At 65.8% G+C, this 111,142-nt stretch carries 105 protein-coding genes, 1 tRNA gene and 1 pseudogene (1 of these 107 cut by a window edge); 58 read left to right on the top strand and 49 right to left on the bottom strand.

Translation table 11 applies throughout. From position 1 onward, the window contains the following. Both RM96_RS11545 and RM96_RS11540 read left to right on the top strand, forming a co-directional pair. Positions 1-466, top strand: the end of a protein-coding gene (locus tag RM96_RS11545) for an NAD(P)H-dependent glycerol-3-phosphate dehydrogenase (RefSeq protein WP_039010607.1). Its footprint begins 551 nt before the window's first position; only the last 466 of its 1,017 coding nucleotides appear in the window; its start codon lies off the left edge, out of view; it ends in the stop codon at positions 464-466. Positions 467-499: 33 nt separating this feature from the next. Beyond that, positions 500-1,477, top strand: coding sequence for a Bug family tripartite tricarboxylate transporter substrate binding protein (locus RM96_RS11540; protein ID WP_039010606.1), 978 nt, complete (start codon positions 500-502; stop codon positions 1,475-1,477). Positions 1,478-1,485: 8 nt separating this feature from the next. Here the strand turns inward: RM96_RS11540 and trmL are convergent, their stop codons facing one another. Together trmL and RM96_RS11530 are read right to left on the bottom strand one after the other, a co-directional pair. Further along, the gene (gene trmL / locus RM96_RS11535) at positions 1,486-1,956 is read right to left on the bottom strand and encodes a tRNA (uridine(34)/cytosine(34)/5-carboxymethylaminomethyluridine(34)-2'-O)-methyltransferase TrmL (protein WP_039010604.1); all 471 of its coding nucleotides are present in this window, start codon (positions 1,954-1,956) and stop codon (positions 1,486-1,488) included. A gap of 96 nt (positions 1,957-2,052) precedes the next feature. After that, a complete protein-coding gene (locus tag RM96_RS11530; protein WP_082016513.1) occupies positions 2,053-2,907 on the bottom strand; it encodes a ComF family protein in 855 nt (284 codons plus the stop codon). On the opposite strand from RM96_RS11530, the gene RM96_RS11525 reads away from it, so the two are divergent. From RM96_RS11525 to RM96_RS11495, 8 genes are all read left to right on the top strand, one after another. After that, complete coding sequence (locus tag RM96_RS11525) at positions 2,896-3,834, top strand: methyltransferase domain-containing protein (RefSeq protein WP_039010667.1); 939 nt, start codon at positions 2,896-2,898, stop codon at positions 3,832-3,834. The two genes, RM96_RS11530 and RM96_RS11525, sit on opposite strands and share 12 nt — an antisense overlap. A gap of 280 nt (positions 3,835-4,114) precedes the next feature. Continuing rightward, the gene (locus tag RM96_RS11520; protein WP_039010601.1) at positions 4,115-4,624 is read left to right on the top strand and encodes a DUF2244 domain-containing protein; all 510 of its coding nucleotides are present in this window, start codon (positions 4,115-4,117) and stop codon (positions 4,622-4,624) included. 58 nt (positions 4,625-4,682) lie between these two features. Further along, positions 4,683-5,948 carry a cytochrome c oxidase subunit II gene (gene coxB, locus RM96_RS11515; protein ID WP_039010600.1) on the top strand — a complete coding sequence of 422 codons (1,266 nt, stop codon included), beginning with the start codon at positions 4,683-4,685 and terminating at the stop codon, positions 5,946-5,948. Positions 5,949-5,986: 38 nt separating this feature from the next. Beyond that, positions 5,987-7,594, top strand: a complete 1,608-nt coding sequence (gene ctaD / locus RM96_RS11510; RefSeq protein ID WP_039010598.1) for a cytochrome c oxidase subunit I — start codon at positions 5,987-5,989, stop codon at positions 7,592-7,594. A gap of 58 nt (positions 7,595-7,652) precedes the next feature. Beyond that, on the top strand, positions 7,653-7,805 hold the full coding sequence (locus tag RM96_RS39325) for a cytochrome oxidase small assembly protein (protein ID WP_193752434.1): 153 nt from the start codon (positions 7,653-7,655) through the stop codon (positions 7,803-7,805). A 17-nt stretch (positions 7,806-7,822) separates the two neighbouring features. Continuing rightward, positions 7,823-8,443, top strand: coding sequence for a cytochrome c oxidase assembly protein (locus RM96_RS11505; protein ID WP_039010596.1), 621 nt, complete (start codon positions 7,823-7,825; stop codon positions 8,441-8,443). 46 nt (positions 8,444-8,489) lie between these two features. After that, positions 8,490-8,714, top strand: a complete 225-nt coding sequence (locus RM96_RS11500) for a DUF2970 domain-containing protein (RefSeq protein ID WP_039010594.1) — start codon at positions 8,490-8,492, stop codon at positions 8,712-8,714. 120 nt (positions 8,715-8,834) lie between these two features. Continuing rightward, positions 8,835-9,695 carry a cytochrome c oxidase subunit 3 gene (locus tag RM96_RS11495; RefSeq protein ID WP_039010592.1) on the top strand — a complete coding sequence of 287 codons (861 nt, stop codon included), beginning with the start codon at positions 8,835-8,837 and terminating at the stop codon, positions 9,693-9,695. A 120-nt stretch (positions 9,696-9,815) separates the two neighbouring features. On the opposite strand, the gene RM96_RS11490 is transcribed toward RM96_RS11495, so the two are convergent. Continuing rightward, a complete protein-coding gene (locus RM96_RS11490) occupies positions 9,816-10,025 on the bottom strand; it encodes a twin transmembrane helix small protein (protein ID WP_039010590.1) in 210 nt (69 codons plus the stop codon). 102 nt (positions 10,026-10,127) lie between these two features. Between RM96_RS11490 and RM96_RS11485 the strand changes: the two genes are divergently transcribed. The 5 genes from RM96_RS11485 to RM96_RS11465 all read left to right on the top strand — a co-directional run bounded on the left by RM96_RS11485 (position 10,128) and on the right by RM96_RS11465 (position 14,407). Then, positions 10,128-10,883 carry an SURF1 family protein gene (locus tag RM96_RS11485; protein WP_039010588.1) on the top strand — a complete coding sequence of 252 codons (756 nt, stop codon included), beginning with the start codon at positions 10,128-10,130 and terminating at the stop codon, positions 10,881-10,883. A gap of 70 nt (positions 10,884-10,953) precedes the next feature. Next, positions 10,954-11,610: an SCO family protein gene (locus RM96_RS11480; RefSeq protein WP_039010586.1), complete on the top strand. Its 657-nt coding sequence runs from the start codon at positions 10,954-10,956 to the stop codon at positions 11,608-11,610. A gap of 16 nt (positions 11,611-11,626) precedes the next feature. Beyond that, positions 11,627-12,730, top strand: a complete 1,104-nt coding sequence (locus tag RM96_RS11475) for a COX15/CtaA family protein (protein WP_039010585.1) — start codon at positions 11,627-11,629, stop codon at positions 12,728-12,730. Continuing rightward, positions 12,727-13,662 carry a heme o synthase gene (cyoE, locus tag RM96_RS11470; protein WP_039010584.1) on the top strand — a complete coding sequence of 312 codons (936 nt, stop codon included), beginning with the start codon at positions 12,727-12,729 and terminating at the stop codon, positions 13,660-13,662. Before RM96_RS11475 ends, cyoE begins: the two co-directional genes overlap by 4 nt. Before the next feature lie 124 nt (positions 13,663-13,786). Further along, positions 13,787-14,407, top strand: a complete 621-nt coding sequence (locus RM96_RS11465; RefSeq protein WP_039010583.1) for an SCO family protein — start codon at positions 13,787-13,789, stop codon at positions 14,405-14,407. Between the two features lie 70 nt (positions 14,408-14,477). Here the strand turns inward: RM96_RS11465 and rpoH are convergent, their stop codons facing one another. After that, positions 14,478-15,380 (bottom strand): RNA polymerase sigma factor RpoH, encoded by a 903-nt coding sequence (gene rpoH / locus RM96_RS11460; protein ID WP_193752432.1) that lies wholly within the window; start codon positions 15,378-15,380, stop codon positions 14,478-14,480. Between the two features lie 373 nt (positions 15,381-15,753). Between rpoH and RM96_RS11455 the strand changes: the two genes are divergently transcribed. Beyond that, entirely contained in the window at positions 15,754-16,629 is an 876-nt protein-coding gene (locus RM96_RS11455; protein ID WP_039010579.1) for a pirin family protein, read from the top strand. 14 nt (positions 16,630-16,643) lie between these two features. On the opposite strand, the gene ybiB is transcribed toward RM96_RS11455, so the two are convergent. The 5 genes from ybiB to RM96_RS11430 all read right to left on the bottom strand — a co-directional run bounded on the left by ybiB (position 16,644) and on the right by RM96_RS11430 (position 21,847). Further along, on the bottom strand, positions 16,644-17,642 hold the full coding sequence (gene ybiB / locus RM96_RS11450) for a DNA-binding protein YbiB (protein WP_039010577.1): 999 nt from the start codon (positions 17,640-17,642) through the stop codon (positions 16,644-16,646). A 101-nt stretch (positions 17,643-17,743) separates the two neighbouring features. Further along, on the bottom strand, positions 17,744-18,547 hold the full coding sequence (locus RM96_RS11445; protein ID WP_039010576.1) for an ABC transporter ATP-binding protein: 804 nt from the start codon (positions 18,545-18,547) through the stop codon (positions 17,744-17,746). Positions 18,548-18,579: 32 nt separating this feature from the next. Beyond that, complete coding sequence (gene ntrB / locus RM96_RS11440; protein ID WP_039010573.1) at positions 18,580-19,485, bottom strand: nitrate ABC transporter permease; 906 nt, start codon at positions 19,483-19,485, stop codon at positions 18,580-18,582. 62 nt (positions 19,486-19,547) lie between these two features. Further along, positions 19,548-20,861 carry a CmpA/NrtA family ABC transporter substrate-binding protein gene (locus RM96_RS11435; protein ID WP_039010572.1) on the bottom strand — a complete coding sequence of 438 codons (1,314 nt, stop codon included), beginning with the start codon at positions 20,859-20,861 and terminating at the stop codon, positions 19,548-19,550. A 335-nt stretch (positions 20,862-21,196) separates the two neighbouring features. Next, positions 21,197-21,847 (bottom strand): ANTAR domain-containing response regulator, encoded by a 651-nt coding sequence (locus RM96_RS11430; protein ID WP_039010570.1) that lies wholly within the window; start codon positions 21,845-21,847, stop codon positions 21,197-21,199. Positions 21,848-22,107: 260 nt separating this feature from the next. Between RM96_RS11430 and RM96_RS11425 the strand changes: the two genes are divergently transcribed. Together RM96_RS11425 and maiA are read left to right on the top strand one after the other, a co-directional pair. Beyond that, positions 22,108-22,809 carry a fumarylacetoacetate hydrolase family protein gene (locus RM96_RS11425; protein ID WP_039010569.1) on the top strand — a complete coding sequence of 234 codons (702 nt, stop codon included), beginning with the start codon at positions 22,108-22,110 and terminating at the stop codon, positions 22,807-22,809. A gap of 4 nt (positions 22,810-22,813) precedes the next feature. Next, positions 22,814-23,461, top strand: a complete 648-nt coding sequence (gene maiA, locus RM96_RS11420; RefSeq protein ID WP_039010567.1) for a maleylacetoacetate isomerase — start codon at positions 22,814-22,816, stop codon at positions 23,459-23,461. Between the two features lie 71 nt (positions 23,462-23,532). Here the strand turns inward: maiA and ftsY are convergent, their stop codons facing one another. Next, positions 23,533-24,687 (bottom strand): signal recognition particle-docking protein FtsY, encoded by a 1,155-nt coding sequence (gene ftsY, locus RM96_RS11415; RefSeq protein WP_039010565.1) that lies wholly within the window; start codon positions 24,685-24,687, stop codon positions 23,533-23,535. 60 nt (positions 24,688-24,747) lie between these two features. Here ftsY and RM96_RS11410 point away from each other — a divergent pair, with 60 nt between their 5' ends. The 5 genes from RM96_RS11410 to RM96_RS11390 all read left to right on the top strand — a co-directional run bounded on the left by RM96_RS11410 (position 24,748) and on the right by RM96_RS11390 (position 29,458). Beyond that, entirely contained in the window at positions 24,748-26,253 is a 1,506-nt protein-coding gene (locus RM96_RS11410; protein ID WP_039010564.1) for a M16 family metallopeptidase, read from the top strand. A gap of 9 nt (positions 26,254-26,262) precedes the next feature. Further along, positions 26,263-27,660 (top strand): M16 family metallopeptidase, encoded by a 1,398-nt coding sequence (locus RM96_RS11405; RefSeq protein ID WP_039010563.1) that lies wholly within the window; start codon positions 26,263-26,265, stop codon positions 27,658-27,660. A 55-nt stretch (positions 27,661-27,715) separates the two neighbouring features. Next, positions 27,716-28,360 carry a 16S rRNA (guanine(966)-N(2))-methyltransferase RsmD gene (gene rsmD / locus RM96_RS11400; protein ID WP_193752431.1) on the top strand — a complete coding sequence of 215 codons (645 nt, stop codon included), beginning with the start codon at positions 27,716-27,718 and terminating at the stop codon, positions 28,358-28,360. A gap of 285 nt (positions 28,361-28,645) precedes the next feature. After that, on the top strand, positions 28,646-29,134 hold the full coding sequence (gene coaD / locus RM96_RS11395) for a pantetheine-phosphate adenylyltransferase (protein WP_039010562.1): 489 nt from the start codon (positions 28,646-28,648) through the stop codon (positions 29,132-29,134). A gap of 63 nt (positions 29,135-29,197) precedes the next feature. Then, entirely contained in the window at positions 29,198-29,458 is a 261-nt protein-coding gene (locus tag RM96_RS11390) for a YfhL family 4Fe-4S dicluster ferredoxin (RefSeq protein ID WP_039010561.1), read from the top strand. 202 nt (positions 29,459-29,660) lie between these two features. Here RM96_RS11390 and pth read toward each other — a convergent pair whose 3' ends face one another. The 7 genes from pth to RM96_RS11355 form a co-directional block, all read right to left on the bottom strand. After that, positions 29,661-30,257, bottom strand: a complete 597-nt coding sequence (pth, locus tag RM96_RS11385; RefSeq protein ID WP_039010560.1) for an aminoacyl-tRNA hydrolase — start codon at positions 30,255-30,257, stop codon at positions 29,661-29,663. Between the two features lie 135 nt (positions 30,258-30,392). Further along, the gene (locus tag RM96_RS11380) at positions 30,393-31,016 is read right to left on the bottom strand and encodes a 50S ribosomal protein L25/general stress protein Ctc (RefSeq protein ID WP_039010559.1); all 624 of its coding nucleotides are present in this window, start codon (positions 31,014-31,016) and stop codon (positions 30,393-30,395) included. 133 nt (positions 31,017-31,149) lie between these two features. Beyond that, positions 31,150-32,103, bottom strand: a complete 954-nt coding sequence (locus RM96_RS11375) for a ribose-phosphate pyrophosphokinase (RefSeq protein ID WP_039010557.1) — start codon at positions 32,101-32,103, stop codon at positions 31,150-31,152. Positions 32,104-32,197: 94 nt separating this feature from the next. Further along, positions 32,198-32,274 (bottom strand) — tRNA-Gln (locus RM96_RS11370). A gap of 59 nt (positions 32,275-32,333) precedes the next feature. Continuing rightward, complete coding sequence (gene ispE / locus RM96_RS11365; protein WP_039010556.1) at positions 32,334-33,212, bottom strand: 4-(cytidine 5'-diphospho)-2-C-methyl-D-erythritol kinase; 879 nt, start codon at positions 33,210-33,212, stop codon at positions 32,334-32,336. After that, positions 33,209-33,823 (bottom strand): lipoprotein insertase outer membrane protein LolB, encoded by a 615-nt coding sequence (gene lolB, locus RM96_RS11360; RefSeq protein ID WP_039010555.1) that lies wholly within the window; start codon positions 33,821-33,823, stop codon positions 33,209-33,211. Before lolB ends, ispE begins: the two co-directional genes overlap by 4 nt. A gap of 81 nt (positions 33,824-33,904) precedes the next feature. Beyond that, positions 33,905-35,797 carry a tetratricopeptide repeat protein gene (locus tag RM96_RS11355; protein WP_193752430.1) on the bottom strand — a complete coding sequence of 631 codons (1,893 nt, stop codon included), beginning with the start codon at positions 35,795-35,797 and terminating at the stop codon, positions 33,905-33,907. 140 nt (positions 35,798-35,937) lie between these two features. Here RM96_RS11355 and mutM point away from each other — a divergent pair, with 140 nt between their 5' ends. The 3 genes from mutM to mutY all read left to right on the top strand — a co-directional run bounded on the left by mutM (position 35,938) and on the right by mutY (position 40,253). Continuing rightward, a complete protein-coding gene (mutM, locus tag RM96_RS11350; RefSeq protein WP_039010552.1) occupies positions 35,938-36,792 on the top strand; it encodes a bifunctional DNA-formamidopyrimidine glycosylase/DNA-(apurinic or apyrimidinic site) lyase in 855 nt (284 codons plus the stop codon). 253 nt (positions 36,793-37,045) lie between these two features. Beyond that, on the top strand, positions 37,046-39,001 hold the full coding sequence (locus RM96_RS11345; protein WP_039010550.1) for a dynamin family protein: 1,956 nt from the start codon (positions 37,046-37,048) through the stop codon (positions 38,999-39,001). Between the two features lie 85 nt (positions 39,002-39,086). Beyond that, complete coding sequence (mutY, locus tag RM96_RS11340; protein ID WP_039010548.1) at positions 39,087-40,253, top strand: A/G-specific adenine glycosylase; 1,167 nt, start codon at positions 39,087-39,089, stop codon at positions 40,251-40,253. Positions 40,254-40,273: 20 nt separating this feature from the next. Here mutY and RM96_RS11335 read toward each other — a convergent pair whose 3' ends face one another. The 11 genes from RM96_RS11335 to RM96_RS11285 all read right to left on the bottom strand — a co-directional run bounded on the left by RM96_RS11335 (position 40,274) and on the right by RM96_RS11285 (position 49,739). Next, positions 40,274-40,936 carry an LON peptidase substrate-binding domain-containing protein gene (locus RM96_RS11335; RefSeq protein WP_039010546.1) on the bottom strand — a complete coding sequence of 221 codons (663 nt, stop codon included), beginning with the start codon at positions 40,934-40,936 and terminating at the stop codon, positions 40,274-40,276. Between the two features lie 86 nt (positions 40,937-41,022). Beyond that, positions 41,023-41,907 carry an RNase adapter RapZ gene (rapZ, locus tag RM96_RS11330; RefSeq protein ID WP_039010545.1) on the bottom strand — a complete coding sequence of 295 codons (885 nt, stop codon included), beginning with the start codon at positions 41,905-41,907 and terminating at the stop codon, positions 41,023-41,025. Positions 41,908-42,012: 105 nt separating this feature from the next. Continuing rightward, positions 42,013-42,414: a PsiF family protein gene (locus RM96_RS11325; RefSeq protein WP_039010544.1), complete on the bottom strand. Its 402-nt coding sequence runs from the start codon at positions 42,412-42,414 to the stop codon at positions 42,013-42,015. Between the two features lie 159 nt (positions 42,415-42,573). Beyond that, the gene (hprK, locus tag RM96_RS11320) at positions 42,574-43,545 is read right to left on the bottom strand and encodes an HPr(Ser) kinase/phosphatase (RefSeq protein WP_011296542.1); all 972 of its coding nucleotides are present in this window, start codon (positions 43,543-43,545) and stop codon (positions 42,574-42,576) included. A gap of 80 nt (positions 43,546-43,625) precedes the next feature. Continuing rightward, complete coding sequence (locus RM96_RS11315) at positions 43,626-44,081, bottom strand: PTS sugar transporter subunit IIA (RefSeq protein WP_039010542.1); 456 nt, start codon at positions 44,079-44,081, stop codon at positions 43,626-43,628. Between the two features lie 416 nt (positions 44,082-44,497). After that, the gene (gene hpf, locus RM96_RS11310) at positions 44,498-44,848 is read right to left on the bottom strand and encodes a ribosome hibernation-promoting factor, HPF/YfiA family (protein WP_039010541.1); all 351 of its coding nucleotides are present in this window, start codon (positions 44,846-44,848) and stop codon (positions 44,498-44,500) included. Between the two features lie 49 nt (positions 44,849-44,897). Continuing rightward, positions 44,898-46,376 carry an RNA polymerase factor sigma-54 gene (locus tag RM96_RS11305; RefSeq protein WP_039010539.1) on the bottom strand — a complete coding sequence of 493 codons (1,479 nt, stop codon included), beginning with the start codon at positions 46,374-46,376 and terminating at the stop codon, positions 44,898-44,900. 146 nt (positions 46,377-46,522) lie between these two features. After that, a complete protein-coding gene (gene lptB / locus RM96_RS11300; RefSeq protein ID WP_039010538.1) occupies positions 46,523-47,326 on the bottom strand; it encodes an LPS export ABC transporter ATP-binding protein in 804 nt (267 codons plus the stop codon). A gap of 29 nt (positions 47,327-47,355) precedes the next feature. Further along, a complete protein-coding gene (gene lptA / locus RM96_RS11295; RefSeq protein WP_039010537.1) occupies positions 47,356-47,997 on the bottom strand; it encodes a lipopolysaccharide transport periplasmic protein LptA in 642 nt (213 codons plus the stop codon). 103 nt (positions 47,998-48,100) lie between these two features. After that, on the bottom strand, positions 48,101-48,730 hold the full coding sequence (lptC, locus tag RM96_RS11290) for an LPS export ABC transporter periplasmic protein LptC (protein ID WP_039010536.1): 630 nt from the start codon (positions 48,728-48,730) through the stop codon (positions 48,101-48,103). 25 nt (positions 48,731-48,755) lie between these two features. Beyond that, positions 48,756-49,739: a KpsF/GutQ family sugar-phosphate isomerase gene (locus RM96_RS11285; protein ID WP_039010664.1), complete on the bottom strand. Its 984-nt coding sequence runs from the start codon at positions 49,737-49,739 to the stop codon at positions 48,756-48,758. Positions 49,740-49,881: 142 nt separating this feature from the next. Between RM96_RS11285 and RM96_RS11280 the strand changes: the two genes are divergently transcribed. Next, positions 49,882-51,861, top strand: a complete 1,980-nt coding sequence (locus RM96_RS11280; RefSeq protein ID WP_039010662.1) for a monovalent cation:proton antiporter family protein — start codon at positions 49,882-49,884, stop codon at positions 51,859-51,861. A 5-nt stretch (positions 51,862-51,866) separates the two neighbouring features. Here RM96_RS11280 and RM96_RS11275 read toward each other — a convergent pair whose 3' ends face one another. Both RM96_RS11275 and RM96_RS11270 read right to left on the bottom strand, forming a co-directional pair. Further along, positions 51,867-52,250 (bottom strand): ribbon-helix-helix domain-containing protein, encoded by a 384-nt coding sequence (locus RM96_RS11275; RefSeq protein ID WP_039010535.1) that lies wholly within the window; start codon positions 52,248-52,250, stop codon positions 51,867-51,869. A gap of 61 nt (positions 52,251-52,311) precedes the next feature. Next, positions 52,312-52,890 (bottom strand): DJ-1/PfpI family protein, encoded by a 579-nt coding sequence (locus tag RM96_RS11270; RefSeq protein WP_039010534.1) that lies wholly within the window; start codon positions 52,888-52,890, stop codon positions 52,312-52,314. 192 nt (positions 52,891-53,082) lie between these two features. On the opposite strand from RM96_RS11270, the gene RM96_RS11265 reads away from it, so the two are divergent. From RM96_RS11265 to RM96_RS11255, 3 genes are all read left to right on the top strand, one after another. Then, the gene (locus tag RM96_RS11265) at positions 53,083-53,655 is read left to right on the top strand and encodes an adenine phosphoribosyltransferase (protein ID WP_039010660.1); all 573 of its coding nucleotides are present in this window, start codon (positions 53,083-53,085) and stop codon (positions 53,653-53,655) included. A 66-nt stretch (positions 53,656-53,721) separates the two neighbouring features. After that, a complete protein-coding gene (locus RM96_RS11260) occupies positions 53,722-54,333 on the top strand; it encodes a LysE family translocator (RefSeq protein ID WP_039010531.1) in 612 nt (203 codons plus the stop codon). 163 nt (positions 54,334-54,496) lie between these two features. Next, positions 54,497-56,176, top strand: coding sequence for a Na/Pi cotransporter family protein (locus tag RM96_RS11255; protein ID WP_039010530.1), 1,680 nt, complete (start codon positions 54,497-54,499; stop codon positions 56,174-56,176). Between the two features lie 15 nt (positions 56,177-56,191). Here RM96_RS11255 and RM96_RS11250 read toward each other — a convergent pair whose 3' ends face one another. Both RM96_RS11250 and uvrA read right to left on the bottom strand, forming a co-directional pair. Further along, entirely contained in the window at positions 56,192-56,677 is a 486-nt protein-coding gene (locus RM96_RS11250; RefSeq protein ID WP_039010529.1) for an adenosine-specific kinase, read from the bottom strand. A gap of 119 nt (positions 56,678-56,796) precedes the next feature. Further along, positions 56,797-59,661: an excinuclease ABC subunit UvrA gene (uvrA, locus tag RM96_RS11245; protein WP_039010528.1), complete on the bottom strand. Its 2,865-nt coding sequence runs from the start codon at positions 59,659-59,661 to the stop codon at positions 56,797-56,799. A gap of 433 nt (positions 59,662-60,094) precedes the next feature. On the opposite strand from uvrA, the gene RM96_RS11240 reads away from it, so the two are divergent. From RM96_RS11240 to RM96_RS11230, 3 genes are all read left to right on the top strand, one after another. After that, positions 60,095-61,345 carry an MFS transporter gene (locus tag RM96_RS11240; RefSeq protein ID WP_039010527.1) on the top strand — a complete coding sequence of 417 codons (1,251 nt, stop codon included), beginning with the start codon at positions 60,095-60,097 and terminating at the stop codon, positions 61,343-61,345. 291 nt (positions 61,346-61,636) lie between these two features. After that, positions 61,637-62,191 (top strand): single-stranded DNA-binding protein, encoded by a 555-nt coding sequence (locus tag RM96_RS11235; RefSeq protein ID WP_039010526.1) that lies wholly within the window; start codon positions 61,637-61,639, stop codon positions 62,189-62,191. A gap of 153 nt (positions 62,192-62,344) precedes the next feature. Continuing rightward, complete coding sequence (locus tag RM96_RS11230) at positions 62,345-62,677, top strand: RcnB family protein (protein WP_039010525.1); 333 nt, start codon at positions 62,345-62,347, stop codon at positions 62,675-62,677. A 71-nt stretch (positions 62,678-62,748) separates the two neighbouring features. On the opposite strand, the gene RM96_RS11225 is transcribed toward RM96_RS11230, so the two are convergent. Then, on the bottom strand, positions 62,749-62,997 hold the full coding sequence (locus tag RM96_RS11225) for a hypothetical protein (RefSeq protein WP_039010524.1): 249 nt from the start codon (positions 62,995-62,997) through the stop codon (positions 62,749-62,751). A gap of 251 nt (positions 62,998-63,248) precedes the next feature. On the opposite strand from RM96_RS11225, the gene RM96_RS11220 reads away from it, so the two are divergent. From RM96_RS11220 to RM96_RS11200, 5 genes are all read left to right on the top strand, one after another. Further along, positions 63,249-64,322, top strand: a complete 1,074-nt coding sequence (locus tag RM96_RS11220) for a tetratricopeptide repeat-containing glycosyltransferase (protein ID WP_039010523.1) — start codon at positions 63,249-63,251, stop codon at positions 64,320-64,322. A gap of 456 nt (positions 64,323-64,778) precedes the next feature. After that, positions 64,779-66,293, top strand: a complete 1,515-nt coding sequence (locus RM96_RS11215; protein WP_238587228.1) for a collagen-like protein — start codon at positions 64,779-64,781, stop codon at positions 66,291-66,293. A 237-nt stretch (positions 66,294-66,530) separates the two neighbouring features. Next, positions 66,531-67,007, top strand: coding sequence for an ion channel (locus tag RM96_RS11210; protein WP_039010520.1), 477 nt, complete (start codon positions 66,531-66,533; stop codon positions 67,005-67,007). Positions 67,008-67,220: 213 nt separating this feature from the next. Next, positions 67,221-67,571 carry a hypothetical protein gene (locus RM96_RS11205; RefSeq protein WP_039010519.1) on the top strand — a complete coding sequence of 117 codons (351 nt, stop codon included), beginning with the start codon at positions 67,221-67,223 and terminating at the stop codon, positions 67,569-67,571. Between the two features lie 284 nt (positions 67,572-67,855). Continuing rightward, positions 67,856-68,767 carry a glutamate/aspartate ABC transporter substrate-binding protein gene (locus tag RM96_RS11200; RefSeq protein WP_052279456.1) on the top strand — a complete coding sequence of 304 codons (912 nt, stop codon included), beginning with the start codon at positions 67,856-67,858 and terminating at the stop codon, positions 68,765-68,767. A gap of 42 nt (positions 68,768-68,809) precedes the next feature. Here RM96_RS11200 and RM96_RS11195 read toward each other — a convergent pair whose 3' ends face one another. Beyond that, positions 68,810-69,703 carry a MurR/RpiR family transcriptional regulator gene (locus RM96_RS11195; RefSeq protein WP_039010518.1) on the bottom strand — a complete coding sequence of 298 codons (894 nt, stop codon included), beginning with the start codon at positions 69,701-69,703 and terminating at the stop codon, positions 68,810-68,812. Positions 69,704-69,997: 294 nt separating this feature from the next. Here RM96_RS11195 and RM96_RS11190 point away from each other — a divergent pair, with 294 nt between their 5' ends. The 8 genes from RM96_RS11190 (at position 69,998) to RM96_RS11155 (ending at position 79,829) form a co-directional block, all read left to right on the top strand. Next, entirely contained in the window at positions 69,998-71,326 is a 1,329-nt protein-coding gene (locus RM96_RS11190) for an aspartate aminotransferase family protein (protein ID WP_039010517.1), read from the top strand. A gap of 193 nt (positions 71,327-71,519) precedes the next feature. Continuing rightward, positions 71,520-72,053, top strand: coding sequence for a type IV pilin protein (locus RM96_RS11185; protein ID WP_082016511.1), 534 nt, complete (start codon positions 71,520-71,522; stop codon positions 72,051-72,053). Between the two features lie 23 nt (positions 72,054-72,076). Further along, a complete protein-coding gene (locus RM96_RS11180) occupies positions 72,077-72,577 on the top strand; it encodes a GspH/FimT family pseudopilin (protein WP_039010656.1) in 501 nt (166 codons plus the stop codon). Beyond that, on the top strand, positions 72,574-73,170 hold the full coding sequence (gene pilV, locus RM96_RS11175) for a type IV pilus modification protein PilV (protein ID WP_039010516.1): 597 nt from the start codon (positions 72,574-72,576) through the stop codon (positions 73,168-73,170). Before RM96_RS11180 ends, pilV begins: the two co-directional genes overlap by 4 nt. Beyond that, on the top strand, positions 73,167-74,210 hold the full coding sequence (locus RM96_RS11170; RefSeq protein ID WP_039010515.1) for a PilW family protein: 1,044 nt from the start codon (positions 73,167-73,169) through the stop codon (positions 74,208-74,210). The genes pilV and RM96_RS11170 overlap by 4 nt, the downstream gene beginning before the upstream one ends. Further along, positions 74,211-74,756: a pilus assembly PilX N-terminal domain-containing protein gene (locus tag RM96_RS11165; protein WP_039010514.1), complete on the top strand. Its 546-nt coding sequence runs from the start codon at positions 74,211-74,213 to the stop codon at positions 74,754-74,756. A gap of 77 nt (positions 74,757-74,833) precedes the next feature. Beyond that, positions 74,834-78,145, top strand: coding sequence for a pilus assembly protein (locus RM96_RS11160; protein WP_039010512.1), 3,312 nt, complete (start codon positions 74,834-74,836; stop codon positions 78,143-78,145). Positions 78,146-78,608: 463 nt separating this feature from the next. Further along, entirely contained in the window at positions 78,609-79,829 is a 1,221-nt protein-coding gene (locus RM96_RS11155; protein WP_039010511.1) for a pyridoxal phosphate-dependent aminotransferase, read from the top strand. Here RM96_RS11155 and RM96_RS11150 read toward each other — a convergent pair. The 5 genes from RM96_RS11150 to RM96_RS11130 are packed head-to-tail and all read right to left on the bottom strand — an operon-like array spanning position 79,816 to position 85,198. After that, a complete protein-coding gene (locus tag RM96_RS11150; RefSeq protein WP_082016510.1) occupies positions 79,816-81,321 on the bottom strand; it encodes an efflux transporter outer membrane subunit in 1,506 nt (501 codons plus the stop codon). The two genes, RM96_RS11155 and RM96_RS11150, sit on opposite strands and share 14 nt — an antisense overlap. 11 nt (positions 81,322-81,332) lie before the next feature. After that, positions 81,333-82,478: an ABC transporter permease gene (locus RM96_RS11145; protein ID WP_039010508.1), complete on the bottom strand. Its 1,146-nt coding sequence runs from the start codon at positions 82,476-82,478 to the stop codon at positions 81,333-81,335. Next, positions 82,475-83,482 carry an ABC transporter ATP-binding protein gene (locus RM96_RS11140; RefSeq protein ID WP_039010507.1) on the bottom strand — a complete coding sequence of 336 codons (1,008 nt, stop codon included), beginning with the start codon at positions 83,480-83,482 and terminating at the stop codon, positions 82,475-82,477. Before RM96_RS11140 ends, RM96_RS11145 begins: the two co-directional genes overlap by 4 nt. Beyond that, the gene (locus RM96_RS11135; RefSeq protein WP_039010505.1) at positions 83,479-84,453 is read right to left on the bottom strand and encodes an HlyD family efflux transporter periplasmic adaptor subunit; all 975 of its coding nucleotides are present in this window, start codon (positions 84,451-84,453) and stop codon (positions 83,479-83,481) included. The genes RM96_RS11140 and RM96_RS11135 overlap by 4 nt, the downstream gene beginning before the upstream one ends. 37 nt (positions 84,454-84,490) lie before the next feature. Then, positions 84,491-85,198 (bottom strand): TetR/AcrR family transcriptional regulator, encoded by a 708-nt coding sequence (locus RM96_RS11130; protein WP_039010503.1) that lies wholly within the window; start codon positions 85,196-85,198, stop codon positions 84,491-84,493. A gap of 325 nt (positions 85,199-85,523) precedes the next feature. Between RM96_RS11130 and RM96_RS11125 the strand changes: the two genes are divergently transcribed. Continuing rightward, complete coding sequence (locus RM96_RS11125) at positions 85,524-86,816, top strand: carbohydrate porin (protein ID WP_039010654.1); 1,293 nt, start codon at positions 85,524-85,526, stop codon at positions 86,814-86,816. An 18-nt stretch (positions 86,817-86,834) separates the two neighbouring features. On the opposite strand, the gene queF is transcribed toward RM96_RS11125, so the two are convergent. After that, a complete protein-coding gene (gene queF, locus RM96_RS11120; protein ID WP_039010502.1) occupies positions 86,835-87,668 on the bottom strand; it encodes an NADPH-dependent 7-cyano-7-deazaguanine reductase QueF in 834 nt (277 codons plus the stop codon). After that, on the bottom strand, positions 87,665-89,218 hold the full coding sequence (gene ilvA / locus RM96_RS11115) for a threonine ammonia-lyase, biosynthetic (RefSeq protein WP_039010500.1): 1,554 nt from the start codon (positions 89,216-89,218) through the stop codon (positions 87,665-87,667). Before ilvA ends, queF begins: the two co-directional genes overlap by 4 nt. A gap of 298 nt (positions 89,219-89,516) precedes the next feature. Here ilvA and otsB point away from each other — a divergent pair, with 298 nt between their 5' ends. The 4 genes from otsB (at position 89,517) to RM96_RS11095 (ending at position 94,023) form a co-directional block, all read left to right on the top strand. Beyond that, the gene (gene otsB, locus RM96_RS11110) at positions 89,517-90,314 is read left to right on the top strand and encodes a trehalose-phosphatase (RefSeq protein ID WP_039010499.1); all 798 of its coding nucleotides are present in this window, start codon (positions 89,517-89,519) and stop codon (positions 90,312-90,314) included. 64 nt (positions 90,315-90,378) lie between these two features. Continuing rightward, the gene (locus tag RM96_RS11105) at positions 90,379-92,193 is read left to right on the top strand and encodes a glycoside hydrolase family 15 protein (RefSeq protein WP_238587232.1); all 1,815 of its coding nucleotides are present in this window, start codon (positions 90,379-90,381) and stop codon (positions 92,191-92,193) included. A gap of 58 nt (positions 92,194-92,251) precedes the next feature. Beyond that, positions 92,252-93,643 carry an alpha,alpha-trehalose-phosphate synthase (UDP-forming) gene (gene otsA / locus RM96_RS11100; RefSeq protein WP_039010497.1) on the top strand — a complete coding sequence of 464 codons (1,392 nt, stop codon included), beginning with the start codon at positions 92,252-92,254 and terminating at the stop codon, positions 93,641-93,643. Positions 93,644-93,666: 23 nt separating this feature from the next. Further along, positions 93,667-94,023, top strand: coding sequence for a 4a-hydroxytetrahydrobiopterin dehydratase (locus RM96_RS11095; protein ID WP_039010495.1), 357 nt, complete (start codon positions 93,667-93,669; stop codon positions 94,021-94,023). Between the two features lie 3 nt (positions 94,024-94,026). Here the strand turns inward: RM96_RS11095 and RM96_RS11090 are convergent, their stop codons facing one another. From RM96_RS11090 to RM96_RS11055, 8 genes are all read right to left on the bottom strand, one after another. Further along, on the bottom strand, positions 94,027-94,632 hold the full coding sequence (locus RM96_RS11090) for a nucleotidyltransferase family protein (protein ID WP_039010494.1): 606 nt from the start codon (positions 94,630-94,632) through the stop codon (positions 94,027-94,029). Between the two features lie 8 nt (positions 94,633-94,640). After that, complete coding sequence (locus tag RM96_RS11085) at positions 94,641-95,663, bottom strand: XdhC family protein (protein ID WP_039010493.1); 1,023 nt, start codon at positions 95,661-95,663, stop codon at positions 94,641-94,643. After that, the gene (locus RM96_RS11080; protein ID WP_039010492.1) at positions 95,636-96,196 is read right to left on the bottom strand and encodes a CoxG family protein; all 561 of its coding nucleotides are present in this window, start codon (positions 96,194-96,196) and stop codon (positions 95,636-95,638) included. Before RM96_RS11080 ends, RM96_RS11085 begins: the two co-directional genes overlap by 28 nt. Then, positions 96,187-97,413 carry a vWA domain-containing protein gene (locus RM96_RS11075; RefSeq protein ID WP_039010491.1) on the bottom strand — a complete coding sequence of 409 codons (1,227 nt, stop codon included), beginning with the start codon at positions 97,411-97,413 and terminating at the stop codon, positions 96,187-96,189. The genes RM96_RS11080 and RM96_RS11075 overlap by 10 nt, the downstream gene beginning before the upstream one ends. 4 nt (positions 97,414-97,417) lie before the next feature. Then, on the bottom strand, positions 97,418-98,314 hold the full coding sequence (locus RM96_RS11070) for an AAA family ATPase (protein ID WP_039010489.1): 897 nt from the start codon (positions 98,312-98,314) through the stop codon (positions 97,418-97,420). 104 nt (positions 98,315-98,418) lie between these two features. Continuing rightward, on the bottom strand, positions 98,419-99,219 hold the full coding sequence (locus RM96_RS11065) for an FAD binding domain-containing protein (protein ID WP_039010488.1): 801 nt from the start codon (positions 99,217-99,219) through the stop codon (positions 98,419-98,421). 34 nt (positions 99,220-99,253) lie between these two features. Next, positions 99,254-101,629 (bottom strand): xanthine dehydrogenase family protein molybdopterin-binding subunit, encoded by a 2,376-nt coding sequence (locus RM96_RS11060; RefSeq protein WP_039010486.1) that lies wholly within the window; start codon positions 101,627-101,629, stop codon positions 99,254-99,256. Between the two features lie 11 nt (positions 101,630-101,640). Continuing rightward, positions 101,641-102,126, bottom strand: coding sequence for a (2Fe-2S)-binding protein (locus RM96_RS11055; protein WP_039010485.1), 486 nt, complete (start codon positions 102,124-102,126; stop codon positions 101,641-101,643). A gap of 283 nt (positions 102,127-102,409) precedes the next feature. Here RM96_RS11055 and RM96_RS11050 point away from each other — a divergent pair, with 283 nt between their 5' ends. From RM96_RS11050 to RM96_RS11020, 7 genes and pseudogenes are all read left to right on the top strand, one after another. Further along, entirely contained in the window at positions 102,410-102,988 is a 579-nt protein-coding gene (locus RM96_RS11050) for a YqaA family protein (protein WP_039010483.1), read from the top strand. A gap of 158 nt (positions 102,989-103,146) precedes the next feature. Further along, positions 103,147-107,121: a DUF3683 domain-containing protein gene (locus RM96_RS11045; protein WP_039010481.1), complete on the top strand. Its 3,975-nt coding sequence runs from the start codon at positions 103,147-103,149 to the stop codon at positions 107,119-107,121. Positions 107,122-107,130: 9 nt separating this feature from the next. Beyond that, positions 107,131-107,565, top strand: coding sequence for an HIT family protein (locus tag RM96_RS11040; RefSeq protein ID WP_039010479.1), 435 nt, complete (start codon positions 107,131-107,133; stop codon positions 107,563-107,565). 156 nt (positions 107,566-107,721) lie between these two features. After that, entirely contained in the window at positions 107,722-109,587 is a 1,866-nt protein-coding gene (locus RM96_RS11035) for an ABC transporter ATP-binding protein/permease (protein WP_039010478.1), read from the top strand. A gap of 92 nt (positions 109,588-109,679) precedes the next feature. Further along, positions 109,680-110,102, top strand: a complete 423-nt coding sequence (locus RM96_RS11030) for a gamma-butyrobetaine hydroxylase-like domain-containing protein (RefSeq protein WP_039010477.1) — start codon at positions 109,680-109,682, stop codon at positions 110,100-110,102. Positions 110,103-110,131: 29 nt separating this feature from the next. Next, the gene (gene ubiE, locus RM96_RS11025; RefSeq protein WP_039010474.1) at positions 110,132-110,863 is read left to right on the top strand and encodes a bifunctional demethylmenaquinone methyltransferase/2-methoxy-6-polyprenyl-1,4-benzoquinol methylase UbiE; all 732 of its coding nucleotides are present in this window, start codon (positions 110,132-110,134) and stop codon (positions 110,861-110,863) included. A gap of 52 nt (positions 110,864-110,915) precedes the next feature. Then, a pseudogene (locus RM96_RS11020) lies at positions 110,916-111,142 on the top strand (hypothetical protein); the annotation flags it as partial.

Below are 111,142 nucleotides of genomic sequence, written 5' to 3'. Positions count from 1 at the left end.
CAGCGATGACCTGACCGGGGTTGAGGTCGGCGGCGCGGTCAAGAACGTGCTGGCGATCGCCACTGGCGCCAGCGATGGCCTCGGGCTGGGGCTGAACGCCCGTGCGGCGCTGGTCACGCGCGGACTGGCGGAGATGACGCGGCTCGGGCTCGCGCTTGGCGGCCGGGTCGAGACGTTCATGGGCCTGGCCGGTGTCGGCGACCTGATCCTGACCGCGACCGGCGATCTCTCGCGCAATCGCAAGGTCGGCCAGCAGCTGGCTGCCGGGCAGAGCCTGGAGCAGGTCCTGGCCGGGCTCGGACACGTGGCCGAAGGCGTGCGCTGCGCGCAGGCGGTGGCAGCTCTGGCCGCGGCGCACAATGTCGAGATGCCGATTGCGCGGGCCGTGTGTGCCGTCCTGTTCGATGGGTTGAGCGCTGCCGATGCCGTAGCGCAACTGCTCCAGCGCGATGCGCGCGACGAATAGCCCGCCAACCCTTCAGCCGTTCTCCACCGCCACATGCCTTCCCGCCGCCAAGCGCTGATCGCGCTCGCCGCCGCCTGCGCCGCAGGCGCATCCGCCAATGTCTTCGCCCAGCCGTGGCCGTCCAGGCCGCTGCGCATGGTCGTGCCGTTTCCGGCGGGTTCGTCGCCCGACCTGATCGCGCGCATCCTCACGGAAAAGCTGGCGGCCGTGCTCGGGCAGCCGGTGGTGGTGGAGAACCGGCCGGGTGCCGGCGGCAATATCGGCACTGGCATGGTCGCGAAGGCCGCGCCCGACGGCTACACGCTGCTGTTCACGATCAACGGGCCGCTGGTGACGGCGCCCACGCTGTCGCGCAACCTGAACTACGATCCGTTCCGCCAGTTGGCGCCGGTGACGCTGGTGGCGACCTCGCCCAATGTGCTGGTGGTCGACGCGCGGCTGCCGGTGCATAACCTGCGCGAGTTCGTTGCGCTGGCGAAGTCGAAGCCAGGGCAGCTCAACTATGGCTCGGTCGGCAACGGCAGCGCCGCGCACCTGGCGATGGAGCAGCTCAAGGCGATGGCCGGCATCGACCTGCAGCATGTGCCGTATCCCGGCTTTTCGCAGATCACGACGGCGATGGTGGGCGGACAGATCCAGGCCGGCTTCATGGTCCCGGCGATCGCCATGCCGCAGGTCAATGCCGGCAAGCTGCGCATTCTTGCGGTGACGAGCACAGGGCGCACCGCGGTCCTGCCGTCGGTGCCGACGGTGGCCGAATCGGGCTATCCGGGATTCGAGGCGATTTCCTGGCAGGCGGTGCTGGCTCCCGCGGGCACGCCGCAGGCGATCATCGACCGGCTCTACCATGAACTGGTGGCGATCATCGGCAGCACGGACGTGCGCGAGAAAATGCGTGCGCAGTATTTCGTGCCGGCCGGCACGGCCCCCGCTTCGCTGCGCCAGACCATGGCGAGCGAGAAGGCGCGCTGGGACAAGGTGATCCGAGCGGCCGGCGTCCAGCCGGAATAAGAACTGTCTTAGCTGCCGCCTGCAAAGCCGTTCTGGCGCCAGGCCTCGAACACCACCACGGCGACGGTATTTGAAAGATTCAGGCTGCGGTTGTTCGGCCGCATCGGCAGGCGGATGCGCTGCGCAGCGGGAAACCACTCGCGCCGCTCGGGTGCCAGGCCGCGTGTCTCTGAGCCAAATACAAACCAGTCGCCAGGCGCGAAGCTGACCTGCCCGAAGGGCGTCGAGCCGTGCGTGGTCAGCGCGAACATCCGCGACGGATCGGGCTGCTCGCTGGCCATCATGGCGTCCCAGCTGTCATGCACGCGCATGGTGGCGAACTCGTGGTAATCCAGCCCGGCGCGGCGCATGCGCGCGTCCTCCAGCGGAAATCCCAGTGGCCTGACCAGATGCAGCTGCGCGCCGGTATTGGCGCACAGGCGGATCACATTGCCCGTGTTGGGCGGAATCTCCGGTTCGACCAGAACAACGTTGAACATGGTGCGGGCTTCCTTGGCTGGAGCAGGGGGCACCCTGCGTGAAAATCGGTGCGCAGCTTACCGCGCGCATGGCGGGCTGTCACCCGGCCATCGGCTTCATGGTGTGCGCAGTGCGACGATAACGCTCACCCGGGCCGCGCCGTGCGCCTTGAGCATGCGCGCGGCTTCGTCCAGGGTGGCGCCCGAAGTCATCACATCATCCACCAGCGCAACATGGCGGCCTGCGAGGGAACGCGGCCGGCTCAGGCGGAATGCATCGCGCAGGTTCACCTGGCGCGATGCGAGGTCCAGCGTGTGTTGGGTCGCGGTGTCGCGCCGGCGTCGCAGCAGGACAGGATCGCTCGGCAGCCCGAGCGCGCGTGCGAGCGGCCGGGCGATCTCCCATGCCTGGTTGAAGCCGCGCTCCGCCAGCCGTTGCGGGGACAGCGGCACCGGTGCGAGCAGGTCGGGCGGCCGCAGGTGCGCAGCGGCCCACGCGGCGGGCAGACGCGCGGCCAGCGCCGCGGCGAGCCAGCCTGCCAGCGGCAGCACGTTGCCGAACTTCAGCGCGAGGACCAGCCCATCCTGCGGCGGCGCGTAGTCGCCAAGGGTGCAGGCATGATCAAAGGCGGGCTGGCCGGTCGCACATGCCGCACAAGGCTGGTTGCGCTTGCGGGCCAGCGCGCAGACCGGACAGCGGGAAACCGGGCGCAGCAGGTCGCCGGCACACTGCCGGCAGACTACGTCGTCCTGCACGGCGCCGCACAGCGTGCACTGGCACGGCAGCAGGGCGCACAAGGCACCCGGAAGCACGTGGCCACGGTGTGCGCCGAAGGCCGGTCCGACGAGTTCCGCGAGGCGCGCGTATACTTGCCGTCCAGCCGCAATGCGCCATCGGCGGCTGCCTCGCACGGCCGGATCTCCGGCCGCTTCTTTGTCCTTTTGCTGGCTTTCCCGTCCGTGTCCCTGCATGCTGCCGATTCTCCCGATGCCTTCCTGCCGCCCACGCGGCTGACCCGGCTTGCCTTTGACCGGCGCAGCGCCAGCTTCGGCAAGCTCGATTTCCTGCTGGGCGAGATCGGGCAACGCATGCAGGAACGCATGGAAGTGATCCGCCTGGCGCCGCAGCGCGCGCTCGATATCGGCTGCGGGCATGGCCAGGGCCTGGCCGCACTGCGCGCCCGCTTTCCGGATGCGCAGATCGCGGGGCTCGACGTTTCGGGGGCGATGCTGAGCGAGGCCGGACAGCGCGATCCGCAGCGCCGCCCCGGCTGGATCGGCCGCATGCTCGGCAAGCGGCCGCTGTTCGACCTGGTCCAGGGCGATCTTGCCACATTGCCTTTTAGTGCCGCGAGCTTCGACCTGTTGTGGTCCAACCTGGCGCTGCACTGGTTTCCCGAGCCGCATCGCGTCTTTCCGGAATGGCACCGGGTCACGCGCGACGAAGGGCTGGTGCTGTTCTCGCTGTTCGGGCCCGATACGCTGAAGGAGCTCCGCGCGGCGTTCGCGGAAGTCGACAACGCGCCTCATACGTTGCGATTTGTCGACATGCACGATATCGGCGACATGCTCGTGCACAGCGGCTGGTCCACGCCGGTGATGGACATGGAAACCCTGACGGTCACCTACGAATCGCCCGAGACGCTGCTGCGGGAAGTGCAGGCCTTCGGCGGACTCAGGACGGCCGGCCCGGGCGGGCTGCGTGGCCGCCGCTGGTACCAGGCGCTGCTGGCGGCGCTGGCGAGACAGCGCAACGCTGAGGGTGTGATCCCGCTGACCTTCGAGATTGTCTACGGGCATGCCTGGAAACTGCCGCCGCGCGGCGGCCAGGCGGTCGACGAACTGGGCCGGGCGGTGGTGCCGCTGGACAAGATCGGCAGGGCGCGGCCGCGTGGCTGACGGTTAAAACAGAGTTAACCTTGCGTTGAGCGGAATTTCCCGCCAACGCAGTGCTGGCGCGGCCTGGAAGGCGATATCAGTTGTTGTGCCAATGCATAAAACCTTGGGGCACGCAAGCCTTGTGGTCAAGTAGTGGCCTTGTCCGAGTATGGGAAGCGCCCTATAATGCGCCAGTTTGTCGCAGTGGTCCCCTGGCACAAGAACGCCCTGGAATTTGCACTCGCAAGTGCACCCTCGGCGCAATCGTCCCGGGCGTGCATCCGATGCAGAGTGGTTGGCGATGCAAGACTTGGGTATCGCATTCCAGACGGCAAGTGGTGACTCCGGCGGAAATCTCGACGGACCTCCCCCCGCGCCCACCGACTGGCTGATGAAGCGGAATTGCTCGCTTTCTCCACGCCAGGTCGGCTGGTTTTACCTCTCGATCTTCACTGTCTCGCTTGTCATCGCGTTGTTTTTCGCGTGGCAGGGGTCCTGGCTCGTGCTGCCTTTCGCCGGCCTGGACCTGCTCGGGCTGGGGATTGCTCTGCTTGTGTATGCGCGGCATGCGACGGACTATGAGCGCGTCAGTATTACCGACGGCATGCTGGTCGTGGAGACAGCCAGCGGCACGCGGGTGACGCGCCAGGAATTCAACCCGCACTGGGTGCGGGTCGAGCTGGGTGAATCGGTCCGGGCGCTGGTGACTCTGCGGTCGGGCAAGCGCGCTGTGCAGGTGGGGTGTTACGTGGACCCGTACAGGCGGCGCAAGTTCGCGCAGGAGCTCGCAGCGGTCCTGCGCCGCCTCTGAGAGGTGGCGGGGGCGGAGGCGGGGACAGATCTGAATCTGTAAATTGGGTAGATAACAAATGAAAATGTGGAAGAAGGCATCCGCAGCTTGTCTGGCGGGCGCGTCCCTGCTTGCCAGCCATGCGGCCTCCGCGGTCAGTGACATGCCGGGCGGCCCCGCCGTACGGCAGCTCAACCTGACCGAGCCGGTCACCAAGATCGCCGAGCAGATTCACTGGCTGAACTGGATGATGCTGATCATCTGCACGGTGATCTTTGTTGCCGTGTTCGGGGTGATGTTCTATTCCGTGTTCACGCACCGCAAGGCCAAGGGTGCCAAGCCTGCCTCCTTCCACGAAAGCATCACGGTCGAAGTGATCTGGACCATCGTCCCGTTCCTGATCGTGATCGCCATGGCCCTGCCGGCCACCAAGACCGTGGTGGCCATGAAGGACACCACCAACTCCGACATCACCATCAAGGCCACCGGCTACCAGTGGAAGTGGGGGTATGACTACCTGAAGGGCGAGGGCGAAGGCATTTCCTTCGTGTCGACCCTGACCACGCCGCGCGAGCAGATCAACAACGAGCAGCCCAAGTCGAACACCTACCTGATGGAGGTGGACAACGAACTGGTGGTGCCCGTCAACAAGAAGGTCCGCATCGTCACCACCGCCAATGACGTGATCCACGCCTGGATGATCCCGGCCTTCGGCGTCAAGCAGGATGCGATCCCCGGCTTCGTGCGCGACACCTGGTTCAAGGCCGAGAAGATCGGCGTGTACCGCGGCCAGTGCGCCGAGCTGTGCGGCAAGGAACACGCCTTCATGCCGATCGTGGTGCGCGTGGTGTCCGACGCCGACTACACCAAGTGGGTGGACGGCAAGAAGAAGGAACTGGCCGCCAAGGCCGACGACCCCAACAAGACCTGGACCCTGGACGAAATGAAGGTCCGCGGCGAGAAGGTCTATGCCACCAACTGCGCGGTCTGCCACCAGCCGAACGGCAAGGGCGGCGGCGCCTTCCCGGCGCTGGACGGCTCCAAGATCGTGAACGGCCCGAAGGCCGGCCAGATGCACATCCTGCTGGAAGGCAAGAACGCGATGCCGATCTGGAAGCATCTGTCCGACACCGAGCTCGCATCGGTCATGACCTACACCCGCAACAGCTGGGGTAACAAGACCGGCGAAGTGATCCAGCCGAGCGATTTCGTGAATGCCCGCGCGGGCAAGTTCCCGGAGGGCGGCGGCGCCGGCGGCGATGCCGCCCCGAAGGCGCAGGCCACGCCCGCCGACAAGACAGCAGACAAGCAGGCCAGCCTCGCGGACAGCCGCGTTGCAGGCTGACTCGCTGAAGAAAGAACAGGATTAGAGGAGCATTTGCGATGAGTACTGCTACCCCGGACGCGATCGCCCATCCGCACGACCACGCGCATGATGATCACGCCCACGATCATCCGCATGGCTGGCGCCGCTGGCTGTTTGCCACCAACCACAAGGACATCGGTACGCTGTACCTGCTGTTCTCGTTCATCATGCTGCTGTCGGGCGGCGTGCTGGCGCTGCTGATCCGCCTCGAGCTGTTCGAGCCGGGCCTGCAGTTCTTCCGCCCCGAGCTGTTCAACCAGTTCACCACCATGCATGGTCTGGTGATGGTGTTCGGCGCGATCATGCCGGCCTTCGTGGGCTTCGCCAACTGGATGATCCCGCTGCAGGTCGGCGCGTCCGACATGGCCTTCGCCCGCATGAACAACTTCAGCTTCTGGCTGTTGCCGCCCGCGGCCCTGCTGCTGGCCGGCTCGTTCTTCGCCCCGGGCGGCGCCACCGCCGCCGGCTGGACCCTGTACGCGCCGCTGTCGGTGCAGATGGGCCCGGGCATGGACATGGCCATCTTCGCGATGCACATCATGGGCGCGTCGTCGATCATGGGCTCGATCAACATCATCGTGACCATCCTCAACATGCGCGCCCCCGGCATGACGCTGATGAAGATGCCGATGTTCTGCTGGACCTGGCTGATCACCGCCTACCTGCTGATCGCCGTGATGCCCGTGCTGGCCGGCGCCATCACCATGGTGCTGACCGACCGCCACTTCGGCACGAGCTTCTTCTCGGCCGCGGGCGGTGGTGACCCGGTGATGTACCAGCACATCTTCTGGTTCTTCGGCCACCCCGAGGTGTACATCATGATCCTGCCGGCTTTCGGGATCGTCTCGCAGGTGGTGCCGGCGTTTGCCCGCAAGCGCCTGTTCGGCTACAGCTCGATGGTGTACGCCACCGCCTCGATCGCCATCCTGTCGTTCATCGTGTGGGCCCACCACATGTTCACGACCGGCATGCCGGTGACCGGCCAGCTGTTCTTCATGTACGCGACCATGCTGATCGCGGTGCCGACGGCCGTGAAGATATTCAACTGGATCGCCACCATGTGGAAGGGCTCGATGACCTTCGAGACCCCGATGCTGTTCTCGATCGGCTTCATCTTCGTGTTCACCATCGGCGGCTTCACCGGCCTGATGCCGGCCGTGGCCCCGATCGACATCCAGCTGCAGGACACCTACTTCATCGTGGCGCACTTCCACTATGTGCTGGTGGCCGGCTCGCTGTTCGCGCTGTTCGCGGGCTTCTACTACTGGGGTCCGAAGTGGAGCGGTTTCATGTACAACGAAACCCGCGGCCAGATCCACTTCTGGGGCTCGATCATCTTCTTCAATGTCACTTTCTTCCCGATGCACTTCCTGGGTCTGGCCGGCATGCCGCGTCGCTATGCCGACTACCCGACCCAGTTCGCGGACTTCAACGCGATCGCATCCATCGGGGCACTGGGCTTCGGCCTGATGCAGGTGTATTTCTTCTTCTTCGTGGTGCTCCCGTCCTATCGTGGCGGCCAGCCGGCCGGAGACAAGCCCTGGGAAGGCGCCGAGGGCCTGGAGTGGACCGTGCCGTCGCCGGCGCCGTTCCACACCTTTGAAGTGCCGCCGCAAGTCCGTTAAGCGGTAGTCACGCAACAAGGCCCGGGAGGCGGACCAGGTCCGCCTCCCGGGCCGGCAGATGAAGGCAGTAGCAGCAATGACGCAGTCTCCAGACAAAAACCCATCGCAACGGGACCAGAAAGCCGCCAACCGGCGCCTTGGCCTGATCCTGTTTTCCATCGTGGTGGTTTTCTTTTTGGGGTTCTTCGCCAAGATGGTGTTCCTTGGCTGAAGCTGCAGGGTAGTGAGATGAGCGTCGACCAGCAGGACCAGGCAAGTCGGGAAGCCGAGCGGCGATTCAACCGCGGCATGATGCTGCGGCTGATCGTGATCGTGACGCTGATGTTCGGCTTCGGCTACGCGCTGGTGCCGCTGTACAAGAAGATCTGCGACATCACCGGCCTGAACGTGGTGACGACGCGCGACCTGTACGGCGGTTCGGTGAAGAACACGCAGGTCGACAAGAGCCGCACCATTACGGTGGAGTTCGATTCGAACGCGCGCGGGCCCTTCGCCTTCCGGCCGGTGAAGAACAGCATGGAAGTGCATCCGGGCGAGATGACGACGATCGTCTACGAAGTGGCCAACGGACAGTCGCGCGATATCTCCGCGCAAGCCATCCCGAGCTACGCGCCCAAGCAGGCGACCGAGTATTTCAAGAAGCTGGAGTGCTTCTGCTTCAAGCAGCAGACGCTCAAGGCGAAGGAAGCGCGGGAGATGCCGGTGGTGTTCGTGATCGATCCGGCGCTGCCCAAGGATGTAAAGAGCATTACGCTGTCGTACACCTTCTTCGAGGTGGGCACCCCGGTGGCGCAGGCGCCGCAGGGCCAGCTGGAGGCCGAACCGGCGCCGGCGGGCAAGGGGATCTGAGGCAGCGGCGGTTCGTGCAGGTTGAAAGCAGTCTGGAGGACGTGCCGTGGATGAGCTGAAGGACGCGGTCAAACGCAAGATGTCGTTTGCGCAGACCATGCGGGCGGTGCTGTGGTCGTTTATCGGACTGCGCAAAGGCGCGGATCACGAGAACGACATGGCGCGGCTGAATCCGGTCCACGTGATCATCGCCGGGCTGATTGCCGTGGCGGTGTTCATCACGGTGCTGATCTTCATCGTACGCGCCGTGGTCGGCAACGCCGCGGCATAGCAGGGCAGGTAGGGTAGACAGAAAGCAAAAAGCAGTGCCGCCGGCCGGCCCAGAGGGGCGGGTGGCCGGATGCGCCAATAACGATTACTGAATCAAAGACTCTGAGCTGGAGATAAAAGAATGAGTGCGAACCGCGCAAACGCTCCGTACTACTTCGTACCGGGCCCGTCGCGTCACCCGGTCACGGCAGCCTTCGGCCTGCTGATGACCGGCGCCGGCGCCGCCGGCTGGGTGAACGGACAAGCCTGGGCACCGTACCTGTGCGGCATCGGCCTGGTGTGGTTCCTGTTCGTGCTCAAGAGCTGGTTTGGCGACGCCATCAGCGAATCGGAAGGGGGCATGTACGGCAAGAACATCGACCTGTCGTTCCGCTGGTCGATGGGCTGGTTCATCTTCTCCGAAGTGATGTTCTTCGCGGCCTTCTTCGGCGCGCTGTTCTATGCCCGCACCATCGCCATGCCGTGGCTGGGCGACCTGAACAACAAGATCCTGTGGCCCGACTTTGCCGCCGTATGGCCCAACACTGGCCCGGCCGGCGTGGTGGAAAGCTTCCAGACCATGGGTCCGTGGCCGATCCCGACTATCAACACCGCGCTGCTGCTGATGTCAGGCCTGACGCTGACCTGGGCGCACCACGCGCTGCTGGCCGGCAAGCGCAGCCAGCTGATCCAGGGCCTGGTGCTGACCATCCTGCTGGGCGCGATCTTTATGTGCTTCCAGGCGTACGAGTACATGCACGCCTATTCGGAGCTGAACCTGAAGCTGTCCTCGGGCATTTATGGTTCGACTTTCTTCCTGCTGACGGGCTTCCACGGCTTCCACGTGACCATGGGCGCGATCATGCTGACCGTGGTGCTGATCCGCGTGCTGAAGGGCCACTTCACCCCCGATCACCACTTCGCCTTCGAAGGCGCGGCCTGGTACTGGCACTTCGTTGACGTGGTGTGGCTGTTCCTCTACGTCGTGGTCTACTGGCTGTAAGCAGCGACCGTTGTACCCGCCGGCGGCCTCATCATGGCCTGCCGGCGGGAACCGCAAAAGAGAAGCGCCGCAGGAGGATGACCAGCCTGCGGCGCTTGTTTTTTGCGGTTCCCGTCTGCTTCAGGGATTCATGCGGATGCCGGTGCTGTGAATCCATCCCATCCAGTTCGAAAACAGGATGAACAGGAACAGCGCGATCGAGAAGCCGACGCGGAACATCAGCGAGCGCATCATGTTGGGCGTGCGGCCGCGGTCGCGCATCATGAAGAACAGGGCGGAGGCCAGGCTGCCGATGATAAGGATGAAGGCAACGATGATGACAATGCGCATGGCGGGGCGAGGTTGCCACGGTTGGTGCCGCGGTCTCGTTGGCGGAAAGTCATATTATCGCATCGGCGCCGCGCCTCGGTCGGCACCCGGCGAGGTCTTGTGATGAAACCGTGGCGCGTGTTAAGCCCGCTGCCGACGGCCGCCGCCGTGGTGGTGATAGCCGTCACCTGCGCGCTGGGCAACTGGCAGCTCAACCGCGCACATGAAAAGCTGGCGCGCGCCGCGCGGCTGGAAGCCCTGGCCGCGCAGCCGCCGGTGGTGCTGACCGCCGCGCCGCTGTCGCAAGCCGTGACCGACCGGGCCGTGCGCGTGACAGGGCGATTCGACACGGCGCACACCGTCTTGCTGGATAATCGCCCCCACGGCAACGGCAGCGATACCCGTGCCGGCTTCCTGGTGCTGACGCCGCTGCAGATCCGGGGTGATGCCGGCGCCATGCGCGGCGTGCTGGTGTTGCGCGGCTGGCTGCCGCGCGACGCAGAGGACCGCTTGCGCATCGCGCCGTTCCCCACGCCGGATGGCGAGATCACGCTGGAAGGCACAGCACTGACGGCGGTGCCAAAGGTCTATAGTCTCGGCCAGGCTGCCAGCGCCGAAGCCGGCAACAAGATCCGCCAGAACGTGGATCTGGCGGCATTTGCCGCCGAACTGGGCCTTCCCCTGCAGCCGCTCGTCATCGAGCAGCGCACCGATACCGGCGATGGCCTGGCGCGCGACTGGGCGCCCGCTGACTTCGGCGCGGACCGGCACTATGGCTACGCCTTCCAGTGGTTCGGCCTGGCGGCGCTCACGCTGGTGCTGGTGATCGTGCTGGGCTGGCGGCGTGCGCGCCGGCTTGCCGCCGGAACAGGGCACTAGGACACTTGGATACATGCGCGTGCGCCCGCGGGCGCGCGCGGACTCGGACAAACGGAACACAGACGTACCCATGCCACAGCAAGACTCCGCTCCGGCCCCGGCCGCCACGGCATCGCCGCCGGACTCCCGCATTGACGCGCGCACGCGCCGCGGCCGCCTCCAGATGCTGCTGCTGTTGCTGGTCTGCGCCTCGCCGGTGATCGCCTCGTACCTGACCTTCTATGTGTTCAAGCCTGTCGGCGGTGCCACCAACTATGGCGCGCTGATCGATCCGCAGCGCCCGATGCCGCCGGTGCGCGTGACCAATGAGCGGGGCGAGGCCGTGCCGCTGGAGAGCCTGCGCGGCAAGTGGCTGCTGGTGACGACCGACCCGGCCGCCTGCGACGAGGCCTGCGCAAAGAAGCTGTTCACCATCCGCCAGATCCGGGCCGGGCAGGGACAGGACCGCGAGCGCATCGTGCCGGTATGGCTGATTACCGACGACGGCGCCATCGATGAGCGCCTGACCGCGGCCTACAACGAGCCCTATGCCGGCGTGCGCTTCCTGCGCATCGACCGCAGGATCGCGCAGCAGTGGTTGCCGGCGGAGAAGGGCGGGCGCGCCGAGGACACCATCTTCATGGTCGACCCGCTGGGCAACCTCATGATGCGTTTTCCGAAAGACCCCGATCCGAAGAAGATGAGCGGCGACCTGAAGAAGCTGCTCAAGGTTTCGCGCATCGGCTGACACGGGGTCCACTGGCATGCTGCTTCAACTCGCCATCATCGGCATCCTGATCGCGCTGTTCCCGCTCTCCTACGTGCTGGTGAAGGGCGATCGCAACAAGTACCGCAAGCTGGTCTGGATCACCGCGTTCCTGACGCTGGACCTGATCATGTTCGGCAGCTTCACACGGCTGACCGATTCTGGGCTTGGCTGCCCCGACTGGCCCGGCTGCTATGGCCATTCCAATCCGCATACCGCGATGGAGCCGATCTGGGCCGCCGAAACGGCAATGCCCAGCGGCCCGGTAACGCTGGCCAAGGCCTGGATCGAGATGGTCCACCGCTACTTCGCGATGGCGGTCGGGGTGCTGATCATCACGCTGATGGTACTGGCGTGGGTCAAGCGCCGCGAACTGAAGCAGTCGCCGTGGTTCGCCACCGGTGTGCTGCTGCTGGTGTGCGTGCAGGGCGCATTCGGCGCCTTTACGGTGACGATGAAGCTGCAGCCGATCATCGTGGTGACACACCTGATGCTCGGCATGGCCCTGCTGGCGTCGCTGATCTGGCTGGGCTCGCGCAACGATCCGCCGCATCCGGTGGCGCCTCAGGCAGGCGGCCTGCGCTGGCCCGCGCGGGCGGCGCTGCTGCTGCTGGTGGTCCAGATCTTCCTGGGCGGCTGGGTGAGCACCAACTATGCAGTGCTGGCCTGCACCGACTTCCCGCTGTGCAACGGGCAACTAGTGCCGGAGATGGACTTCGTCCACGGCTTCACGTTCTGGCGCCAGCTTGGCATGACGGCCGCTGGCGACTACATCCCGCACGCGGCGCTGGTGGCGATCCACTGGGTGCACCGCGGCTTCGCCTTCGTGGTGCTGGCCTACCTGGCCTGGTTCGGCCTGCGCGCGCGCCGTTTCGACGGGCTGGACCGTGCTTCCGGCTGGCTGCTGGCGGCGCTGGCGCTGCAGCTCGCGACCGGGATGTCCAACATCGTGTTTGACTGGCCGCTGGTAGCTGCCGTGGCCCACAACGGGGGCGCGGCGGTGCTCCTGCTGCTGCTGGTCCGCCTCAACTACAATATAGGGCTCGCGACCCGACCCGCCGGCGCCGCCTCCGAGGTGCCGACTGCCGCTCGCGCCACATGAAAGACAAAACCCCTCCCGTGGTTACTGCTACACAATCCCATTCCGTGGGCCGGTTACGGCACCTGGCCCGGCAATATGCCGCCCTGACCAAGCCGCGCGTGACGCAGCTGGCGGTGTTCTGCGCCATCATCGGCATGTTCCTGGCCACGCCGGGCATGGTGCCGTGGCGCGTGCTGATCGGTGGCGCGGCCGGCATCTGGCTGCTGGCGGGCGCCGCGTTCGCCATCAATTGCCTGGTCGAGCAGAAGATCGACGCGCTGATGCGCCGCACCGCCTGGCGCCCGTCCGCCACCGGCGAGATCACCACCCCGCAGACGCTGGTGTTTTCCGCCATCCTCGGTGGCGCCGGCATGTGGCTGCTGCATGTGTTCGCCAATGACCTGACGATGTGGCTGACCTTCGCCACCTTCCTTGGCTACGCCGTCGTCTACACCATCCTGCTCAAGCCCGCGACGCCGCAGAACATCGTGATTGGTGGCCTGTCGGGCGCCATGCCGCCCGCACTGGGCTGGGCTGCCGTGGCCGGCGACGTGCCGGCCGAAGCCTGGTTCCTCGTGCTGATCATCTTCACCTGGACGCCGCCGCACTTCTGGGCGCTGGCCCTGTACCGCCGCGCGGACTATGCGAAGTCCGGGCTGCCGATGCTGCCCGTGACCCACGGCGAGCGCTACACGCTGCTGCACATCCTGCTGTACACGCTGATCATGATCGCGGCGACGCTGCTGCCGTTTGTCTACGGCATGAGCGGCTACATCTATCTGGCCGCGGCGCTGGTGCTCGGCGCCGCCTTCCTGGCGTATGCATGGAAGATGTACCGCAACTACTCGGACGAACTGGCGCAACGCACCTTCCGTTTCTCGATCCTGTACCTGTCGCTGCTGTTCGCAGCGCTTTTGGTCGACCACTACTTCAAGTTCGTGCCGCAGGTCTGACCTGCGGCGATGCAGGGCCTGCGACATCTTGTCGCGCGTCCTGCACCCAGGCGGCTAATGGGCGATACTGCGTGCAGTCGTCCTCCGTCCGCCCCGGCTTCACGCCTCCGAATTCCGCTCCCGCATGCCCAAGCCCAGTCACTCCTCCGGCCTGTTTGCCGCGTTCCGCCGATTCTCCCTGCTGGCACTGCTCGCGCTGATGCTGGCCGCCTGCGGACAGCAGAAGGCGTCGTTCCGCAATGTCGACATCACCGGCGGCGCGGATTTCGGCAAGGATTTCTCGCTGACCGACCACAACGGCAAGGTCCGCACCATGGCCGACTTCAAGGGCAAGGTGGTGGTGATGTTCTTCGGCTACACCCATTGCCCTGACGTCTGCCCGACCACCATGGCCGAGCTGAAGGCCGTGATGGAGCAGCTCGGCCCGGATGCCGACAAGGTGCAGGTGCTGTTCGTCACCATCGACCCCGAGCGCGACACACAGGCCCTGCTGGCGCAGTATGTGCCGGCTTTCGATCCGCGCTTCCTGGGCATGCGTCCGGCCGATGACGCCGCCCTGCAGAAAGTGGCGAAGGACTTCAAGGTGTTCTACGCCAAGGTGCCGGGCACCTCGCCGAACAACTACACGATGGACCACTCGGCCGGCAGCTACGTGTTCGACACCGACGGCAAGCTGCGCCTGTTCATCCGCCACGGGCAGGGCCCGGAGCCGATCGCGCACGACATCAAGCAATTGCTGTCGTAAGGTTCCGGCGCTCCGGAATGCAAAAGGCCGGTCCAGTGGACCGGCCTTTTTACATGGCGCCGAGCTGCGATCAGGCGAATGCCTGCAGCGCGCCCTTCATCTTCTTCATGGCCGCCGATTCGATCTGGCGGATGCGCTCGGCGGAGACGCCGAATTCGTCGGCCAGCTCATGCAGCGTGGAGCCGCCGGAGCCGTCGTCGTTCACGTTCAGCCAGCGCGCTTCGATGATACGGCGGCTGCGCTCGTCGAGACGCGTCAGCGCTTCTTCCAGGCCCTCGACCTGCATGCGGTCCTGGCGCTTGGCCTCCAGCACGCGAGTGGGCTCGTTGTGGTTGTCCGCCAGGTAGGCGATGGGGGCGAATTCTTCCTCGCCGTCATCGATCTGGCCTTCCAGCGCCAGATCGCCGCCGGACAGGCGGGTTTCCATCTCCATCACTTCCTCGGGCTTGACGTTGAGCTCGCGCGCAACGGCCTCGACCTGTTCGGGCGTGAAGGTATGGGCACCCTGCTTGTGGCTGCGCAGGTTGAAGAACAGCTTGCGCTGCGCCTTGGTGGTGGCCACCTTGACCATGCGCCAGTTCTTCAGCACGTACTCGTGGATCTCGGCCTTGATCCAGTGCATGGCATAGGACACCAGGCGCACGCCCTGGTCCGGGTCGAACCGCTTCACGGCCTTCATCAGGCCGATATTCCCTTCCTGGATCAGGTCGGCGTGCGGCAGGCCATAGCCCAGGTACTGGCGGGCGATCGACACCACCAGGCGCAGGTGAGACATCACCATGCGGCGTGCGGCATCAACCGAATCATGGTCGCGCAGCTCGCGCGCGAGACGCTGCTCTTCCTCGGCAGTCAGCAGCGGAATACGGTGGACAGCCTGGATATAGCTCTCCAGGTTGCCCAGTGTGGCGGGAAGCGTCAGCGCGAAGCTTCCGGCGTTCTTGGGCGCCGTCGGCAGACGGCTGGTGTTCGTCATCTGGTCGGCAGATAGGACTGCGTTCACTCAATAGCTCCTTTCGCATCCGGCGGTTCGGTTGCCGGCGCGCCGTCTCCCCGGTAAGGATCGGCACGGCATTGCAACACATATTAGCACTCAAGCCGGGTGAGTGCTAAGTTGGAGTCCTTATGGCGTCAATAGTTCCAGGCAATCGATGTTGCGAATCAAATAGTGTTACATCGACGGGGCGCCGGTTACCGCACACCGGTAGCCGGACATACTGGAGTTAGAGCGTCCGGAACTGTTACGGTTCTATATCCGCATGGGATGATCTGTTGCGCCAGCCGCTACACTCGAAACTGCGGTGCCGGCTGCGGCACCATGCCAGCATCCCCCACAAACCGGAGGACCTATGTCTGCCATCGAACACTTGCTCAAGCCCCACGTGCGGGACCTGGGCGATTTCACCGTGCGCCGCCTGCTGCCCGCGGCCGCCACCCAGACCGTCGGCCCGTTCATCTTCTTCGATCATATGGGTCCGGTGGCGCTGCCGCCTGGCCAGGGCGCGGATGTGCGTCCGCATCCCCATATCGGGCTGGCGACGGTGACCTATCTGTTCGAGGGCGAGATCGTGCACAGGGACAGCCTGGGCAGCGAGCAGGTGATCCGGCCCGGCGACGTCAACTGGATGACGGCGGGGAACGGCATCGTGCACTCCGAGCGCTCGCCGGACACGGTACGCGAGGCCGGTGCGCGCCTGCACGGCATCCAGACCTGGGTGGCGCTGCCCAAGGCGCACGAGGACGAAGCGCCGTCCTTCCACCACCATCCGGGCGCCACGCTGCCCAAGATCGAGCAGCCAGGCGTGCGGATGACCGTGATTGCCGGCGATGCCTTCGGCAAGACCGCGCCGGTGAAGGTGTTCAGCCGCACCCTGTACGTGGCGATCGAGATGGATGCCGGCGCCAGCCTGGTGATTCCGCCTGAACATGCGCAGCGCGGCATCTACCCGGTGGACGGGAGCGTGGCGCTGGACGGCGAAGCGTTGCCGGCCGAGCACCTGGTCGTGCTGACGCCGGGCGAGACGGTGACGCTGTCGGCCATGGCGCCCTCGCGCGTGATGCTGCTTGGCGGCGATCCGACCGACGGAAGGCGCTTTATCTACTGGAATTTCGTCGCGAGCAGCAAGGAAGCCATCGATGCCGCGGCCAGGCGCTGGGAAGACGACCAGTTCCCGCACGTGCCGGGCGAAACCGAGCGCATCCCGCTGCCTCCGCGCAAGGCCTGACGTTATCCGCCCGCTCAGAGCGGGCTGGCCCAGGCCACGCGCGTGCCCTGGCGCAGGCATTCCTGGATGGCTCGCACCTGGGTGGCGATCGGGCTGGGCACCGGCACCTCGCCATCCAGCACGCGACGGATCCAGGCGACGGTCTGGTCGACGTCGCTGCCTTGCGGCAATTCCGGCACTTCCCCAAGCGAACCGGCGGTCGGATCCACCAGCGTCTGCTGGTGGCCGTCGTGCAGCCAGTCGATGCGGCTGGCGCGCCGCGCATCCGCCACCACTTCGCCCTCGGTGCCGCGTGCAAGCAAAACGTTGGCAGGCTCGTTCGAGAAATAGTCGGTGAGGGTTTCCCGGTACTCCGGATGGGTGTAGCTGTACAGGCGCAGGGCTTCGGCCGGGGAATGCTCGCCCACCGGCTGGAGCATCTTGGCGACGGTATGGGACGAATTGCGCAGGCCGATGACGTTGCGCCGCTCCAGCAACTGCGACAGCCCCGGCGACAGCACGTCCACCGGCAGCACGGCCAGCGGGCCATGGTCGCCATTGCCGTTGTGCAGCTGCGATTCGGCCTCTGCGGTCGAGGTGCACAGCGGGATACCCAGCGCCTCGAACAGCGTCAGGCTCGTCACGCGGCCATTGAAGAGGCGCGAGCCATGCACCAGCACCGGGATCTCCTCGCGCGCCAGCAGCAGGGCCAGCAGCGGCACGAGGTTGGGCTGCTTGCGGGCGCCGTTGTAGCTCGGGATCACCACCACCTGGCGATCGGGCGGCGCGGCCAGCGGCTGGCAGTGCGCGTGCGCGGCTTCGAGCATGCCGGCCAGTTCGTGCGGGGCCTCGCCCTTGATGCGGTAGGCCATCAGCACCGCGCCCAGTTCCAGGTCGGAGACGCGGCCGGCCAGCATGGCGTCGAACAGCGCGTGTGCGTCCTCGCGCTGCAGGGCGCGCGCGCCGTTGACACCGCGGCCGATTTCCTTGATGAAGCGGGCGGCGGGGAAGGGAGTGACGGTAGGCGTAGTCATGGGCGACGGCGTGGGATGGTTTTGGTCTGGATTCATGATAGCGGAGCACGTCGGCTCCGCCCATCTTCGGCATGCCTACCCGCGCGCGACCGGCGCGGCGCTCACGCGGCTTCCTGCAAGGCCGGGTTGCGCTGCTTGCGGTAGAGGAAGTCCAGCACCGCCGTGCGGCAGGCGTGCCAGGTCTTGTCGTCGGCCAGTGCGATGCGGTCGCGCGGGCGCGGCAGGTCCACGCCGAGGATCTCGCCAATAGTGGCGGCCGGGCCGTTGGTCATCATCACGATGCGGTCGGCAAGCAGCACGGCCTCGTCCACGTCGTGCGTGACCATCACCACGGTACTGCGGGTGCGCGCCACGATCTTGATCAGCTCGTCCTGCAGGTGGGCGCGGGTGAGAGCGTCGAGCGCGCCGAAGGGCTCGTCCATCAACAGCACCTTGGGCGCCATCGCCAGCGCGCGCGCAATACCCACGCGCTGCTTCATGCCGCCGGAGATCTCGTGCGGATACTTGCTCTCGGCATGGGTCAGCCCCACCAGCGCCAGCGTTTCCTGCGTGCGCGCCTTCAGTTGCGCCTTGCTTTCGGTGGCGCCGAACACGCGCTCCACGCCCAGGTGGATATTCTCGAAGCAGGTCATCCACGGCAGCAGCGAGTGGTTCTGGAACACCACCGCGCGCTCCGGCCCCGGTCCGGCGATCTCGCGGCCGGCGCAGATCAGCGCGCCGCTGGTGGGCGTGGCCAGTCCGGCGATCAGGTTCAGCAGCGTCGACTTGCCGCAGCCCGAATGGCCGATCAGCGTGATGAACTCGCCTTCGGCAATGCTCAGGTTGATATCGCGCAGGGCCACGAACGGCCCTTTGCGCGTCTTGAAGGTCTGGCCCACGTTTTCAATGCTGACGAACTTGTTCATGGCGTTGCTCCCTGATGATTGCGGCCGGTGCGTCAGCTGTTGCCGTAGCTGAAGCGCCTGGCCAGCGCCAGCAGCGCGTGCTCCAGCACCAGCCCGATGATGCCGATCACGAAGATCGCGATGACGATGTGCTCCACCTTCAGGTTGTTCCATTCGTCCCACAGCCAGAAACCGATGCCGGTGCCCCCGGTCAGCATTTCCGCGGCGACGATGACCAGCCAGGCCGTGCCGATCGACAGCCGCACGCCGGTCAGCATATAGGGCAGCACGGCCGGAAACAGCACGCGCGTGAACACCTTCCACTCGGACAGGTCCAGCACGCGTGCCACGTTGAGGTAATCCTGCGGCACGCGCGTGACGCCTACTGCGGTGTTGATCACCATCGGCCAGATCGAGCAGATGAAGATGGCCCAGATCGCGGCCGGGTTGGCGGCCTTGAACAGCAGCAGTCCGATCGGCAGCCATGCCAGGGGCGAGACCGGCCGCAGCAGGCTGATGACCGGCGCCGTCATCGCGTTCAGGAAGGCAAAGCGCCCGATCACGAAGCCGGCCGGAATGCCGACCACTGCCGCCAGCCCGAATCCTGCCGCCACGCGCGCCAGCGAAGCCAGCACGTTCCAGCCGATGCCCTGGTCGTTCGGCCCGTTGCGATAGAACGGATCGGCAAAGAGCGGCACGGCGGCGTTCCACGTTGCAGCAGGCGTGGGGATTGCCGGAATCATGGTGGCGATGCCGTGCCAGGCCAGCACGAACAGTGCAAAGCCGAAGACTGGCGGTACGGCCTTCAGCACGAGTGCGGCCAGGGCTTCGCGGCGCTCTGTGCGGCGCGCCTGCGCGGCAATCTCCAGCTCGCGCCGCCGGGAGCGCTCGCTGGCGTCAGGATCGGCCTGCGTGGCAAGGGATGCGCCTTTTGGCGTGGATTGGGCGATGGCATTCACGTCTGGCTCCTATGGGTGGGGCAGGGCGCTGCGAAATTTCGGCACGGTCGGTGCGCGGGGCGTCAGACCTTGATCTTGAAGCCGTCGGCATAGGCCTTCGGATCCCTGGTGGCATCCCACACCACGCCGTCGAGCAGCTTCGCGCTGCGGAAGTCGCTCTTGGGAAGCGGCACCTGCGCGGCGGCCGCGGCCTGCTTGTAGAGGTCGATGCGGTTGACCTGCTTCGCTACCGCCAGATAGTCCGGGTGGTCCTTCAGCAGGCCCCAGCGCTTGTGCTGGGTCAGGAACCACATGCCGTCGGACAGGAACGGGAAATTGGCCGAGCCGTCCTGGTAGAACTTCATGGCATCGGGGTCGTCCCAGGTCTTGCCCAGGCCATTGTTGTAGCGGCCCAGCATGCGGTCCAGGATGATGTCCATGTCGGTGTTGACGTAGGACTTGGCCGCAATCGTCTCGGCCGTCTTGCGGCGGTTCGAGGCCGAGGCGTCGATGTACTTCGATGCCTCCAGCACGGCCGCCACCATCGCGCGCGCGGTGTTGGGGTACTTCTGCACGAACTCGGCGGTGGTGCCGAGCGTCTTCTCGGGATGGTCCTTCCAGATTGCCTGCGTGGTTTCCACGGTGAAGCCGATCTTGTCGGCAATGGCGCGCGCGCCCCACGGCTCGCCCACGCAGAAGCCGTCCATATTTCCCACGCGCATATTAGCCACCATCTGCGGCGGCGGCACGGTGATGGCCTTGGCGTCCTGCATCGGGTTGATGCCGTTGGCCGCCAGCCAGTAGTAGAGCCACATGGCGTGCGTGCCGGTGGGGAAGGTCTGGGCGAAGGTGTAGTCGCGCTTTTCCTTCATCATCAACGCCTTCAGGCTGGCGCCGTCCTTGACGCCCTTCTCGGCCAGCTTGGACGACAACGTGATGGCCTGGCCGTTGTGGTTCAGGCTCATCAGCACGGCCATGTCCTTCTTCGGGCCGCCGATGCCCAGCTGCACGCCGTAGATCAGGCCGTACAGCACGTGCGCCGCATCCAGCTCGCCGTTGACCAGCTTGTCGCGCACGCCTGCCCAGGAGGCTTCCTTGGTCGGCGTGATCCTGATGCCGTGCTTTTTGTCGAAGCCGAGCGTCGAGGCCATCACCACCGAGGCGCAGTCCGTGAGGGGAATGAAGCCGATGCGCACCTCCGGCTTTTCCGGCGCATCCGAGCCCGCCGCCCATGCCCCGGCGCGCACCAGCGGGTCGACCAGCGTCATCACGCTGGCGCCGGCGAAGGTGGCCAGCACGCGGCGGCGCCCGTTGCTGGCGGGCACCGCGTCGGCGGCTGCATCGGAGGCATTGACCGCCGCGTGCAGCGGCTTGGCAATCTTGAGGCGAGAGGGCATTGCAAGGCTCCAGGAAAAAAAGCGTCCCGATCCGCAACCCCGCCTTCGCCAGAAAACAGGGATGCAGTTCAGGACGCCGTTGTCCGTGATGTCATGCGGCCCACGTTGGCCGCGTGCATCGAATGTTGATCGGCCCTCGTTGGCCGATATTCGTGTAACGCAAGTGGTGTGCCAGTGCAGAACCGTGCAGCAAGAGGGCAAAAAGACGCGATCAGGGCATGCCGCGGCCGCCGGCAAGGCGGGCCGGAACGAAGAAGGGTGGCGCCGCCGGCAGGCAGCGCCAGATTTGTGCATTGCACCAGCGACGTGCGGCGGCACGCACCGCCGCAGCATGGTCAAGTCATCACATCGATAACGCGCTGGGCCGCTTCGACCAGCTTGAGGCCGCGTTCCATCGCCATGCTGCGCAGGCGCTTGTAGGCCTCGTCCTCGCTGATGCCGCGCGCCTGCATCAGCAGGCCCTTGGCGCGCTCCACCACCTTGCGCTCGGCTAGTTTCAGGCGGGTGGCATCGAGTTCGGCACGCAGTTGCTGGTCCAGCTCGAAGCGGGCGTAGGCCACATCGAGCACGGTCTTGACTCGCTCGGCCCGCAGGCCATCGACGATATAGGCGGTGATCCCGGCGGACAGCGCCGCCTTGATGCGCTGGGAGTCGTCGTTGTCGGTGAACAGCACGATCGGCCTTGGTGCGTGCTGTGTCGAGACGCAGACATGCTCGATGGTGTCGCGCGCCGCGGATTCCGAAGCGATGATGACCAGATCGGGCTGGCTGGCGGTAATCACGTCCGGCAGCCGCAGGTCGGCATCCACGATCTCGATCTCGGCAAAGCCGGCGCTGACCAGGCCGGCGCGGATGGTCTCGACATTGAGCGGACTGGCATCATGCGGATCCCGCACCAGCAGGATGCGCAGGGAGCGGCTGCCCGCGGCTGACGTCGGGCCAGGCGGACTGGTCGGGCTCGGAGGGGGCGGGTGGCGGCGGGTCATGGTTCTGATTGGGTTGCACTCCCCAAGCAATATTCGCGCCGGGTCCTGGAGGGACGGGGGTGCGGCTGCCGTCGCCCGGCCGCGGCGGATGCGCCGGACCAGGCGCTGATTGCAGGGTTCGGGGTTACCCATATTCACTGTATGCCGTCGTACGCAGGCCGTCGGCGCGGTGTATGCTGTTGCCCTGCTGCGCGGGGGCGTCTGCTGGCGACGCCTGTTTTCCCGGCGCAGTGCACATCAGAACAAGTCTGGAGAGATGCATGACCGAATTCGTGTTTGCCCCGCCGGCGCCCGTTGGCGTGCCCGTCCGCGGCAGCAACGCAAGCTTCCCGGTGCGCCGCGTGTATTGCGTGGGCCGCAACTACGCCGCACATGCCCGTGAGATGGGTTCGGACCCTGACCGCGAGCCGCCGTTCTTCTTCTGCAAGCCGTCGGATGCGGTGAGCTATGTCGCGGATGGCACGGAAGGCACCTTCCCGTATCCCCCTGGCACCAGCAATTGCCACTATGAAGTGGAACTGGTGGTGGCCATCGGCAAGGGCGGCAAGGACATTGCGGTGGAGCAGGCGGCCAGCCATGTATTCGGCTATGCCGTAGGCCTCGACATGACCCGTCGCGACCTGCAGAACGAATCGAAGAAGACCGGGCGTCCCTGGGAAACCGGCAAGGCGTTCGACCGGTCCGCGCCGATCGGCCCGATCGTGCCGGTATCCGCCATTGGCCATCCGGAAAAGGGCGCGGTGACGCTGTCTGTCAATGGCGTGGAGAAGCAGCGCGGCGACCTCTCGGACCTGATCTGGTCGGTGCCGGAAATGGTGTCCTACCTGTCGAAGCTGTTCGAACTGCAGCCCGGCGATCTGATCTTCAGCGGCACGCCCGAAGGCGTGGGCCCGGTGGTGAAGGGCGACGTCATGCAGTGCCACGTCGGCGGCGTGGGTGACCTGACGATCAAGGTGGCCTGATCCGATGCTCAAGCTTTACAGCTATTTCCGCAGCTCGGCCTCGTACCGCGTGCGCATCGCCCTGGAACTGAAGGGCCTGCCGTACGAGTACGTGCCGGTCCACCTGGTCAGGGAGGGCGGCCAGCAGCTCAAGCCGGAATACCGCGCGATCAGCGCCGACGCCCTGGTGCCGACCTTGATCGACGGCGACCACACGCTGCAGCAGTCGCTGGCGATCGTCGAGTACCTGGACGAGGTCCATCCCGAGCCGAAGCTGCTGCCCGGCACGGCACTGGACCGCGCCTATGTGCGCGGCCTGGCGCTGGAGATCGCGTGCGAGATCCATCCGCTGAACAACCTGCGCGTGCTGAAGTACCTCAAGCACACGGTGGGCACGGCCGAAGAGGTCAAGGACGCGTGGTACCGGCACTGGATCGAGCTGGGCTTCGGCTCGCTGCAGACCAACCTGGAGCGCGGCGGCAAGGCTGGCCGCTTCTGCTTTGGCGACACGCCGACGCTGGCCGATATCTGCCTGGTGCCGCAGGTGTTCAATGCACAGCGCTTCAACATCGACGTGGGCCGCTTTCCGGTGATCGCGAAGATCTATGAGGCGTGCATGGAGTTGCCGGCTTTCCAGCGGGCACAACCTGGATCGCAGCCCGACGCAGAGTAAGCCGCAGAGGGGTTGCAATGAAAAAGCCCCGGTGGTTTGCCGGGGCTTTTGCTTTCTGACGACACTGGAGTTCAGCCCAGCAGCGCGTCCGCGAACTCGTCGGCCTTGAACGGCTGCAGGTCTTCTACCTTTTCGCCGACGCCGATGAAGTAGACCGGCACCGGACGCTGGCGGGCAATGGCCGCCAGGATGCCGCCCTTGGCGGTGCCGTCGAGCTTGGTTACGATCAGGCCGGTCAGGCCAAGCGCGTCGTCGAAGGCGCGGGTTTGCGACAGCGCGTTCTGGCCGGTGTTGGCATCGATCACCAGCAGCACTTCATGCGGGGCGTTCGGCATGGCCTTGCTGATCACGCGCTTGACCTTCTTGAGCTCTTCCATCAGGTGGAGCTGCGTGGGCAGGCGCCCGGCGGTGTCGGCCATCACGATGTCGATGTCGCGCGCACGCGCCGCGTTGACCGCGTCGAAGATCACTGCGGCGGGATCGCCGCTTTCCTGTGCCACCACGGTGACGTTGTTGCGCTCGCCCCAGATCGTCAGCTGCTCGCGGGCGGCGGCGCGGAAGGTGTCGCCGGCGGCCAGCAGCACGGACTGGTCATAGCGCTGGAAATGCTTGCACAGCTTGCCGATGCTGGTGGTCTTGCCGGCGCCGTTGACGCCCGCGATCATCATCACCAGCGGCTGCTCGCGGCCCAGCGCCATGGATTTCTCCAGCGGGCGCAGCAGGTCGGTCAGCAGCGTGCGCAGAGCGGCCTTGACGCCTTCGGCTGACTCGATGCGCTCGCTTTTGACGCGCTTGCGCAGCTCGCCGAGCAGGTATTCGGTGGCTTCGACACCCGCGTCGGCCATCAGCAGCGCGGTTTCCAGCTCTTCGAACAGCGCTTCGTCGACCTTCACGCCGACGAACAGCGTGCCGATATTGCGGCTGGTCTTGGACAGGCCGGTGCGCAGGCGATGCATCCAGCCCTGTCTCGCCTCGGCCGTCGGGGCCGGCGGCGGCGTCAGCTCCAGCTCCAGCTCCAGCTCCTCGGCCGGAGCCGGTTGCGGGGCGGCTGCCGCAGCCGGGGCGGCAGCCGGTACCGGCACGGGTGCCGCAACGGTTGTTTCAGCGGGCGTTGCGGCGGGAACCGGGGTGGAAAGGGGAGCGGGAGCCGGAACCGGTGCCGGAGCTTGCACTTCGGCGGACGCAGGGGCGGGTTCGGCCTTGCGCTTCTTCCAGAAACTAAACATTGGGAAAGGGGTCAATACCCCGGTAGAATCAATCGCCAAAATTCTAGCAGACGGGGTCGCATGAACCATTGCGCTGTCGTGACCGGAGCGGACGCCGCCCGGCCTGAGTCCCTTCCCGCCTGCGCCGTGCATCTGGCGCGGCGCCTCCTTCCCGCCCTCTTGCTCGCCACGCTGCCCTGGTCCATGCCGGTCCAGGCACAGCCTGCCGTGGCCGCGCCGCCCGCGCTGTCCGGTCAGGCCGTGCCGGTCGGGGCGACCGAGCAGGGCACCACGGAATACCGGCTGTCCAACGGACTGCGGCTGATCGTCAAGGAAGACCACCGGGCGCCCACCGTCGCGCACCAGATCTGGTACCGGGCGGGCGCCATCGATGAGGTCAGTGGCACCACCGGCGTGGCCCACATGCTGGAACACATGATGTTCAAGGGCACGCCCAAGGTCGGCGTGGGCGAGTTCTCCAAGCAGGTGGCGGCACTCGGCGGCCGCGAGAACGCCATGACCAACCGCGACTTCACCTTGTACTACCAGCAGATCGGCAAGCAATACCTGCCGAAGATGATGGAGCTGGAGGCCGACCGCATGGCCAACCTGATCATCAGGAAGGACGAGTTCGACCGCGAGATGAAGGTGGTGATGGAAGAGCGCCGCCTGCGCACCGACGACTCCGCCCGCGGCACCGTGTACGAACAGCTGCTGGCCACGGTCTATACCGCCGCGGCCTACCGCCATCCGGTGATCGGGTGGATGGACGACCTGGTCAACATGCGGGTGGAAGACGTCCAGGACTGGTATCGCAACTGGTATGTGCCGGACAACGCGACGGTGATCGTCACCGGCGACGTCAAGCCGGCGGAAGTCAGGGCGATGGCCGAGCGCTACTACGGCAAGCTCAAGGCGCGCCCGCTGCCGCTGCGCAAGGACCAGATCGAACCGGTGCAGAAGGGCGTCAAGCGGATCTGGGTCAAGGCGCCGGCCGAGAACCAGTATGTGGTGCTGGCCTACAAGGTGCCGCGCCTGCGCGATGTGGAGAAAGACGCCGATCCCTATGCGCTCGAAGTCCTGTCGGCCGTCCTCAATGGCTACGACAATGCCCGCATGACGCGCGAACTGGTGCGCGAGCAGCGGCTGGCCGATGACGTCAACGTGGGCTACGACAGCATCAACCGCGGCGAATCGCTGTTTGTGCTCGACGGCACGCCCGCCGACGGCCACAACACCGACCAGATCGAACGCGCGCTGCGCGAGGAGATCCAGCGCATCGCCAGGGACGGTGTCTCGGCCGAAGAGCTCAAGCGCGTGAAGGCGCAGGTGGTGGCCAGCCAGATCTACAAGCGCGACTCGGTGTTCGGGCAGGGCATGGAGATCGGCGTGGCGGAGATCTCGGGCATCTCGTGGCGGCAGATCGACCGCATGCTCGACAAGATCAAGGAAGTCACGCCGGCACAGGTGCAGGCCGTTGCCGCCAAATATTTCAGCGACGACAACCTGACCGTGGCCACGCTGGTGCCGCAGCCGATCGACCCCAACAAGCCCAAGACGCAGGTCCCTGCCGGCCTGCGCCACTGAGGAGCGACGATGTCCCTGCCTGTCATCACGATTGCGTCGCCGCGCCTGGTTCGCAAGCTCGCCGGCACTGTTTGCGGTGCCGCGGCCATCCTGGCCGCGCAACTGGCGAATGCCGCCATCCCCATCGAGCACTGGACCGCCTCCACCGGCGCGCAGGTGTACTACGTGCACAGCCCGTCGATCCCCATGCTCGACATCAATATCGACTTCGACGCCGGCAGCCGCTACGACCCGCCGGCAAAGGCAGGGCTGGCGACGCTGACGGCCGCGCTGCTGGACAAGGGCGCCGCCGCGCAGGACGGTCAGCCCGCCCGCAACGAGGCGCAGATTGCCGATGCCTTTGCCGATACCGGTGCCGTCTTCGGCGGCGCCGCTGGCGGCGATCGCGGCGGTATCGGCCTGCGCACGCTGACGGCGCAGCCCGAACTGGATCAGTCCATTGCGCTGGCGGGACAGCTGATCAAGGCGCCCACCTATCCGGACGCCGTGGTCGGCCGCGAGAAGCAGCGCCTGATCACCGCCATCCGCGAAGCCGATGCGAAGCCGGGCGTGATTGCCGACAAGATGCTCTCGAAAGCGATTTACCCGAGCCATCCCTATGGCGTCTCGGCGACGCCCGCGACCGTCGAGTCAGTCTCGCGCGACGACATCCTGAAGTTCTGGCGTGACAACTACACCGCCTCGCGCGCGGTGGTGACGCTGATTGGCGCGGTCGACCGCAAGCAGGCCGAGGCCATCGCCGAGCAGCTCACGCGTGGCCTGCCGCAAGGCGTTCCGGCGCCGACCCTGCCGCAGGTGCAGATGACCATCCCCGCCAGCGAGCAGCGCGTGCCGCATCCGGCGCAGCAGGCGACGGTAGCGATGGGCCAGCCCGCTATCGCACGCGGTGACCCGGACTATTTCGCGCTGCTGGTCGGCAACTACGTGCTGGGCGGCGGCGGTTTCAGCTCGCGTCTGACCGACGAAGTGCGCGAGAAGCGCGGCCTGACCTACGGGGTGGACAGCTACTTCGCGCCGTCCAAGCAGCCGGGGCCGTTCGGCATCGGCCTGCAGACCAAGAAGGAGCAGACCAACGAGGCGCTGGCGCTGGTGCGCCAGGTGCTGGCCCGCTACGTCGCGCAGGGCCCGACCGACGCCGAGCTCAAGGCGGCCAAGGACAACCTCATCAATGGCTTCCCGCTGCGCATCGACAACAACCGCAAGCTGCTGACCAACGTCGCCAATATCGGCTGGTATGGCCTGCCGCTGGACTACCTCGACACCTGGACCGCGCAGATCGGCAAGGTGACGCGCCAGCAGGTGAAGGCGGCATTCGAGCGCCACGTGCACCCGGATGCCATGGCGACGGTGATCGTGGGCGGGCCGGTGTCGTCGCAAACCGTGGGCAAGCAAGCGGGCGGGCAATGAGACCGGCCGAACCCGCCGCGCGCGCTTGCGCGCCGGCAGGCTCTACAATCACGGGATGAATTCGCGTTCCCGATCTCCTTCGCCCGCCGCGAGCGGGCGATCTTCTTCCCCGGCGCCGCGCCAGGCGCCGTCCCAGGTTCGCATCATCGGCGGGCGCTGGAAGCGCACATTGCTGCCCGTGCCGGACGCCCAGGGCCTGCGCCCCACGCCCGATCGCGTGCGTGAGACCCTGTTCAACTGGCTAGGGCAGGACCTGAGCGGCCTGACCTGCCTGGACCTGTTCGCCGGCTCCGGCGCACTGGGCTTCGAGGCCGCGTCACGCGGCGCGGCGGCGGTGACCCTGGTGGAAGCCAATCCGCGCGTCGCCAGGCAACTGCGCGACAACCAGTACCGGCTCGACGCCAGCCAGGTCCGCGTAGTGCAGGGCGATGCATTTGCCCTTGCCGCCCAGATGCCAGATGCCAGTTTCGACGTCATTTTCCTGGATCCGCCGTTTGCCGAAGACTGGCTGCGCCCGGCGCTGGAGCATGCGGCAAGGCTGTCGCGTCCCGGTGGCGCGGTGTATGTGGAAACCGACCGGACCCTCACCGGTGCCGATGCACCGGTACCGGCATCGCTGGAGATCGTGCGGCAGGCGAGGGCGGGCGCGGTGTACTTTCATCTGTTGCAGCATCGGGCGGCGCCGAACGGGCAGGGTTAGGAACCCATTTCAATTTCATAATGAAGAAGGCGCCCCTTCTTCATTGTGAAATGGGTTCTAAGTCCGGTCATGCGACCCCGGGGGCACCCGTCGGCCTTCCGCGCAGCGCAAGGGTGCCTTTGCTGATGCAATGCGGCAAAACCGCAGGCAGTCGTCTTCCAAGTGGCGCATTTAGGGTTACACTACGCCGCTGTTATAACGCTCGCGACGCAGTGCCCACACCGGCCCGGCCGGCTGACGAGGCGGTCCATGCAGGGCCGGCAGCGAGCAGATCAAGGAGGAAGTATGGTCGTCGCGGTCTATCCCGGCACGTTTGATCCCATGACCCGGGGACACGAAGATCTGGTTCGCCGTGCGTCGAACATCTTCGACGAACTGGTGGTCGGCGTCGCCCACAGCCCCAACAAGCGGCCGTTCTTCTCGCTCGAAGAGCGTATCAGCATCGCCCGTGAGGTGCTCGGGCACTATCCCAATGTGCGGGTCGAGGGATTCTCAGGCCTGCTCAAGGATTTTGTCCGCAAGAACAATGCGCGCGTGATCGTGCGCGGCCTGCGTGCCGTCTCGGACTTCGAGTACGAGTTCCAGATGGCGGGCATGAACCGCTATCTGCTGCCGGACGTGGAAACCATGTTCCTGACGCCGTCGGACCAGTACCAGTTCATCTCCGGCACCTTCGTGCGCGAGATCGCGGTGCTGGGCGGCGACGTGAGCAAGTTCGTGTTCCCGTCGGTCGAGCGCTGGCTGCAAGAGAAAATCGGCAAAGGCGTAGAATAACGTGTTGAGATACGTCGATTCGCGGCCAGTCGGGCGCGGGCGTGTCAGCTGGAAGGAAACACCATGGCGCTGATGATCACCGACGACTGCATCAACTGCGACGTTTGTGAACCCGAGTGCCCGAACGAAGCCATTTCGATGGGGCCCGAGATCTATGAGATCGACCCCGGCAAGTGCACCGAGTGCGTCGGCCACTTCGACGAGCCGCAATGCCAGCAGGTCTGCCCGGTGGCATGCATCCCGAAGGATCCGAACCGGGTCGAGACCCATGAAGTACTGATGCAGCGTTACCGTCTTCTGACGGCAGCGAAGCACGCGGCCTGAGCGTTCGCCCGCAGTTCGGCGCAGGAAACCAAAAGCCCCTGTCACCGCAAGGTGACGGGGGCTTTGCTTTGCCGGGGAGATGCGTAAGGCGCCCATCGGCTTGTCGTCGGTCCTGCGCGCCATGATGGTGGACGAGCGCGGCGGCTTCGCGGCATCCGGCCAGTTCTTGATCATGCTGTCGCAAAACCGGCCTGGAACGCCCTCAGCGCGCGGTGTGCAGCTGCGCCATCGCGCGTTCTGCATCGCCCCTGGCCAGCAGGCCGAGCGGATCGATGCTGCGGTCGATGGCCTCGTCGATGGCTTCCTGCTCTTCGCGGCGAGGCGGCTTGAGGACGTAGTTGACGACATCCTCGCGCCCGCCCGCGGCGCCGCCGGGCAGGTTGCGCGGATGGCCGACGCCAAGGCGCAGCCGCCAGTAGTCCTGGGTCGTGAGATGCGCCGCGATGTCCTTCAGGCCATTGTGGCCGCCGGTGCCGCCGCCCCGCTTGAGCTTGGCGGCGCCGGGCGGCAGGTCCATCTCGTCATGCGCGACGACGATCTCGTCAGGCAAAATCTTGTAGAAGCGCGCCAGCGACACCACGGACAGTCCGGAGCGGTTCATGAACGTGGAAGGTTTGAGCAGCCAGACCTCCTGGTCCCACAGGCGTGCACGGCCTGCCAGCCCGTGGAAGCGGCCCTCCACGCGCAGCGTGATGCCGCCCATGCGGGCGAGCTGGTCCACCAGCCAGAAGCCGGCATTGTGGCGGGTGGCCTCGTATTCCGCACCGGGATTGCCGAGGCCGACGATGAGCTTGATCATGCGTTGAACAGGTTGGATGACGGCGCAGGCTACCCGCAGGGCCCGCAGGCGCCAAGCATAGCCGAAAAAAAACCGCCGGCGGAACCGGCGGTTTCTTCTGGTGCGGTCCGGGGACCGCACGCTGCGAGGGACAGCTTAGGCAGCCGGCGTTTCGCCAGCGGCTTCGCCGCCTTCCTCGCCCTCGGCAGCCGACACGCCACCGGCCGGCAGCGAGACGCTGGCGACGGCGGGGTTGTCGTCACCGTGGGTGATCACGGTCACGCCCTTCGGCAGCTTCACGTCCGACAGGTGGATGGTCTGGCCCAGCTCTGCGTTGCCCAGATCCACTTCGATGAACTCAGGCAGGTCGGCCGGCAGGCACGATACTTCCAGGTCGTTCAGGATGTGGTTGATGATGCCGTGGCCCAGCTTCACGCCAGGAGCGGTTTCCTGGTTCATGAAGTGCAGGGGCACCTTGACGTGGATCTTGTCGTTGGCCGACACGCGCTGGAAATCGACGTGCAGAACCAGCGGCTTGAACGGGTGCATCTGGAATGCGCGCAGCAGGGCCTGTTCCGACTTGCCAGCGACTTCCAGTTCCAGGATCGACGAGTGGAACGCTTCCTTCTTCAGGGCGTGCCACAGTGCGTTGTGATCCAGTTCGATCATCTTCGGCTCGGCGGCGCCGCCGTAGATGATGCCGGGGGTCTTGCCCGAATTGCGCAGGCGGCGGCTCGCACCCGTTCCCTGTACGCTACGCTCGAAAGCGACAACTTTCATGATGACTCCAAAAGTAAGAAGGCTGTCCGCGACCAGACAGCCAGCTGTTGCGGCGCAGTTCGTAGTTTGCGCCGATCAAGTCACGTTGACCGCCAGATGACTGGCGATCAACGCAGTAAAGCCTTAAATTCTATCAGGAACCCGCGAAGAGCGACATGATCGAGTCGCCCTTGACGATGCGCGTGAAGGTCTCGGCGAGCAGCGGGGCGGTCGAGAGCTGGCGGATCTTGCCGCATTTGGCCGCTTCGTCGGACAGCGGGATGGTGTCGCACACCACCACTTCGTCCAGCGCCGAGTCGGCAATGCGCGCTGCCGCGCCGCCGGACAGCACCGGGTGTGTGCAGTAGGCGAACACCTTCAGCGCGCCGCGTTCCTTCAGCACCTGGGCCGCCTTGCACAGCGTGCCGCCGGTGTCGATCATGTCGTCCATGATCACGCAGTTGCGGCCGTCGACTTCACCGATGATGTTCATCACTTCGGCCACATTGGCCTTCGGACGACGCTTGTCGATGATCGCCAGGTCGCAGTTCAGTTCCTTGGCCAGTGCACGGGCACGGACCACGCCGCCGACGTCCGGCGACACGACCAGCAGGTCGCCGTAGTTCTTCTCGCGCAGGTCGCCCAGCAGGACCGGCGAAGCGTAGATGTTGTCGACGGGAATATCGAAGAAGCCCTGGATCTGGTCAGCGTGCAGGTCCATGGTCAGGACGCGCTCGACGCCTGCCACTTCCAGCATGTTGGCCACGACCTTGGCCGAGATCGCCACGCGCGCAGAACGCGGGCGGCGGTCCTGGCGGGCATAGCCGAAATAGGGCATGGCGGCGGTGATGCTGCGGGCCGAAGCGCGCTTGAGTGCATCGACCATCACCATCAGTTCCATCAGGTTGTCGTTGGTCGGCGCGCAGGTGGACTGCAGCACGATGACGTGCTTGCCGCGGACATTTTCCTGGATATCGACCTGAACTTCTCCGTCGGAGAAGCGGCCAACGAGCGCCTTGCCCAGCGGAATGCCGAGGTGCTGTACGACAGCCTCCGCGAGTTTGGGGTTGGCGTTGCCGGTAAATACCATCAAGCCTTCGCTGCTCATTCGGGGCACCTGTCTTGCTGCTGGGGGAGCTTGGTGTCACCGGCAAAGCCGGTGACTGATCCTGAGGGTCCGTGAGGACACTATAGAAATGTAATGGCAGGGGAAGAAGGATTCGAACCTTCGAATGCCGGAATCAAAATCCGGTGCCTTGACCAACTTGGCGACTCCCCTACACAACCTTGCTGTTCTTCGTGGCACCTGACTACGATACCGCGCCGAACAATAACCTGCTATGCGAACGCTGCGAGCGGGTGATGTGCCAGACTCCTCACACACCTGCCGTCCCATTCGGGAGGCAACCGCTCCAGGACCTGCTGCGCCGTTCTCGCGTCAGGGTAACGCGCAAACACGCAGGCTCCGGAACCGGTCATCCTGGCTTGCTGATTGTATTGCTTCAGCCATTCCAGGGCTCGGGCAACTTCGCCGAACTTCGCTGTTGCTATCGGTTCCAGGTCGTTGCGACCGAAATCGAATTTGTTTGTGCAAGCAGCGAAGTCCGCAACTATAGAGATTGGCGTATTCCTTGTCAAGCGCCCGTCCGAAAAAATTGCAGCAGTCGGTACATGCTGGCGCGGATGGATGACGACGAACCAGCTCTGCGGCAGCTCGACCGGGGTCAGTTCCTCGCCCACGCCCTCGGCAAACGCATTCTGGCCGAACACGAAGACCGGCACGTCGGCACCCAGCGCGAGGCCGATCCGCATCAGTTCCGCGCGCGGCAGCCCCAGTCCCCACAGGTGGTTCAGCGCGAGCAGGGTGGTGGCCGCGTCGGACGAGCCGCCGCCGATGCCGCCGCCCATCGGGAGCGCCTTGTCGACGGCGATATCCGCGCCAAACTTCGTGCCGGTGGCTGCCTGCAGCGCGCGGGCGGCGCGCACCACGAGATCGGTCTCGGCCGGTACCCCGGGAATGTCCGTCACGCGCGTGACGACGCCGTCATCGCGCCGGCGGAAATGCAGGGTGTCGCTCCAGTCGATCAGCTGGAATACCGTCTGCAGCGTGTGATAGCCGTCCGGACGGCGGCCGGTCACGTGCAGGAACAGGTTCAGCTTGGCTGGCGCCGGGCAATCGCGCAGTTCGGGCGGCGGAAGGCTGGCGATAGCCGTCATGGCGCCGCCTCCGGATCGATCACGAGCCGTACCGAGAGCGGATTGGCGGCACCGTCGCGGGCCAGGTCGATGCGGCGCGGGCGCGCGGCGGCGCCCGCCGCATTTTCCGGCGTGTCCTGCCAGGCGACGTAGCGCACCGTCCAGCCGTTCTGCGCCAGCGTTTCGAGGCGGCCCTGCGCGTCGCGCGTGGCCTTGGCCGGTGCGCCCTTCGCGGGACGGCCGTGCAGCCAGTCGCGCATGCCGGCAACCGGCAGCGCAAAGCCAAGCGCTTCTTCCATCAGGCTGTCGACCTCGGGCGCGTTGCGCGGGGCCTGGTTGGGCAGGTCCAGGGTGGCGCCGGACGGCGTGGCGGTGACGACGGCGAGCGTCTGGCCCAGCGGCGACACCAGGTCGAGCCTCACGTTGCGGCCCTGCTCTTCCCAGCGGAAGCTGCCCTGCACGCCCTCGTCGCGCCCGTAGCGCACATAGTTGGCGGCAAAGCGCCCGGTGTAGTGCTCCGAACGAGCGGTTTCACCGGTATCGAAGTTGCGCGTGGGCGCGACGCTGGCGCAGGCAGCCAGCCAGAGCGGCGCGCCCAGGCAAAGCAGGGCCAGACGGCGGGATCGGATCATGGGCAATATCGGAAGGCGGGTCCGGCCGCCGCTGGGGCAGCCGGACAGGGCAGAGACAATGAAGTCCCGGACAAACGCTGCTTACTTGGACAGCAGGACGTTGTAGCGGCGCAGGGTCTCGACCAGGGTTTCGTTGTCCGGCTCGAGCCTGGCGGCGTCGGTCCAGGTCTTGCGCGCTTCTTCGCGCTGGCCGAGCTGCCAGAGGACTTCGCCGAGGTGGGCGCCGATCTCGGCCTCCGGCGCCTTGGCGTAGGCGTTCTTGAGCAGTTCGGCAGCAGGTTGCAACTCGCCCATGCGGAATTTGACCCAGGCCAGGCTATCCATGATGTAGGGATCGTCCGGGCCCAGCTCGGAAGCGCGTTCAAGCAGCTTGCGGGCTTCGGGCAGGCGCTCGTTGCGATCGGCCAGCGAGTAGCCAAGGGCGTTGTAGCCCTGCTTCTGCTCGGGCTGCAGCGCGATGACCTTGCGCAGGCCTTTTTCCATGCTGTCGTAGCGCTTTTGCCGCTCGTCGAGCATGGCAAGCTCATAGATCCAGTCGGCGTTGTCGGGCTCGGCCTGGACGCGCTCGTCCAGCACCTTGCGCGCGCGGTCGTAGGCCTTGGACTCGATCAGCGTGGCGACTTCCGCCTGGCGCACGGCGACCATGCGCTGCGCGCGCTGGCCGGGATCAGGAATATCCTCTGCGTCGCTGAGCAGGTCGCCGAAAATGGCCTGTGCATCGTCGAGCTTGCCCATGCGGGCCAGCAGCTGTGCGCGCTTGGCGGCCGCCGCCGGTGCCAGGCGGCTGTCCTCGATGCGGTCGAGCCACTGGATGGCGCCGGGATAGTCCTTCTTTTCCTCCGCGATCTGGGCGAGGTACTGGTAGGCGATGTCCGGATTGGCGGTCGGCATCTTCTCGGCCAGCTGCAGGTATTCCTTCAGGTAGACCTCGGCCTCGTCATAGTTCTTCGACTGCAGGCTGGTCAGGCCAAGCGCCAGCGGCACGCGGGGATCGGTCGGGGCCACCTTGCGCAGCGTCTCAAACTCCTGCCGCGCCGACTGCATGTCGTTGCGGATCAGGTAGAGGCGCGCCAGCGTGATGTGGCCATTGACGGAGTCCGGCGATTTGGCCAGAAAGCTCTGCAGGCCGGAGACGGCCTTGTCGGGTTCGGATTCCGCGCGCAGTTCCGCCGCCATCAGCGCGGCTGGCTCGTAGTCGGGCTTCAGGCGCAGCGCTTCATCCAGCGCGGTCAGCGCGCCGGGGTTATCGCCGGCGATCTCCCTTGCCCTTGCCAGGGCCAGATGGGTTTCCGGCAGCCGCGTGTCATTGCTGGTCAGCTCCTGCAACAGCGCGGCTGCGCCGGCCGGATCGCTGGTGCGCGACGTCTGCTGCTGCAATTGCAGGATGGTGTCGCCGCGATGGCTGGCCGGCACGCCTGCGAGCTGTTGCGCCAGGAAGGGCCTGGCATCGGTCCAGCGGCCGTTGAGCACCAGCAGCGTGGACAGGACCTGCCGTGCCGCGGGCGAGCCGGGCGTGATGTCGTTCCACAGCCGCGCGGCATCCAGCGCCTGCTGCGGAACGCGCGCATTGAAGGCGATCTCGGTGGCGCGTTGCGCGAAGCGCGGATCGCGCGTGGAACGCGCCAGCTCCATATAGGTGCGATAGGCCGGCCCCACCAGTCCACGCTGCATGGAAATCTCGGCCGCCATCACCATGTACAGGATGTCCGAGGTAAGCGGGACCGCCGGCAGCGCTGCCTTGGCCGATTTGCCTGCCGGCGCCCGCTCGCCTTCGGCGGCGGCCAGCTTGAGGTCCGCAGTGGCAGCGTGGCTGACCCCGAGCGAGGCGATTGCAAGGCAGGCTGCGGCAGCCAGCGCACGTGCGTGGCGCCGGGTCCGGGTGACGGGTTCGGCAGTCCTGCCTGCACAGAAGAGGGCAGCCTTGGTCCAGGAGGCCAGGCGGTCCGACGAGAGGTCCGACATAGGGTCCGACATGTAATAGTTGCTCCGGCGCGCTCTGGCGTGGGAATGGATAGGGTCATTGTAGCCTGCCGCTACAATGCGCTGCGCGCCCGCAAAGGCCTGCAGGGGCGCGGGTAACTGGAATTTGGAGCGGTAACTAACGGAGAGGTTCGATGCCTGAATTGCCGGAGGTCGAAGTGACCCGGCGCGGCCTGCTGCCGCACGTCGTGGGGCGGCGTATTGTCGACGTGACGGTGCGCCACCGTGGCCTGCGCTGGCCGGTCGATCCCGAACTGGAAGCGCGCCTTGCCGGCCGCGTGGTCGGGAGGATCGAGCGGCGCGGCAAGTACCTGCTGCTGGAATGCGTCGATCCTGCCGCCGCCGAGCCGGCCGGCTGGCTGCTGGTCCACCTCGGCATGACCGGCACGCTGCGGGTGCATGAAGATGCGCCGGCGCCGGGCATCCACGATCACCTTGACCTCGTGCTTGCCGGCAATGGCGGCGACATCGTGCTCCGCTTCCGCGACCCGCGCCGCTTTGGCGCCATCATCTGGAGCACGCTCAGCGAAGCGATGCTGCCGGGCCACCCCTTGCTGCGCGGTCTCGGCATCGAACCCTTCGATCCGCACTTTGACGGCGCCTGGCTCCATCGCCATACCCGTGGGCGGACCGCGGCGATCAAGACCGTGCTACTGGCGGGGGACATCGTGGTGGGCGTCGGCAATATCTATGCCTCGGAAAGCCTGTTCCGCGCCGGCATCCGTCCGACGACGCCGGCGGGCCGGCTCGGCCCGGCGCGCTGCGACCGGCTTGCGCTGGCCGTGCGCGAAACCCTGGCCCAGGCCATCGAACGCGGCGGCAGCACCTTGCGCGACTTCGTCGGCAGCGACGGCTCCAGCGGCTACTTCCAGCTCGACTGCTTCGTCTACGACCGCGCCGGCCAGCCGTGCCGGGTCTGCGGCACGCCGGTTCGGCAGATCGTGCAGGGTCAGCGGTCGACCTTCTACTGTCCCCACTGCCAGCGCTGAGGACGCAACGACACAGCCGGCGTCCGGAGCGGGCCGGATGGCGCACAAAGCGCTTCCGCCTGGCACGCCGATGGGTTGGCGCAACACTCGCGTCCCAAGGGACGTGAATTCCACAAAAGCGCCAAGGAAACATGTATCTTGTGCGCAGTCATAAAAAGTTACAAAAGCAGCCGGTCACAGAGCCGGCATGTGCGTGAACAGGGGTGTGTGCCAGTCATGCAGCCCCCATCGCGAACCCAGCCGAACAGCCTCCATGACAACGCTCGCCCATCAATTTGAACAATACGGCGCCTGGAGAACCGGGGTCCTCCAATCTCTGGCTGATTTCCAGTCGTGGCTGCAGCAGCACGATCTCTACGACGCGCAGGCCGAAGACCGTGCCCAGCGCATCCAGAGCGTGCTCAAGAGCGACCGCCTCAAGGTCGCCTTCATTGCCGAGTTCTCGCGCGGCAAGAGCGAACTGATCAACGCCATCTTCTTTGCCGACTACGGGCGCCGCATCCTGCCGTCGTCGGCCGGGCGCACCACCATGTGCCCCACCGAGCTGCGCTACGACGAAGCCGAGCCGCCGAGCATCCGGCTGCTGCCGATCGAGACCCGCCTGCAGGAGGCTTCGACCGCCGATTTTCTCGAGGCCGGCACCTCGGCCTCGCACTGGCACTCGGTGCCGCTCGATCCGTCGTCGCCCGAGGGCATGCTCGCGGCGTTCCAGCACGTGGTGGAAACCGTTCGCGTGACGCCGGCCGAAGCCGAATCGCTGGGCCTGTACCACGAGAACGATCCCGACGCCGCCTACGCAGTGGATGCCGACGGCATGGTCGAGATCTCGCGCTGGCGCCATGCGGTGATCAACTTTCCGCATCCGCTGCTGCGCCAGGGGCTGGTGATCCTCGATACGCCGGGACTCAACGCAATCGGCACCGAGCCCGAACTGACGCTGCGCCTGATTCCCGATGCGCACGTGGTGGTGTTCGTGCTGGCGGCCGATGCCGGCGTGACCAAGAGCGATCTGGAGCTGTGGCGCAGCCACGTCGGCGCCGGCCATCGCCGTGGTTGCCTGGCCGTGCTGAACAAGATCGACGGTCTGTGGGACCCGCTCAAGAACGCGGCCGAGATCTCGCAGGAGATCAGCCGTCAGGTCACCACCACCAGCCAGGTGCTGGGCATCGAGCAGGCACGCGTCTATCCCGTCTCCGCGCAGAAGGGCCTGGTTGCCAAGGTTACGCATGACGACGACCTGCTGGCGCGCAGCGGGTTGCCGCGATTCGAACATGTGCTGTCGGACCAGCTGATTCCGCGTCGCCGCGAGATCGTGTCGGACCAGGTGCAGCGGTCAGTGCAGGACATGGCGCGCGGCGCGCAGCAGCTGCTGCAGAGCCGCCGCCGCGACATCGTCGAGCAGCTGTTCGAGCTGCGCGGCCTGCGCGGCAAGAACCACGCGATGGTCAAGCACATGCTGATGCGCGTGCAGGGCGAGAAGGAAGAGTTCGAGCAGAGCATCAGCAAGTTCCAGGCACTGCGGCTGGTGTTCGGCCGCCACAGCGCCGACATCATCAAGAGCCTGCAACTGCGCGACGTGCGGCTGACCATGCGTACTGCCCGCGAGCAGATGAAGGAGCGCTTCTTCTCGCGCGGCCTGCGCGAGGACATGGACGCCTTGTTCGCGCAGCTCACCGCGCTGATTACCGACGCCGACAACAAGATCGGCCAGCTGCATCAGTTGATCGAAAGCATGTATCGCCGCTTCAACGCCGAGCACGGCTTTACGCTGCCGGCGCCAATGCAGTTCGTCACCGCACGCTATGTGAGCGAGTTGCAGGAGACGCTGCAGCTGGTGCACACGCACTTCGGCACGGTCAATATGCTGACGCGCTCGCGGCCGCAACTGGTGCAGAACGCGTTCAACACAATGGCCAGCCGCGTGCTGGAAAACTTCCGCGACCTGAACCGCGATATCGAGGTCTGGCTCAAGTCGGTGATGACGCCGCTGGAAGCGCAGGTGCGCGAGCACCAGAAGCAGCTGCGCCGGCGCGTGGATTCGATCGAGCGCATTCACGAAGCGACCGACACGCTGGAAAGCCGCATCGCCCAGCTGGAAGAGGTGCTCAACGGCCTGGACGAGCGCAGCGGGCATATCGAATCCTATTCGCAGCGCATCCTCCGTCCGGCCGCCAACGGTGGCGAAGGCGCGCAGCTGGCAGTGGCCTGAGCCGCGCGCGGTATCATGTGGCGCCGCCAAGTGCGGCGCTTTTTCTTTTGCGCTTTAGCGCGCCGTACACAGCATTTTCGCCCCGATGCCCCGCAAGTCCGCTTCTTCAGCCGTTTCCACTGTTTCGCCCGACATCCGGGTCCCGCCGGACTTCGGTGCACGCGTGGTCGACTGGCAGCGCGTGCACGGACGGCATGACCTGCCGTGGCAGAACACGCGCGATCCGTACCGCATCTGGCTGTCGGAGATCATGCTGCAGCAGACGCAGGTCAGTGCGGTGATTGAATACTTCCAGCGCTTTGTCGCGCAACTGCCGACCGTCGCCGCGCTTGCGGCGGCACCGGCGGACGAAGTGATGGCATTGTGGGCCGGGCTGGGCTACTACTCGCGCGCCCGCAACCTGCATCGCTGCGCCATGCAGGTCATGAGCGAACACGGCGGACAGTTTCCGGCTGATCCCGCCGTGCTGGCAACGCTGCCCGGAATTGGCCGCTCCACTGCCGCCGCGGTGGCCGCATTCAGCGCCGGGGTTCGCTCGCCGATCCTCGATGGCAACGTCAAGCGTGTGTTCGCGCGCTTCTTCGGGATCCACGGACATCCTGGCGAGCGCGCCATCGAGAACCGCATGTGGGAGCTGGCCGAATCCGCCTTGCCCGTGCCCGGCCCGCGCCAGGCGGAAGACATGGTTGCTTACACGCAAGGCCTGATGGATCTCGGTGCGACGGTGTGCTCGCGCGGCAAGCCCGCATGCCTCGCCTATGCCGGCGCTTGTCCGCTGTCAGGGGATTGCGTGGCAAGACGTCAGGGCCTGACAGGCGTGCTCCCTACGCCCAAACCGCGTGCTGCCATCCCCGAGCGCAGCACCGTCATGCTGCTGGTGCGGCATGGTCGCGAGATATTGCTGCAGTTGCGTCCGGACAGCGGCATCTGGGGCGGCTTGTGGAGCCTGCCCGAAATACCCGTGGAAACGCTGCCGTTCGATGCCGAGCTCGCGGAGCAGGCGGCGCTCGACTACGCGCGAAATTTCGGCGATCCGGCGCGGGCGGACATGGCGGGCGAACTGACGCACGTCTTTACGCATTTCCGGCTGCTGATCCGTGCGATCCGCGTAGACATGGGTGCGCTGCAAGTGCGTGAGTCCAATGGCGGCCCGCCGCATCGATGGCTCTCGCTCGACGACCTCGATGCACTAGGCACGCCTGCACCGGTGCGCAGGCTGCTGGACGACCAGGCCCGCGGCGGCTTGTTCTGACGGAGGGCTGAGCCGGGCAGCTACACCATATGGTGCTGCCGCATGTATTTGTGGACGATTTCGATGCGCATGCCTGCATCGGGCAAGGCCATCAGCATCTGCTTGGCCTTGAGCGGCACGGGTAGCAGCTCGCACAGCCGGTTGGCGACCCAGCTCGGGTCATCCCATTGATAGGGTTCGGAAAACGGCAGGCGATCGGGCTGTTCGGCGTGGAGCCTGGCGACGATGCGGCGCAGCGCTGCCAGGCATTCGCCCAGCAGTTCCAGCTTGCAGTCAATGATGTCGCTGGGCAGGAGTTCCGCCTGCGCCACCATCAGGCCGTCTTCGCGCGTGTGATGGCTGACCGTGCGGAAGCGCTGGCGGCCGCGCGTCTCGATCAGCAGCACACCGAGCTGCTCCATATTGCAGTCGACGATCTCGGCCAGGCAACCGATCGGTTCCGGCACGGTGGGCTGGTCCGGCCGCGCCACTTCCTCACCGCTCGCAATCAGGCAGACCCCGAACGGCGAGGCGTCGCGCAGGCAATTGCGCACCATATCGACGTAGCGCTTCTCGAAGATGCGCAGCGGCAACAGGCCATCCGGGAACAGCACGGTGTGCAGCGGGAACAGCGGGAGGTTTTCCAGCGTCAGCGGCGTCGAGTCGACGGGAGCGGTGTGACGGAGAAGATCGGTTGAGGACATGCGGTGCCAGCAAGAGTGTCGTGCAGGAATCGCCGGGGATTGCCTGTCACTCTGCGCCGGGGCCTGTTTCGGCCTCGCACAGCGCGTCAGCCAGCCGGCGCGAGCTCGCGGTGTCTGACCAGCACATTACCATGCGCGCGGAAGTAGTTGGCAAGTCTTTCCGCAATATAGACCGACCGGTGCTGGCCACCGGTGCAACCGATCGCGACGGTCAGATAGCTGCGGTTGTCGGCGATGAAACTCGGCAGCCACTTTTCCACGTAGGCGCGGATATCGTCGGCCATGGCAAGCACCATCGGCTGCGCCTGCAGGAAATCGATCACCGGCGCGTCGCGGCCGGTCAGCGGGCGCAACGCGAGGTCGTAGTACGGATTGGGCAGGGAGCGGACATCGAAGACCAGGTCGGCATCGCTGGGCACGCCGTGCTTGAAGCCGAAGGATTCGAACAGCAGCGTCAGCTGCTGGCTCTCATTGCTGATCAGCTCCTTGATCCAGCTGCGCAGGGTGTTGGTGCGGACATCGCTCGTATCGATCCGGTGCGCGGCCTCGGCCAGTGGCCCGAGCAGCTTGCGCTCCATCTCGATGGCTTCCATCAGCGCAGTATCGTTGAACGCCGGCTCGCCGCCCGCTCCGGTGGTGCCGTCGGTGCGCACTGAAAGCGGATGGCGGCGGCGCGTCTCGGAGTACCGCTGCACCAGGGCGTCCGTATTCGCGGTCAGGAAAATTACCTCGACCTGATGCTCGGACGCCAGGTCGCGCACCGTGTCGGGCAGGCGGTCGAGCGATTCGCGGCTGCGAATGTCGGTGGCTACACCGAGGTGCGTATAGCCTTGCCCGGCAAGATATCGCGTGAGCTCGGGAATGAATTGGGCCGGCAGGTTGTCGACGCAGTAGTAGCCTGCATCTTCAAGCACGTTCAGTGCGACGGATTTGCCGGAACCGGAGATGCCGGTGATGAGGATGATGCGCATAGCAACTGAAGCATAGCATCACGTGATGGCGGCGTCATGACAGCTACTGCACAAACAAAAATGGCGAACCGCCGGGGTTCGCCAGTTCCTGTCGTGCTGCCGCGCTTATTTCGACAGGCATTCCTTCATGTATGCCTTGTACTCGTCGCCCTTCTTGCCCTTGCCTTCCTTGCTGCAGGCGGCCATCTTTTCCTGCTGGGTCTTGGGGGCCGCAGCCTCAGCCGCAGCCGCAGGCTTGGCGGACAGGCAGTCCTTCATGAACGCCTTGCGCTCATCGCCCTTCTTGTCGCCGGCCTGGGCGTTGCAGGTCTTCATCTTTTCCTGCTGCGCGGTAGGCGCCTTGGCCGCCGAGGCGGGTGCCTTGGCAGTCGGTGCTGGTGCCTTGGCGGCAGGCGTAGCCGGAGTTGCGGGCGTTGCCGGTGTAGCCGGGGTGGCCGGTGTCTGGGCAAACACGCCCGTGGCGATCAGGGGGGTGACCAGCGCGCACATCGCGATCAGTTTCTTCATGCTTGCTCTCCTGGCTGTGGAAAACTTCATGGCCGCTAGCTACGCTGAGTGTTGCGGCTCGGACTGGGCTCGATGCCCATTACAGCACAAAACGGAGGACGTCCCAAGCACGTTGACCGCGTGGGTCACCTGCCTTGTAAGTAATTGAAAACAGATCTCTTAGAGGAGGCGGCCCTGGCCGCGCGACACCGCATCGGCCTGCATGGCCGCGCGCTGGCGGTCCATGAAGTCGCGCAAGGTATCGATGCCCCGCAGCCGCAGGATGGTGTTGCGCACGGCGGCTTCGACCAGCACGGCGAGGTTTCGGCCGGCCGCCACCTGGATCTTGACCATATGGATCGGCAGCCCGAGCACGTCGAGGTATTGCGAATCGAGCGGCAGGCGCTCGAATTCGCCGTCGTTGCGGCGCACCAGCTGCACCACCAGCTTCATCTTCATCTTCCGCCGCACGGCGGTTTCCCCGAAGATGGTCTTGATGTCGAGCAGGCCCAGGCCGCGCACTTCCAGCAGGTTCTGCAGCAGCGGCGGGCAGCGGCCTTCGATGAAGTCGGGGCCAAGCCGCACGAAATCCACCGCATCGTCGGCCACCAGTCCGTGGCCGCGCGAGATCAGTTCCAGCCCGAGCTCGCTCTTGCCCAGGCCGGATTCGCCCATGATCAGCACGCCCATCCCCAGGATGTCCAGGAACACGCCATGCATGGTGACGCGCGGCGCCGAGATCCGCGACAGGTAAAGGCGCAGGTGGTCGATCACGGCGGCCGACGAAACCGGCGTGGTGAACAGCGGCGTGGACGAGCGCGTGCAGCGCAGTTCCAGGTCGGGCGGCGGCTCCATGCCGTCGGCGACCACCAGGAACGGCGGCTCGAGCAGGATCAGCTCGCCCATCTGGCGCTTGCGGGTTTCGTCGTCCAGGCGCTGGTAATAGGTGATCTCGGGCTTGCCCAGCACCTGGATCCGGTTCGGGTGGATCAGGTTCAGGTGGCCTACGAGGTCGGCTGCCGAGGTGGCCTCGCGGGCGAATTCCACGTCGAAGGCGCGATCCGCACCCTCCAGGCCGGCCACCCACGAGAGTTTGATGTCGGCTGCGTTGTCGTCGAAGATCGACTGGGAGGTGACGCCGGTGAGTTCCATGCGGTATGACGTGTGGGGCGGGATGCCGGGCTAGGCGCTTATTGCAGCCTGCGCGATCTTTTGCCGGCCCGTTGGAAGGGTCAGGGATGCCATTCGATCAGCAGTTGATGCACTGAATCTGGCGTGGGCAGTGTCGCCAGTCCTTCGCGCATGTCGCGATCGGACAGCAGCTGCGCAATCTCGGAAAGGATTTCCAGGTGTTGCTGAGTGGCCTGTTCCGGGACCAGCAGGAAGATCAGCAGCGAGACGGGTTTGCCGTCTGGCGACTCGAAAGGAATCGGCTCGGCCAGGCGCATGAAGGCGGCCAGCGGCTGCTTCAGGCCTTTGATGCGGCCATGCGGAATCGCGACCCCGGCGCCTAGCCCTGTCGAGCCCAGCGATTCGCGGGCAAACAGGTTGTCGGTCACGGTGGCCCGCGCTACGCCATGGTTGTTCTCAAAAAGGAGTCCGGCCTGCTCGAACACACGCTTCTTGCTGGTGACGCTGACGTCGAGGTTGATGTTGCCGGGCGGCAGCAATTTGGCCAAACGATTCATGAGCGATGCGCAGGATTTCAGGTTAGCAGGGCAGATCAGCCGTTCCGCCGGGCGATGAGGTTCGAGACATCTCTTCAGTCAGTGGTCGCAGCGCCGCTGTGATGGGCGTTCGGCCATTATAGAGCAGCGCTACCCTGTTCTTGTGCAATGCAGCGCCGGCAACGTGATTCGTTCCGGCCAGTTGCTGGTGCCCTTGCACCTTGTTGGTGCTAAGCGTTTCGGGGTCGCGTTGTGCTATGTCTTGCGGAGCATACACCGTGACGCGCCAGTTGCGAACATTTTGGTCCGGCCGTCGCACGCGTGAAACGATGCCAGCGGCCAGGAGGGAAGTGACAGGCGCAAAAAAGCCGCGCTAACTGGCGCGGCTTGCCTTTTTGTCTCACATCGGCGGCCATCTCAGTGGCCACCGGGCATGATCATTGCTGAAGTTGCGATGCGGCCATCTGATACTTGACCGCTTCGCGGTCGTGGCCTTGCACACGGTCCTTGTACCGGATCACTTGACGGTCGAGCTTGTCGACGAGTGCATCGATAGCTGCATAGAGGTCTTCGTGATGGGCTTCAACAAAGATGTCCTTGCCCTTTAGATGTAGATTGATTTCCGCGTACTGACGCCTGTCCTTTTCTTTGTGATTATCGACTGAGAGTAGCACGCTAACGCCAATGACTTGATCGAAATGCCTGACGATACGCTCCAGCTTCGTTTCCACGTACTCACGCAGCGGGGGCGTGATGTCGAGGTGGTGTCCACTGATCTTGAAGTTCATAGCGCTTCTCCTTCTGAAAGAGCCACACCAGGCAGGCGATGCGGCTCGGCTACAAAGTCTTGCGGAGATTGACGGCGGGGATCTTCAGGGCCTCGCGATATTTCGCTACGGTACGACGCGCGACAACGAAGCCTTGTTCACCCAGCAGTTCGGCAATCCGGCTATCGGAAAGGGGATTCCTCGGGTCTTCGGCTCCTATCAGTTGCTTGATCAAGGCGCGGATGGCCGTTGATGAAGCCGCGCCACCGGTTTCGGTGGACACGTGGCTGCCGAAGAAGTACTTCAGTTCGAAAGTACCCATCGGCGTTGCCATGTATTTATTGGTCGTCACCCGGGATATGGTTGACTCGTGTAAACCCAGTGTATCGGCAATCTCCCTCAAAACCAAGGGGCGCATCGCGATTTCACCGTGGGTGAAGAAGTTCTTTTGACGCTCAACAATGGCCTGCGAAACCCGCAGGATAGTGTCGAACCTCTGCTGGATATTCTTGATCAGCCAACGTGCTTCCTGAAGTTTTTGCTGCAGGCCAGCAGTGCCCGATTCGCCTTTTGCGCCACGCAGGATCTGCGCATACATGTCGTTGATGCGTAGCCGCGGCATCACATCCGGATTCAACTGCGCGATCCAGCCGCCGCCACTCTTGCGCACGAATACGTCGGGCACGACGAAGTCCGCTTCCGGCCGGCTGTACGCGTGGCCCGGATACGGCGCCAGGGAGCGGATCAGTTCATGCGCTGACTTGAGCGCGGCCTCGTCGACCTGCAGGGCTTTTTTCAGCCGCGTGTAGTCACGCACCGCCAGCAGTTCGAGGTGATTGGTGACGATCGACAACGCCAGTTCACGCTGCGGATGCTGCAGCCTGCGCAGCTGGAGCGCGAGGCATTCTGCTGCATTGCGGGCGCCCACGCCGGGCGGGTCGAAGCTTTGCAGCAATGTCAGCATGGACTGCAGTTCTTCGATCTCGAACTCCAGTTCTTCGGGCAGCTCCGTGCAGATTTCCTCGAGCGTGGCGCTCAGGTAGCCGTCGTCATCCAGTGATTCGATGAGGAAAATGGCCAGGCCCTTGTCGCGCATGGAAATCTTCAGCGGGGCGAGCTGCTCCATCAGGTACTCGCGCAGCGTGGGCTCGGCATCGCGAAGCTGCATCGGCGTCTTCTCGTCCTCGTCGCCTTGCGGGCGGCGGGCGAAGTCGTCGAGGCTCCAGTCGCTGCCGTAATCGTCGCCACCGCTGTCGCCATAGCTGTCATCCTCCCCGCCAGGGCTTGCGGCGCGGTCTTCGCCATTGCCTTGCGGTTCGGTCGAAGCGGGTGCCGGCGCGCTCTGCAGGTTGACCGAGCCATCGGCTGCCACGCGCAGCGGACTCTCGATCCAGTCGTTCTCGCGCTCCAGCAACGGGTTCTCCGTCAGCGCCTGCTCGACCTCCTGCTGCAGTTCCAGCGTGGAAAGCTGCAGCAGCCGGATCGACTGCTGCAGTTGGGGAGTCAGTGCCAGGTGCTGGGAGAGACGGAGCTGTAGCGACGGTTTCATGCGACCTATTTTATGCGCATCTTTCCGGCTATGGAACGGAAATTGCTATCGCTGTTGTCGTCTGATCGCTGTCTTCTGTCGGCGGGCTGGCGGCCGCCTGCAATCCGCACAGACAGCCGCAAATGCCGGCCGGCTGGCCGGCCGCATCACATGCGGAAGTTCTCGCCGAGATAGACGCGGCGCACTGACTCGTTGGCGATGATCTCTTCGGGCTGGCCGGCGGCCAGCACCGCGCCTTCGCTGATGATGTACGCGTGGTCGCAGATGCCAAGCGTCTCGCGCACATTGTGGTCGGTGATCAGCACGCCGATATTGCGTGCCTTGAGGAAGCTGACAATGCGCTGGATTTCGCCGACCGCGATCGGGTCGACGCCGGCGAACGGCTCGTCCAGCAGGATGAAGCGCGGCGACGACGCCAGCGCCCGCGCGATCTCCACCCGGCGCCGCTCGCCGCCCGAGAGCGACAGGGCGGGGTTGTTGCGCAGGTGGGCGATCTGCAGGTCGTCGAGCAGCGAATCCAGCCGGCGGTCGATCTCGGCCTTGGGCAGCGGCTTGCCGTTTTCCACCTGCAACTCCAGCACCGCGCGGATGTTCTCTTCCACGTTGAGCTTGCGGAAGACCGACGCTTCCTGGGGCAGGTAGGACAGGCCCATGCGTGCGCGCTCGTGGATGGCCAGGCCGCTGATGTGCTGGCCGTCCAGCACGATGTCGCCTTCGTCCAGCGCCACCAGGCCCACGATCATGTAGAAGGACGTGGTCTTGCCCGCGCCGTTGGGGCCAAGCAGGCCAACCACTTCGCCGCTCTTTACGTCGAGCGACACATCCTTGACCACGGTACGCGAGCCATAGCGCTTCTTCAGGTGGCGCACGACCATCGTGCTGGAGTCGGCACGAACGGCGGTGGCGGTGGCGGAGGAAGGCGTTGCGGCAAGCGTTGCGGTGTCGGTCATGGCTGCGGTGGGGCGCGCTGGCGCGTTGATCAGGGCTTGTTAGTCGGCGCCGGAGACGGCTTGAGGTCGAGCGGGGCGGCGGCCGCGCCGCTGGCCTGGTTCTGGCGCGGCGAAAGCACCGCGCGCACGCGTCCCGACGGGTTGCCCGCCGACGTGTTGTCGCCACCGCCGGCGGCGGTGTAGAACTCGTTGCGGCTGTCGTAGGTCAGCACGGCGCCGCGGATCTCGTCGACCAGCTTGGCACCCTGCAGGCGGGCCATGCGGGCGTGGCCGATCAGCTTGGATACTTCCTGCTTGCCGTCGTACTCGATGCGGTCGCCCCAGCCGTCCATGTATTCGTCCAGGCCTTCGCGCTTCTGGCGGATGTAGGCCTGCTTGCCGGCCTTGGCGGTGGCCACGGCGTACTGGTAGCCCTCGGGGTCGGTGCGGACCTCGGCGGCGTCGGACTTCAGGATCATGGTGCCCTTGGTCAGCACCACGTTGCCGGTCAGCGTATAGATCTGCTTGACGTCATCGTAGCTGGCGTTGTCGGCTTCAAGCACGAGCGGCTTGTCCTTGTCCGCGCGCTCGGCGAGGGCGGGCTGGGCCAGCATCAGGCCGAATGCGGCGGCCGCGGCCAGCAGGGCCGGGGCGGCGCGTCGACAGGACAATGTCGTCAGGGAAGCAATCATGTTGGCAAGAGTCGCTAGGAGCGGCTTGGGCAATAAGGGCGGCTGGTGGGCGGCGGTTGGTTGTCCCGCGCGGCGCCGTCACGGCGCGAGCGGGGCTTTGTTCTCAGGGGCCCGGAGGGCGGCCCGACGGCGGCCCGGTAACGATGGTGCCGCGCACATTGCCCAGCAATTGTACTTCGCGGGTAACGTTGTTGAAGATCAGGCCGTTGGCGGTCATGACCGACGGGCCGCGCGTGAGCTTGACCGGCTTGTCGGTCTTGACGATGTCGTCGTTGATCAGCAGCTGGAAATAGTTCGACGCGGCAGTCATCTGCGGATCCTTGGCCGGATCCGCGCCCTGCTGCCGCATGATGAAGCCGTTGTTATAGAGATCGATGACCGAGCCTTCGGCATTCATGCGGCCGGTATCGGCATGCGCCGTGACCGGCGGCCGGTCGGGCTGATAGGCGCGCATGGCCGGCCGGGTGACCTCGTAAGTCTGGTCATCCTCGAAATGGATCATCTTGTCGCCGGTGAACCGCACCTTGGTGCTGCCGTCCTGCGCCAGCTCGGTAGCCGAGAAGCGGTCCATGAAGTAGTCCGGCTCGTGTTTCTTGACGTTCGGCGCGGTCTTGCTTTCCCGCGGCGAGTTGATCTGGACCAGCCAGAAGGTGCTGCCTGCCACGAATGCCATCAGCAAAAGCGGCAGCAGGCGCATGACGATCCCGCTGAGGGAGGACAGGATTGCCTGCATGGTGTCCTGGTTGCGTGCGGCCGGGTCAGATGACCTTGGCCCGGGTCAGGTCGTGGATATGCAGTGCACCGACCAGATGGCCTTCATCATCCACCACCAGCAGCTGGTTGATGCGGTTGGCTTCCATGATCTGCACCGCTTCCACGGCGAGCTGATCCTGGTTCACGACTTGCGGGTTGCGGTGCATGACATCGCCGATCGGCACGGTCTTCCAGTCGCGCGGCGTTTCCAGCAGGCGGCGCAGGTCGCCGTCGGTGAATACGCCGATGGCGTGGTTGTCCGGGTCCACCACGGCGGTCATGGCCATGCCCTTGCGGGTGATTTCCATCAGCGCCTGGGCCAGCGGCGTGCTTTCGCGCACTTCGGGCACGGCATTGCCGGTGCGCATCACATCGCGCACGTGGGTCAGCAGCTTGCGGCCGAGCGCGCCGCCCGGGTGGGAGCGGGCGAAGTCTTCTTCGCCGAAGCCGCGGGCATCCAGCACCGCCACCGCCAGCGCGTCGCCCAGGGCGAGGGCGGCGGTCGTGCTGGCCGTCGGGGCCAGGTTCAGCGGGCAGGCTTCCTTTTCGACGCCGGCATCGAGATGGGCGTCGGCCAGCTTGGCCAGGTTGGATTCGGGGTTGCCGGTCACGGAGATCAGCCGCGCGCCGATCCGCTTGACGATCGGGATGATCGACAGCAGTTCGCCGGTCTCGCCCGAATTGGAGAAAGCGATTAGTACGTCCTCCCGCGTGACCATGCCGAGGTCGCCGTGGCTGGCTTCGGCCGGGTGCACGAAAAAGGCAGGCGTGCCGGTGGAGGCCAGCGTGGCCGCCACCTTGCGGCCGACGTGGCCCGACTTGCCGATGCCCGAAACCACCACGCGCCCGCTGCATTGCAGGATCAGCTGCACGGCATGGGCGAACTCGCTGGTCAGGCGGCCGGAAAGTGCGGCTACCGCATCGGCTTCAATCTGGAGGGTCTCGCGAGCGAGCCGGAGTGCTCGATCCGCATCGAAATTAGCTATCATGGCGACGAAGTATACCAACGAATGCGACGGCGACCGGGCCGCCCCTGGCCGACCCGATCGCCGCCGTGCTTGCCGTGTTCCGCCGGCAGGGTGTCCGCGCCGGAACGGCCGTGTGCCCGGCCGGTTCCTTCTGGGCGTCTTGATGCATTCTCCGCTGGATCTGACCCTGGTGCTGCTGGCTGCCGCCGTCTTCGGCGTGGTCGCCTTCCGCATGCTGCAGCTGCCGCCGATGCTCGGCTACCTGGCCGTCGGCATCCTGATCGGGCCGCACGCGCTCGGGCTGGCGAGCGATTCGGCGCAGACCAAGTACCTGGCCGAATTCGGCGTGGTGTTCCTGATGTTCTCGATCGGCCTGGAGTTCAGCCTCAGCAAGCTCAGGGCCATGAAGCGGCTGGTGTTCGGGCTGGGCGGCTCGCAGGTGGTGCTCTCCATGCTGGTGGTGCTGCCGGCCGCCTGGGCGTTCAACTGGCTGTTCCCGCTGTCGTGGCAGGCATCGGTGGCACTGGGCGGGGCGCTGGCCATGTCCTCCACCGCGATCGTCTCCAAGATGCTGTCCGAGCGCATGGAGCTGGAAAGCGAGCATGGCCGCAACATCATCAGCGTGCTGCTGTTCCAGGATCTGGCGGTGGTGCCGCTGCTGATCGTGATCCCGGCGCTCTCCCGCGATCCCGGCGACCTGGCGATGGCGCTCGGGCTGGCTACCGTGAAGATTGTGGTGGCCCTGGGTGCGATCTTCTTCCTCGGGCAGCGCCTGATGAGCCGCTGGTTCCACGTCGTCGCGGCGCGCCGGTCGCAGGAACTGTTCATGCTGAACCTGCTGCTGGTCACGCTGGGCATGGCGGCGCTGACCGAGCGGCTGGGGCTGTCGATGGCGCTGGGCGCCTTTATGGCCGGCATGCTGATATCGGAAACGCCCTACCGCCATCAGGTGGAAGAGGACATCAAGCCCTTCCGCGACGTGCTGCTCGGGCTGTTCTTCGTCACCATCGGCATGTTGCTCAATATCCGCGTGGTGCTGGACCACGTGTGGCTGGTGCTGGCGCTGCTGGCGGTGCCGATCCTGTTCAAGCTGGTGCTGATCACGGTGCTGGCCCGTCTGTTCGGCTCGCGCCAGGGCGTGGCGATACGGACTGGCCTGGGGCTCGCGCAGGCGGGGGAGTTCGGCTTCGTGCTGCTGAACCAGATCGACGGCCTGAACCTGGTCGACCCGGTGCTGATCCAGGTGATCCTGGCGTCGATGCTGCTGTCGATGCTGCTCGCGCCGTTCCTGATCCAATACAGCGACGCCATTGTGCTGCGCTTTGCCGCCAACGAATGGCTGATGCAGTCGCTCAACATGACCCGCATCGCCGCGCAGAGCCTGCAGACCGAGAAGCACGCGATCATCTGCGGCTTCGGCCGTAGCGGGCAGAACCTGGCGCACATGCTGGAACGAGAGAGGATCACCTACGTGGCGCTGGACCTCGACCCCGACCGCGTGCGCGAGGCCGCCGCCGCCGGCGATACCGTGGTCTACGGCGATGCCGGCCGGCGCGAGGCGCTGATCGCGGCCGGTATCCACCGGGCGGCCGCCATCATCATCACCTATGCCAATACGCCGTCTGCGCTCAAGGTCCTGCATCACGTGCAGGAGCTGGAGCCGGCGCTGCCGGTCATTGTCCGCACGGTCGACGACTCGGAACTCGACATCCTGCAGAAGGCCGGCGCCACCGAGGTGGTGCCCGAGATCATCGAGGGCAGCCTGATGCTCGCCTCGCACGCGCTGGTGCTGCTGGGCGTGCCGATGCGGCGCGTGGTGCGGGGCGTGCAGGAGGCGCGCGATGCGCGCTACAGCCTGCTGCGCGGCTACTTCCACGGCCGCGACGACGAAGAGGATATGGTGGAGCGCGAATCGGTGCGGCTGCATTCGGTGGCGCTCAGCCCGACCTCCACCGCGGTCGGGCGGCGGCTTGGCGCGCTGGGCCTGGAACGGATCGGCGCGGAGGTGACCGCGGTGCGGCGGCGCGGCATCCGCGCCTTCGACCCGGAGCCCGAAACGGTGCTCGAGCCGGGGGACATCGTGGTCTTGCGCGGCACGCCAGAGGCGCTGGAGGCCGCGGAGGCGCGGGTGCTGAACGGTTAGGTTAGCTAATGTGTGGCGCCCGCCTCGGCTTCGACCCACGAAGCCGGCAGTCCGTCCAGGACCGCACGCGCATCCAGCGAGCGCACCGGCACGGCGAGGTCGGCCGGAATCCGGCCTTTTTCCTGCAGCAGCAGGTAGCGCAGGCAGCACACCCGAAGGAAGGACGAGAAATTGCCGGCCACGGCTTCGCCGCCACGATGTGCGGTCAGCTCATCATGCAGCCGGGTGATCAGCTGGTTCACGCTCATGCCGTCGCGCTGCGCCAGTTCCTCCAGTACCTCCCAGAACAAGTTCTCGAGCCGGATGCTGGTGGCGACCCCATGCAGGCGCAGCGAACGCGCCTGGCACTGGTACGACTGGGGATTGGCGCGAATGAAGATCTCACACATGGAAACTCCCGTGCATGCGGCACGGCCGGCCTGGGCCCGGCGGCGCCGCGTTCGGCAGCCTCTAATGTACGATCCGCGTGCCCAGCACTGCAAGGAACTGTGCCAGCCATGCCGGATGGGCCGGCCAGGCGGGGGCGGTGACCAGGTTGCCGTCTGTATGGGCCTGGTCGACCGGGATGTCGGCGTACTTGCCGCCAGCCAGCTTCACTTCGGGCGCACAGGCCGGGTAGGCCGAGCAGCTGCGGCCTTCCAGCACCCCGGCAGCCGCCAGCAGCTGGGCGCCGTGGCAGACCGCGGCAATGGGCTTGCTGGCGCTGGCGAAGTGCCGGACGATCTCCAGCACACGCTCGTTCAGGCGCAGGTACTCCGGGGCACGGCCGCCAGGAATGACGAGTCCGTCATATGCAGCCGGATCGACTTCGGCGAAGGTCGCATTCAGCGCAAAGTTATGCCCGCGCTTCTCCGTATAGGTCTGGTCGCCCTCGAAATCATGGATGGCGGTGGCACAGGTGTCGCCGGCCTTCTTGTCGGGGCACACGGCGTGGACGGTATGCCCGACCATCTGGAGTGCCTGGAACGGAACCATGGTTTCGTAGTCTTCGGCGTAGTCGCCCACCAGCATCAGTATCTTCTTTGCCATCGCTGTCTCCTGTATGGTTACGGTTGTCCGCAAAGCCGGGTCCTGGTCCGCTACCGGCAACCGGCAGGGCCATTCTGCGGGCGGCGGCGGCCGCCCGGGTGGTAACCGGTTACTGCAGTCCGGCCGCCGCAAGCGGCTCACGGATTTCCCTTTTTGACGCGCCCCGTGGCGCGCTTTCTTACCAAGATCTCCATGGCAGATTCCCTCATCCAGTCACCCGAGCTCGGCGATGTCACCGGCTACCTGCGCGACCGCATCCGCACCGTGCCCGACTGGCCCATGCCGGGCGTGATGTTCCGCGACATCACGCCGCTGCTGCAGAACCCCAAGACGCTGCGCGTGCTGATCGATGTCTTTGTGCACCGCTATATGGATGCGCAACTCGACCTGGTGGCGGGCATCGACGCGCGCGGCTTCATCCTCGGCGCCATCGTTGCGTACGAACTGAACCTGGGCTTCGTGCCGATCCGCAAGAAGGGCAAGCTGCCGTTCCAGACCGTGGCCGAGGAATACGAGCTGGAGTACGGCAGCGCCACCGTAGAGATCCATGCCGACGCCTGCAAGTCCGGCGACCGCGTGCTGCTGATCGACGACCTGATCGCCACCGGCGGCACCATGATGGCCGGGCGCAAGCTGCTGGAGCGCCTCGGCGCGACGGTGGTGGAAGGCGCCGCCATCGTCGACCTGCCCGAGCTGGGCGGTTCGAAACTGCTGCAGGACGGTGGCCTGCAGCTGTTCACCGTCTGCCGCTTCGACGGGCATTGAGCCGCGCGCCGGCGGCTACCCCCAAATCGTTGGACATCCCTTTGCATCGATCCGCACGGAGATCCCATGCCTGACCTGCTCCTGTTTCTTGTGACCTCGATCGCCATCACGCTCGCGCCTGGCCCGGACAACCTTCAGGTGCTGGCACGGGGCATGGCCCAGGGGCGGAAAGCCGGGCTGGTCGCCGCGCTCGGGTTCTCGGTCGGCTGCCTGTTCCATACGATGATCGCCGCGGTGGGGCTGGCGGCGGTGCTGCGCTCATCGCCGCTGGCGTTCCAGCTGATCAAGTACGCCGGTGCGGCCTACCTGATCTGGATCGGCATCCAGGCCCTGCGTGCGCGCGGCGGGCTGGCGCAGGGCGGCGCGGTGACCGAAGTGCCGCTGGGCAAGGTATTCCGCCAGAGCGTGCTCGGCAACATGATGAATCCCAAGGTCACGCTGTTCTTCCTGGTGTTCCTGCCGCAGTTCGTGCGGGCCGACGCCACGCATCCCGCGCTGCAGTTCCTGCTGCTCGGCGTGGTGTTCATGCTGCAGACGGCGGTGGTGTTCTCGCTGTTCGGCCTGTGTGCCGGCTGGCTGGGCGCCTGGCTGCGCCGCCGCCCGGCCACCGGGCGCTGGCTGGACCGCGCGGCCGGGGCCATCTTCGTCGCGCTCGGCATCAAGGTCGCGCTGCCCTGAGCCGCGCTGGCCGGGTGGCCCGACTGTTGCTGGCGCGCCGCGTGCCCCTTGCGGCGTTGCCGCTACAGGGACGCGGGCGCATAATGGCCCCTTGACAACTACACGATGACCGGGCAGAGCCTCCACGCTTCACGTCGGCACTGGTCACACAAGGGGCGCACAAATGGGTGTACTTCTTCATTTGCTTTCGGGTGTCGCACTCCTTGTCTGGGGCACCAACATCGTCAAGGTCGGGATCCTGCGCGTCTATGGCGCCAATCTCCGCCACGTCCTCTCTGTCAGCGTCTCCAATCGCTTTACCGCCTTTCTTGCCGGACTCGGCGTCACGGGTCTCGTGCAGAGCAGCAACGCCACCGCGGTCATCGTCAGTTCCTTCGTCGGCCAGGGCCTGATCGCCGTGGCGCCGGCGCTGGCGATCATGCTTGGCGCCAACGTGGGCACGGCGCTGATGGTGCAGGTCTTCTCGCTGGACCTGTCGTGGCTGTCGCCGCTGCTGATCTTCGTCGGCGTGATCCTTCACCTGTCCTGGAAGGGCAGCAAGCCCGGCCATGTCGGCCGCGTGCTGATCGGCCTGGGGCTGATCACCCTCGCGCTCGAGCTGATTTCGATCGCAACCCGGCCGGTGGTGCAGGCCGCGGGCGTCAAGGTGCTGTTCGGCACGCTGACCGGCGATGCCTCGCTCGACATGCTGATCGGCGCCTTCCTGACCATCCTCTGCTATTCGAGCCTGGCCGTGGTGCTGTTCTGCGGCGCGCTGGCCTCGGCGGGCGTGGTGTCGATCCACGTGGCGCTGGCGCTGGTGCTGGGCGCAAACCTCGGGTCGGGCATCTCTGCTCTGCTGACGACCTCGGGCAACAACCAGCCGGGCAAGCGCGTCACGCTGGGCAACCTGTTGTCGCGGCTGCTGGGTTGCATCGTGGCGCTGCCATTGCTCGGCCAGGCGGAGGAACTGCTGACGCTGATCGACGGCGACCCGCAACGCCTGATCGTCAATTTCCACCTGCTGTTCAACGTCGCGCTGGCCGTCTTGCTGCTCGGCGCCACCGCGCCACTGGCGCGCCTGTGCGAAGCCGTGCTGCCCGGCCGCAATACCGGCGAAAGCCAGGTCACGCCGCGCCATCTGGATACGGCCGCGCTGCCAACGCCGACGCTGGCGCTCTCCAACGCCGCGCGCGAAGTGCTGCGCATCGGCGACCGCATCGAGCAGATGCTGGACAACATGCTGCGCGTGCTGCGCACCAACGATGCCAAGCTGTGCGCGGCGACCTGCCGCATCGACAACGAGGTCGACGACCTCTACACCGCGATCAAGCTCTACCTGACGCGTATCAGCCTGGAAGCCCTGGACGAGCGCGACGGCCAGCGCTGGACCGAAATCATCTCGCTGACCATCAACCTGGAACATGCGGGCGACATCATCGAGCGCGTGCTGATTGACGCCAGGGACAAGAAGATCGCCCACAACCTGATGTTCTCCGAAGCCGGCATGCAGGAAATCGCCGAGATGCACGCACGGCTGGTGGGCAACCTGCGGCTGGGGCTGTCAGTCTTCCTCAACGGCGACCTGAAGAGCGCGCAGATGCTGATGGCGGAAAAGGCCAACTTCCGCGAGCTGGAGCGCAAGTACGCGCGCACCCACCTGCAGCGCGTGGCCGTGCAGACCACGGAGAGCATCGAGACCAGCTCGCTGCACCTGGACGTGATCAGCGAGCTGAAGCGCCTGAACTCGCTGTTCTGCGCCACTTCCTACCCGGTGCTGGAGCAGGCCGGCGTGCTCAACCGCAGCCGCATGAAGGAAGATGAGACGCCGCCGGTGCCGCAGGTACCTGCGGCACAGCATTGAAGCGCGGAGCGGGTCCTACAGCTTGTAGCCAATCTTTCGCAGCAAGTCCCGCCGCCACGTGATATCGGCATCGGTCTCGATGCCCAGCGGCGGCGCCCCATCCACGACGCCCAGCACGCCTCGCCCGGCATCGGTCTGCGCGATGATGACCTCGGTCGGGTTTGCCGTCGCGCAGTAGATCCGGCAGACCTCGGGCACCGCGCGCACTGCTGGCAGCACGTTGACGGGAAAGAAGCCGTCGCCCAGGAAGATCAGGAAGGTATGGCCGGCGCCAATGGCGAGGGCGTTCTCGCAGGCCAGGTCGATCAGCGCTTCGTCGGTGCCCGACCAGCGCACCAGCCGCTTGCCCGAGGCCTCGCAGAACGCCAGTCCGAAGCGGATGCCCGGCACGGTGCCCGCCAGCGCCTCGTGCAGGTCGTCCACGGTCTTGATGAAGTGCGACTGGCCGAAGATGAAGTTGGTCGCTTCCGGCTTGGCGACCGGCACCACCGATAGTTCCATGGCACGCTCCCGCGGCTGCGGCGACAGATGTCGTCGCCGTCTATGGTAGGCCGCGGCCGGTCGAATGCAAGAAGGGCCGGGGAAGCAACCCGGCCCTTCGGCAGCTGCGTGGCGAGTGCTCAGGCGCGCTTGAGCAGCGGCGCCAGGTACTTGCCGGTAAAGCTGGCCTTGCTCTTCGCCACGTCCTCCGGCGCCCCGCGCGCAATGACCTGGCCGCCGCCCGCGCCGCCTTCGGGCCCCATGTCGATCAGCCAGTCTGCCGTCTTGATAACGTCCAGGTTGTGCTCGATGATCACCACGGTGTTGCCCTGGTCGCGCAGCTTGTGGATGACCTTGAGCAGCAGCTCGATGTCATGGAAGTGCAGGCCGGTGGTCGGCTCGTCCAGGATGTAGAGCGTGCGCCCGGTGTCGCGCTTGGACAGTTCCAGCGACAGCTTCACGCGCTGCGCCTCGCCGCCCGACAGCGTGGTGGCCGACTGGCCCAGCCGGATATAGCCCAGGCCCACGTCCAGCAGCGTCTGCAGCTTGCGGCGCACCACCGGCACCGCGCTGAAGAACTCGTACGCCTGCTCGACGGTCAGGTCGAGCACTTCGGAAATGCTCTTGCCCTTGTACAGGACTTCGAGCGTCTCGCGGTTGTAGCGCTTGCCATGGCACACATCGCACGGCACGTAGACGTCCGGCAGGAAGTGCATCTCCACCTTGAGCACGCCGTCGCCCTGGCAGGATTCGCAGCGACCGCCCTTGACGTTGAACGAGAAACGGCCCGGATCGTAGCCGCGCTCCTTGGCCGACGGCACGCCGGCGAACAGTTCGCGGATCGGCGTGAAGAGGCCGGTGTAGGTGGCGGGGTTCGAGCGTGGCGTGCGGCCGATCGGGCTCTGGTCGACGTTGATGACCTTGTCGAAATGCTCCAGCCCCTCGATGCGGTCGTGCGCGGCCGGCTCCGCCGTGGAGCCGTAGAGATGGCGTGCCACCGCGTGGTACAGCGTGTCGTTGATCAGCGTCGACTTGCCCGACCCTGACACGCCGGTGATACAGGTCAGCAGCCCCACCGGGATCTCCGCGGTGACGTTGCGCAGGTTGTTGCCGCTGGCATTGATGATGCGCAGCAGCCGCTCATCGTCTGGCGCGGCGCGCTCCTTCGGCACTTCGATACGGCGCTGGCCCGACAGGTACTGCCCGGTCAGCGAGGCCGGCGAGGCCTCGATCTGCTGCGGCGTGCCTTCGGCCACGATCATGCCGCCGTGCACGCCGGCGCCGGGCCCGATGTCCACCACGTAGTCGCAGGCGCGGATCATGTCCTCGTCGTGCTCCACCACCAGCACCGAATTGCCGATATCGCGCAGATGCTTGAGCGTGCCGATCAGCCGGTCGTTGTCGCGCTGGTGCAGGCCGATCGACGGCTCGTCCAGCACGTACATCACGCCGGTCAGGCCCGAGCCGATCTGCGACGCCAGCCGGATGCGCTGCGCCTCGCCGCCCGACAGCGTATCGGCGCTGCGCTCCAGCGACAGGTAGTCCAGCCCGACGTTGTTGAGAAAGTTCAGCCGCGCGGTGATCTCCTTGACGATCTTGTCGCCGATCTCGCGCTTGGCGCCATGCATGTCGAGCGTCAGGAAGTACGTCAGGGTGTCGCGCAGCGGCCAGCCGTTGATCTCGTAGATCGCGCGTGCCTGGTCGGCCTCGCCGATCTTGACGTGGCGCGCCTCGGTGCGCAGGCGGGTGCCGTGGCAGACGGGGCAGGGCTGGTTGTTCTGGTACTTGGCCAGTTCCTCGCGCACCGCGATCGAATCGGTCTCGCGGTAGCGGCGCTCGAGGTTCGGGATGATGCCTTCGAATACATGCTCGCGCACCGTGGTACGGCCGCGTTCGTTCATATAGGTGAACGGGATTTCCTGCTCGCCCGAGCCGTGCAGCACAACCTGCTGCACGTTTTCGGGCAGGTCTTCGAATGCGGTCTCGGTGTCGAAATCGTAGAACGCCGCCAGGCTCTGCAGCATCTGGAAGTAGAACTGGTTGCGGCGATCCCAGCCCTTGATCGCGCCCGAGGCCAGCGACAGGTTGGGGAATGCCACTACGCGCTTCGGATCGAAGAACGTGATCTGGCCCAGTCCGTCGCAGCTCGGGCATGCGCCCATCGGGTTGTTGAACGAGAACAGGCGCGGCTCCAGCTCTTGCAGCGAGTACGAGCAGATCGGGCAGGCGAACTTGGAGCTGAACATGTGCACCTTGCCGCTGTCGAGCTCCAGCGCCAGGGCGCGGCCATCGGCCAGGCGCAGCGCGGTCTCGAACGATTCGGCCAGGCGCTGCTTGATATCGGGGCGCACCTTCACGCGGTCCACCACGACTTCGATGGTGTGCTTCTCGGTCTTCTTCAGCTTCGGCAGCGCATCGACCTCGTAGACCTTCGCCTCGGCCTCATGCGCGGCGCCGCCGCCCGAGCGGATGCGGAAGCGCACGAAGCCCTGGGCCTGCATGGTGTCGAACAGATCCAGATGCTCGCCCTTGCGGTCGGCCACCACTGGCGCCAGGATCATCAGCTTGGTGTCTTCCGGCAGCGCCAGCACGGCGTCGACCATCTGCGCCACGCTCTGGGCTTCGAGCGCCAGGTTGTGGTCGGGGCAGTAGGGCGTGCCGGCGCGGGCGTACAGCAGGCGCAGGTAGTCGTGGATCTCGGTCACCGTGCCCACGGTCGAGCGCGGATTGTGGCTGGTGGCCTTCTGCTCGATCGAAATGGCCGGAGACAGGCCCTCGATCAGGTCCACGTCCGGCTTTTCCATCAGCTGCAGGAACTGGCGCGCATAGGCAGAGAGCGATTCGACGTAGCGGCGCTGGCCCTCGGCGTACAGGGTGTCGAATGCCAGCGACGACTTGCCCGAGCCGGACAGGCCGGTGATCACGATCAGCCGGTTGCGCGGCAGGTCGAGATTGATGTTCTTCAGGTTGTGGGTGCGCGCCCCACGGATTTTGATTTCTTCCATATACCGAAAAGTCGTCGCCAGGCAGGCCGCCGGTCGGCGCTGGATCGCGGAGACAGGTCGGTCTAACGGAAAGCAAAACTGCGTTGCAAGTGCCTTTATGGGCACTTTCGGCCCGAATCAGGACCCTGAAATGCACGCCCCGACGCCGGCTGCGGGGCCTGCCGGCATGGCCAGGTGACCCGGGGAGCGCGAAGGAGCAAACCTGTTAATATACCGAACTTCGGTTTCCGGGGTTGCCCCGGACTCAGCGGAACACCACCGGCAGGCCAGCGCAACGACCGCGCGAAGCGGCTGCCAGGCCATGTCCAGCCGCCTTTCCAGCCATCCGGCGCGGCCAGTGCGGCACGACGTGGCAACTTCCTCCTGGGATCCCGATCGAAACAGCCATTGCCGCCTGCGCCGGCAACCAGCCTGACCCATTCCCACGATCGCAATGCCGTCGATCCAGTCTTCTTCCCCAGATGCGGCCGTCGCCGACAAAACCCAGGCCACCGCCGAGCGTGACCGCATGACGCGCGCCGAGTTGCGTGCCAGTCTCTCGCTGGCGAGCATCTTCGCGCTGCGCATGCTGGGCCTGTTCCTGATCCTGCCGGTCTTTGCCGAATACGCGCGCACGCTGCCTGACGGGCACGATGCCCAGCGCGTCGGCCTGGCCATGGGTATCTATGGCCTGATGCAAGCTTTCCTGCACATTCCGCTCGGCTGGCTGTCCGACCGCGTCGGCCGCAAGCCGGTGATGGTGGCGGGGCTGCTGCTGTTCGTTGCGGGCGGGCTGGTGGCGGCGTTCTCCGACACCCTCAGCGGCATCATCGTCGGCCGCGCCTTGCAGGGCATGGGCGCGATCTCGGCGGCCATCACCGCCTGCATCGCCGACCTGACGCGCGAACGCCATCGCACCAAGGCCATGGCCATGGTCGGCGGCAGCATCGGGCTGACCTTTGCGCTGTCGCTGGTGATTGCCTCGCCGCTGCTGCACAGCATCGGTATGCCAGGCATCTTTGTGCTGATGTCCGTCTTCGGCGTGGTGGCAATCGGCGTGACGCTGTTCCTGGTGCCAAACCCGCCGCCGCCGCATCCGGTGCACCTGCCATTCCGTCAAGTGCTCCTCAATCCCGACCTGGCCCGGTTGAACGTCGGCGTGCTGGCGCTCCACGCGTCGCAGGTCGCCATGTTTATGGTGGTGCCGGCCATGCTGACCGACGCGGGCGTGCCGCTCGACCAGCACTGGAAGATCTACCTGCCGGTGGTGCTGGTGTCGTTCCTGCTGATGCTGGGGCCGATGATGGCCGCGGAACGCTATGGCCGCGTGCGGCCCGTGCTGCTCGGCGCGGTTGCGCTGATGACCGCGGTGCAGCTGTTGTTTGCGGCGGTGCATGGGCTGTGGAGCATCGTGGGCGTGCTGCTGCTGTTCTTTGTCGCTTTCAACGTGCTCGAAGCCATGCAGCCTTCGCTGGTGTCGCGCTACGCTGCCGCCTCGCGCGGTGCCGCGCTCGGCATCTACAACACCACGCAGGCGCTCGGCCTGTTCCTGGGCGGTGCGGTGGGCGGCTGGCTGCTCAAGCACGAAGGCCGTAGCGCAGTGTTTGTCGGCTGTGCGGTCGTGCTTCTGGTCTGGCTTATAATCGCCTGGAGCATGAAAGCGCCGCCGGCCCGCGGGCAAAGCGGCGCCCCGGCAGCGGCCTGAGCTGGCCGCAATGCCGCTGGCGCGTCACTCCGGCAGCCGGCCCTCGCATCAGATCGCAAAGAATCTCGCCTGAAACAGGCATAGCATGACCGCGCCGCCCGACTCCATGGCCGGGGGCGCGTTATTCGTTTGCGTTGTCGTTTATGCAGTCGTCGCAAGCCCCCGGTCCGCCGCGGGGTGTCGTGCAGGGGTTTCCAGGTGCGGTAGTCGCTTCTGCAGTATCCGGTCAACTTACAGTCAGAGTATCGCCACGCTTTTCAACACAGCGCGTGGCTTTTGGAGAACATTCACATGGCATCGGTCAACAAAGTCATTCTTGTCGGCAACCTCGGCGCAGATCCGGAAACCCGCTACATGCCCAGCGGCGACGCTGTGACCAACCTCCGCCTTGCGACCACCGATCGCTACAAGGACAAGCAAAGCGGCGAGATGAAGGAAGCCACCGAATGGCACCGCGTCTCGATGTTCGGCAAGCTGGCCGAGATCGCCGCGCAGTACCTGAAGAAGGGTTCGTCGGTCTACATCGAAGGCCGCATCCGCACCCGCAAGTGGCAGGACCAGTCCGGCCAGGACAAGTACTCCACCGAAATCGTGGCCGACCAGATGCAGATGCTGGGTTCGCGCCAGGGCGGTGGCGGCGGCGGTGACGAAGGCAGCTACGGTGGTGGCGGTGGCGGCGGCTACGGCCGCGAATCGTCCGGCGGCGGCTACGGCGGTGGCCGTGCTGCGCAAGGCGGCGGCCAGGGCGGCGGTCAAGGCGCCGGCGCCCAGGGTGGTGGCGCACGCCGCCAGCAGCAGGCGCCGTCGAATGGTTTTGAGGATATGGACGACGATATTCCGTTCTGATTCCCCGGAAATCCGTCTCGAATTACCCGGAAGCCCGCTTGATGCGGGCTTTTCTTCATTTTGAGTGGCGCCGGTGCGCTCATTTGTGTCTAAGCTGGAAGATGCTGTCCGGATCCTCCGGCAGTCCGGTTTTCCGTACGCAAGGAGATCACGATGAAGACAAAGAAAGTGCTACCGGTGATCCTGCTGGCAGCGAGCGTGCTGGCTGCTCCCCTGGCCTATGCCCAGGGGGCGGGCAAGTCCAAGTCAGCGATGCCGCCTCCGTCAGCGGGCGAGCAAGCCACGTCACCTTATATGCAGGTTCAGAAATGGAACAAGGGCGATCGCCTGCCGACCGAATTCCGCGATCGGCAGTATGTGATCGATGACTGGAAGCAATACAACCTGCCCGCGCCGCGCAAGGGCACGCATTGGGTAGGCGTCGGCGCCGACTTCTACCTGGTTGCGCCTAATGGCGTAATTCAACAGGCAGGCTCAGGCTCCTGAAGCTGTAGTACCTGAAAAACAGCACGCCGGCATTGTCTGCCGGCGTGCTGTTTTATTGCGGCACTACTTTGTCAGATGCCGAGGATCTTCTTGGCTTCGCCGAGCGACTTCATGGCGTCGTCGTGCTTGCCTGCCTTGTGATAAGCCTCGCCGTCCGCCCGGAGCCTGGCGACTTTGGCGGCATCCTCCGGAGAAAGCGCCGGCTTGGTGGATAGCTTGGCGTCGATGGCCTTCATTTCGTTCGGGCAATTGTGGGCGAGCGCCAGGCCGCTTGCGCCGGACAGGAGAAGGGCTGCGAGGATCGAAACAGATTTGCGCACGTCGACCTCCTATTGGTGCTGGTCGGGCATTCAGCATAGACCATGGGACGGCCATTCGTTGGGCACACGCGACAGGTGTGCGCGCCTGCTTACCGCTGGGGTTCTTGCGGGTGGAGCGTGCCAATTCGCCTGCGTATAGTTTCGGCTGGGTGCCGGGGGTCCGCACGGTTGCCACGGCACGGAAGTGCGGGTCGGATCGTGAAAGTCTCGGGGGAGACTGCTAAATGGAAAATGAATAACGAGGCAAGAAAATGAAGAAAATCTGCCTGAATATGATTGTAAAGAACGAGGCGCCGGTCATTCAGCGCTGCCTGTCATCGGTCAGATCCTGGATCAGCCATTGGGTTATTGTGGACACCGGGTCGACGGATGGCACACAGGAGCTGGTGCGGGCGGCTCTTGCGGATATTCCGGGTGAACTCTACGAGCGGCCCTGGAAGGATTTTGCGCATAATCGCAATGAAGCGCTTGACCTGGCCAGGCGCCATGGCGACTACATCCTTTTCATCGACGCCGATGAAACCCTGAAAATGCCGGAAGGATTTGGCTGGGGCGACCTTGGCGGAGATGGCTATCGCTTTCGTTGCGAACTGGACGGCTGGCAGTACCAGCGCAACGCCCTTGTTTCGGCAAGACAGCCGTGGCGGTGGGAGGGGGTTCTGCATGAATACCTGACGCAGGACGGCCCGCACGCCTGGCGTGATCTGCCGGGGCCCGCTATCCAGGTTGCGCGCGATGGTGCCCGCGCGCGCGACCCCGATACCTACCTGCACGACATTGCTGTCCTTGAGCGGGCGGTCGCCGCCGAACCGGAGAATACGCGGTACCGGTTCTACCTTGCGCAAAGCTATCGCGACAGTGGGCAAGCCGAAGCCGCGATCCGGTGTTACCGACAGCGGGTGGAAATGGGCGGATGGGACGAAGAGTGCTGGTACGCGCTGTTCCAGATTGCGGTGCTGACAGAAAAGACCGCGGCGCCGGTGTCCGAGGTACGCGACGCGTACCTCACTGCCTACGAGGTGCGTCCGAAGCGCGCCGAACCCCTGTGCGAACTCGCGCGCTACCACCGCCTGCGGCGGGAATTTGCCCAGGCGCATTTGTTTGCGCAACAGGCAGTCGCCTTGCCCATCCCCGCCGACACGCTGTTCGTCGATACCTCGGTCTATCTCTGGCGTGCGCTCGATGAACTGACGGTGAGCTCGTTTTACGTCGGGGCATTGCAGCAGGGGCGGCAGGCATTGCAGAAGCTGATTCAGGAAAACCGGTTCCCGGATAACGAGAAGCAGCGCATTCTGGGAAACCGGGTGCACTACGGTCTCGCCTGAAGGGGGGAATGCTTCATTTTGACCCATTTGGGGGTTATGAATTCGCGCATTAACGGCTTGGTGTTTTCCCCATCAGTCATCCTTTTCTAAACCTGGCTCGAAATAATTGCCTCATTCAACTCTCATCCATTTGAGCGAGGCTTTCCGCGGGGCCAGCGTTTCCCCACTTTCGCCGGGATTGACTTGTCGTGGCGCGAGTTCCGCGCAGGGGCTTCATGTCCCGCAACCGGGCTGACCGGAGCAAGGCCGCTTCGGCGGGTTTTCGTTCCGGCGTGCGGTTTTCACGGTCTTTCCGGGCAGCAGAGCCGCGCGATTTTCAGATTCCATTACTGCGGCGCTTAAAACCTGAATAAATGCCGCGAGCGCGCTGTTTGAAACATCAAATCCAGGGCGCGGTGTGATTTGTGCAACTCATCCGAACGCATGATTTAGTGGCTGCCATGCGCGGCGATAGATTTGCCCCCGTCTTACATCTTCGTAAGGCCATTCAATTCGAAGAACAAAGGGGGAAATCCGATCATGAAGCGCCTTGACATGAAGTTGGCGGCGATTCCGCTTGCATGCCTTGCTATGACCCTGGCCGCCTGCGGCGGCGGTGGCGACTCCTCGACCGCCCTGGCGCCGAGCGCCAGTACGCCGGGGGCGACCGGTCCGGCCGGCGCCAACGGCAAAACCATCCTGACCGGCTCTGCGGTCCCGACCGCGAGCATTGGCACGGATGGCGACTTCTATCTCAACGCTGCCACCTCGACGCTCTACGGGCCGAAGGCGAAGGGCGCGTGGCCTGCCGGCGTCTCGCTGGTCGGGCCACAAGGCGTGCCCGGCCAGCCGGGCACCGCCCTGCGCTACGGTACCAGCGATCCGACTGCCGCGGACGGCGCCAATGGCGACTTCTACCTGAATGTCACCACCACCATGCTGTTCGGTCCGAAGGCGGCGGGCGCCTGGCCCGCGGGCACTTCGCTCATCGGCCTGACTGGTCCGCTCGGGCAGACCGGACCTGCGGGGGCGACCGGGGCCACTGGCGCGACAGGGGCTGCTGGTGCGACGGGCGCGACCGGCGCGACAGGGTCTGCCGGCGCTAACGGCACAAATGGCACCAATGGCGTTGACGGTGCGACGGGCGCGACCGGTGCGACAGGGTCTGCCGGTGCAAACGGTACAAATGGCACCAATGGCGTTGATGGTGCGACGGGTGCGACGGGGGCCACCGGTGCGACCGGACCTGCAGGTGCAGATGGCACGAATGGCTCAAATGGCACCAATGGCGTTGATGGTGCGACGGGGGCCACCGGTGCGACCGGACCTGCCGGTGCAGATGGCACAAATGGCACTAACGGTACCAATGGCGTTGACGGTGCCACGGGTGCGACGGGCCCGGCTGGGGCGGACGGCACCAACGGTGTCAATGGTGCGCAGGGAGCGACGGGAGCGACGGGAGCCACGGGAGCCACGGGAGCCACGGGGGCCACGGGGGCCACGGGGGCCGCAGGGGCGACTGGCGCTGCAGGAGCTGACGGCGCGGCCGGATCCACTGTCTACACGACAAATCTCTATGTGCCTTCCAGCTCATCGGGAGCCTATTCGAGCATGAAGGTCGGCACGCTGACTGGCACTGGCCTGATCCCACTAAGCGGCCCCGGCAGCGACTCGTTCTTCGGCATCATGATGCCCACGGATTGCAGTACCGTGACGATGTCCGGCGAGCTTGCGGGAGCAGTCCCCACTTCGTCGCCAGCGGCAAACTACGTGTTGAAGGTCTTCAAGCTGGCGCCTAGCGGGGCGAATGCCAATCCTGTGGTGATCAACGAGCTGACCTGCACGATGACGGACACCTCGCCCACCTGTGCCGCGACGCTTTCAACGGCGGGTACTGTGAAGGCCAGCGACATTCTTCAGGTCCAGGTGTCAGGCAATCAAAACTTCAACTGGAAAGGCGGCCTATACGCCAGCTTGTCCTGCAAGAAGTGATCGCGCGCATTCTCTGGCGCGGTTCCCTGGCGAGTGACGGTCGAGCCCTGATGCCTGCCAGGCCGGACAGGCTTAACCAATAACAGGTTTCCCTCCACCAGGACATTCCCGCCAGCCATCGTCGCCAGACCCGAGAAACTGCGTCCTGGTGTTCCGCTACGCCCTCCAATGTTATGTTGGAGGGCGTTTTTTCTTTCCCTGCGGCGTCCCCATCCCCGAACGGGCAGCGCAATGCAAATGGAAACCTCCGCCGAACACTATTCCCTGGCGCTGCTCGTTGCTGCCGTCCTGACCGTCTCGGTGGTGGCCATCCATTACGAGGCGCTGCGCGTGTTTTCCGGTCTGCATCCGCGGCGCTGGAGCGGGCGGGTCAATATCGGCTTCCTGATCGTCTGCATTATCCTGGTCCACTGCCTGGAGGCGATGGTGTTCGCGTTGGGCTTCTGGCTGTGCGATCACGGGCTGGGGCTGGGCGGGCTGACCGGGAAAGGCGAGCTGTCACCGTTCGTCTATATCTATTTCGCGCTGGAGACATTCACCACGCAGAGCCTGGGCGATATCTATCCGGTCGGGGCCAGCCGGCTGATCGCCAGCATCGAGCCGCTGGTGGGCCTGATCCTGATCGGCTGGTCTACCTCCTTCACCTTCGTGATGATGCGCCGCGACTGGCATATGGATCAGGAGGAAGAGGCGGAGCGGCGCGCCGGGCTGTAGCAGATATCGCAACACTGGAAGTTTCCGGCGAGCCAAGGGAGATGGCAAGACTGGTCAAGATGACCCGCGCAGCGTTGGGCAGAACGCATCAAATGCGCCAGCGATGGCGGCGGGATGCGCGAACCTGCCGGCTGCCAACGATATTGCTGCGGGAGAAACGGCCAGGGATTAAGCTTGCAACCTTACAGTTTCATAACAGATAAGGAGTGAGTCATGCCGAGCCGCCCGGGCACCCTTTCCCGTATCGTCGTTGCCGTCGCGCTGGCGACCGCCAGCATCGCCTATGCGCAGGGGCCGTCGAAGGATCCCGCAGCGGCCGCCATTGGTGAAGCCATCCAGCAAGGCGAGACGCCATATCGCCCGGAGGGCCAGATGTCCCGCGCGCAGATCGATTCCGCCGAGTGCCGCGAGCTGGCGGCCCAAATCGGCGGCGCGCCCAAGCGCGAGTACAAGACCACCGGGCAGGGAATCGAGACCGCGCAGGGCCGCACGATGCCCGAACTCCAGCGGAACCGTCCCCGCAAGGAACTGCAGGAAGCCTACAAGGCGAAGTGCACGCCGTAGCGCTGCCGTAGCGCGCTCATGACGGATGGCGGCATCAACCGCCGTCCGGTTTTCCCCTCCCGCCCTTCCTGCCGTACGGCAGACGCTCCCAAGCTTCGCTGCACAACATCAGGGCCGATGCCCCAACCCGGCGCCCAACGCCTTCCCGGTGACCGCATTGTTTCACCGTGCCCGGCAAAAATACATATGTTTCATGGTATTCCATGATGGAACACTTGTTGCTCATTGGCTAGCATTTCCAATGCGATGGCGAATCGCGTGAACGCTACTTCAAGGGAGTCCGTATGAATGCCGTGAAAGCCACCTGCCTGAGCCTGACCCTGGCGGGAACCGTCCTGTGCACCGGTGCCGCACAGGCCGTGGACGTTGCCAGCAGTCCGACGCTCAGCAAGATCAAGTCGTCCGGCACGATCGCCATCGGCCACCGGACTTCCTCGATTCCGTTCTCGTACTACGACAGCAACCAGAAGGTCATCGGCTTTTCGCAGGACATCTGCGACCGCGTGGTGGATGAGGTCAAACGCCAGACCGGCACGCCGAACCTGCAGGTGCACATGGTGCCGGTGACCTCCCAGAACCGGATCTCGCTGGTGCAGAATGGCACGGTAGACCTTGAATGCGGCGTGACCACCAACCTGAAGTCGCGCCAGCAGCAGGTGGCGTTCTCGACGACGTTCTTCGTCGCCGGTACGCGGCTGCTGGTGAAGAAGGGCAGCCCCGTGCACGACTTCCCGGACCTGTCCGGCAAGTCCGTGGTGACTAACGCCGGCACCACCTCGGAACGCATCCTGCGCCGCCTGAATGACGAGAAGAAGGCCAATATCACCATCCAGAGCGCCAAGGATTACGGCGAGTCCTTCCTGATCCTGCAGTCGGGCCGCGTGGCGGCGTTCATGATGGACGACGTGCTGCTGTCCGGTGCGCGCACGCTGGCGCCGAACCCATCCGAGTGGGTAGTGGTCGGCACGCCGCAGTCGTTCGAGGCTTACGCATTCATGATGCGCAAGGACGACCCGGGCTTCAAGCAGGTGGTGGACGGCGCGATGACCGGCCTGATGAAGAGCGGCGAGATCAACAAGCTCTACGCGAAGTGGTTCGCCGCGCCGGTGCCGCCCAAGCAGATCAACTTCGAGCTGCCGATGAGCGAGCCGTTGAAGAAGGCCTACGCCAATCCGAATGACGAAGCATTTGAGTAAGCGAAGGGCAGGCTAAGAGCCCATTTCGCTATGCAACGGGCTCTAAGTCCGCTCGGCCGGTACATAGGCGCCGGTCCGGTGGAGTTCGCCCTCGGCCTGCTCCAGCGCGCGGATGGCACCCTTGCCCTTGCGGGCCAGCAGCTGCTCGACCAGCGCCTCGACCGTGGCGATGCCTGCGGTGATCGACGGGAAGAACGACGGGCTTTCTACCGAGAACAGCAGCGTGCAGTCGGCCGCCAGCGCAATCGGCGCCACCGTGCTGTCGGTCAGGGCGATTACCTTGCAGCCGGCCTCGCGCGCGGCGGTGGCCACGCGGATGCTTTCCTGCGAATACGGCGCGAAGCTCGTCACCACCACCGCGTCCTTCGGCGCCAGCGCGCGCAGCTCCATTTCCAGCGTGCCGGCTTCGCCGCGGATCAGGTGCACCGAGCTGCGGAAGAGGCGATAGACGTAGTGGAAGGTGAAGGCGATCGGGAAGCAGGAGCGGAAGCCCGCGATATGCACGCTGGCCGCCGCGGCCAGCATCTCGGCCGCCTGCGTCAGCGCCTTGTCGTTGCTGCTCGCGATCATGTCGAGGTTGTGATGCTGCGCGTCGAGCATCTCGGCCAGCATGCGGCTGGATCCGCTCTCGCGCACCACCTTGCGGGCCCGCCGCGCGTATGGCTGGGAACCGCCGCGCAGGGCATCGACAAACAGCTCGCGCAACCCCTGCCAGCCCTCGAAGCCGAGATGCTGCGACAGGCGCACCAGCGTAGCCGGCTGCACACCGGCGCTGACGGCAATCTTGCGCATCGACAGCACCGGCACCTCCTGTGGGTGGTCCAGCAGGTAGCGCGCGCCGCTCTGGAACTGCGTGCTTAGCGTGGGGAAACTGGCGCGCAGATGCGCAAGCAAGGACTCCAGGTCTTGCGGTGGACGGGTGCTCTCGGGCGGCATTGGTACTCCGGGTTCGGTGTTGTAACGATTGTTGCACAGCTGTGCTTGCCCCGGCATCACCCGCCCGCATGGACTGTGCGCCAGATCACGATGCCGCCAGCTTGCGGCGGGGTGCTCACATGATCAGATTCGTTCGGTTCCGGATCCGATTAGATGAAACATATGTTGCAAACCGGGGGCTGGATTTCTTATACTGCCGTCTATGTGCCGCCCCCCGTGGATAACGACTTTCCCTCCGAAAGCTGTAAGGCGAGGCGGCAGTTTCACCGACAGACTTTGAATCCGGCAATCACCATGACCCACGTATTCCACCGCAATCCGCGCCAGACACTGCCCGTGGCGGTCGCCGGCAAGGGAATCGAACTGACTGACAGCGAGGGCCGGCGCTACCTGGACGCTTCCGGCGGCGCGGCCGTCTCGTGCCTCGGCCACGGTCACCCGCGCGTGATCGAGGCGATCAAGGCGCAACTGGACAGCATCGCTTACGCGCATACGTCGTTTTTCACGACCGAGGTGTCCGAGACGCTGGCTGAAACGCTGGCGCAGGCTGCCCCTGGCGACCTGGACCACGTCTACTTTGTCTCGGGCGGCTCCGAGGCGGTCGAAGCCGCGCTCAAGCTGGCCCGCCAGTACTTCGTCGAACTGGGGCAGGGCTGCCGCCGGCATTTCATCGCGCGCCGCCAGAGCTACCACGGCAACACGCTGGGCGCGCTGGCCATCGGCGGCAATGCCTGGCGCCGCGAGCCCTTCCTGCCGCTGCTGGTGCCGGCGCACCATGTGTCGCCGTGCTACGCCTACCGCGACCAGGCAGCCGGCGAGACCGACCAGCAATACGCGCAACGTCTGGCCGATGAACTGGAGGCCAAGATCCTCGAACTGGGCCCCGACACCGTCGCCGCTTTCGTAGCGGAAACCGTGGTCGGCGCCACCGCCGGCGCGGTGCCGCCGGTGGGCGATTACCTGAAGCGCATCCGCGCGGTGTGCGACAAGTACGGCGTGCTGCTGATCCTGGACGAGGTGATGTCCGGCATGGGCCGCACCGGCTACCTGTTCGCCTGCGAGGAAGACGGCGTGGTGCCTGATATCGTCACCATCGCCAAGGGCCTCGGGGCCGGCTACCAGCCGATCGGCGCGATGCTGTCGACGCGCCGGATCTATGAAACGATCGTCGCCGGCAGCGGCTTCTTCCAGCACGGCCACACCTACATCGGCCACGCCACCGCCTGCGCGGCGGCACTGGCGGTGCAACGCACGATTGCCGAGGAAGACCTGCTGACCAACGTACGCGCCCGCGGCGAGCAACTGCGCGCGCGCCTGCGCGAGTCTCTCGGCGATCATCCGAACCTCGGCGACATCCGCGGCCGTGGCCTGTTCGTCGGCGTCGAGTTCGTGGCCGACCAAGGCACCAGGGCCACGCTCGATCCGGCGCTCAAGACCCACGCCCGCCTCAAGGCCGCGGCCATGAAGCATGGACTGCTGGTCTACCCGATGGGTGGCACCGTCGACGGAGTGCACGGCGACCATGTGCTGTTTGCGCCACCGTTCATCTGTACGGCGCAGGACATCGACCGCATCGTGGAGCGTTTCGGCGATGCCGTGCGGGCGGTGCTGCCTGGTGCCTGAAGGAATGAGGCGAATGCGGCACGTCTATGCGGCTGCATTCGCCGGGTGACGGCTAATTGTCTGTCGGCTCGTCGCAACGCGACGCGCAAGCCCCACCAATTACTTTGACGCTTTTCAATTTCGTAACTTACACTTCGCGCCATAGCATCCGGGAATGGGTCGCCCGGAGCATAAAGAAAATTGGAGCGCGAGCATGGGACATAGAAGCCCTGCAGTGCGACACGACGGAAGGGTCAATCAGGTCAATCTGTCGTTTCGGGTCATTGGGGAAGTTGGGTCCACCGGCATGCGATGCCGGCGCGGGCGCCTGCGCGGCGCCGGAGCGGTGCATGGGTTCACGCTGATCGAAGTGATGATCACCGTGGCGATCATTGCCATCCTCGCGTCGGTCGCAATTCCCTCCTATACGCGTTACGTCCTGCGCTCCAACCGGGCTGCGGCCGAGGCTTTCATGCTTGAGGTCTCCGGCGCGCAGGAACGTTATCTGGTTGACAACCGCGCCTACGCTCCCGATATGGCAACGCTGGGGTACACAACCGTGCCCTCCAGCGTCGGGTCGCACTACGGCGTCACGACCGCCATCGTCGCCGGACCGCCAGCAGGCTACAACATCAAAGCTACCCCGACGGGTTCTCAGCTCAGCGGCGATACGGCGTGCGGCACCCTCACGCTGACCAATGCAGGCGTCAAGTCTGCCTCGGGCAGCGGCACCAACTGCTGGAACTGACCATGCCAGCCCGCGCACCGTTCATGGCATCCCGCGCTGGTGGCGCTACTGCTGCGCCTGGCCGACGCCCGGCTCACGCCGGCTTCACCCTGATCGAGCTGATGACCGCCGTGGTGGTGCTCGCGATTGTCGCATTCGCGGCGGCGCCGTCCTTCTCATCGATGCTCGCCCAGCAGCGGGTCCGGGGCGCGGCGCTGGACCTGTCGTCGTCCCTGCTGCTGGCACGGAGCGAAGCCGTCAAACGCAACGCAACCGTCAGCGTGGCGGCCACTGGCACGGCGTGGACTGGCGGCTGGACCGTTGCGGCGGGAGCCGAAACCGTCCGCAGCTTCGGGGCCTATCAGGGCCTGTCGATCGTAGCCAGCGGTGGCAACACGCTGAGCGTCGGCAACGATGGGCGCCTTACGGGTGGGGCACTGACTTTCCAGGTGGCGCCATCCACCGGTGCATCCAATGCTTCCACGGTCTGCGTGCAGATCAGCGCGACCGGCCGCGTGGCATCGTCAACGGGAGCCTGCACATGAGACGCGCGAAACGGAGCGCTGCCATGCGCACCGGCGCACAGCGGGGCTTCCTGCTGATCGAGGTGCTGATCGCAGTGGTGATACTGCTGGTTGCCCTGCTCGGCACAGCAGGGCTGATCGCACGCTCCAGCCAGACGGAAATGGAGTCGTACCAGCGTGTTCAGGCCATTGCGCTGCTGCAGGACATGGCAACCAGGCTCAACGCTAACCGGCAGGTTGCCACCTGCTACGCGAACGGTGCCACGGGCATGAGCCTCGGAACCGGTGCTGCGGCCCCGGCCGCATGCACGCAGGGATCGGCGGCACAGCAGGCCATGGCGAACGCCGATCTCCTGGCCTGGAATACCGCGTTGCTAGGTAGTGCCGAGGTCCGGCAGAGCGCCAGTGGCGCCCAGGCGGTTGGCGCCATGATCGGTGCGCGAGGCTGTATCGAGACCCTCGACGCGGTCAATCAGATCTACCGGGTGACCATAGCCTGGCAAGGACTGACCACGACGGTGGTCCCGTCGCTGCCCTGCGGGCAGGGTCAGTACGGGAATGACGCGTACCGCCGTACGGTCAGCACGCAGATCAGGATCGGGGTACTGTCATGAGCACTGCGCGTAACAGGCTGTTGCGTCGCGAGCGTGGCATCTCGCTGATCGAGCTGATGATCGGTATCACGCTCGGATTGTTGCTGCTGACGGCGTTGGCCAGTCTGTACTTTGCCAACAGCGTGTCCCGAGCCGAGTTCGTCAAGTCCAGCGAACAGATCGAGAATGGCCGCTATGCGCTGGACCTGATCCGCCGCGACGCAGAGCTCGCGGGCTTTTTCGGATCCGGCGGCATCGCCAAGGGCGCCAAGCCTACGCAGCCGCAGCCGGCACCGTGCGAAACCTCGCCGGCGGCCCTGGGCTTTGCCGCGTCGCCATCCGTGACCCTGCCGCTTGCCGTGACCGGCTACGCGCCGGGCGTGATCGCGCCATGCCTGCCCGATCTGGCCGCCACCTCCGAGGTGGTGGTCATGCGCCGCGTTTCCACTACCACGGTGGCTGCTGCCGCCACAGGCGTGCCGTACATGCAGGTATCGGCCTGTCCTGACGATGGGGCGACCTTTGTCTTTGATGCCAGCGCGGTCGCATTCAACCTGCGGACCAAGGCGTGCGACCCCACCGTGCCGGCGCCGCTGCGCCCGGCCGTCGTTCGCATCTTCTACCTGTCGCCCTGCGATCTCTGCACCAACGGTGGCGATGGCATCCCCACCCTCAAGATGGCGGAGCTGGTCAACGGCGTCTTCCAGATCCGCTCGCTGACACAAGGCATCCAGGACATGCACGTGCTGTACGGCGTCGACCTGGACAACAACGGCTCGGCCGACTGCTATGTGGCGGACCCTGGCGCAAACAATTCCGCGGCCTGCACCGCCGTGCCGGGCTACGACTGGAGTACGGCGCTGGACAACTGGGCCAATGTCACGACGCTGCGTGTCAGCGTGCTGGCGCGAACCCTGCAACTGTCAGCCGGCCAGGTCGACAACCGCACCTACGATCTTGGGCGCGCAACGGCAAGCGGTCCCTTCAACGATGGCTACAAGCGTCACGTCTACTCGGCGGTTGCGCGGCTGGTCAATGTTGCCGGGCTACGGGAGCAATAAGTGAAACGAACACGCCACAAGCAGGCCGGGGTGACGCTGATCGTCACGTTGATCTTCCTGGCCATGTTCATGCTGATCGCGCTGGCCATCGTCAACTCGGGACTGATCAACGTCAAGGTGGTAGCCAATCAGCAGCATACGGTGGAAGCGCGTGATGTGGCCCAGCAGAGTATCGAGCAGGTGATCAGCAATGACTTCACCTCTGCGCCGGCTTCAGCCGCGGTGGCGCTGCCGGTGGACGTGAACGCGGATGGCAAGGCGGACTATGTCGCCCAGGTGGCGGCGCCGGCCTGTACGTCTGCGTTGCCCCTCAAGAACACGCAACTGGACCTGAACGACGCCGGTGACGTCTCCTGCTTTATTGGCAGCGGCAGCCAGAATACCGGCATCATCACCGCGTCCACCAAGGACGCAGGCAACTCCCTGTGCAATGCCACGCAATGGGATGTCGCTGCCACGGTGAATGATTCGGGGGTAACCAATGCCGCCGTTACGGTACACCAGGGCATTGGCGTGCGCATGCCGGCAGGCTCGGTGTGCCCTTGAGGGCCGGACTTCAACAGATTGCTCCGCGGCGTCGCGCCCGGAAGATCGCCCGCACTAACATTTTTTCAGGACCCAGCATGCAAAACCAGGCCCTTCGCCTTCGCCGCTATGCTGTATGCGCACTCACCCTACTGACCCTGACCGGCAACCGCGCCGCGCTGGCAGAGGACATCGATCTCTTCACCGGCTTGCAGACCAATGCGGGAACCAAGCCGAATGTCCTGCTGTTGCTCGACAATGCCTCCACCTGGGACGCGAGCGCCAGCTTTACCTGCAACACTTCTGGCGTCGTATCGGCCAACAATGCAGGCACCGATGTCGGCGCGGAACAGTGTGCGTTGTTCAACGCGGTGACCTCGCTGGCGAACAGCCCGACGCTGCTAGGGAACCTCAATCTCGGGTTGATGATGTTCGGTACCGGCACCAACGTCGGCGGGCAGTTCAAGTTCCCGGCCGCATCGCCGCCGTCGCCGCCACCGCCGCCGGCCCTGCCGCTGATGGACAGCACTGGCGCGACCAACATGCTGAACTACATCAAGACGATTGACCGCCAGCGGGACAACTCGAACAACTCCCAGGTCGGCGGCGGCATGCAGGAGGCCTGGGCTTTCTTCGCCGGCAAGACCGGCTTGTCCGGCACCACGTACACCTCGCCGATCACCAATCCCTGCCAGCGCAACTTCGTCATCTATATTGCCAACGCCGTCAACAACGGCAAGCCGCAGGACACTGGCCAGAACCCGATCAATGCGCTGGTGGCCGCCGGCGCTACGTCAGCGCAGCAGCAGCAGATCACGATTCCGATTCCGCCGGGGACCAAACAGGCCAACCAGTACCAGAGCAACTGGGGCGATGAGTGGGCGCGGTTCATGTACCAGACCGACGTTAACAGCAGCCAGGTGAACAACCAGAACGTCATCACCTACACGATCGCCGTCACTGACGGCAACAACCCTGACTATGTGAACTTCGTCGGGAGCATGGCCAACAACGGCGGCGGCAAGAGTTATGTCGTCAAGCTCGGGGATGTCACTGCGTTGACCGACGCGCTGCTCGAGATCTTCAACGAGATGCAGGCTGTCAACAATGTGTTTGCCTCCGTCAGCCTGCCGGTCAGCGTCAACAGCCAGGGTACCTACCTGAACCAGGTCTATATCGGCATGTTCCGCCCGGATGCGTCGGCAGCGCCGCGCTGGGTCGGCAACCTCAAGCAGTACAAGCTTGGCTACGACAGCAAAGGCGAGATCGTGCTGCTGGATTCCAGCCCCGCCGGTCCGAATCAGCAAAGCGCCATCAGCAATGCCGGCACTGGCTTTATCTCGCCGAACGCCAAGAGCTACTGGAGTGCCGAACCGCCATTGGCATTCGGCACGGCCGGATATGGCACAGGAGCGGTGCCGGGCTGGCCAGCGACAGGCTTCTGGATAAACAGCCAGTCCGGTGCCTCGGGCGCGCTGGACCTGGCGGATGGTGAAATCGTTGAAAAGGGTGGAGCTGGCGAGATGCTGCGGGCGCAGTACCTGACCGACCAGACTACCCGCCGCCTCCTGACTTGCGCCAGTGGGGCGTGCGCGTCGAACACCGCACTGGTATCTTTCGATACCAAGAACACGTGGCTGACCGGTACAGCCGGGGTGGCTGCGTTGAAGAGCACGGCCGCAGACGTCAACAACCTGATCAACTGGGTGCGCGGCACGGACGTCTATGCGACGATCGCAGCATCTTCGAGTTCAGGCTCGGGTTCGTCCGGCAAGGGCTCCAGCGGTTCGGGCTCAACCAGCACCTCTACCAGCCCGGTAGGCAAGGAAGCAGAGCAGGGGCCGGGAGGGACGGTGACCGTCCGGCCTTCGATCCATGGCGACGTGCTGCATTCGCGGCCCGTGGTGGTCAATTACGGCGGCTCGACCAATGTGGTGGTCTTCTATGGGGCGAACGATGGCGTGTTTCATGCGATCAACGGCAACCAGACCAGCGGCATCGGCGGCGTGCGTCCGGGCGGCGAGCTGTGGGGATTCGTGCCGCCGGAGTTCTACGGCAAGCTGAGCCGGATCTATACCAATACGCCGGAAATACAGCTGTCAGGCACGCCTGCAGGCATTGGTGCCACGCCGCGTGATTACTTCTTCGATGGCACGACGACGGTTTATCAGGATCTGCGCGACCCGCTCCATCCGCGCGTGGTGCTCTACATCACCGCGCGCCGCGGCGGCCGCCTGATCTACGCAATAGACGTGACCGACCCGGTCAACCCGCAATTCCTGTGGTCCACCACCAATACGCAGATCGCGGAGCTTGGACAGACCTGGTCGCAGCCACGCGTCATCCGCGTGAAGGGCAACACCAACCCGGTGCTCATCATGGGTGCCGGCTATGATCCCGCCGAAGACAGCGACCCGGCACCGGGCACGAACTCGCAGGGACGCGGGATGATCGTGCTTGATGCCTTGACAGGCAGCGTGGTGTGGGCCCGGCTGGCCGACTGCACCGGCCTGACCAGCGCAGTGTGCGCCAGTCCGGCCGGACTGGCACGCGCGATTCCTTCCGATGTGGCGGTCGTCGATCGCAATGGCGACGGCTATATCGACAAGGCCTACGTCGGCGACGTCGGCGGCAATGTCTGGCGCGCCGATTTCGAAACCAGCGGCGGCACGGCGCCAGCGAACTGGACCCTGGTCAAGCTGGCATCGCTCGGGGGCGCGGCCGGCACCAACAATGCGCGCAAGTTCCTCTATCCGCCGGATGTGGTTTCCACTGCCAACTTCGACGCCATCATGATGGGAACCGGCGACCGCGAGCATCCGCTCTACACCACGTCAACCACGGCCGGCCTCGGTTACAACGTCGTCAACCGGTTCTACATGGTCAAGGACACCACGCTGACCGGAGGGCTGCCATCGACTTGGGTTGCGCTGACCGAAAGCAGCCTGACGGATGCAACGAGCACCAAGTATGTGGATTCGACCAGCCAGAAGGGCTTCTACCTGACACTCGGGGCCGGCGAGAAGGTTGTCAATGCGCCGCTGACGGTGGCCGGCTATACGTACTTTGGCACCAATTCGCCTTCCGTGCCGAAACCGGGCGCATGCTATCCCGATCTGGGCGTCGCGCGCGGCTATTCCATTTCGTTCCTGACCGGGCTTGGGCAGAATGCCAATCGGTATGTGACGTTCGATGGTGGCGGCCTGCCGCCGTCACCGGTGTTCGGAATCGTTTCTGTGAAGGATGGGTCGACGGGTATCACGAGCAATGTCGGGGTCCTGATCGGGGGCGGCAGCCAGACCGGACCCGGAGGCGGCAACAATACTTCACCGCTTGGCGGGCAGAAGATCGTGCCCGCCGGTGTCGGCAAGCGCAAGCGGCTTTACTGGTACTCGCAGATCGACAAGTAGCATCCTCTTGCGCGTGGATTGGCTGGCGGCGCCTTCGGGCGCCTGCCACAATACGGGTTTCGTGGCTCGTTCGCGGCCGTGGTGCGTCCCGTGATCCTCAGATTGGTTGTCCCCCTTCTCTTGTTGCTGCTCACATGGCACGCGAGTGCAGCGCCGGCCGCACGGCCTGGCGCGAGCCAGGGCGCCAGCAATCCTGCGGCATCCCCGGCACAGCCCGCGCGCACCTCTCGCTCAGACCAGTATGCGTTGCGGCCAGGCCCAGACGGGCAGGCGCAAGGCGGCTTCGGGCTCAGGCTGAAGCCGGCAGGCGTGCCTCAGGACGATGGTGCCGGTACGTCATACCAGCCCGGCGGCACAGGCCTCTACGGCCCCCGCAGGTAGCGCGCCAACGGAGGCGCCGTGCCGGCGCGCTGCGTCGCTTTGCGCTACGCTTTGTGTTCCACCGTGCACCGCAGGAGCCCCCATGCCCGCCAGCCCGAGCCCCCAGCCACCGAACCCGGCACCTCCCCTCGCCCGCGACACCGTCCGCCACCTCCGGGCCTCCCGCATCCGTGAAGTCGCCAACGCCGGCATCGGCCTGCCTGATGTGCTGCCGTTCTGGTTCGGCGAGTCCGACCAGGCCACGCCGGATTTCATTCGTGAAGCGGCGGCGGAAGCGTTGGCGAACGGGGCCACGTTCTATACACACAACCTGGGCATTGCGCCGCTGCGCAGTGCACTGGCGGACTATGCCAGCGCCTTGCACGGCACCACGCTCGTGGATAACGTCGCGGTCACCAGCGCGGGCGTGAATGCCCTGATGCTCGCGGCGCAGCTCGTGACCGGCCCGGGCGACCGGGTGGTGGCGGTGACGCCGCTGTGGCCGAACCTGGTCGAGATTCCGAAGATACTCGGTGCCGCCGTGGAAACCGTCTCGCTCGACTACGGCCCGCACGGCTGGGTGCTCGATGTCGACAAGCTGCTGGCGGCGCTGACGCCTGGCACGCGGGCGCTGATGGTCAATTCGCCCAACAATCCCACCGGCTGGGTGATGCCCCGCGCCGCGCAACTGGCCGTGCTGGACCATTGCCGCCGCCATGGTATCTGGATCATTGCGGACGAGGTCTACGAGCGCCTCTACTACGGTGACGAGGCTGCCGGTGCCGGTGGTGGGGGGAGCCATCCCGCACCGTCCTTTCTCGATATCGCTTCGCGCGAAGAGCGCGTCATCCACGTCAACTCCTTCTCCAAGGCATGGCTGATGACGGGCTGGCGGCTGGGCTGGATGGTGCTGCCGTCATCGATGACCGATGATCTCGGCAAGCTGATCGAATACAACACCTCCTGCGCGCCATCGTTCGTGCAGGAAGCCGGCCTGGCGGCGGTGCGTGAAGGCGAGACCTTCACGCGCGCGCTGGTGCAGCGGCTGCGTGCCGCGCGCGACCACCTCGTCGGCGCGCTGTCCGCGTTGCCCGGCGTTGACGCTCACGCACCGGAAGGCGCCATGTACGTGTTCTTCCGCCTGCCTGGGGCGGCCGACAGCCTGGCGCTGTGCAAGCAGCTGGTGCGCGAAGCGGGGCTCGGGCTGGCGCCCGGCAGCGCGTTCGGCGATGAAGGAGAGGGCTTTGTGCGCTGGTGTTATGCCTGCGATCCGGCGCGGCTGGACGAGGGTGTGCGCCGGCTGCGCGAATTCATCGGGCGCTGACCGGCGGGTCTTCCTGCCACCAGCCTCCGCCCAAGGCCTGCAACAGCGCGGCCGAATCCGCCAGCCGGCTCGCGGTCGCCTGCGAGAGATCGAGCGATGCCTGCCGTGATTGCCGCTCGGCATCGAGCACTGTCAGCTGGCTGACGCCGCCCAGCCGGTATTGCTCCGACACGATGGCCAGCGTGGCCCGCGCCTGGCGCGCATTGTCGGCGCGCGCGCGCAGCGTGGCGGCATCGGCTTCCAGTGCGCGCAGGGTATCGGCAACGTTCTGCAGTCCCTGCAGGACTGCCTGCTGATAGGCGGCCAACGACTGCTCGTACGCCGCCTCGGCCGCACGCTTGCGCGCCAGCAGCTCGCCGCCGTGGAACACCGGTTGCACCAGTCCTGCCGCAAGGCTCCAGACATTGAGGCTGTTGAACAGGTCACGTGCCGCCGTCGCCTGCGTGCCGCCGCCGGCACTCAGCGTGATCTGCGGATACAGATTGGCGGTGGCCACCCCGATGTTGGCCGATGCCTGGTGCAGCAGCGCCTCGGCCGCGCGGATGTCCGGGCGGCGCCGGGCGAGCGTGGACGGCAGGCTGACCGGCAGCGTATCGGGAAGTTGCAGGTCTTCCAGGCGGAATTCGGGCAGCTCGGCGGCTGCGGGCGACTTCCCGACGTAGACCGCAAGCTGGTGGCGGGTTGCTTCGATCTGCTGCCGGAGCCCGGGGATCAGCGCCTGCGTCTGTGCCAGCTCGGAGCGCTGGCGCTGCACATCGACCTGCGCCACGCCGCCCGCGCGCAGGCGTTCTTCGGCAATGCCGAGCTGCCGCAGTTGCGAGTCGGCGATGGCTGCCGTGTCGGCCAGCTGGGCACGCAATCCGGCCTCGCGAATCGCTGCCGTGGCGACGTTGGCAGCCAGCGAGAGGCGGGCCGCTTCAAGTTCATAGCGCTGATAGTCCACGGCGGCCTGCAGCCCTTCCAGCTCGCGCCGCTGGCCGCCGAACAGGTCAAGCACGTATGAGATCTGCACGGTGGCACCATACAGCGTGAACGGGCCGGGGCTGGGGATGGCGGAGATGCCTAGCGACTGGAAATCGACCTGTTGGCGCGTGGCATTGAGCTTGGCGTCGACCGTTGGCCAGCGCGTGGCGCCGGTGCGTGCCGACAGGTTTTGCTGCGCCTCGCGCAGCCTGGCGCGCGCCTGCGCGAGTGTGAGGCTGTCGGCCAGCGCGGCGCGGATGGTGTCGTCGAGCGGCTGGCTGCGGAACAGGGTCCACCACTGCGCGGGCACGTCGGTGCCGCTTGCCAGCGTCTGCGCCTGTCCGTGCGGCAGGTTGCCGGGCATGTCGCTGGCGACGGTCGATTGCGGCTGCGGACCGGGTACATAGCCGGCATCGGCGGGCGGCTCGGGCGAGTGGAAATTCGGGCCAACCGCGCAGCCGGCCAGGAGCGCGGCGAACAGCGCCGAAAGCAGCGCCCCGATGGCGACGGGGATGCGGGACGAATGCATCGCAGGCTCCTTCAGTCCAGCGTGCGGCGGTAGAAACGCACCGCGATGGTCATGACGATGGCAATGAACAGCGCCATCGGCCAGACGTTCGGCCACAGCTCGGTCCAGCCGTTGCCCTTGAGCAGGATGCCGCGCACCATGCGGTGGAAATAGGTCATCGGCAGGATGTTGCCGATCGCCTGCGCCCAGCCTGGCATCCCGGCAAACGGGAACATGAAGCCGGACAGCAGGATGTTCGGCAGGAAGTAGAAGAAGGTAAGCTGCATCGCCTGCAACTGGTTCTGCGCCAGCGAGGAGAGCGTGATACCCACCGTCAGGTTGGCGGCAATGAACAGCAACGCGGCGAGGTAGACCGCCAGCACCGAGCCGAAGAACGGCACGCTGAACACCCAGCGCGCGGCCAGCAGCACGATGGTCGACTGGACCAGCCCGATGAAGATGTACGGGACGATCTTGCCGGTCATGACCTCGATGGGCCGCACCGGCGTGGCCAGCAGGTTTTCCATGGTGCCCCGCTCGCGTTCGCGCGTCATGGCCAGGCCGGTCATCATCACCATCGTCATCGACAGGATCACGCCCATCAGCCCGGGGATGATGTTGTACTGCGTAATGCCCTCCGGGTTGTAGAGCCGCTGCACCTGCACGTCGAACGGCGGCTTGCCGCCGGCCAGCGGCGCCAGCGATCCCTTCAGGTCCTGGCTGGCTACGGTGAATGGCAGCTGCGACAGCGCGGCGATGGCGGCGCCGGTAGCGGACGGATCGGTGGCATCGGCTTCCACCAGCAAGGCAGGGCGTTCGCCGCGCAGCAAGCGGCGCGTGAAGTCTGGCGGAATGCTGACGACGAACTGCACATTGCCCTTCATCAGCGCCTCGCGGCCGGCGGCTTCGTCGGGCAGCGTGCCGACCAGCTTGAAGTAGGTCGAATTCTCCAGGCTTGCCACGAAGGTCCGCGTGAACTCGCTCTGGTCGGCGGCGATGACCGCGGTCGGCAGATGGCGCGGGTCGGTGTTGATGGCGAAGCCGAACAACAGCAGCTGCATGATCGGCAGCCCCACGATCATGCCGAAGGTGACGCGGTCGCGCCGCAGTTGCAGGAACTCCTTCAGCACGATGCTCCACCAGCGCTGGAGGGAGAAAGCGAAGCGTCCGGCTTTCATGCGCGCTCCTTCGCCTTCTTCACACCCGCACCGGCGGCGTTCATATTGTCTTCGGCGTCGCCCATCATGTGGATGAACACATCCTCCAGGCTGGTCTGGATCTGCTCCACGCGCCGGTTCGGGCCTGCCAGGCGCGTGAGCGTTTCGCCGAGCAGCTTCCCGTCGCGTCCGGTGACGTGCAGCGCGGTGCCGAACACCACGGTCTGGTCCACGCCGGGCGCGCCCTGCAGTGTCTCGGAGAGCTCGGCCAGGCCGTCGCCTTCGACGCTCCACGTGGTCAGCTGCTGGCTGGCGATCACATCTTCGGCAGTGCCCTGTGCGAGCAGCTTGCCGTAGGCGATATAGGCCAGCTTGTGGCAGCGCTCGGCCTCGTCCATATAGTGCGTGCTGACCAGCACCGAGATGCCGCGCGAGGCGAGCTGGTGCAGCTGCTCCCAGAAATCGCGCCGCGCCTTGGGGTCAACGCCGGCAGTGGGCTCGTCGAGCAGCAGCAGTTCGGGCTTGTGCAGCAGGCACGCGGCAAGCGCCAGGCGCTGCTTCCAGCCGCCCGACAGCGCCCCCGCCAGTTGCGCCGAGCGCGTGGCGAGCCCGAGATCTTCCAGCGCCCGGTCGACTGCCTCGCGCCGGTTGGCCATGCCGTAGACGCGCGCGACGAAATCCAGGTTCTCGCGGATCGACAGGTCGTCCCAGTACGAGAATTTCTGTGTCATGTAGCCGACGCGGCGCTTGATTTCGTCGGACTCCTTCAGGATGTCGAAACCGAGGCAGGTGCCTTGTCCCGAATCCGGCGTCAGCAGTCCGCACATCATGCGGATCGACGTGGTCTTGCCGCTGCCGTTGGGGCCGAGAAAGCCGAGGATCTCGCCGCGCGCGACCTGCAGGCTGAGATCGTTGACAACGTGCTTGTCGCCGAAATGCTTGTTGAGGCCGCGCACATCGATAGCGAGACCGCCGTTCCTGCCGTTGTGGCTGGCCTGGCCATTCGTGTTCGTTGCTGGTGTCATGGCTTGCGCACCTCCACCGGCTGGCCCGGGCGCAGCTTCGGCGCATCGGCTGCGGAAGGCCGCGCTTCCACCAGGAAGACGAGCTTGCGGCGCGTCTCGTTGCTGTAGATCACCGGCGGCGTGTACTCTGCCTCGCTGGAAACGTAGGTGATGTTTGCCGGCACTGGTGCCGGGCAGCCGTCGCAATGCACCTGGATGGCCTGGCCGTTCTTGAGTGCACCAACGATGGTCTCCGGCACATAGAAGCGCACCTTCACATTGCCCGGCGGCAGCATGCGCACCACCGGGCTGCCGGCCGGCACCCATTCGCCGAGCCGGTAAGGCGTGTCGTAGACGAGGCCGGCCTGCGTGGCCGACACCGCCTTGCGCGAGAGCTTCCACTCGGCCTGCGCCAGGGCGGCACGCGCGGCTTCCACCTGGGCCGCCTGCGCGGCCTGCTGGTCGTTGCGGCCGGGCAGGCGGGCCACGTCGATATCGTGCTGCAGCTCGCGCACGCGCGCGGCGTCGCTGGCGGCGGTGGCGCGCGATTCGTCCAGCTGCGCCTGCGAGATCCCGCCGATAGTGAATTGCGCCTGGTCCCGCCGGAACTGCGCAGCGCTGCGTTGTGCCGTGGCTTGCGCCTGTGCCAGCTGCGCACGGCTGACGTCGACTTCGACCGGCCGCTTGCCGGTCTTCAGGTCGGCCAGTTGCGCTTCGGCCGCGCGCAGCTGTTCGGCGGCTTGCTGGCGCGCGGCGCGCTCATCGTCGGACTCCAGCACGAACAGCGGGGCGCCGCTGGCAACCTGCTGGCCGCGCTGCACCGACAGCGTATCGAGCCGGCCCGCGAAGGGCGAGGCCACGCTGACGAACTCACCCTCGACATAGCCCTGCCAGATGTTGGGCGGCTCCTTGCTGCACGCGGACAGCATGCCGAGCAGGCCGAAGGCGGCTGCAATCGTAAGCGGCGGGAGCGTGGACTGTGGGACTCGCATGGGAACTCCGGGGCAATCGTCTGGGCTGTGTTCAGGGTTATGCGGATGGATCGGAAGGCGGCGGGGCAGGCGCGAGCCCCTGCGTCAGCAGCGCGCTCACATGCCGCACCAGTGCTTCGGTGTCGACGGCGTCGGCGCCGGGCAGGCGCCGCCAGATATGCGTGGTGGCCAGCGGCAGCAGGGTCAGGCCGATCAGCGAGGGCATCACCAGGGCGGGCTCCAGCGCGGGATTGAGCTGGCCGTGGGCGATGGCGGCCGTGATCGGGCCGCTCATCGCGCTGGCGCGCTGCATAGCAAAGCGGTTCAGCACGCGATCGCGCAGCTGGCCGTCCGTGCTCACCACCTCGCGAATCCACAGGCCCGGAAACCACGGCGTGGCAGCCGCGGCGCGGATCAGCCGGCCCGCAATGCCGACCAGCATCGCAACCGGATCGCCCGGCACCGCCGGCCCGGCGGCGAAGATCTGGTTCACCAGGGCCTGCAGCCGTTCGTCGACCACTGCGTCGAGCAACTGGTCGCGGTCGCGGAAGTAGTAGTGGACGAGCGCCGGTGTGACACCGGCTGCTTCTGCGATGGCTTTGATCGGCGTGCCCGCTACGCCGTGCCGGGAGAACAGGTCGGTGGCGGCGTCGAGCAACTGGTCGCGCTGGATCGGGTTGCCTGCCGCCGCCGGCCGGCCGGGGCCGCGGCGCTGGCTTTTCACTGCCGATGCGGAGGTTGGCCGGGGATTCTTTGGGGCTGGCATCTGGTTGCGCGGAGGCGTTGTCAGATGGATATTAATTTTCAGGTTAATTAATTCAAGACCGGTTACAACGTCGCATGGAGCGCACATAAGGGCCTTGAGGCGGCCGCGAGTTGCGTTGTTGCGTTGCAGCAATACGCGGTAGACATGTCATGTCGGCTTGGCTATGCTTCGTCCGCCGACAGGCCGGGCGCATGCCCGGCAAGCGGCTTCTTCCTTGTTTGCCGCTTTCCCGATGCTGTCCTGCCGATTCCCCGCCGCGCCGTTGCGCCCGATTCTTGCCCGATGCCTGGCGGCCCTGCTGGCGCTGGCGAGCTGCGTCCCGGCCATGGCGCAGGAGGAAGCCGCGCCGCCGGCTTCAGTCGAGCCGCCCACGCCTGCGGAGGATGTCTTTGCCTTCCACGGCCAGGCCACCTACGTCTGGCAACGCAAGCCGGCCTTCAATGCCGCTTACTCGGGCCCGAACAGCCTCGGCACCGAGCGCGCCAAGAGCTACTCCTTCAGCACCACGCTGGACCTGGGCCTGCGCCTGTGGCGCGGCGCGGAGTTCCACTTCAACCCGGAGGTCACGCAGGGCGTGCCATTCTCCGAGCTGCACGGCATGGGCGGGCTGACCAACGGCGAGCTGGCCAAGGTATCGAGCACCAGCCCGGTGTTTTATCGCGCCCGCGCCTTTGTCCGGCAGACATGGGGGCTGGGCGGCGGCAGCGAGGAGCTGGAGGCGGATTTCAACCAGTTCGCCCGCACGGTGGACAAGCGCCGCGTGGTGCTGACCGCGGGCAATTTCGGCGTGCTCGATGTGTTCGACCAGAATGAATTCGGCTCGGACCCGCGCACGCAGTTCATGAACTGGTCGTTCCTGACCTTTGGTGCGTTCGACTATCCGGCCGATGCGCGCGGCTATAACTGGGGCGTGTCACTCGAGTACATCGGCGACGACTGGTCGGTGCGCATCGGGCGCTTCCTGCAGCCGGTGGAATCGAACGGGCTGGAGCTGGACACACGGATGTTCGAGCACTACGGCGATATCCTGGAGCTGGAGAAGCGTTACAAGCTGGCCGGCCGTCCCGGTACGGCGCGCCTGCTGTTCTTCCGCAACAAGGCGCGCATGGGCGCGTTCAGCGATGCACTGCAATTCGGCATCGCCAACAACACCACGCCCGACGTGGCCGACGTGCGGCGGGAGCACGCCAAGACCGGCGTTGGCCTGGCGTTCCTGCAGCAGGTCACCGATTCGCTCGGCGTGTTCGCGCGTGCCAGCATGTCAGACGACAAGACCGAAACCTATGCCTTCACGGAAGTCGGCAAGCAGGTCTCGCTCGGTGGCGTACTGAAAGGCAGTGCGTGGGGCCGGGCGCGCGATGCGCTGGGCGTGGCGGTGGCGGTGAACATGCTCGGCTCGGACCACCGGGCCTATCTCGCGGCAGGCGGGCAGGGCGCGTTCCTGGGCGACGGCGCGCTCAACTACGGGCCGGAGCAGGTGTTCGAGATCTACTACAGCTTCCAGCCCTTCAAATACCTGAGCATCAGTCCGGATTTCCAGTATGTGCGCAATCCCGGGTACAACCGTGATCGCGGTCCCGCGAAGTTCTACGGGGTGCGCTTCCACGCGGAGTTCTGAAAGCGCGGTATCAACGCGTCACTGTCGGGCGTTGCGCTTGTTGTCCGGCCAGGCCGTATTGAAGTTGGTCCGGAATGGATTGATATCCAGCCCGCCGCGCCGCGTGTAGCGCGCGTAGACTGCCAGCTTGACCGGCCTGCACTGCCGCATCACGTCCATGAAGATCCGCTCCACGCACTGCTCGTGGAATTCATTGTGATTGCGGAACGAGATCAGGTACTTCAGCAGCCCTTCCTGGTTGATCGGTGCGCCCACGTAGGTGATCTGCACGCTGCCCCAGTCAGGCTGGCCGGTGACCAGGCAGTTCGACTTCAGCAGGTGCGACACCAGCGTTTCCTCTACCGGCGTCTCTTCCTGGTCCGCGCGCAGCAGTTCGGGCGCCGGCTCGTAGCGGTCCACTTCGATGTCGAGGCGATCGAGCAGCAGGCCGTCGAGTTCGCCCATCTTCTGCTTGCCCAGATCCGCCTCGCTCACCAGGCGCACCTGCACCGTGCCGCCGGTGGCTTCCGACAGGTCGTGATGCAGCAACTGCTGCAGCGCCTCCGGCGAAGCGATCTTCGTCTGGTTGAATGAATTCAGGTACAGCTTGAACGACTTCGATTCGATGATGTTCGGCGTATCCGACGGGATGATGAACGTGGCCAGCGCAACCTGCGGCTTGCCCTTCATGTTCAGCCACGACAGCTCGTAGGCGTTCCAGATGTCGACGCCGAAGAACGGCACCGCCTTGCCTTCGGGCAGGCCGATTTCCGTGCGCTTGGGTTGCCGCGGAATGGGGAACAGCAGCGCGGGATCGTATTCGGTCTTGTAGGCCGAGGGTTTGCCCAGCGGCGAGTGTTCGGGGAGGCTCATGGTGCGGTCGATCCGGCGAGGAACAGCTTGTAGACCGGATTGTCGGTCTCGTCCCAGTGTACGTAACCCAGCGTCGAAAGGAAGTCGCGGAAGGCGCGCTTCTCGTTCTTCGGCACCTGGATGCCGACCAGGATGTTCGACGTATCGGCGCCCTGGTTGCGGTAGTGGAACAGGCTGATGTTCCAGTTCGGGCTCATGCTCGAGAGGAAGCGCATCAGCGCGCCCGGGCGCTCCGGAAACTCGAAGCGGTACAGCAGTTCGTCATGCGCCAGCGGCGAGCGGCCGCCCACCATGTAGCGGATATGCTGCTTGGCCAGTTCGTCGTTGGACAGATCGAGCGTGTCGAAGCCGTGGCGGCGGAAGCTGGCGGCGATCTTGTCGTTCTCGGCGCGGCTGGCGATCTGCACGCCGACGAAGATATGCGCCGTGCTCTTGTCGGCAATGCGGTAGTTGAACTCGGTCACGCTGCGCGTGCCCACCAGCTCGCAGAAGCGCTTGAAGCTGCCGCGCTCCTCGGGGATGGTCACGGCGAACACGCCTTCGCGCGCTTCGCCCACCTCGGCGCGCTCCGCTACGAAGCGCAGGCGGTCGAAGTTCATATTGGCGCCGCAGGCAATGGCGATCAGATGCTGGCCCTTGAGCTTCTCGCGCTCGGCGTACAGCTTGAGGCCCGCCACCGCCAGCGCGCCGGCCGGCTCGAGAATGCTGCGGGTGTCCTGGAAGACGTCCTTCACGCCGGCGCAGATGGCATCGGTGTCCACCAGCACGATCTCGTCGACCAGCTCGCGGCTGATGCGGAAGGTTTCCTTGCCCACCAGCTTGACCGCGGTGCCGTCCGAGAACAGGCCCACTTCCTTCAGCTCGATGCGCTTGCCCGCGTCGATCGAACGCTTCATCGCATCGGAGTCCACGGTCTGCACGCCGATCACCTTGATCTCGGGGCGCACCGCCTTGATGTACGACGCGATGCCGGAGATCAGTCCGCCGCCGCCGATGGCGACAAAGACCGCGTGGATCGGGCCCGGATGCTGGCGCAGGATCTCCATGGCGATAGTGCCCTGGCCGGCGATGACTTCAGGATCGTCGAACGGATGGATGAACGTCAGCTTGTGCTTCTTCTCCAGCTCGGCGGCGTGCGTGTAGGCGTCGCTGTAGGACTCGCCGTGCAGCACGATCTCCACCCACTGGCCGCCGCGTTCGCGCACGGCATCGATCTTCACCTGCGGCGTGGTCACCGGCATGGCGATGATCGCCTTGCACTGCAGCCGCGCCGCGGACAGCGCCACGCCCTGCGCATGGTTGCCGGCCGACGCCGCGATCACGCCGCGCTTGAGTTCTTCCGGCGTGAGCGATGCCATCTTGTTGTACGCGCCGCGCAGCTTGAACGAGAACACCGGCTGGGTGTCTTCGCGCTTGAACCAGACCGAATTGCCGGTGCGCGCCGACAGGTTGTGCGCATAGGTGAGCTCGGTCTCCTGTGCCACGTCATAGACCTTGGCGGTCAGGATCTTCTTGAGATAGTCGGGTCTGGCGGCGGGCTTGCGGGTCATGGTCGGCGGAGGCGCCGGCGGGGGCGGCGCAAAAAAGGCGGAAATTTTGGCGGAAACCGCCAATGATAAAGGATCGGGCGCGCGAGCAAGGCGCCGGCGCCGCATGGGCCGTATATGTGCTGTGCAAGGTTCATGCGATCCGAGTGGCTTAAGGCCCACCCGCAGCGCACCGGCAGCGCATGAGGCGCCGCGTGTCAGCGTACTGCGGATGCTGCCCGGCTGGCGTGCAATTTGATTGGCTTTTGTAGGACGGCGCCCGGTGGACGCTCGCCAGATTGACGTGTTACGGTGTATCGCGATGCCTCAGCTACCGCTCATCGAACCCAATACCGCCCTGTTCCTGGACTTTGACGGCACCCTGGCCGACCTGGCGCCGCGCCCGGAACTCGTGCAGGTCGAGCCGGAACTGGTCGGTACGCTGCGTGCGCTCTATGAGCGCCTGGACGGCGCACTGGCCATCATTTCCGGGCGGCCGATCGTCGAACTCGATCATTTCCTGCAACCGCTCACGCTGCCGGCCGCAGGCGTGCACGGTGCCGAATTCCGCACCGACGGCGGGCAAATGTCCAAAATCCCCGCGCCGGGCCTGGACCCGCTGATCCCGCACCTGGAGGCCTTGGTGCACGCATACCCGGGCCTGCGGCTCGAGCGCAAATCCGTTGCCGTTGCCATCCACTTCCGCGCTGTGCCGGAACTGGAGGGCCTGGTGCACGCTGCCGTGACCGACGTGATGCGCCATGCCGTCGGGCTGGAAGCGCTGCCCGGCAAGATGGTGGTCGAAATCAAGCCGGCCGGCGTCGACAAGGGCGATGCCATTGCCGCCTTCATGAAGGCGCCGCCATTCGCGCAGCGCCTGCCGGTCTTTGCCGGCGACGACGTGACCGACGAGGCCGGCTTTGCCGCCGTGCGCAAGCTTGGCGGCCTCGGCGTGCTGGTCGGGCAGCGCCAGACCATGGCCAGCGTCAGCGTGACCGGGCCGGCCGCGCTTCGCTGCTGGCTGCACCGCTCGGCGCGGGCGCTGGACAGCGCGGCGCACGAGCAGCCGGTGGCTGCGCAAAGCACCGCGGCACCCGCGGCACCCACAACGACATCTTGAGGGAGGATTCGCTGTGACCAATCCGAGCAGCACCGGCGAGCTGGGCAAACCGCCGACCGAAGGCATGTGCAAGACCGTGGACGGCAACAAGCGCTTTGCCGATCCGTCGCTATCGCTGGGCATGATCGGCAACTGTTCGTTCTCCGCGCTGGTCGATGCGCGCGGCCGCATCGTCTGGGCCTGCCTGCCGCGCTTTGATGGCGATCCCGTCTTCAACGCCCTGCTGGACCCGAGTGAGAACGCCGGGCATTTCTCGATCGAGATCGAGGACTTCCACGCGTCGAGCCAGTGGTATGAACCCAATACGGCCATCCTGCGCACGCGCCTGTCGGACACGCACGGCAACTGCCTGGAGATCACCGATTTCGCGCCGCGCTTTTTCCGGCTCGGGCGGTATTTCCGCCCGATCACGCTGATCCGGCGCATCCGCCCGGTCCGTGGCGCGCCGCGGGTCAGGGTGGTGGTTGCGCCGCGTTTCGACTGGGGCCGGATCGTGCCGGAGATCACGCGCGGCAGCAGCCACGTGCGTTACATCGGCGACGGCATGACCCTGCGCATGACCACCGACGCGCCGCTGGCCTATGTGCTGTCGCATACGCCTTTCCTGGTCACGCGCAGCCACAATTTCATCCTCGGCCCGGACGAGACGCTCGCGCACGGCGTGGAAGAAACCGCGCGCGAGTTCGAGCAGGAAACCACCTCGTACTGGCGCCTGTGGAGCCGGCGCCTGGCCGTGCCGCGCGAATGGCAGGAGGCGGTGATCCGCGCCGCCATCACCCTCAAGCTGTCGCTGTACGAGGAAACCGGCGCCATCGTCGCCGCCATGACTACCAGCATTCCGGAGGCGCCGGGCAGCGGCCGTAACTGGGACTACCGCTACTGCTGGCTGCGCGACGCGTTTTTTGTCGTGCGCGCGCTCAACAGCCTGTCCGAAGTCGGCACGATGGAGGATTACCTGCGCTGGCTGTCGAATGTGGTGGTGCAGTCGCAGGACGGGCACATCCAGCCCCTGTATGGCATTGGCCTGGAACGGGAGTTGCCGGAAAGCATGCTCGATCATCTGCCCGGCTATCGGGGCATGGGGCCGGTGCGCGTGGGCAACCAGGCGCAGGAGCACTTCCAGCACGATGTCTATGGCAACGTGGTGCTGGGCGCGGCGCAGGCCTTCCATGACCACCGGCTGCTGCACCGTGGCGGCCCGGCCGAATTCCACCGGCTGGAAGAAGTCGGCGAGCAGGCGGTGAAGGTGTTCGGCACGCCCGACGCCGGCATGTGGGAGCTGCGCACGCGCGCCCGCGTGCATACCTCGTCGGCGCTGATGAGCTGGGCGGCCTGCGACCGGCTGGCCAAGATCGGCGAGAAGCTGGCGCTGCCAGAACGTGCGGCGTACTGGCACGATCACGCACGGCGCATGAAAGACCGCATCCTTGCCGAATCGTGGAGCGAATCGCGCCAGGCCTTTGCCGAGAGCTTTGGCGGGCGCGAGCTCGATGCCAGCGTGCTGCTGATGGGCGAGGTCAATTTCATCGAGCCGCGCGATCCGCGCTTTATTGCCACGGTCAAGGCGCTGGAGGAATCGCTGTGCGATGGCCCCTACATGCGCCGCTACGAAGCCCCCGACGATTTCGGCAAGCCCGAGACAGCCTTCAATATCTGCACCTTCTGGCGCATCGACGCGCTGGCGCGCATCGGCCGCCGCGAGGAAGCGCGCGAGATCTTCGAGGCCATGCTGGCCGCGCGCAATCCGCTAGGGCTGCTGTCTGAAGACACACATCCGGTCACCGGCGAGATGTGGGGCAATTTCCCGCAGACGTACTCGATGGTCGGCCTGATCAACGGTGCCATGCGGCTGTCGGCGCCGTGGGACGACATCATCTGAAGGCGCGGCTTGCTACGGGCGCCGCCAGACTAAGACCAGAGGACTAAAAGAACAATATATGGGCAGACTTGTAGCGGTATCCAACCGGGTTGCCGATCCGCGCAATGTCGCGGCCGGCGGCCTGGCGGTCGCGCTTTCCGAAGCGCTGCGGCAAACCGGCGGGCTCTGGTTCGGCTGGAGCGGCAAATCGTATGAGGCGGCGCAGGGCGGCACGCCGGGCGAGGGCGAACTGCATGTGCAGCAGGCCGGCAACGTGACACTCGCGACGGTCGACCTGAGCCGCGAAGACCATGACGCCTATTACCTTGGCTACAGTAACGGCGTGCTGTGGCCGGTGTTCCACTACCGGCTCGACCTGGCCGACTTCGATTCGAATTTCCTCAATGGCTACCGCCGCGTGAACCAGCTGTTTGCGCGCAAGCTGGCGCCGCTGCTGGAGCCGGACGACGTCATCTGGATCCACGACTACCACCTGATCCCGCTGGCTGCCGAGTTGCGCGCGATCGGCTGCGGGCAGCGGATCGGCTTTTTCCTGCACATCCCGCTGCCGCCGCCGCTGATCCTCGCCGCGATCCCGCAGCACGAATGGCTGATGCGCGCGCTGTTCGCCTACGACCTGCTGGGCTTCCAGAGCCACGCGGACGTGGAGCACTTCTCGCGCTATGTGCAGAACGAGGCGTTTGCCGAACCCATGGGCGAGCACCGCTTCCGCGCCTTCCACCGCACCGTGCGGGCGCAGGCCTTCCCGATCGGGATCGACGTCGACGAGTTCATCGAGCTGGGCCGCGGCGAGGATGCGCGGGAGACCTACGAGATGATGCGGGCGCAGTATTCCAGCCGTCGCCTGCTGTTGGGCATCGACCGGCTCGACTACTCGAAGGGACTGCCGCAGCGGCTCAAGGCGTTCTACCGGCTGCTGGCGGAGTACCCCGAAAACCGCATGAGCGCGACGCTGGTGCAGATCGCTGCGCCGTCGCGCGAATCGGTGGATGCCTATGCCGACCTGCGTAGCGAGATGGAGCGCCTGAGCGGTGCGATCAACGGCGAGTTCGGCGAGCTGGACTGGATGCCAGTGCGCTACATCCACCGCACCACGGCACGCAAGCGGCTGCCGGGACTGTGCCGCGCGAGCCGGGTGGCGCTGGTGACGCCGCTGCGCGATGGCATGAATCTGGTCGCCAAGGAATTCATTGCCGCGCAGGACCCGGAAGACCCCGGCGTGCTGGTGCTGTCGCGTTTTGCCGGTGCCGCGGAACAGCTCAGGGAGGCACTGCTGGTGAATCCCTACGACACGCGCGCCACCGCCCAGGCGATCCAGCAGGGGCTGCACATGCCGCTGGCCGAGCGCCAGTCGCGGCACCAGAAACTGCTGGAGCGCATCCGCGCGCAGGACGTGCACTGGTGGAGCAGCGAATATCTGCGCGCGCTGTCGGAGACAGAAGGCGGCTGAACGGCCGCGTGAGGAGGATTGCCATGGGCGAGAAGCTCGAAACCCAGACCTGCACGCCATGCCGCGGCGGCATTCCGCCGCTGGAGCGCGCGGAAGCCGAAGCCTTGCTGCAGCAAGCGCCGGGCTGGACGCTAGCGGACGATGCCACCCGGCTCGAACGCAGCTTCAGCTTCCGCAACTTCGCTCAGGCGCTGGCTTTTGTCACCGGCGTAGGGCAGCTGGCGGAAGCGCAGGGCCATCATCCGGAAATCAGCTTTGGCTGGGGGCACGCCACGGTTTCGTGGAAGACGAAGAAGATCAAGGGCCTGCACCAGAACGACTTCATCATGGCGGCAAAGACGAGTGCGCTGGCGGAGTCGATGCCGCAAGCGCAGCCATAGCTTTCAGCGCAGGTCGCCAGGCGTATCCACATCGCGGAAGGCGCCATCATCCTCGGTCAGGATGCGAGTGACGGGTTGCGTCTTCAGCAAATCACGCGCGCCCTCATCGCCATCGAGCTTGAGCAGTTCATCCCGCCACGCGGCGCCGAAGCCGACCGGATGCCCGCGTTGCCCGTTGCGCCACGGTGCGGCGATGGTGTCCGGCGTGGTGATGGTCAGCGCCACGGCCCTGACCAGTTCCAGCGGCAGCCACGGCATGTCCGCCAGCGCCACGACCCAGCCACGCGCATCGGGCGTGGCGGCCACCGCGGCGCGCAGGGCCGCGCCCATGCCTGCCTCGGCTTCGGCCGACTCAATCACGCGGCAGCCTGCGCGGCGCAGCTCTTCGGCCAGCGCTGGATTGCCGGGCCGGATCACGGCGACCGACGCTGGCAGCGCCACGGCCAGCGTGCGCGCGCTGCGCCACGCAATGGTGCGGCCGCCGGGCATCGCCTCCAGCAACTTGTTGCGCTTGCCCGCCGCGTCGAAGCGGCGGCCGAAGCCGGCGGCCAGCAGGATGCCGGTGGGCAGGTCGGTGTTCAGCAGCGGGGCGTTCGGCGCGGCGGTCATGGCCTTCCTTACGTTGTACAGCTGCTGCCTTCGCTGGCAGCCATTTCGCGAGCCGCCTTGGCGCCTTCCACCTGCAGGATGTCGGGCAACGAGACGTGGTTCTTCGCAGCGATCACCTCGGCCAGGATCGAGATTGCGATCTCGGGCGGCGTGCGGCTGCCGATGTAGATGCCCACCGGCCCGTGCAGCCGGGCCAGCTGCAGTTCGGTCAGGTCGAATTCCTTGAGCCGTTCGCGCCGCGCCTGGTTGTTGCGCCGCGAGCCCAGCGCGCCTACGTAGAAGGCGCGCGTGCGCAGCGCTTCCATCAAGGCGAGGTCGTCCAGCTTGGGATCGTGCGTGAGCGCGATGACCGCGCAGCGCTCGTCGAGCTGCATGTCGGTGACGGTGTCGTCCGGCATGGTGCGTACCATGGTCACGCCGGCGATGTCCCACGTTTCGGTGTATTCCTCGCGCGGATCGCACACGGTGACCTGGAAGCCGAGGCCTACAGCGATCTGGCACAGGTACTTGGATAATTGCCCAGCACCGATCACCAGCATGCGATAGCGCGGACCGTGAATGGTCAGCAGGATCTTGCCGTCGAACGCCAGGCCGTCGGTGGCCTCGGCGGGCCCGAGCGTTGCCTTGCCAGTGGCCATATCAAGCGTTCGGGCCACCAGCCGGCCGTTCTCGACGGCGTCCAGCAGTTCCGCAATGCCGCTGTCAGGCTTGAGCGGTTCGGTCACCAGCTCGATCGTGCCGCCGCAGGGCAGGCCGAAGCGGTGGGCTTCCTCTGCGCTGATGCCGTACTTGATGGCTTCGGGCAGCGTAGCGTCGATACCCTTGCGATGCACACGATCGATGATGTCGTCTTCGATGCAGCCGCCCGAGACCGAGCCTACCACCAGGCCGTCATCGCGCACGGCCAGCATCGCGCCTTCGGGGCGGGGCGACGAGCCCCATGTCCTGACTACCGTGACCAGCAAAACGCGATGGCCTTCCCGCTGCCAGCGCACGCTGCTTTTCAGGACTTCGAGATCCACGCTGTCCATGATCGTTTCCGCTTCTTTTCACCTGATTGTTGATCCTCGCCATCGCCTTCGGCGGGTGTTTCATTTCCTGCTTCGGCGGGCTCGTCCTGCGCCGGCGGGGACACTGCTTCCGTGAAGCGCGTGAAGAAGGTGTCTGCCATCTTGCGCGCGGCCGCATCCACCAGCCGGGAGCCGATCTGCGCGATCTTGCCGCCCACCTGTGCGTGCACGGTATAGCTCAGCACCGTCTCGTCGCCTTCGGGCGCCAGCGACACGCGTGCAACGCCCTTGCCGAAGCCGGCGGCGCCGCCCTGTCCGTCGAACTGGATGGTATAGCTGTCGGGCGCCTGGATGTCCTGCAGTTCCATGCGTCCCTTGAAGCGCGCCTTGACCGGCCCAACCGCGGCGGTCAGTGCCAGCAGGTAGGCATTTTCGCCGTCAGGCTCGATGCTCTCACATCCGGGAATGCATTGCTTGAGTAGCTCCGTGTCGTTGAGCGCCTCCCATGCCACCTGTTGCGGCACCGGCAGGCGCTGGCTCTGGGTCATTTCCATGGCGGGGTTTCCTTGGCAGGGCCGTTGTGTTCCGACAGCAGGGATTCCAGCGCAAACAGGCTGTCGAGGTTATGTGCGGGACGCAGCGCGTCCACGTGCGGCAGGATGGCCTGCACGCCGCGCGCCTGTGGAGTGAAGCCGGGGTAACGCAGCAGCGGATTGAGCCAGACGATGCGATGCGCAAAGCGCCGCAGCCGCGCCATTTCGCTGCCGAGCAGGTCGATCTGCTCGTGATCGAGGCCATCGGTTACCAGCAGCACGGTGGCGCGCCCGGACAAGGTCCTGCGCGCCCAGTGGCGGTTGAAGCTGGCCAGCGCCGCGCCGATGCGCGTGCCGCCGGCCCAGTCACGCACCTGGCCGGTGATGACTGCCACGGCTTCATCCGGGTCGCGTTCACGCAGCGAGCGGGTGATATTGGTCAGCCGCGTGCCGAACAGGAACACGGACATCCGCTCGCGCGACTGCATCAGCGCATGGCAGAAGTACAGCACGGCACGCGAGTACTGGCTCATCGATCCTGAGATGTCGAGCAGCAGCACCACTGGCGGTTTGCGCTCTGCATGCTTGCGGTATTTCCAGCGCAGCCATTCGCCGTGCTGGCGGACGGCGAGCCGCGCGCTCGCGCGCAGGTCGGCGTGCGTGCCGCAGGTGGCCGCGCGCAGCCGGCGGGTGCGCTGCAGGGCGAGATGCGTGCGGCGCGTGCGGATCAGGTGCTGCAGGGCGCGCCATTCCTGCGCGTTCAGCGTTTCGAAATCGCGCTGCGCGAGGCGCTCCTGGTCGGAGAAGGTGAGCGGGACGGCAAAGCGCTCTGCTTCGCTCTGCGGCTGGCGCGCCGGTAGTTCCGGCTGGCGCGCGGCCAGCGCATCGGCCAGCCGGTTGCTGCGCCGCGGCGGCGGGGCGCCGGCATCCACGCGCGGCAGCAGCAGCGCGCGCAGCTTGCCTTCCCAGTCCGGGTCGCGCCAGAAGAGGTCGAAGGCGGCATCGAACAAGGGCCGCTGGTCGGGCCCGGACAGCACCAGCGCGGCCAGTGCGGCGCGCACTTCCGCGCGCCGGCCGATGTCGACATACTGCAGCGCACCCAGCGCATCGACCGCATGCGCCGGCGACAAGCCAAAGCCGGCATCGCGCAGCAGGCGCATGAAGTGCGTGACATTGCGTGCCAGCATCGGCATCGGCGATGCCGGTGCCGTCTCGCGGGCTGGGTGCAGCATGGCCATTGCCTCAGGCTCCGGGCGCGGCGCTCGCCAGCAGTTCGGCCACGGTCGGGCCGTCGGCGCGGGCCAGGTCGTCCTGGTACTTGAGCAGCACGCCCAGCGTGTCGCGCACGGACTGCGGATCGAGCTCAGTCACGCCCAGCGCGGACAGCGCGCGGCACCAGTCGATGGCTTCGGCAATGCCGGGCGCCTTGAACAGGTCGATGCCGCGCAGCCGGTGGATGAAGTCGATGGCCTGCGCCTGCAGGCGCGAAGCCGCCTCCGGCGCGCGCGCGGCGACAATCTGCAGTTCGCGCTCGCGCTCGGGGTAGCCCATCCACTGGTACAGGCAGCGGCGCTTGAGCGCGTCGTGCACTTCGCGCGTGCGGTTGGACGTGACGATGATCAGCGGTGGCTGCTCCGCACGCACCACGCCGATCTCGGGAATCGACACCTGATACTCCGACAGCACCTCCAGCAGGAAGGCCTCGAACGGTTCGTCGGCGCGGTCGATCTCGTCGATCAGCAGCACGCGCGGCACGCCGGGAGCAGCCGGGTCCGGCAGTAGGGCTTCCAGCAGCGGGCGCTTGAGCAGGAAGTCATCGTGGTAGAGCGACTGCGCTTCAGGGCGCTCGCCGCGTGCCTCGGCCAGCCGCAGCGCCATGATCTGGCGCGGGTAGTCCCATTCGTAGAGTGCGCTGGCGGCATCGAGACCTTCGTAGCATTGCAAGCGCAGCAAGCGTGTGCCGAGCACGTTGGCCATCGCCAGCGCCAGCGCGGTCTTGCCGACGCCGGGCTCGCCTTCGAGGAACAAGGGGCGCTGCATGCGCAGCGCGAGGTACAGCACCGTGGCGGTTTCGCGGTCGGCGAAATACTGCTGGCGTTCGAGCTGGGCGAGGGTCTGGTCGATGGAGTCGGGGAGCATGAAAAATCTGGTCTGCTTTGTGGATAGTGCCGCCGGTTGTCTCCCCTCTCCCATTTGTGGGAGAGGGGAGAGGGGAGACAACAATGGGCAGAGGTGAAGCTCCGCTACCCCTTCAATGCCTGCTCCACCGCCCTTGCCGCGAGCACCGGAATCAGATGCGCGCGATACTCCGCAGACGCATGCAGGTCGGTGTTCAACCTGGAGGGACCGATCTTCACCGCACGTGCCGCCGCTGCCGTGAAGCTGGCCGACAACGCCTGCTCCAGCGGCTGGCAGCGGAATACGCTGTCGGCCGCGCCGGTGACCGCCACGCGCACCGTGTTGCCGGTGCGCGCCACCATCACGCCGACCAGCGCAAAGCGCGAGGCGGGGTTGGCAAACTTGATATAGGCGGCCTGGTCCGGGATCGGGAAGCGCACGGCGGTGATCAGCTCGTCCGGCTCCAGCGCGGTTTCGTAGAGGCCCTTGAAGAAGTCGTCGGCCTTGATGGAGCGTCGGTCGGTGACCACCGTGGCGCCAAGCCCCAGCACGGCAGCCGGGTAGCAGGCGGCGGGATCATCGTTGGCGAGCGAGCCGCCGATCGTGCCCATCGCGCGTACCTGGCGGTCGCCGATGCCGCCGGCCAGTGCTGCCAGCGCGGGAATGCGGCGCCGCACCTCGGCATTGGCGGCCACGTCGGCGTGGCGCGCCGCCGCGCCGATCACCACCTCGTTGTTCTCGACGCGGATGTCGGCCATGCCGGGAATGCGCGAGACATCGATCAGCGCGGATGGCGCCGCCAGCCGCAGTTTCATGGCGGCCAGCAGGCTCTGGCCGCCGCCGAGGAACTTGGCATCGGGATCGGCCTTCAGCTTCGCGACGGCCGCCTTGGCGTCTGTCGCGCGTTCAAACTGGAATGCGTACATGTCGGTTTCCTTTCCGGTTCGTCCGTGGGGCCGATCAGGGGCGGGCCGCCTGGATGGCCTGCCACACGCGGTGGGGCGTGGCGGGCATCTGCAGGTCCTTGACGCCCAGCGGCGACAGCGCGTCCACCAGCGCATTGATGAAGGCAGGCGGCGAGCCGATCGCGCCGGCTTCGCCACAGCCTTTCACGCCCAGCGGGTTGTGCGTGCAGGGCGTGCCCTTGGCCGTTTCCACGGTGAAGTCGGGCAGGTCGCCGGCGCGCGGCATGGCGTAGTCCATATAGGAGCCGGTCAGCAGCTGGCCGCTGTCGTCGTCATAGATGCACTGCTCCAGCATGGCCTGGCCCAGGCCCTGGCCGATGCCGCCGTGGACCTGGCCTTCGACGATCATCGGATTGATGACATTGCCGAAGTCATCGACCGCGGTGAACTTCACCACCTGCGATTCGCCGGTGTCGGGGTCGACTTCCACCTCGCACACATAGGCCCCGGAGGGGTAGGTGAAGTTGGTCGGATCGTAGAAGGCGTTTTCGTTGAGGCCGGGTTCGAGCTTGTCGAGCGGATAGTTGTGCGGCACGTAGGCCGTCAGCGCGACTTCGCCGAAGGTCTTGCTGCGGTCGGTGCCGGCCACGCTGAACACCCCGTTCTTGAACTCGATGTCGGCGTCGGACGCCTCCAGCAGGTGCGCGGCAATCTTCTTGGCCTTGGCTTCGATCTTGTCGAGTGCCTTCATGATGGCCGAGCCGCCCACCGCCAGCGAGCGCGAGCCGTAAGTGCCCATGCCGAACGGCACGCGGCCGGTGTCGCCGTGGACAATCTCGACGGCTTCCAGCGCAATGCCGAGCCGGTCCGCCACGATCTGTGCGAAGGTGGTTTCGTGGCCCTGGCCGTGGCTGTGCGAGCCGGTGAACACGGTCACGGTGCCGGTCGGGTGGACGCGGATCTCGCCCACTTCGAACAGCCCCGCGCGTGCGCCCAGTGCGCCGGCGATGTTCGACGGCGCCAGCCCGCAGGCCTCGATGTAGCAGGAGTAGCCGAGGCCGCGCAGCTTGCCGCGCTGCTTCGCTTCATCGCGGCGGGCGGGGAAGCCCTTCACGTCGGCCAGCTCCTGCGCGCGGGCCAGGCACGGCTCATAGTCGCCGGTGTCGTAGGTCAGGCCGACCGGCGTGGCATACGGGAACTGGCGGATAAAGTTCTTGCGGCGGATCTCGGCGGGATCCATCTTCATCTCGTGTGCCGCCGCTTCCACCAGGCGCTCGACCACGTAGGTGGCCTCGGGGCGCCCGGCGCCGCGGTAGGCATCCACCGGCGCGGTGTTGGTGAAGACCGCCTTCACCTCGGCGTAGATCGCCGGCGTGGTGTACTGGCCGGCAAGCAGGGTCGCGTAGAGGATGGTGGGCACGCTGCTGGCAAACGTCGACAGGTACGCGCCCATGTTGGCGGTGGTGTGCACGCGCATGGCCAGGAATTTGCCGTCGGCGTCCATCGCCAGCTCGGCCTTGGTCACGTGGTCGCGGCCGTGCGCATCGGTCAGGAATGACTCGGAGCGCTCGGCGGTCCACTTGATCGGCCGGCCGACCTTCTTCGAGGCCCAGGTGAGCGCGACGTCCTCCGGATACAGGAAGATCTTCGAACCGAAGCCGCCGCCCACGTCCGGCGCGATGATGCGCAGGCGCGATTCGGGCAGGCCCAGCACGAAGGCGCCCATCAGCAGGCGCTCCACATGCGGGTTCTGGTTGGCGACGTACACGGTGTAGCTGTCGTCCTGGCGCGCATAGCTGGCGTTGACCGCGCGCGGCTCGATCGCGTTGGGGATCAGGCGGTTGTTGACGATCTCCAGCGTGGTCACGTGCGCGGCCTTGGCGAAGGCCGCGTCGGTAGCGGCCTTGTCGCCGTGGCCCCAGGTGTAGCAGGTGTTGGCGGGCACGTCGTCGTGCACCAGGCTGCTGGCCGAAGCAGCCTGCGCGGCGCTCACCACGGCGGGCAGTTCCTCGTAATCGACGTCGATCTTCTCGGCGGCGTCCCTGGCCTGCTGCAGCGTCTCGGCCACCACCAGCGCCACCTGGTCGCCCACGTGGCGCACTTTGCCCTGTGCGATGACGGGGTGTGGCGGCTCCTTCATCGGCGTGCCGTCGATGCTATGGATCAGCCAGCCGCAGGGCAGGCCGCCCACCTTGTCGGCAGCCATGTCTTCGCCGGTCAGCACGGCAATCACGCCGGGCGAGGCGAGCGCCTCGGTCTTGTCGATGGACTTGATGCGCGCATGCGCGTGCGGCGAGCGCAGGAAATAGCCGTAGCTCTGCTGCGGCAGCACGATGTCGTCGGTGTACTGGCCGTTGCCGGTCAGGAAGCGGTAGTCTTCCTTGCGCTTGACAGAGGCGCCGATCAGCCGCTGGTTTTCGGGTGCGTTCATGGCGGTTCCCCTTATTCGGCGCCGGTGGTGCCGCGCATGGCGGCCTGGCCCTGCTGCACCGCGCGCACGATGTTGTGGTAGCCAGTGCAGCGGCACAGATTGCCTTCGAGATGATGGCGGATCGCGGCGGCGTCCGCGTCGGGCTGTTCCTTCACCAGTGCGGTGGCGCTCATCACCATGCCGGGCGTGCAGAAGCCGCATTGCAGGCCGTGGCACTCGCGGAAGGCTTCCTGCATCGGGTGCAGCTTGCCGTCGGCAGCCAGTCCCTCGATGGTCGTGACCTCGGCGCCGTCCGCCTGCAGCGCCAGCATGTTGCAGGACTTGACCGCGCGCCCGTCGAGGTGCACGGTGCACGCGCCGCACTGGGCAGTGTCGCAACCAACATGGGTGCCGGTCAGGCGCAGCTGTTCGCGCAGGAACTGGACCAGGAGGGTGTTGGGTTCTACCTGGGCGTCAACGGGCTTGCCATTGACCGTCAGGCGGATAGGAATCGCCATGCTTGTCTCCATGTGTGTGGACGCGCATGGCCAACTTCCCGAAAGATCACTGCGCGGGACTGGCCACTGCGCGGTACTGCCGCTTGATACGGCTATTTCGTGATATGGGTGCTGATGGTGCGATATTTCCTGCGGCCGGCGAACGATTGGCCGCGACAGGCTCTAACAGTTAATCACAAAACCTGCGGCCCTGCCATGTGGATAGTCCGTGACCCGAAGGGGGGGCGGCAGGCCCCACTGCTAGAATGGCCCGGCCCCCCGCCCCGCTTGCGAGCCCGCCTGCATGGAAGCCTTTTTCGAGTGGCTGTTCCAGACCCTTGCCCTGCCGAAGGTGGGGCTGCCAGCCATCTTCGTCGTCAGCCTGGTCTCGGCCACGCTGCTGCCGCTGGGATCGGAGCCGGCGGTGTTCGGGTACATCAAGCTCAATCCCGAGATGTTCTGGCCGGCAATCGTGGTGGCCACGGTAGGCAACACGGCCGGCGGCGCCATCGACTGGTGGCTGGGTTACGCCGCCAAGCTGGCGCTGGTGCGCTACCGCAAACACCGGCAGGAGCGCGAGCACGAACAGGAGCACGCCGAGCATCGCCGCCACGAACGCAAGCCCAGTAAGCCGGTGCTCGACAAGCGCTATTCTCGCTGGATGCGCCGGCTTGGCCCGCCTACGCTGTTATTGTCCTGGTTGCCGGGCGTAGGTGATCCATTGTGCACCCTGGCGGGCTGGCTGCGCCTGTCGTTCTGGCCGAGCCTCGGCTATATGGCGATCGGCAAATTCCTGCGCTACCTCGTCATGACCGGCAGCCTGCTGTGGATTCCTGACAGTTTCTGGCACAACATTGCGCAAACGCTGAAGCACTGGTTCTGATCCGGGCGACCTCCTGCACCGGACAAATGCCGCTAAACCCTTGTTCTTGCAAGGGTTCGCCGATGTTGCGGTGCGGCGAAAGCAGGCCTTGAAGTACAATCGCACTTTAATGAACGATTCGCGCACAGTCCCCGTGCGCAGCAGGAAGCGGTCCCCCAATGAACGCCCCACTCGTGCTCGACGCCAAGCTCGCAGCGCAGGACGCCCCTCCGCGCCTGCGTGAGATTCCCTATAACTACACGTCCTTCTCGGACCGCGAGATCGTGATCCGCCTGCTGGGCGAGGAAGCCTGGCGCATCCTGGACGAGCTTCGCAGCGAGCGCCGCACCGGCCGCTCGGCCCGCATGCTGTATGAAGTGCTGGGCGATATCTGGGTGGTCCGCCGCAACCCGTACCTGCAGGACGACCTGCTCGAGAACCCCAAGCGCCGCCAGATGCTGGTGACCGCGCTGCACCACCGCCTGAGCGAGATCGAGAAGCGCCGCGCCGCCGACCGTGCCGAGCACGCCGAGCCGGCCGCCGAAGACCGCTCGCATCGCGTGGAGCAGCTGGTCGCCTTCGCCAAGCAGGCGATCGAGGACTTCAAGAACGAGTTTGCCGCGGCCTATGACCTGCGCAAGCGCGCGCAGCGCGTGCTGGGCCGGGTGACGCAGAAGGACAACATCAAGTTCGACGGCCTGTCGCGCGTGTCGCACGTAACGGACGCGACCGACTGGCGCGTGGAGTATCCGTTCGTCGTGCTGACGCCGGATAGCGAGGAAGAGATCGCCGGCCTGGTCAAGGGCTGCTTCGAGCTCGGCCTGACCATCATCCCGCGCGGGGGCGGCACCGGCTACACCGGCGGCGCCGTGCCGCTGACGCCGATGAGCGCGGTCATCAATACCGAGAAGCTGGAGCAGCTCGGGCCGGTCGAGGAAACCGACCTGCCGGGCGTGCCGCGCAAGGTCGCGACCATCTTCTCCGGCGCCGGCGTGGTCACGCGCCGCGTGGCCGATGCGGCCGACAAGGCCGGCCTGGTGTTCGCGGTGGACCCGACCTCGATCGATGCCTCGTGCATCGGCGGCAACGTGGCCATGAACGCCGGCGGCAAGAAGGCCGTGCTGTGGGGCACCGCGCTGGACAACCTGGCCTGGTGGCGCATGGTGGACCCGGAGGGCAACTGGCTGGAAATCACCCGGCTGGACCACAACCTGGGCAAGATCCACGACGTGCCGGTGGCTACCTTCGAACTGAAGTGGTCGGACGGCAATCGCGCGCCGGGCGAGAAGGTGCTGCGCACCGAGACTCTGGCGATCGAAGGCCGCAAGTTCCGCAAGGAAGGCCTGGGCAAGGACGTCACCGACAAGTTCCTGGCCGGCCTGCCGGGCGTGCAGAAGGAAGGCTGCGACGGCATCATCACCAGCGCGCGCTGGATCCTGCATCGCATGCCGAAGTACATCCGCACCGTGTGCCTGGAGTTCTTCGGCCAGGCCCGCGACGCGATCCCGAGCATCGTCGAAATCAAGGATTTCCTCGACGCCGAGACCAAAAAGCCGGGCGGCGCCATCCTGGCCGGCCTGGAGCACCTGGACGAGCGCTACCTGCGCGCGGTGGGCTATGCCACCAAGAGCAAGCGCAACGCGTTCCCGAAGATGGTGCTGATCGGCGACATCGTCGGCGACGATGAAGACGCCGTGGCGCGCGCCACCTCCGAAGTCATCCGCATGGCCAACGGCAAGAGCGGCGAAGGCTTTATCGCCGTCAGCCCCGAGGCGCGCAAGAAGTTCTGGCTGGACCGTTCGCGCACCGCGGCCATCGCGAAGCACACCAACGCCTTCAAGATCAACGAAGACGTGGTGATCCCGCTCAACCGCATGGGCGAGTACACCGACGGCATCGAGCGCATCAATATCGAGCTGTCGATCAAGAGCAAGCTCAAGCTGGTCGACACGCTGGAAGCGTTCTTCGCGCGCGGCAACCTGCCGCTGGGCCGCAGCGACGACGCCAACGAGATTCCCAGCGCCGAGCTGCTGGAAGACCGCGTGCAGCACGCGCTGACGCTGCTGCGCGAGATCCGCGCGCGCTGGCGCTACCTGCAGGACCACATGGACGTGCCGCTGGCGCAGGCCAAGGCCTCGCTGATCGGGCATGGGCTGGGACTGCTGGGGCAGGAGTTCGACGCGCGCCTGCAGCATCAGCCTGACGCCACCGTGTTCCACCTGCTGCAGGACCGCACCATCCGCGTGTCCTGGAAGGCCGAGATCCGCGCCGAGCTGCGCAAGATCTTCAACGGCGGCGAATTCAAGCCGATCCTCGACGAGGCGCAGAAGATCCACAAGCAGGTGCTGCGCGGCCGCGTCTTCGTGGCGCTGCACATGCATGCCGGCGACGGCAACGTGCACACCAACATCCCGGTGAACTCCGACGACTACGACATGCTGCAGGACGCCCACCGCGCGGTGGCCCGCATCATGGCGCTGGCGCGTTCGCTCGACGGCGTGATCTCGGGCGAGCACGGCATCGGCATCACCAAGCTGGAATTCCTCACCGAGGAAGAGATCGGCGACTTCCGCACGTACAAGCAGAAGGTCGACCCGCAGGGCCGCTTCAACAAGGGCAAGCTGCTGCCCGGCGCCGACCTGCGCAATGCCTACACGCCGTCGTTCGGCCTGATGGGGCATGAGTCGATCATCATGCAGCAGAGCGATATCGGCGCTATCGCCGAGAGCGTCAAGGACTGCCTGCGCTGCGGCAAGTGCAAGCCGGTGTGCGCCACCCACGTGCCGCGCGCCAACCTGCTGTACAGCCCGCGCAACAAGATCCTGGCGACTTCGCTGCTGGTCGAGGCCTTCCTGTACGAGGAGCAGACCCGCCGCGGCATCTCGGTCAAGCACTGGGACGAGTTCTCCGATGTGGCCGATCACTGCACGGTGTGCCACAAGTGCGTGACGCCGTGCCCGGTCAAGATCGACTTCGGCGACGTGTCGATGAACATGCGCAACCTGCTGCGCAAGATGGGGCAGAAGAAGTTCAACCCCGGCACCGCGGCGTCGATGTTCTTCCTGAACGCCACCAACCCCGAGACCATCAACCTGACCCGCAAGGTCATGATCGACTGGGGCTACAAGGCGCAGCGCCTGGGCAACGAGGTCCTGAAGAAGTTCGCGAAGAAGCAGACCGCGCATCCGCCCGCAACCGTGGGCAAGGCGCCGGTGCGCGAGCAGGTGATCCACTTCATCAACAAGAAGATGCCGGGCAACCTGCCCAAGAAGACGGCGCGCGCGCTGCTCGATATCGAAGACAACGAGATCGTGCCGATCATCCGCGACCCGAAGGCGACTACGCCGGAATCGGAAGCCGTGTTCTATTTCCCGGGCTGCGGCTCGGAGCGGCTGTTCTCGCAGGTCGGGCTGGCCACGCAGGCCATGCTGTGGCACGTTGGCGTGCAGACCGTGCTGCCGCCGGGCTACCTGTGCTGCGGCTATCCGCAGCGCGGCAATGGCCAGTACGACAAGGCCGAGAAGATCGTCACCGACAACCGCGTGCTGTTCCACCGCGTGGCCAACACGCTGAACTACCTCGACATCAAGACCGTGGTGGTCAGCTGCGGCACCTGCTACGACCAGCTCGCCGGGTATGAGTTCGACAAGATCTTCCCGGGCTGCCGCATCATCGATATCCACGAATACCTGCTGGAAAAGGGCGTCAAGCTCGAGGGCGTGACCGGTACGCGCTACATGTACCACGACCCCTGCCATACGCCGATCAAGACGATGGACCCGACCAAGCTGGTCAACGACCTGATGGGCGGCAACACCGGTCTGGGCAAGATCGAGAAGAACGAGCGCTGCTGCGGGGAATCGGGCACGCTGGCGGTGACGCGCCCCGATATCTCGACGCAGGTCCGCTTCCGCAAGGAAGAGGAAATGACGAAGGGCGCGGACAAGCTGCGCGCCGACGGCTTCACCGGCGACGTCAAGATCCTCACCAGCTGCCCGTCGTGCCTGCAGGGCCTGTCGCGTTACAACGAGGATGCTTCGGTCCAGGCGGATTACATCGTGATCGAGATGGCGAAGCATCTGCTGGGCGAGGACTGGATGCCGGACTACGTGGCAAAGGCCAATGCGGGTGGCATCGAGCGGGTGCTGGTGTAAATCCCGCCCATGACGCGTTCACCCAACTGCCCCCTCTGCGAAACCGACGGCGGCGAACTGGTCTGGATGGGCGACCGCGCCCGGCTGATCCTGGTCGAGCACGATCGCTTTCCGGGCTTCTGCCGCGTGGTCTGGAACGACCACGTGGCCGAGCTTAGCGACCTGTCGGATGCCGACCAGGCCTGGCTGATGCGCCTGGTGGTGCGGGCCGAGCGCGTGGTGCGCGAGGTGATGACGCCGGACAAGGTCAACCTGGCCGCCTTCGGCAACATGGTGCCGCACCTGCACTGGCACATCATTCCGCGCTACCGCTGGGACACGCATTTCCCAGAAGCGGTCTGGGCGGCGCCGCAGCGCGCCGCCGATCCGGTGCGCGTGGCAGAATTGGCGGGCCGCCTTCCGGCGCTGCGTGCCGCACTTTCCGCGCTTGGATCGGACGACTGAGCGGCGTGGCCGGCGGCGCAATGTGCGCCGGCGCGCCGCCGCGGAACCCGCGCGGGGCCGGGCACGTCTGATGCCTATTGTCCCGGTGCGCCGCACCGAATCCTGAAAAGAACAAGCCCGCCGGCGGCACGCCGGCAGGTTCGAATCGCAGAGGCCATGTCCACCACGCCGACTTCCGTCACCGTACCGGGCCCCGCCGTACCGGCCCGCGCCCTCAAGATCCAGAGCCGGCTGCGCATGGCGGCAACCTGGGCGCTGATCAAGCCTTACTGGAAGTCCGATGACCGCAAGGCCGGGCTCGGCCTGCTGAGCCTGGTGGTCGCGCTCAATCTTGGCATCGTCTATATCAACGTCCTGCTCACGGAGTGGAACCGCGTGTTCTACAACGCGCTGGAGCAGCATGACTTTGCATCGTTCAAGGTGCTGCTGCTGCGTTTCTCGTGGATCGCGGCCTTCTTTATCGTGGCCGCCATTTCGCGCCAGTACTACACGATGATGCTGCAGATGCGCTGGCGTACCTGGATGACCGGCCGCTTCATGGACCACTGGCTCGATCACCAGGCCTACTACCGCATCGAGCAGACGCATGCGACCGACAACCCGGACCAGCGGATTGCCGATGACCTGCGCCAGTTCACCGACGGCGCGCTGTCGCTGTCGCTCGGCCTGCTCAATTCGGTGGTCACGCTGGCATCGTTCGTGAGCATCCTGTGGACCGTATCCGGCCCGATCAGCATTGCGCTGGGCGGCAGCGAGTTCGTGATTCCTGGCTACATGGTGTGGTTCGCGGTGGGCTATGCGGTGGTCGGCTCGCTGGTGGCGCACCTGGTCGGGCGGCCGCTGATCGGCCTGAATTTCCAGCAGGAGCAGTACGAGGCCGACTTCCGCTTCACGCTGGTGCGGTTGCGCGAGAACAGCGAGCCGGTGGCACTCTACCGCGGCGAGCCGACCGAGCAGGCGGGCCTGCGCGCGCGCTTCGACCGCATCCGTGCCAACTGGAACCAGCTGATGCGCTATACGCGGCGGCTGACCTTCGTCAGCTCCGGCTATGCGCAGTTCGCCATCATCTTCCCGATTCTGGTGGCGGCGCCGCGTTACTTCGCCGGCAAGATGACGCTGGGCGGGCTGATGCAGACCAGCTCTGCGTTCGGGCAGGTGCAAGGGGCGCTGTCGTGGTTTGTCGACAGCTATGCCACGCTGGTCGGATGGAAGGCGGCCGCCAACCGTCTGATCGACTTCCAGGAAGCGATTCGCGTGGCGGAGCGCCAGGACCTGCAGCACCAGGCGACGCGCGACATTGAAGTCGAGCATAGCGGCAAGCCCGACGCCGGCATCTCGATCGACGGCCTGGCGCTGGCCCTGCCGGTGCGCCAGGCGCGCAGCGAGGCGGTCGGGCAGCGTCCGCTGGTGGCGCCGTTCTCGCTGTCGGTGGCGCCGGGCGAACGCTGGCTGGTCAGCGGGCCGTCCGGCTGCGGCAAGAGCGTGCTGTTCCGCGCGCTGGCCGGAATCTGGCCTTACGGCCACGGCACGGTGACGATGCCGGCCGACGCGCGCACGCTGTTCCTGCCGCAGCGCAGCTACCTGCCGATCGGCACGCTGGCCGACGCGCTGGCCTATCCCGATGCCGGCACCGCGCATCCCAGCGAGGCGCTCCAGGTAGTATTGCGGCAGGCGCGGCTGGCCCAGCTGGTGGGTCAGCTCGATGTCTTCGACAACTGGTCGCTGCGGCTCTCGCCCGGCGAGCAGCAGCGGCTGGCGTTCGCCCGCGCGCTGCTGCAGAAGCCACAGTACCTGTTCCTGGACGAGGCCACCAGTGCGCTCGACGAGGAAACCGAGAGCGCCATGTACCGGCTGATGGTCGAAGCCCTGCCGGACGCCACCATCATCAGCATCGCGCACCGCAGCACCGTCGCGGCCTTCCATGGCAGGCGCCTGCGCTATGTGCCGGAAGATGGCGCCGGCGGGCAGGATGGGCAAGGCGAGGTGGCTGCGGTAAGCTATCGGGTTGTATGCGAGGCGTGACGGCCTGCGGTGGCCCGCGCTGATGCCAGGGCCAGCCAGGACGCCACGAGACGCTAATCTATAGAGGCGCCCGCCACGCGGGTGCAATCATCATGGCAGGCCTGGAAAAAGACACTCCCCATCCCACCGCGCTGACCGTCCACACGCAGTCGCGAGTGCTGGAAATCGGCTTCGACAACGGCCGCAGCTTCCGGCTGCCGTTCGAGCTGCTGCGCGTGTATTCGCCCTCGGCCGAGGTGCAGGGCCATGGGCCCGGCCAGGAAGTGCTGCAGACCGGCAAGCGCGACGTCGGCGTGGCGGCGGTGGAGCCGGTTGGCAACTATGCCATCCTGATCCGCTTTTCCGACGGCCACGACACCGGCATCTATTCCTGGGACCTGCTGTACCGCCTCGGCGACAATCAGGACGCGCTCTGGCAGGACTACCTGCAGCGGCTGGAAGCGGCCGGCGCGGACCGCGATACCCCGATGCCTGCCGCCGGCGCCGCTGGTGGCCACGGCTGCGGCCACCACTGAGCCGCGCCTGCAATTCTGGAGTCTGAGATATGAGTGAAACCCACTTCGGGTTCGAGAAGGTCGACGAAGCGGAAAAGGCCGATAAGGTCGCCGGCGTCTTCCATTCGGTGGCAAGCAAGTACGACGTGATGAACGACCTGATGTCGGGCGGCATGCACCGGCTCTGGAAGATGTTCACTATCGCCCAGGCGGGCGTGCGCCCCGGCCACAAGGTGCTCGACATTGCCGGCGGCACCGGCGACCTGTCCAAGGCATTCGCGAAGCAGGCGGGCCCGACCGGCGAGGTCTGGCTGACCGACATCAACGAATCGATGCTGCGCGTGGGCCGCGACCGCCTGCTGAACAAGGGCATCGTGACGCCGGTCTGCCTGTGCGATGCCGAGCGTATCCCGTTCCCGGACAACTACTTCGACCTGGTGACCGTGGCCTTCGGCCTGCGCAACATGACTCACAAGGATGCCGCGCTGGCCGAGATGCGCAGGGTGGTCAAGCCGGGCGGCAAGGTCATGGTGCTGGAGTTTTCCAAGGTCTGGAAGCCACTGGAGAAGGCCTATGATGTCTATTCATTCAAGGTCCTCCCGTGGCTGGGCGAGCGGGTGGCAGGGGATGCCCCTAGCTATCGCTATCTCGCGGAATCGATCAGAATGCATCCTGACCAGGCCTCACTTGTACGCTTGATGGAACATGCGGGCCTGGAGAATGTCGAATACTTCAATCTGACGGCCGGAGTGGTGGCGCTCCACGTCGGGCGAAAGTACTAATACGCCATTCGTTGCTCAAAGATTGGGCAGAACTGACAGGGGATCACTGAATATGTCGTCAATTCGCGGAAAATTCCTGGTGGGGTCGCTGATAGCCGCGATTGCCTTCGGGATGGTGTTCGACGCCAATGCCAAGCGCATCGGCGGCTCGCGCAGCATCGGCAAGCAATCTTCCACCGTGACGCAGCAACGCCAGCAGGCGCCTGCGCAACAGGCGCCGACCCAGCAGCCGGCACAGCAACCGACCCAGGCAGCGCCGGCCACCGCCGGTGCGGCGGG

Origin of the sequence: Cupriavidus sp. IDO (genome assembly GCF_000812465.1) — a bacterium.
Lineage (GTDB): Bacteria > Pseudomonadota > Gammaproteobacteria > Burkholderiales > Burkholderiaceae > Cupriavidus.
The sequence above is the reverse complement of the archived record's forward strand: the minus strand, read 5'-3'. Positions and strand labels throughout refer to the sequence as shown.

What these genes read in the sequence shown, in the direction of transcription:
- RM96_RS11540 (WP_039010606.1), top strand. Translation starts at nt 500, where the DNA reads ATGCCTTCCCGCCGCCAAGCGCTGATCGCGCTCGCCGCCGCCTGCGCC.
- trmL (WP_039010604.1), bottom strand. Translation starts at nt 1,956, where the DNA reads ATGTTCAACGTTGTTCTGGTCGAACCGGAGATTCCGCCCAACACGGGC.
- RM96_RS11530 (WP_082016513.1), bottom strand. Translation starts at nt 2,907, where the DNA reads ATGCAGGGACACGGACGGGAAAGCCAGCAAAAGGACAAAGAAGCGGCC.
- RM96_RS11520 (WP_039010601.1), top strand. Translation starts at nt 4,115, where the DNA reads ATGCAAGACTTGGGTATCGCATTCCAGACGGCAAGTGGTGACTCCGGC.
- coxB (WP_039010600.1), top strand. Translation starts at nt 4,683, where the DNA reads ATGAAAATGTGGAAGAAGGCATCCGCAGCTTGTCTGGCGGGCGCGTCC.
- ctaD (WP_039010598.1), top strand. Translation starts at nt 5,987, where the DNA reads ATGAGTACTGCTACCCCGGACGCGATCGCCCATCCGCACGACCACGCG.
- RM96_RS39325 (WP_193752434.1), top strand. Translation starts at nt 7,653, where the DNA reads ATGAAGGCAGTAGCAGCAATGACGCAGTCTCCAGACAAAAACCCATCG.
- RM96_RS11505 (WP_039010596.1), top strand. Translation starts at nt 7,823, where the DNA reads ATGAGCGTCGACCAGCAGGACCAGGCAAGTCGGGAAGCCGAGCGGCGA.
- RM96_RS11495 (WP_039010592.1), top strand. Translation starts at nt 8,835, where the DNA reads ATGAGTGCGAACCGCGCAAACGCTCCGTACTACTTCGTACCGGGCCCG.
- RM96_RS11490 (WP_039010590.1), bottom strand. Translation starts at nt 10,025, where the DNA reads ATGCGCATTGTCATCATCGTTGCCTTCATCCTTATCATCGGCAGCCTG.
- RM96_RS11485 (WP_039010588.1), top strand. Translation starts at nt 10,128, where the DNA reads ATGAAACCGTGGCGCGTGTTAAGCCCGCTGCCGACGGCCGCCGCCGTG.
- RM96_RS11480 (WP_039010586.1), top strand. Translation starts at nt 10,954, where the DNA reads ATGCCACAGCAAGACTCCGCTCCGGCCCCGGCCGCCACGGCATCGCCG.
- RM96_RS11475 (WP_039010585.1), top strand. Translation starts at nt 11,627, where the DNA reads ATGCTGCTTCAACTCGCCATCATCGGCATCCTGATCGCGCTGTTCCCG.
- cyoE (WP_039010584.1), top strand. Translation starts at nt 12,727, where the DNA reads ATGAAAGACAAAACCCCTCCCGTGGTTACTGCTACACAATCCCATTCC.
- RM96_RS11465 (WP_039010583.1), top strand. Translation starts at nt 13,787, where the DNA reads ATGCCCAAGCCCAGTCACTCCTCCGGCCTGTTTGCCGCGTTCCGCCGA.
- rpoH (WP_193752432.1), bottom strand. Translation starts at nt 15,380, where the DNA reads ATGACGAACACCAGCCGTCTGCCGACGGCGCCCAAGAACGCCGGAAGC.
- RM96_RS11455 (WP_039010579.1), top strand. Translation starts at nt 15,754, where the DNA reads ATGTCTGCCATCGAACACTTGCTCAAGCCCCACGTGCGGGACCTGGGC.
- ybiB (WP_039010577.1), bottom strand. Translation starts at nt 17,642, where the DNA reads ATGACTACGCCTACCGTCACTCCCTTCCCCGCCGCCCGCTTCATCAAG.
- RM96_RS11445 (WP_039010576.1), bottom strand. Translation starts at nt 18,547, where the DNA reads ATGAACAAGTTCGTCAGCATTGAAAACGTGGGCCAGACCTTCAAGACG.
- RM96_RS11435 (WP_039010572.1), bottom strand. Translation starts at nt 20,861, where the DNA reads ATGCCCTCTCGCCTCAAGATTGCCAAGCCGCTGCACGCGGCGGTCAAT.
- RM96_RS11430 (WP_039010570.1), bottom strand. Translation starts at nt 21,847, where the DNA reads ATGACCCGCCGCCACCCGCCCCCTCCGAGCCCGACCAGTCCGCCTGGC.
- RM96_RS11425 (WP_039010569.1), top strand. Translation starts at nt 22,108, where the DNA reads ATGACCGAATTCGTGTTTGCCCCGCCGGCGCCCGTTGGCGTGCCCGTC.
- maiA (WP_039010567.1), top strand. Translation starts at nt 22,814, where the DNA reads ATGCTCAAGCTTTACAGCTATTTCCGCAGCTCGGCCTCGTACCGCGTG.
- ftsY (WP_039010565.1), bottom strand. Translation starts at nt 24,687, where the DNA reads ATGTTTAGTTTCTGGAAGAAGCGCAAGGCCGAACCCGCCCCTGCGTCC.
- RM96_RS11410 (WP_039010564.1), top strand. Translation starts at nt 24,748, where the DNA reads ATGAACCATTGCGCTGTCGTGACCGGAGCGGACGCCGCCCGGCCTGAG.
- RM96_RS11405 (WP_039010563.1), top strand. Translation starts at nt 26,263, where the DNA reads ATGTCCCTGCCTGTCATCACGATTGCGTCGCCGCGCCTGGTTCGCAAG.
- rsmD (WP_193752431.1), top strand. Translation starts at nt 27,716, where the DNA reads ATGAATTCGCGTTCCCGATCTCCTTCGCCCGCCGCGAGCGGGCGATCT.
- coaD (WP_039010562.1), top strand. Translation starts at nt 28,646, where the DNA reads ATGGTCGTCGCGGTCTATCCCGGCACGTTTGATCCCATGACCCGGGGA.
- RM96_RS11390 (WP_039010561.1), top strand. Translation starts at nt 29,198, where the DNA reads ATGGCGCTGATGATCACCGACGACTGCATCAACTGCGACGTTTGTGAA.
- pth (WP_039010560.1), bottom strand. Translation starts at nt 30,257, where the DNA reads ATGATCAAGCTCATCGTCGGCCTCGGCAATCCCGGTGCGGAATACGAG.
- RM96_RS11380 (WP_039010559.1), bottom strand. Translation starts at nt 31,016, where the DNA reads ATGAAAGTTGTCGCTTTCGAGCGTAGCGTACAGGGAACGGGTGCGAGC.
- RM96_RS11375 (WP_039010557.1), bottom strand. Translation starts at nt 32,103, where the DNA reads ATGAGCAGCGAAGGCTTGATGGTATTTACCGGCAACGCCAACCCCAAA.
- ispE (WP_039010556.1), bottom strand. Translation starts at nt 33,212, where the DNA reads ATGACGGCTATCGCCAGCCTTCCGCCGCCCGAACTGCGCGATTGCCCG.
- lolB (WP_039010555.1), bottom strand. Translation starts at nt 33,823, where the DNA reads ATGATCCGATCCCGCCGTCTGGCCCTGCTTTGCCTGGGCGCGCCGCTC.
- RM96_RS11355 (WP_193752430.1), bottom strand. Translation starts at nt 35,797, where the DNA reads ATGTCGGACCCTATGTCGGACCTCTCGTCGGACCGCCTGGCCTCCTGG.
- mutM (WP_039010552.1), top strand. Translation starts at nt 35,938, where the DNA reads ATGCCTGAATTGCCGGAGGTCGAAGTGACCCGGCGCGGCCTGCTGCCG.
- RM96_RS11345 (WP_039010550.1), top strand. Translation starts at nt 37,046, where the DNA reads ATGACAACGCTCGCCCATCAATTTGAACAATACGGCGCCTGGAGAACC.
- mutY (WP_039010548.1), top strand. Translation starts at nt 39,087, where the DNA reads ATGCCCCGCAAGTCCGCTTCTTCAGCCGTTTCCACTGTTTCGCCCGAC.
- RM96_RS11335 (WP_039010546.1), bottom strand. Translation starts at nt 40,936, where the DNA reads ATGTCCTCAACCGATCTTCTCCGTCACACCGCTCCCGTCGACTCGACG.
- rapZ (WP_039010545.1), bottom strand. Translation starts at nt 41,907, where the DNA reads ATGCGCATCATCCTCATCACCGGCATCTCCGGTTCCGGCAAATCCGTC.
- RM96_RS11325 (WP_039010544.1), bottom strand. Translation starts at nt 42,414, where the DNA reads ATGAAGAAACTGATCGCGATGTGCGCGCTGGTCACCCCCCTGATCGCC.
- hprK (WP_011296542.1), bottom strand. Translation starts at nt 43,545, where the DNA reads ATGGAACTCACCGGCGTCACCTCCCAGTCGATCTTCGACGACAACGCA.
- RM96_RS11315 (WP_039010542.1), bottom strand. Translation starts at nt 44,081, where the DNA reads ATGAATCGTTTGGCCAAATTGCTGCCGCCCGGCAACATCAACCTCGAC.
- hpf (WP_039010541.1), bottom strand. Translation starts at nt 44,848, where the DNA reads ATGAACTTCAAGATCAGTGGACACCACCTCGACATCACGCCCCCGCTG.
- RM96_RS11305 (WP_039010539.1), bottom strand. Translation starts at nt 46,376, where the DNA reads ATGAAACCGTCGCTACAGCTCCGTCTCTCCCAGCACCTGGCACTGACT.
- lptB (WP_039010538.1), bottom strand. Translation starts at nt 47,326, where the DNA reads ATGACCGACACCGCAACGCTTGCCGCAACGCCTTCCTCCGCCACCGCC.
- lptA (WP_039010537.1), bottom strand. Translation starts at nt 47,997, where the DNA reads ATGATTGCTTCCCTGACGACATTGTCCTGTCGACGCGCCGCCCCGGCC.
- lptC (WP_039010536.1), bottom strand. Translation starts at nt 48,730, where the DNA reads ATGCAGGCAATCCTGTCCTCCCTCAGCGGGATCGTCATGCGCCTGCTG.
- RM96_RS11285 (WP_039010664.1), bottom strand. Translation starts at nt 49,739, where the DNA reads ATGATAGCTAATTTCGATGCGGATCGAGCACTCCGGCTCGCTCGCGAG.
- RM96_RS11280 (WP_039010662.1), top strand. Translation starts at nt 49,882, where the DNA reads ATGCATTCTCCGCTGGATCTGACCCTGGTGCTGCTGGCTGCCGCCGTC.
- RM96_RS11275 (WP_039010535.1), bottom strand. Translation starts at nt 52,250, where the DNA reads ATGTGTGAGATCTTCATTCGCGCCAATCCCCAGTCGTACCAGTGCCAG.
- RM96_RS11270 (WP_039010534.1), bottom strand. Translation starts at nt 52,890, where the DNA reads ATGGCAAAGAAGATACTGATGCTGGTGGGCGACTACGCCGAAGACTAC.
- RM96_RS11265 (WP_039010660.1), top strand. Translation starts at nt 53,083, where the DNA reads ATGGCAGATTCCCTCATCCAGTCACCCGAGCTCGGCGATGTCACCGGC.
- RM96_RS11260 (WP_039010531.1), top strand. Translation starts at nt 53,722, where the DNA reads ATGCCTGACCTGCTCCTGTTTCTTGTGACCTCGATCGCCATCACGCTC.
- RM96_RS11255 (WP_039010530.1), top strand. Translation starts at nt 54,497, where the DNA reads ATGGGTGTACTTCTTCATTTGCTTTCGGGTGTCGCACTCCTTGTCTGG.
- RM96_RS11250 (WP_039010529.1), bottom strand. Translation starts at nt 56,677, where the DNA reads ATGGAACTATCGGTGGTGCCGGTCGCCAAGCCGGAAGCGACCAACTTC.
- uvrA (WP_039010528.1), bottom strand. Translation starts at nt 59,661, where the DNA reads ATGGAAGAAATCAAAATCCGTGGGGCGCGCACCCACAACCTGAAGAAC.
- RM96_RS11240 (WP_039010527.1), top strand. Translation starts at nt 60,095, where the DNA reads ATGCCGTCGATCCAGTCTTCTTCCCCAGATGCGGCCGTCGCCGACAAA.
- RM96_RS11235 (WP_039010526.1), top strand. Translation starts at nt 61,637, where the DNA reads ATGGCATCGGTCAACAAAGTCATTCTTGTCGGCAACCTCGGCGCAGAT.
- RM96_RS11230 (WP_039010525.1), top strand. Translation starts at nt 62,345, where the DNA reads ATGAAGACAAAGAAAGTGCTACCGGTGATCCTGCTGGCAGCGAGCGTG.
- RM96_RS11220 (WP_039010523.1), top strand. Translation starts at nt 63,249, where the DNA reads ATGAAGAAAATCTGCCTGAATATGATTGTAAAGAACGAGGCGCCGGTC.
- RM96_RS11210 (WP_039010520.1), top strand. Translation starts at nt 66,531, where the DNA reads ATGGAAACCTCCGCCGAACACTATTCCCTGGCGCTGCTCGTTGCTGCC.
- RM96_RS11205 (WP_039010519.1), top strand. Translation starts at nt 67,221, where the DNA reads ATGCCGAGCCGCCCGGGCACCCTTTCCCGTATCGTCGTTGCCGTCGCG.
- RM96_RS11200 (WP_052279456.1), top strand. Translation starts at nt 67,856, where the DNA reads ATGAATGCCGTGAAAGCCACCTGCCTGAGCCTGACCCTGGCGGGAACC.
- RM96_RS11195 (WP_039010518.1), bottom strand. Translation starts at nt 69,703, where the DNA reads ATGCCGCCCGAGAGCACCCGTCCACCGCAAGACCTGGAGTCCTTGCTT.
- RM96_RS11190 (WP_039010517.1), top strand. Translation starts at nt 69,998, where the DNA reads ATGACCCACGTATTCCACCGCAATCCGCGCCAGACACTGCCCGTGGCG.
- RM96_RS11185 (WP_082016511.1), top strand. Translation starts at nt 71,520, where the DNA reads ATGGGACATAGAAGCCCTGCAGTGCGACACGACGGAAGGGTCAATCAG.
- RM96_RS11180 (WP_039010656.1), top strand. Translation starts at nt 72,077, where the DNA reads ATGGCATCCCGCGCTGGTGGCGCTACTGCTGCGCCTGGCCGACGCCCG.
- pilV (WP_039010516.1), top strand. Translation starts at nt 72,574, where the DNA reads ATGAGACGCGCGAAACGGAGCGCTGCCATGCGCACCGGCGCACAGCGG.
- RM96_RS11170 (WP_039010515.1), top strand. Translation starts at nt 73,167, where the DNA reads ATGAGCACTGCGCGTAACAGGCTGTTGCGTCGCGAGCGTGGCATCTCG.
- RM96_RS11160 (WP_039010512.1), top strand. Translation starts at nt 74,834, where the DNA reads ATGCAAAACCAGGCCCTTCGCCTTCGCCGCTATGCTGTATGCGCACTC.
- RM96_RS11155 (WP_039010511.1), top strand. Translation starts at nt 78,609, where the DNA reads ATGCCCGCCAGCCCGAGCCCCCAGCCACCGAACCCGGCACCTCCCCTC.
- RM96_RS11150 (WP_082016510.1), bottom strand. Translation starts at nt 81,321, where the DNA reads ATGCATTCGTCCCGCATCCCCGTCGCCATCGGGGCGCTGCTTTCGGCG.
- RM96_RS11145 (WP_039010508.1), bottom strand. Translation starts at nt 82,478, where the DNA reads ATGAAAGCCGGACGCTTCGCTTTCTCCCTCCAGCGCTGGTGGAGCATC.
- RM96_RS11140 (WP_039010507.1), bottom strand. Translation starts at nt 83,482, where the DNA reads ATGACACCAGCAACGAACACGAATGGCCAGGCCAGCCACAACGGCAGG.
- RM96_RS11135 (WP_039010505.1), bottom strand. Translation starts at nt 84,453, where the DNA reads ATGCGAGTCCCACAGTCCACGCTCCCGCCGCTTACGATTGCAGCCGCC.
- RM96_RS11130 (WP_039010503.1), bottom strand. Translation starts at nt 85,198, where the DNA reads ATGCCAGCCCCAAAGAATCCCCGGCCAACCTCCGCATCGGCAGTGAAA.
- RM96_RS11125 (WP_039010654.1), top strand. Translation starts at nt 85,524, where the DNA reads ATGGCGCAGGAGGAAGCCGCGCCGCCGGCTTCAGTCGAGCCGCCCACG.
- queF (WP_039010502.1), bottom strand. Translation starts at nt 87,668, where the DNA reads ATGAGCCTCCCCGAACACTCGCCGCTGGGCAAACCCTCGGCCTACAAG.
- ilvA (WP_039010500.1), bottom strand. Translation starts at nt 89,218, where the DNA reads ATGACCCGCAAGCCCGCCGCCAGACCCGACTATCTCAAGAAGATCCTG.
- otsB (WP_039010499.1), top strand. Translation starts at nt 89,517, where the DNA reads ATGCCTCAGCTACCGCTCATCGAACCCAATACCGCCCTGTTCCTGGAC.
- RM96_RS11105 (WP_238587232.1), top strand. Translation starts at nt 90,379, where the DNA reads ATGTGCAAGACCGTGGACGGCAACAAGCGCTTTGCCGATCCGTCGCTA.
- otsA (WP_039010497.1), top strand. Translation starts at nt 92,252, where the DNA reads ATGGGCAGACTTGTAGCGGTATCCAACCGGGTTGCCGATCCGCGCAAT.
- RM96_RS11095 (WP_039010495.1), top strand. Translation starts at nt 93,667, where the DNA reads ATGGGCGAGAAGCTCGAAACCCAGACCTGCACGCCATGCCGCGGCGGC.
- RM96_RS11090 (WP_039010494.1), bottom strand. Translation starts at nt 94,632, where the DNA reads ATGACCGCCGCGCCGAACGCCCCGCTGCTGAACACCGACCTGCCCACC.
- RM96_RS11085 (WP_039010493.1), bottom strand. Translation starts at nt 95,663, where the DNA reads ATGGACAGCGTGGATCTCGAAGTCCTGAAAAGCAGCGTGCGCTGGCAG.
- RM96_RS11080 (WP_039010492.1), bottom strand. Translation starts at nt 96,196, where the DNA reads ATGGAAATGACCCAGAGCCAGCGCCTGCCGGTGCCGCAACAGGTGGCA.
- RM96_RS11075 (WP_039010491.1), bottom strand. Translation starts at nt 97,413, where the DNA reads ATGGCCATGCTGCACCCAGCCCGCGAGACGGCACCGGCATCGCCGATG.
- RM96_RS11070 (WP_039010489.1), bottom strand. Translation starts at nt 98,314, where the DNA reads ATGCTCCCCGACTCCATCGACCAGACCCTCGCCCAGCTCGAACGCCAG.
- RM96_RS11065 (WP_039010488.1), bottom strand. Translation starts at nt 99,219, where the DNA reads ATGTACGCATTCCAGTTTGAACGCGCGACAGACGCCAAGGCGGCCGTC.
- RM96_RS11060 (WP_039010486.1), bottom strand. Translation starts at nt 101,629, where the DNA reads ATGAACGCACCCGAAAACCAGCGGCTGATCGGCGCCTCTGTCAAGCGC.
- RM96_RS11055 (WP_039010485.1), bottom strand. Translation starts at nt 102,126, where the DNA reads ATGGCGATTCCTATCCGCCTGACGGTCAATGGCAAGCCCGTTGACGCC.
- RM96_RS11050 (WP_039010483.1), top strand. Translation starts at nt 102,410, where the DNA reads ATGGAAGCCTTTTTCGAGTGGCTGTTCCAGACCCTTGCCCTGCCGAAG.
- RM96_RS11045 (WP_039010481.1), top strand. Translation starts at nt 103,147, where the DNA reads ATGAACGCCCCACTCGTGCTCGACGCCAAGCTCGCAGCGCAGGACGCC.
- RM96_RS11040 (WP_039010479.1), top strand. Translation starts at nt 107,131, where the DNA reads ATGACGCGTTCACCCAACTGCCCCCTCTGCGAAACCGACGGCGGCGAA.
- RM96_RS11035 (WP_039010478.1), top strand. Translation starts at nt 107,722, where the DNA reads ATGTCCACCACGCCGACTTCCGTCACCGTACCGGGCCCCGCCGTACCG.
- RM96_RS11030 (WP_039010477.1), top strand. Translation starts at nt 109,680, where the DNA reads ATGGCAGGCCTGGAAAAAGACACTCCCCATCCCACCGCGCTGACCGTC.
- ubiE (WP_039010474.1), top strand. Translation starts at nt 110,132, where the DNA reads ATGAGTGAAACCCACTTCGGGTTCGAGAAGGTCGACGAAGCGGAAAAG.